We start from the raw sequence: 115,343 nt of genomic DNA on the forward strand, positions 1-115,343 counted from the left end.
CAAGCCAATATGGTCGGTGAATTCTCCTTTGTTAAATTGTCGGATAAAACATCACCTTCTTATTTAGCTTTTTCTAAACGGTTTGCTAAAAACAATGATATAAAACAAATTATGAATGGTATTAGTTGTAATAATCTACAAATCGACTAATTAATTCAGGTTTTATCTTCATTCATCCCTTTATTAAAGTAACTTACCTCTTTTTCATCATTTGGTAATAATGTTTTTCTATAATCCGGCCCCATTTAGTAAATCAATTTAGTAAATACCCTTATGCCCAATTACATAGTTACATGAAATAATTGACAAAATCCAAGGTTGTTAATAACTCCTCTCCTTTTTCCATTGTATTATTTATTAAGATCATTTATGAAGTTTTGTATCAAATCTGTATTTCTATTTACAGCACTGGTCGCTGTTAAACCTGTTTATTCTGAAACCATTACATCAAATACCTTAGTCACCACCATTTTAGATGTTCCAAAAACCCAGCAACGAATTAAAGTTGACGGACACATGGACGAAGACATTTGGAAAAATGCATTGAAAATTGACCTTAACAACGTCACTTGGCCATATGAAAATACAAGATCACCAGTAAAAACAGAAGCTTATGTTATAGAAAATGGTCACACTTTATATGTTGCTTTTAAAGCATTTGATCCACATCCAGAAAAAATAAGAGCACGCCTTACCGACCGAGATAATAACTGGGGTGATGACCGTGTTGCTATCAAAATAGACACCTATAATGACAATGCCCTCGCCTACCAATTCTTTATTAACCCATTAGGCACACAGTCTGACGTATTAGAAAACGAACTCACTAAAAGTGAATCTTCTTCTTGGGATGTAATTTGGAATTCCGCCGGTCGTATTACAGACTTTGGTTATGTTGTTGAAGTTGCTATTCCACTAAGAACACTTAACTTTAATGATCAATTAGATATACAAAACTGGGGGATGGAATTTGTTCGTTTTTACCCAAGAGATACCGAACTAAGAATCTCTCATATGCAAGTGGATCACAATAACACATGTTTTATTTGCCAAATGCCGACATTACGTGGCTTTAAAGGTGCAAAACAGGGTAAAAACTTATCACTTGTGCCAACCTTTGTAAGTGGTAACACAAAATCACGAGAGTTAGATGAAACACTAGAATGGAGTGAAGAAAGTAATACCGATGTTGGTTTAGATGTAAAATGGGGAATAACGCCAGATACCACCTTAAACGCGACATTTAATCCAGACTTTTCACAAGTAGAAGCCGATTCAGGCCAGCTTGATGTTAACAGCACATTTGGCTTATATACGGCAGAAAAACGAGCTTTTTTCTTGGCTAACGAAGACGCCTTCTCAACGCCAGTTAACTTAATTTATACCCGTAACATCAACAACCCAGATTTTGGTGCAAAATTAGCGGGTAAAGTAGACCAACACTCTTTTGCAGGTTTTGTCGCAAATGACCAAACAACAAGCTTTATTCTTCCAGGTAATTTAGGTTCCGATCTTTACGAATTAGAAGAAAAAAGCACAAATGCCGCCTTTAGATACAGATATGCGTTAAATAACGACGCCTCCATAGGTGCGCTCTCAACCATACGAAACTCCGAGAGCTACCAAAACGTAGTAACAAGCTTAGACGGCAAATATAAATTAACAGACAGCGACGTACTTAACATACAATTTGTGTCATCAAGTACGGAGATAGATGACGTCCTAATAAATTCAATTAATACTGACGATTACAACTCTGAACAAGTTTTACGAGCAGACAGCAATAATAGTACAGACTCATTTTATAGAATTGACTACCAGCACGACAATAAAGACTGGTCTTTTAAAGCGAGCAGAGAAGATATCGGCAAAGACTTTAGAGCCGACCTAGCTTTCTTTAATAAATCAGACACCATAACTAACTTGATTGGTGGTACTTACCGCTGGTTAGGAAACAGTAAAGATTGGTGGAATAGAATTGAAGTTTTTGGAGATTGGGACAGAACTACAAACCAAGATGGCGATCAAATAGAACAAGAATATGAGATTTATTTAACCCTTAGAGGTGTTAAACAATCTTACTTTAAGCAAGGTTTAGTTGTTCGTGAAAAAGCCTCTGGCAGAATAGATACATCAACTTTATCTATTAAAAATAACACCTATAACTTTACTGAAAAAATCCTTAAATCTTGGGCTAATTTCCAAGCGACCTCTGACATGTGGCTTGGTATCTATGGTTCTGTGGGTAAGCAAATAGATTACGCAAACAATCAGTTAGTTGATGCTTATTCGATAGACCCACAATTTAATTGGAATATAAACACCCATATTAAGTCAGACTTATCTTATAAATACCGTAAGCTTCATAAAGGCGGTAACGAGATTTTAACCGCAAAACTAACCGACTACCGACTGAATTATCAGTTCTCTATTCGTAGTTTTTTACGTTTGTCTATTGTGTATTCTGACGTAACCAGGAACTTAAGCCAATATAACGATCCGGATGATTATGATGCAACTTATAAGAGTTTATCAACCCAGTTACTTTACTCTTATAAAATCAACCCAAAAACCTTATTCTTTGTAGGATACTCAGACGGTGGTTATCAAGACGATTCTCTTAAAGACATCACCAAAGACACCAGAAGCGTATTTTTAAAAATGAGTTACGCCTGGCTGAGATAAGCCGAGGTAAGCACTTAGAGTAAACAGTTAAGATAAATATCTATATTAGATATCTTATATAGATAGTTAAGATCAAATAAATAATTGAGCCGCTACCTCCATTTAGGATTAGCGGCTTTTTTATCCCCCTTGAATTCAAGTAATTATTTGCTGCTAAGGTAATTTATCAATTAATAATTCAACTTAGTTGATGTTAGAATGTTTGCTTGTTCCAGCATTTTATCTAACAACATTTATTAGGCTTTCATGATCTCTAAAAACCAACTTAAACACATCCGAGCGTTAGGCCAGAAAAAACAACGTAAAGCCTTGGGTGAGTTCCTGGTTCAAGGTGAAAAGAATGTGTTGGAATTACTTAAGTCTCACTTAACCATAAAACAACTGTTCGCTACTCCACAATTCATCCAAGTTAATAAAGCCGAGCTTAACAATATTGAAGTGATAGAAGCGGATATTGATTCGTTAACTAAAGTAAGTACTTTAGTGTCCAATAATAGTGTTATTGCGGTTGTACAAATCCCTACTGTTAATACACCACCCAATACCGGTATTACATTAGCGTTAGACGGCGTGTCTGACCCTGGTAATCTAGGGACCATAATTCGTGTTGCTGATTGGTACGGTATTAACCACATTGTTTGTAGCCATGATTGTGCCGACCCGTTTAACCCTAAAACAATCAGCGCAACCATGGGCTCGTTCGCTCGCGTAAATGTCTTTTTAACCGACTTACCTGAGTATTTACAACAAGACACTCGTGCTGTTTATGGCGCATATTTAGGTGGCGAAAATGTACATAAGGTAACGTTTGATAAAGACGCTATTTTAATGATGGGCAGTGAATCTCACGGAATAAGAGACGCCGCAGGACAATTTGTCACCGCGCCAATTACTATTCCAAACTTTGGTGAAGCTGAGTCGTTAAATGTAGCGATGGCGACGGGAATTATTTTGGATAATATCAAACGCGGATGAAACTCGTTACTTCATGTGGTTTAAGGTTAGGCTTGTAAGCTTAGAGCTTGTCTTTAACTTCGGGGGGTTTTAGCTTTTATAGTGTCACTATCATAGATTGAAAACTAATAGTCATTAACGCTCTAGTAGCTTTAATTTATTCGCTACACCATTCCATTCATCGGCATCATCAGGTGCAGGCTTTAACTCTGTGATCACAGGCCATTTTTGCGCTAATTCAGCATTTAATTCTATAAATTCTATTTGATCTTCTGGTACCGCATCTTCTTGAAAAATAGCATTGGCTGGGCACTCTGGTTCACATAAACTGCAATCGATGCAAATAACCGGATCGATAACTAAAAAGTTAGGTCCTTCAAAAAATGCATCCACAGGACATACTGCAACACAGTCTGTGTATTTACATTTAATACAGTTATCACCAACGATGAACGCCATAAAAAAACACCATTAAAAATTCAAGATTGCGGATCATACTCAATCATTTTCAAACTACAATACAAATACGTAAATTTACACCGCGTTATTGAAATATTTATTCGCTTATTGTTACCAGTACCAGTAAAATGCGCGACTGTTTTCTACACTAGTTTATGAGTAACCAATGATACGTTTAACTGAAATTAAATTGCCGTTAAATCATGCACCAGAAGATCTAACGTCTGCAATAACGACAAAACTTAAAATTTCTGCTGAACAAATAGCAACATTTGTTATGTTTAAACGTGGTTACGATGCTCGTAATAAAAGAAATATCCAATTAATTTATACCTTAGACATTACCCTTTCAGATAACACGTTAACGGATAAACTGCTAAGCCAGTTTGAATCTGACCAACACGTAAAAGTAACGCCAGATACCAGTTACAAATACGTAGGTGAAGCGCCTGCTGACTTAACAGAACGCCCTATTGTTATTGGTTTTGGCCCTTGTGGTTTATTAGCTGGATTGACCCTTGCCCAAATGGGGTTTAAACCTATCATCATTGAGCGCGGCAACGAAGTAAGACAAAGAACCAAAGACACCTTTGGCTTTTGGCGTCAGCGTAAATTAAACACAGAATCAAACGTCCAATTTGGTGAAGGCGGCGCGGGTACTTTCTCTGACGGTAAATTATATAGCCAGGTAAAAGATCCAAACCATTATGGCCGTAAAGTGATGACAGAATTTGTTAGAGCTGGCGCACCAGATGAGATCTTATTTGTAAGTAAACCGCACATTGGTACTTATAAATTAGTGAGTATGGTAGAAAAAATGCGTGCTGAGATCATAGAGCTTGGCGGTGAAATACGCTTTGGCACTCGCGTTGACGACATTCATATCACAGACAATCAAATCACAGGTGTCACTTTAAACAACGGTGAAAAACTCGATAGTAATCACGTTGTTTTAGCCGTTGGTCACAGCGCTCGTGATACTTTCCAAATGATTTACGACAAAGGCATTTATGTTGAAGCTAAACCTTTCTCTATTGGTTTTAGAATTGAACATAAACAGTCCACCATAGACCAAGCACGTTTTGGTGATAACGCAGGTAACGAAATTTTAGGCGCAGCGGATTACAAGCTAGTTCATCATTGTAAAAATGGCCGCTCTGTTTACAGTTTTTGTATGTGTCCGGGCGGCACTGTGGTTGCGGCAACCTCTGAAGAAAATCGCGTAGTGACCAATGGCATGAGCCAATACTCAAGAAACGAACGTAATGCCAACAGCGCTATCGTTGTAGGCATAGACCCAGCACGAGATTACCCAAACCACCCTCTTGCCGGCATAGACTTACAAAGAGAATTAGAAAGCTTAGCCTTTGAGTTAGGTGGTAGAGACTACAATGCACCAGCGCAAACCATTGGGGACTTCTTAAAAGGTAAACCAGACTCACAGTTAGGCGATGTAAAACCATCATTTACACCGGGCATTACCTTAACCGACTTAAGCAAAGCCTTGCCAGATTTTGCAGTAGAGGCAATACGTGAAGCTATTCCAGCGTTTAATAAAAAGATACAAGGCTTTGGCTCAGATGACGGTTTATTAACGGGTGTAGAAACCAGAACCTCATCACCAATTAGCATAAAGCGAAATAAAGAATTCCAAAGCATTAATACCAAAGGTCTGTTTCCTGCAGGTGAAGGCGCGGGTTACGCAGGTGGCATTTTATCGGCAGGAATCGACGGCATTAAAGTAGCAGAAGCGGTCGCTAAGTCTATTTTGAAGTTGGACTAAAAGCAGCTTTAGGGCTTTAGGGCTTTAGGGCTTTAGGGCTTTAGGGCTTTAGGGCTTTAGGGCTTTAGGGCTTTAGGCAATGATTGGAGCAGATAAGATTTCAGTCAAACATTATATTAATTCTGATAAACAAATTTTGCTGTCCGTTTATCAGAATTATTATTGATCTGCTTTAGCTTATAAAACAAACTTAACGTTTATGAAATAAGCTAAAGCCTTGTTAAAAAAAGTTTTAAGCCAACTTTTTTAACGCTGCAATAATATCATCTGGCTCAGAACGTGTTCTGTAGTCCACATCAACATAACGCCACAACACCTCACCATCGCTACTCAATACAAAGGTAGCTGGGATTGGTAATACATTGCCGTTGCCATTATTAATAGCTTCTAGATCTAAATTACGGTCTACACGCATATGATCCACAAGAAACTCAGGTACTTCCCATGCAACACCATATTCAGAAGCAACTTTTGCGTCTTGATCAGACAACACAGTAAAGTCCATTTCACTAATTTCGTTTTTGGTCAGTGACTCATCAGGCACTTGAGGACTAATCGCCACCAATGTCGCACCTAAACCATGAATTTCGCTTAAACGAGCTTGTAACGCTCTAAGTTGTAAATTGCAGTAAGGACACCAACTACCACGATAAAACGTCAGTACCACAGGCCCTTTAGCTAAAGCATCATTCAGCGCAATCAAATTACCGTCTTGGTTTGGCAAAGTAAAACTAGGCGCTTTTTCACCAAGTTTTAACGCATCTTCACCTTGTAAAAAGGCCTTTGACTGCTTAATAATATCATCAACACCTTGCATAAAATCAGGATTAGCTTCTCGCCCAGCGGCAACCTTGGCTTCAGTTTGTTGTTTTAAACTTTTCATACGACTCTCTACTTTTTATGCTCAGAATGTAAATACGTTTACTCAAAACATTAACCTTATAAAACAGACCAAATGCTAGGGTTAATGTCTATTCGTTTACCTCTTTATGGGGGAGTAAGACGCCAAATTCAAGGAAGACCGGCTTTGAGGGTTACGAATACTTATGACAATGACAATCTCATTTTTCGGCCACCTACCGGGTTTAAGCCGCTTTTTTGATAAAAGTTTAACGTACGCTCAAATTCAGGTAGATAACATTGCCACCTACTTTAATTTAACTAGCTGAAGTTTGGGTAGATTCAAGGTCGAAGTGCACCACCTTTACTAAACTATAAGTTCACGCAGATGCAAAAATCAACTGTTATTTGTCCCGATTAATTTGCTTGTATGGATAATAATTAATATGAAATTTTTTTAACCGAGCTATTAGGAATCTCTATTGCTTCACCGTCTACTTTTAAAACAACGTATTCTGAAGTTCTTAAATAAAGCTCTCCACTACTTACGCAATTTGCTTTACCCTCACAAGAATAATGAACAGTAACATCCACACCACCATATTTAAGCTCTTTCATAAATTTAGAATACGTTTCGGCATTAAATAAATTGAATATAAATATGGATATAACAATTAAGTAGCTGCCTATAAGTGCATACTTTATATGCTTAGGTTTTCTCATAAAATAAAGCGTAATTGGTATTGGTATTAAAGGGATAGTATTTGATAAGTACCATGGCAATGAATTTATCCACCCCATAAACGGCATTATAATAGCCCCAAAAAAAACAGCCGAATAAATGGCAGCTATAGAAGCTACCTTAAGATACTGTTTAAATGGCATTTCAGGAAGTGAAGTTTTCTGGCCTATTTTAATTTGAGTATATGCTACATTTAGTGCGAATTTTATAATTATACTGACCCCTGCAAACACTAATATTGCCGTAAAAAAAAACAACAAACTAAGAAAAACAACGTTAAATCTTAAATACGGAACGCCTTCAAATGGAATTCTAAGGTCATTTAAATATGCATACTTATATAAGGCAAGTTCGGCTATAAGGCCAATAAATGTAGATCCGCCTAAAGCAGTAACGAAGCTTGATATGAGTATCTTTAATGGTAGAGAGAGACCAACAAACTTTTCAATAATTTGCTTTATCTTCATTTAAATTCCTATCTACGAATGATGCCTAACGAGGCTGTAGAATTTCTCATTCTCAGCCAGTATCTTTAAATAAAAACCACAATATTTCACATCCTTATAAGATTCAATAACTTATTTTATTTTCAATAATAATATTGCTTAAAGTGTGGTTAAATTGCGTTTAAAGTGGGCTTATAGAGCTAGTTAATGAAGTGAGGCTTGATATGTGTATAAAGGCTTAACTCTTGGTCTAATGCAAACTATTTCTTAACTTCTCTATGTTGTGAACAAGGCAATACATTTGCCATTGGGTATTTACTTTATCTTGGCCACGTAGCGTAAATTTGTTCATGCCTTTATTGACGGTGATGTTGCCAAACACAGGTTCGATAGCACCAAGTCGTTTACTGTATTGTCGTCGTCCTATTGGACTATCTATCTTAACTTTCATTTTGTCGCCATAACTTAGCTTTTTCCGTGACTCATCATTTTTGAATTGAACTTGTCTTCCTCTGTCTTTCGGCTCTTTACGCATACACTGTTGCTGTAATGGACACACTTTACAGTCTTTTAAGTAACCACAGAATCGAGTGTATTGTTGATTGTGATTATTTACGTTTATCCCACTGCACCACATTTCATTTCCAGCTGGACAGTGACACGTTTGTGTTGCTTCATCATAATGAAAGTCATCTGAGGTGAATAATCTTGGCTTGCCTTTGCTGCGTTTTAATCTACGTTTTTCTTGCTCTGTTTCATACGTCTCGCTTTCTTTAAATAGCGGATTACGTTTCTAAATTGATTGTCAGCAATATAACTATCGAATCCACTTTGGGCCATAAATTCCAAATTGGCTTCACTGTTAAAGCCACTGTCTGCTGTGAATTTAATCGTGTGTTTGTTTGGTTGTGTTTCTGTAGTGAGTTTATCAAGTTGTTGCTTTAGTTGAGTAACGGCTGGCGCTAAGGTTTGTTGCTCACCAACTGAGCCCCACACTTGTGCTTGTAGTATTATTTGATGTTTATCATCGTTAATCGCAATACCATTGTAACCTTGAATTGTGCCTTTACTTGTTGTCATTTTTGCACTGTCTGGGTCGGTAATATTACTTTTAACGGGCTTGCCTTTACTGCCTGTTTTTTCTTGATGTGTCGCTAGATATTCCCTGATTTTCGCTGCACTTTTATCGAGCTTGGCCTGTTGCTTCAAGTCATGAGCCACTTCATCTTCACCTAAACTATCTTGTGCTTGATGACGTTCAAGTATGCGTTGACTGGCTCGGCGAAGTTTGGCTTGTTTACGCTCAAGCTCATCGAATGTACCGCTCCATTCTTTACTCGCGTTTGAACGTATTTTACAGCCGTCGATAGCAAACATGTTACGTCCAACAAGCCCTTCACGGTCACATATCATCAGCACTTGTGTAAACAAGGGTTCAATTTTATCTCTCATGTTTGCAACAAAATGTGCAATAGATGTGTAATGAGGTTGAACATCACCAGATAGGCTCATAAAGATAATGTTGGTTTCACAAGCATTTGCAATACGACGGCTACTGACTAATCCACGCGAATAACCAAACAAGACAATATTCAACATCACAGATGGAGGGTACGCCGCAGCGCCACCATTATCGTTGTTGTACCATTCATCAAAAGGCGTTAAATCAAGGTGGTTATCAACAATATGAGAAAGTGCGTATTCAAATGTGCCAGGGATAATTTGCTGGGTAAAATCAACTGGGATGAATTTACTTTGGCAGGATAAGTCAGGTTTGTAGTTAGCCATGTGAAATTAGCTCTGAGTGAATAATAACTATTAGATCACAGACGCCCACCACGAACAAGTACATTTTTTATACAAACGAGCTTAATTGAAAAAAGAGCGACAAACGCTCTTTTAAGAGAAATTCTACAGCCTCAACGCCTCATTCAGAGGCTTAAAATAGTTGGCTATAATATTGAGGAACGAAAACAGACAACTGTTTTAAGTCCTGTGCAATGACTTGTTATGTGGTTAATACTCACAAGTTGATTGAGAGTAATTAAAGCTCCCTCCAGAATCTAGACATGAATCAACTCGCCAAAATTCTGAATAACTTAAATGAATTAAGACAGTTATAACAAATATTGATAATACAAAAAATATTTTAAAGTACTTTGAGTCTTTAGACGATAAATATTTAAAAAGATAAATCATTGCTATAGGTATTGATATTACCCCTAAAAGTAAAACTCCATACTCAATTACAACATCCATAATTCAAGAACCACATAACAATTTAATCAGAGGACAATTGCCTAAGTTTCTGACAAAACACTTCCCCTTTTTCTTCTTGCCATATTAATAGCAAAACTCATAACTGTTTGCCAGTGCTTTTATTTATCTAGTTATCCACAAAGTACATTGGCAGAAAAACAGGAAACTTTCCTCTTTTTACTAACTACCTAGGAAACTCCACTTCAATTGAGGATAAAAACAGTGTTGTTAAATATAATTTAAAATATTTATAACAACGATTTTAAGTATAAATAAATGTACAGCCGCTCTGTTTTGCTTTTATTCCCGATTCAAACATCTCTATCAATTGTTTTTATAAAAGAATACTTTTCTAAAACCTAGTTAATAATCCAGCTATTAAATAAAACAATTACCCCCATACAATTGATTTAAATCTAATCACTGGCAAAAAAATCAAATACACTATCTATATAAAAGTTAAAAACAAAACGGATGAAGTGTTAAGCATGAAACAAATAAATTTAGCGGTTTTCAGTGCCAAAAGTTATGACAAAACAAGTTTAACGGCGGTCGTGCCAGAACAGATAAGTCTGCACTTTTTTGAAAGTCGATTAACAATAGACACGGTAAAATTAGCCGCTGGTTTTGATGCCATTTGTGTGTTTGTTAATGACGAGCTTAATCGTGAGGTATTAACACAATTAAAGTCACTGGGTGTTAAATACATAGTTTTACGTTGTGCTGGGTTTAATAACTTAGACTTAACCGCGTGTAAAGAATTAGGCATTCGTTGTGCTCGCGTGCCCTCTTACAGTCCTGAGGCGGTTGCTGAGCATACCGTTGCGCTTATGATGACACTTAACAGGCGCATACATAAAGCATACAACAGAACCAAAGAAGGCAACTTTAGTTTATCCGGTCTAATGGGGTTTAATATTTATGGTAAAACAGTAGGTATTATTGGCACCGGAAATATCGGCCTTGCTACCGCAAGAATAATGAAAGGCTTTGGTGCTCACGTTATTGCATACGACCCATTTGAAAATAGTAAAATGGCAGAGTCTATCGGCTTTGAATACACTGAACTTAATACCCTATTAACTACATCCGATATCGTTAGTTTGCATTGTCCATTAACTAAAGAATCTCATCACCTTCTAAATGATGCCTCTATCGCCACTATGAAAACAGGCGTTATGATCATAAATACGAGCCGAGGCGGACTTGTTGATACTCAGAGCTTGATCACAAATTTGAAATCAGGACAAATTGGTAACTTAGCGCTAGATGTATATGAACAAGAGAGTGAGTTGTTTTTTGAAGATCATTCCAGTTCAATAATCCAAGATGATGTTTTACAACGATTGTTGAGTTTTCCAAACGTTATAATCACAGGACACCAAGGCTTTTTTACTGCTGAAGCGTTAGAGCAAATAGCCGTTACAACCATTAATAACCTTAACCTTTTTGCAGAGGAAAAGGCTAATCCCAATAGCTTGTTTTAGTTATAAGGGGTTAGCTATTAACTAACCGCAATTTTAAATAATTGAGTGCCCACTTGTACGGCGGCGGAAGGATAATGCAGAATAATGGTGCCAGATTCTGGTGCGGTAACATCAACCACAGCATGTTTTGTATCAAACTCTAACGAGTTTAATACTCTTGCTATCACTTGTCCTTTATTCACTTTGTCACCTGGCTTAGCTAAGTACTCAACCATACCTGCATGTTTAGAAAACAAGGTTTTATAGTTTTTTAATAAAGTGGTTGTCACTTCAACTGGCGTTACACCAACAAAACCATCAATTAAGTTGTTAGCTTGTAAGTAATTTAAAATGCCACCGCTGTCGCTTTGAGCTTGAGTTAAACAAATATTCTCTTGCGAGCCTAACTCTATGGTAAAGGCATTTACTTTATAATTAAGCGTAATGCCTTTTTGTTTTAATAACTCAGCTAAGTACACCCAAGGGGTAAAACTGGCTTCATCTAATGCGCCTGCAAATGTGGTAGGAATTGAGATTATATTTTCAAAATTAAACGCATGAGCACTTTGTGTTAAAAACTCCGGGCTGTATATGTGATGAGTAGAAGCAGGTCCGGTATGTAGATCTAATACAATGTCTGCATCTACGGCAATTTCTTGCAAGGTCGTATTTAAAAACTGAGCTGTGTTAACGCCCCAATCTTGATCTAGTTTTAAACCAAATTTATATTTTAAAAACGATTTAAAAGCCAACACCAATTCTGACTCAGAGCCGTTTTCTATCAGGCTTATTTGCTGTTCCGTAAGCGTTTCAACAAACTCAACCACATCGCTTGGCTCGTAATGATAAAAGCGATTCCAGTTGTTGCCTGTGGTGGCGTCATATCTGCCTTGCAAATATTCCCCAGCACGCTGAGTTCGGCCAAATGGATTACAGTTTGGCACTAAGGTAAATTCGGCATGAAGGGTTAAGTTTTTTAATTGCTCTATTAACTTAAATATTACTGCACTACCCTGCATTTCTGCAGCATGTACGGCGCTTTGAATATAGACTTTAGGAAGCTGTTTTTTAGACGTAGATTTAACCTGACTTAGATCATAAAGAGCATCTTTGTTAGCATTATCTTTATTAGCGGTTTTTTTATCAAAGCTTTGTTTATCACTTCTTTGTTTATAGAAGATGCGATAAACAGGAATGCCGATCTCTTGACCAGCAATATCCTGATTTAACGTGACTAAATCTTTTTCAACAACAACCATAGTAGTTCCTTATTTACAGTCACTATATAACTAGAAATTAAATAACAAAAATTAAATGAATTTAAAGTTTAAACTGAAAACAAGTCGTCGTGAATTTGACGAACTATGTCCTTGGCGTTTTCTTGTTTCACTAAGAAACAAACGTTGTGTTCACTTGCACCGTGGCAAATCAAACGTAGCTGATCGTCTTCAAGCGAAGAGAATATACGTCCTGCTCCACCTTGTTTGCCGTCATTGTGCTCAACATGATTACCAATAACGGCAACCAAAGCTAATTCAGACTCAACATTAACATCACAAAATGAACTTAAGTCTTTTACACAAGCTGCAACTAAACCGGCAATGGGTGTATTTGCGGGGTTATCAATGGTCAACGCAACTGATATTTCTGAAGTAGTGATCAAATCAACCGACAATTTATGCTTGGCTAAAATAGCAAATACACGAGCTAAGAAACCTGTTGCATGCAGCATTTCAGGACTTTTAACGGTTAATAAGGTTTGTTCATTTCTAAGTGCAACCGCTCTATAAGCTGGGCGATAGTCCACTTCTTTTGAAATCCAAGTACCGCCAGCATCTGGTTCTAAACTAGAACCGACAAACACTTTAACGCCACTTCTTATTGCAGGAATAAGTGTCGCAGGATGTAAAATTTTTGCACCAAACGTTGCCATTTCAGCGGCTTCATCAAAACTAATTTCTTTAATTGGACGAGCTTTGTCTGTAATACGAGGATCGGTTGTATAAATGCCCGTAACATCCGTCCAAATTTGCAATGCAAACGCATCCACAGCTTCTGCAAACAAGGCAGCGCTGTAATCTGAACCACCACGACCTAAGGTTGTGGTATTGCCAAAGTTATCCTGACCAATAAAGCCCTGGGTAATAACAACTTTATTTTTTAAAAGAGGCTTTAATAAAGAGTTAGCTTGTTTTCTTGTGGCTTCTAACTGAGGCTCTGCTTTAGCAAAAGAAGAATCTGTTTTTAATACCTGACGGCCGTCAAATGCAACTGCACTCGCCTGACCTGAAATTTTATTTATTACTTCTGCAAATAATACGCTCGACATGCGTTCGCCAAACGAAAGTAACTCATCTTTTAGCTTAGTAGAGGTGATTAACAGTGGATGTAATGCAATCTCAGCAAGTTGTTCTATTAACTGGCTAATAACATCTTGTGCTTTAACTGGACGGCCGAGATCATTTAAAATCGAATTTTGAATATTACGAATTTGTTGTAGTACGCTTTCTTTTTCGTTTGCGCTTAATACTTCATTACCTAATTTAACCAGTAAGTTAGTGACACCCGCTGAGGCTGAAACAACAACTAAACGTATTTCTGGGTTATTTAAGATAATTTGGGCACAACGACTCATTGCTTCAAAGTTAGCAACACTGGTACCGCCGAACTTAGCAACGATTGTAGAACTATTTATTGGAGACATTTAAGTCTTTCCTTAATATATTTTGAGTAACTATTAAGGGGAACACGGCATACATAGGACTGACTTATACTCTATCTAATTAGATAAATGAAAAAGAAAACTTTACATGCCAGAAGCTCTCCACCTTAGTAACATGCATTTTAACAATGCGGGTTATTAACACTTAGGTGACAACTGTAGGGATTCAGCCCAAACAGTCGGAAAGTTTAATTCTCAAAGTTAAACCTTCCTCGGCGTTAGCTCCCATCATTAATCGTCGTTGAAATTTGAGTTTCTCGGATTAACTACCTGACTAACGCTCCTCTTCCGGTGCAGTTCAATATATGAACTGCGGCTATATTATTAATATATAAAGCAATGTTTATAAAAATATAGCTTTGCAATAATTAAGTTAATTATTACGGACGCTATTAAACTAGAAATTAGAGTAATAAGTCAATAAATCATTTGATACAAGGTCAAAAAACTTACATATATCTTATTTACCAACAAAATAAGCTGACTTTCAACTCCCTTTTAGTTCTCAGGCTTCTAATTCATTGCCTATTTCACTAACACTTTACCACCAATTATTTTAATGGCTGGTACGCCGCGTATCATAGTTTCCCGACCAAACTGAGTTTCACAATTTGGGCATATACCTAGCGTTTCTGTATAGTTTTTACTAATACGTTCTATAAAACATTTAACCAATGAACCATTACCGCCCTTTTTGTACTGTAATAGCCTCTCTCTGCATTTGTTGCAGTAGACGGTGACAGATTTAGTTGGTGCTTTAGCTCTTGGCTTAGACATTATGTTTGTCCATTACCTCAATAAGAAAATTTTAGACATAAAAAAACCGATACTTGAGTATCGGCTTTTACAATTAAGATCGACAGACCTTAGATTAATCTTCAAATTCTGCGTTATGATAAACTTCTTGAACGTCTTCACAGTCGTTTAACATATCCATGAATTTTTCAAATACAACCACATCATCGCCTGTAAGCGTTGTCATTGTTGTTGGTACCCAAGAAATGTCTTCTACGTCAAACTCAATATCTTTATATTCTGCTTGAAGTGCTGTTTTTACGTTGTAGAACTCAGTGTGTGGTGCGTAAACTGAAATCTTGCCATCTTCTACTTCAACGTCTGTTACGTCTACGTCAGCCATCATTAGCGCTTCTAAAACTGCCTCGTCATCATCACCGTCAAATACAAACACAGCTAAATGATCAAACATGTGAGCAGCTGAACCTTGCGCACCAATTTTTGAATGCGTTTTAGTAAAACAGTTACGTACTTCCATGATAGTACGGTTGTTGTTGTCAGTTAGACAATCCACAATCACCATACAGCTGCCAGGTCCAAAACCTTCATAACGTGCTGGTGAATAATCTTCACCGCCGCCGCCAGCCGCTTTATCTAATGCGTTTTTGATAACATGAGCAGGAACCTGATCTTTTTTAGCACGGTCCATTAAGCTACGTAATGCTAAATTTCCGTCTGGATCACTACCACCGTTTTTAGCAACAACGTAAATTTCTTTACCATATTTAGAATACACTTTTGTTTTTGCATTAGCCGTTTTGGCCATTGAATCTTTACGGTTTTGGTATGCTCTGCCCATCTTAATCTCTTCTTTAATGTTCTAACTTAAAATTATACTAACCTAAAAACATCAGTAATAAACACGCTTGGTTACTGATATTCTCTATAAATAATAGGTCGTTAAATTAATCTATTTTGACAAAAATTTAAATCTAAATGTGTCATTATTTTTAAACACAGCCGATTTAACAAGGCGTTGTTCTATTTTTCTACAACTACAATCTGATATTGCTCGCCTGCAAGAGTCACTATGTCGCCGTCTCTTACTTTTCTGCGCGTTTGTACAACAACTTTGCCATTTAAACGTACTTGTCCGTCTGCAATAACAAGTTTGGCATGACCGCCACTTTCAACTAAATTTTCAAACTTAAGAAATTTGTTCAGTTCGATGTATTCAGTTGTGATCTCAACTAGGTTTATTTGGCTCATTAGGGTTCCGTAAAACGTAATTTATCTTATACCAATTGTATTAATGCATTGATTAGTTCAATTGGTATTATTGTTATAATCGGCTTTGATTATACCAGTGGCATTATTCAAAGCTTTGCTTTGCGCACATTATACAGATATAACAATTTTGTTTTTGATTTATTCTGGGAATTTATTAGGGTATTTGAAATAAAATGATGATTGAAGCTAAAAGAATTAGGATTTTTTAATATTAGTTGGAATAAATGATATTGGCTTTGATCTTAATACTAGAAGAGGTAAACGGAAGTTTGGAGCGAGTAACGAGGCTCGAACTCGTGACCTATACCTTGGCAAGGTATCGCTCTACCAGCTGAGCTATACTCGCATCACATATTAATAACTACTGGTATGTTGTTATTAAGTTTTCTTCTCCTGGAAAATGGTGCCCGGAGACGGACTTGAACCGTCACGCCCTGTTGAGCGAGGGATTTTAAATCCCTTGTGTCTACCGATTCCACCACCCGGGCTAGCAGGAAGTTTTTTATAGTTGGTATCGTTGAACCAACTTTCCAAATAAATTTGGAGCGAGTAACGAGGCTCGAACTCGTGACCTATACCTTGGCAAGGTATCGCTCTACCAGCTGAGCTATACTCGCAATAATGCAATTTGTTTCTATGTTCTCAAGTTTGACCAATTCCAAATAAAATTTGGAGCGAGTAACGAGGCTCGAACTCGTGACCTATACCTTGGCAAGGTATCGCTCTACCAGCTGAGCTATACTCGCAAATTGGTGCCCGGAGACGGACTTGAACCGTCACGCCCTGTTGAGCGAGGGATTTTAAATCCCTTGTGTCTACCGATTCCACCACCCGGGCAAACACTTTTTTACTACCAGAAATCTTGGAGGCGGGTCCCGGAGTCGAACCGAGGTCCACGGATTTGCAATCCGCTGCATAGCCACTCTGCCAACCCGCCTTACTTGATGATTTACAAAGTAGCCATACCTTATAAACCAATCAAAAATTTGGAGCGAGTAACGAGGCTCGAACTCGTGACCTATACCTTGGCAAGGTATCGCTCTACCAGCTGAGCTATACTCGCAAATCTTGATTTCTGTTTGTCCTCTCAGACAACGAGGGGCATTCTACCTTTCTACCTTTGGGAGTCAACATCAAATTTAAATAAAAATGACATTTTCATACTGTTTGATGATTTTTTAGCTTTTAAGGTTAAAAATCAGTCTTTTTTATCAGAAATATATGGCCAAGCCGCTTTAAAATAAATTAATAGTGACCAAATTGTTAATGCAGTCGCCGAATATAAGAACACATAAGTTGCAACATCCAACATTGGACCCAATAACCAACCTTCAAATACCCAATATTCATTTGGACGCCACAATAATCCCATTAAGGCTAACATTTGTACGGCCGTTTTATATTTACCCACGGTACTAACGGCAACACCTGCTCGATTTCCCATTTCTGCCATCCATTCACGTAATGCAGAAACCGCTAATTCTCGACCAACAATAATAATGGCCGGTATTGTTACCCAAGGATTTGAATAATCATCAACAACAACGATAAAGGCAACCGCCACCATTACTTTATCAGCTACTGGGTCGAAGAAAGCGCCAAACGGGGTTGATTGGTCTAACTTACGAGCTAAATACCCATCTAACGCGTCGGTTATTGATGCAACCCAAAATACAGCAAAGGTGACAAAGTACTTCCAAGGGTATATTTCTACAGGTAAATAATAGAAATAAACCATAACTGGAATTAAAAAGATTCGAAATGAGGTGAGTATGTTTGGGATATTCCACATAAATTAAAACTACTTATAATTATAAATACTGGACGAATGATGCCTATTTAATCTTTATCATGCAAGAAAGCATGTATTTCTAACGCTAATTGTTTACTAATTCCGGAAACCTTAGCAATTTGTTCAGATTTCGCCGCTTTCAAGCCTTGTAACCCGCCAAAGTTTTTTAACAACATTTGACGGCGTTTAGCGCCAATACCCGGAATATCTTGTAATATTGACGTGGTTTTAGCTTTACCACGCTTTGCTCTGTGTCCTGTTATCGCGAATCGGTGTGATTCATCACGAATAAATTGAATTAAATGTAATGCTGGAGACGACTTTGGCATATGGACTTCAATTTCACCGCCATTCATAAATAACGTTTCTAACCCTGGCTTTCTGCCCTCGCCTTTGGCAATACCAACGATTACGGGTGCTTTTTCCAATGTCCAATCGGCAAAAAAAGCTTCTGCTTTATTAAGCTGGCCTTTACCACCGTCAATAAACAAGATATCTGGTACTTTATTTACGTCTGTCACTTTTGCATAACGTTTCTCTAATGCAAACGCCATAGCACCATAATCGTCGCCGCCTTTTACCCCTTTTACGTTATAACGTCGATATTCTGATTTAACGGGTCCTTCTGGACCAAATACAACACAAGACGCGATTGGATACTCACCAAAGGTATGACTGATATCAAAACATTCCATACGTTCGATTTTAGGTAGTTTTAAAAACTCCGATAATTCTTTGTATTTTGAACTCATGGCTCTGCCATCTGCCAGCTTTGTGGCTAAATCTATATCTGCATTTTTTTGCGCTAATTGATAATACTGATACTTTTCGCCACGCTGTGCAGTAACAAGTTCAACTTTACTACCACGGACCAGTTCAATTGCTTGGGCTAACTCAGGAAGATTTTCAGTCAACTCAGGCACAACTATGGTTTTAGGAATATTCTGTCCACCAATAGCATTTAAGTAAAACTGCATAATGAAGGAGGAAATTATCTCACTCGGTTCAGAATTAGTTGGCACTTTAGGGGAATAGTTTTTACTGCCTAATACTTTTTGATCTCGTATGTATAACACATGAACCGAGGCTAGACCTTTGTTACTGGAAAATGCCAGTACATCTATTTCTTCTATATTACCGCTTACATTTTGCTGTTCAGTCACTTTTTGCAATGTAGAGATTTGATCTCGATATAAAGCGGCATTTTCAAAATTTAATTGTTCGCTAGCGCGCTCCATATTGCCAATTAAGTGTTTGATCACATCTTGGCTTTTCCCAGACAAAAATTGTTTAACTAGATTAATTTGCTCGTTGTAGTCTTCATCCGTCACATAACCTTCAATACAAGGCGCTAAACATCGTTTTAATTGATGTTGTAAACAAGGTCTTGAGCGAGCTTTATAAAAGGAGTCTTCACATTGTCTAACCGGAAATACTTTTTGCATAATGCGTAGGCTTTCCCACACAGCACCAGCACTTGGAAACGGGCCAAAGTATTCGCCCTTATGGCGTTTAGCCCCTCGGTGCATCGCAATTCTAGGATGCCTATGGTCGGTTACTAAGATATACGGGTAGGACTTATCATCCCTTAATAAAATATTATATTTAGGTTGGTATTCTTTTATTAAGTTATTTTCAAGAATTAGCGCTTCGGTTTCTGAGCCAGTCACGGTTATTTCAATTGTGACTATTTGCGCTACTAATGCCTTGGTTTTAGTACTGTTTACTTCTTTTCTAAAATAGCTGGCTAATCTGTTTTTTAGATTTTTAGCTTTACCAACATAGATGACAGTACTTGAGTCATCATACATTCGGTATACGCCAGGTTTAGACGTAACGGATTTTAAAAAAGATTGGTGATCAAAAGAGGGTGTATTCATTTTAATGTAATAGACAAGTTATAGCTTATCCATATCTAACATTCCGTATCGAATTGCCATATGGGTTAATTCAACATCATTACTAATATTTAGTTTTTCAAACATGCGGTATCGATAACTGTTAATCGTCTTTGAACTTAAATTAAGTTGATCCGCTATGCTCTGCACCTTCTCACCTTTAGTGATCATTAGCATAATTTGCAGTTCACGCTCAGATAAGGTCTCAAACGGTTTGTCGTCTTTTACACCGTTAAATTGATTTAACGCGATTTGCTGGGCAATGTCAGGAGCAATATAGCGCTGGCCAACATTAACCGCTTTAATAGCTGAGATCATTTCATCAGGGCCGGTCATTTTAGTTAAAAAACCATGGGCGCCTATTTGCATAACTTTAGATGGGAAAGGGTCTTCGGCATGAACAGTCAAAATAATGATTTTGATATCTGGGCAATAACGCAGTATTTTTTTAGTGGCTTCTAATCCACCAATACCCGGCATATTCATGTCCATCAATACGACGTCTGGTTCATTGGCTCGGCAAAATTGGAATGCAGCTTCACCCGTCGACTCTTCGCCAACGACTTTTAAACCACGAACATCATCTACTATGCGTTTAATGCCTGTTCTGACTAATTCGTGATCGTCTACTAATAAAACGTTGATCAATTAAGAAACTCCAAACCTATTTATCAAACGAAAGTAACATAATAATGTTACGTCGGAAATCTGTTTTTATGACTATAACTTTTTGCGTTAACGGACTGCATCATATTGATTTTCTGGTGCAGCATCAATAAATGCAGGTAATGAACGACAATATTTTACTATTTTGACAATTTGCGGATAAGGCGTCATGTCTAATTTAAAGCGTTCTGCATTATAAACTTGCGGCACTAAACATATATCAGCCCATGTTGGACTATCGCCAAAGCAGCACAGACCAGAGGTTGTAGTTAAACTTTTTTCTAAACTAGTAAAACCAACTTGCAACCAATGTAACATCCAATCAACTTTGCCCTGCTCATCTTGCTGTAATTCAGCGGCCAGATGCTGCAAAACTCTTAAATTATTTAACGGATGAATTTCACAGGCAATATCAAGCGCAATAGCACGACACAACATCTGTTGTTCTAAAGTCTTTGGTAACAATGCAGTTTCTGGATACTTTTGTTCTAAATACTCAAGTATTGCCATTGATTGATTTAGCTTAAAATCACCATCGACTAAGGTGGGTACTAATTCATTTGGATTTAATGTTTGATAGTCACTCTGGTGCTGCTCTCCGCCATTTTTAACTAAATGCACAGATTGATGTTCACAACTCAATTGTTTTAAATTGAGTGCAATTCTTACCCTGTAAGCGGCAGACGAGCGCCAGTAGCCAAATAACTTCATACGTTAGACTTTAATACTTTTTTTATTAATATCGTATTCACGTAATTTATTCGCAATCGCGGTATGACTTAAGCCTAACTTTTTAGCTAATAATCTTGAACTTGGATACGCTGGATATAACTTACGTAATAAGCCAGCTTCAAAACGTTTAACCGCTTGATCTAGCGTGCCTTCAAATTCTTTTTCTAAATAGCCAAACTCGTTAGTATAGGTTGGTAACTCTAACGTTTCTTTCTCTACTATGTCGGTATCGAGTAAGCTTATCGCGCGATAAATCGCGTTTTCAATTTGACGAGTATTTCCCGGCCACGGATAGTTTTGAATATAATCACTGCAGTTTTTAGAAATCGTCGGTGCTGGTTTGCCTAATTCATTAGAAAAACGCTGCACAAAATGTTGAGCCAATGGCAATATATCTTGTTTACGGTCACGCAGTGGTGGGATTTGAATACTTAATACATTGAGTCTGTAATATAAATCTTCTCTAAACAGCCCTTCTTGTACCATGTTAGCTAAGTCTTTTTGCGTGGCGCATATAACTCTTACATCTACATGAACTTCGTTTTCATCGGCAACTCTGCGGAATGTGCCGTTTTGTAAAAAACGAATAAGTTTAGTTTGTAGTTCCGTAGACATTTCACCGACTTCATCTAAAAATACGGTGCCGCCAGCTGCTTGTTCAAAAATACCACGTTTGCCAACTTCGTCGGCGCCTGGGTATGCATTAGGACCATAACCAAACAACTCACTTTCAGCTACGTTATCAGGCAATGAAGCACAGCTAAGCGCTAAGAATGAATGTTCTGAACGGTCGCTAGCATCGTGACAAGCTCTAGCAATAAGTTCTTTGCCTGTGCCTGTTTCACCTTGGATAAGTATTGGTGCATCAAGTTGAGACATTTTTTTAGCTTCGCGGATAACGCGTCGCATACTGGTGCTGTTGGCTAATATGTTGACAAAAGATTCGTTATTGTCATCTCTAAAAGCATTAATTTGTTGGCCTAAACGCGTGTGTGATTTTAAATTCACAACGGCACCAACTAATTGAACAATGCCCTCTTCATCCGTCACATTAATCGGCAATACATCGGTAACAAACTCTTCGTTATTCCCCGTTAGTTTCAATGTTTGCGCTAGAACTTCTTTACCTTCTAACCATTTTACAAAGTTAAAGCCTTTTAATAGGCTTTGTAATGGTTGTCCTATGACTTCATCTTCACTTCTACCTAGGTCAACTAACGAGGCTTGATTGGCCGTTAAAATATTACCTCTGTTATCAATTGAGATAACGCCATCTGGTAAAATTCTTAATAAGGTCACTAACTCATTATGCTCTCTTTCATAAGGCAATGAATTCGTTGTTTTTACATCTGTGACGCCTTCGATACGTCTAATAGCGACCATAACTCGTTGAAATGATTCAAATTCAATTTGAGGAAAAGCGACATATAAACAACGAGAGTTTTTATCAAATTCGATACCTTTTAAATCGATATCATATTCAACCAAATTATTTAATACTTCTTTGGCTAGACCCATTCGGTCTTCGCAAGCAATTTGTAAACGCATATATCGTCAATGACCTTAATTGAAATTCATAGTTAAACGCTAAGGATTGTAAACCTAAATGAACGGAATTGGCAGCTATTAAATTTAGAAATAATAAACAAATAATTTCAACAAAATAAATACCTTACTTTGTTGAAATTAAATCAGTTAATTCATTTTCATGCTGCATTCTTGGGGGGAAATCTTGGTGGAAACAGACCTAACTCCATGGCTTCTTTTACATGAGCCATTAAGTCTAGTTTTGATAATTCCATTAAATCGTTAATATCTTCAATCGTATAATACAAAGGTTGCATAATGTCGATACGATAAGGCGTTCTAAACACATCGATTAAATTTAGTCTATCTCGGCTTGGAACATCCGAACGAAAAGCGTACTCTGTCTCGCCAGGTGAAGATAAAATACCGCCACCGTAGATTCTAAGTTGGTCGCCCTTTTTCATTAAACCAAATTCTACCGTAAACCAATATAAACGGGCTAAATACACACGTTCTTCTTTGGTTGCAGCCAAGCCTAATTGCCCGTACTTATGAGTGAACTCAGAAAATGCAGGATTGGTTAACATAGCACAATGGCCAAAGATCTCATGAAATATATCCGGCTCTTGCAAGTAATCAAACTCTTCACGGGTACGAATAAAGGTAGCTACTGGAAATTTCTTTTCAGCCAACAATTTGAAAAATGATTCAAAGTTAATTAACGCCGGAACTTCAGCACATTGCCAGCCCGTTGTTTCTAGTAAAACTTTGCTCACTTCATGTAACTGCGGAATTCTATCCAGTGGTAAATTAAGCTTATCTAAGCCAACAAAAAACTCATCGCAAGCTTTGCCTTTAATACACTCAAGCTGACGTTCTACAAGCTCTTGCCAGATACTATTCTCGTCGTCGCTCCAATCAATGTTGCCATTTTCGTCGGACTGTCTTGAGGTGTAACTTGATGCTTTACTCATTACTTAAGCCTTACCTGTTACGTTTTCAATGTGTGCAAACGCTTGAGCTAGGTCAGCAATAATATCATCTGTGTGTTCTAGGCCAATAGAGACACGAATAAGTCCGTCACTGATGCCAGCAGCCAAACGCTCTTCTTGCGTGTATGGCGAGTGTGTCATTGAAGCCGGATGCTGAATTAATGACTCTGCATCGCCAAGACTTACCGCTAAAGAAAACAAGTTCATTGAATTAATAAACTTGCGCCCTGTATTTACATCACCATTTAACTCAAAACCAATCACACCGCCTGCGCCGCGCATTTGATTGTTTAAGTACTTGTGCCCTTGATGGCTTGGTAATCCAGGATAAAACACTTCTTTAACCATAGGATGTTGGTGCAAATATTCAGCAACGGTTTGTGCACTTTTACAATGTCTTTCCATACGAATAGACAAGGTTTTTAATCCTCTTAAAATCAACCACGCATCGTGCGGACTAATTGTCCCGCCAATGTCTTTTAAGATGGTAGATTTGATAACCGCTATATTTTCTTTTGACGACACAATAATACCAGCAACCACATCACCGTGACCGTTTAAGAACTTAGTTGCGCTGTGAATAATAATGTCGATACCAAAATCCACAGGCGTCTGCAGTATTGGAGATAAAAACGTATTATCGACAACTGACAAGATATTATGTTGTTGGCAAAAATCACCAATCATTTGTAAGTCCAAAACCACTAAGTTTGGATTAATTGGGGTTTCTGCAAATAGTAATTTGGTATTGGGTTTTAATGCAGCCGTTAACGCCTCTTTGTTTGCCATATCAACAAAAGTGACATCAATGCCAAACTTTTTAAATTGATGACTAAATAAAGCAAACGAACAACCGTAAATAGCATGAGAGACAATCACATGATCGCCCGCTTCAACAAAGCTTAATACCGCGCCAGATACTGCAGCCATACCCGTTGCGGTTGCTGCGGCGTCTTCCATTTTTTCTAACGCCGCCACTTTTAATTCAAGCTCACGGGTGGTTGGATTACCTAAACGAGTATAAATATAACCTTCTTCTTCGCCTGCAAAACGAGCTGCGCCCTGCTCTGCACTGTCAAATACAAAGGTAGAGGTTTGATACAAAGGCGTAGTTAATGCACCTTTGTGATCGCCTTTGGCTTTTCCAGCATGAATACAAAGTGTTTCTTGGTTTAGCAATTTATTATTATTATTTTTAATACTCATTGAATACTCATTTAGTGTCGTTGTTATTCATTAAATCTTTATAAAATGAACCGTTAACTTTTATCGCATGTATTACTTAGACCGCACTTTGCATAATTTTCTTTAGAGTTAATAATCTAAATGCACTATTGAGTTATTTGAATTTGTAAATATTTATATACACTGAGTGCTTGTTATTAAGTTCGTTGCTGCTTTTATGACTCATAGCTAAGAGACTAAGCTTTTGACGATCTGAGCTTTGAACAATCTGAGCTTTTAACGATGTGAGCTTTCTAGGAGGCAATTCTAAGGATATGAATTTAAGACTTTAAAAATATGCGTTTACGTATGAATTTTGAGGGCTAGGTTCCTTTAATTTAGGCAACAGTCAAAAATTGAAGCCAGTTAAATGAAAACGACTGAATAAAGTTTACAATTGTATTTGCTCACCTTGGTTAGAAATTATAATTTCCACACCTAAGTTATTTAATTCATTAAGCTGTGACTTAATGATCTCTCTTATATCGGCCCCTTTCTTCAAGCTATATTTAATGTGCTGAATGACCACTTTAAGTCCATTAAGACTGCCTTTTCCACCCGATTGTTGCTCTAGCTTTGATAATTCCTTAAATAGCCATTTAGGTGTCATGTGTCCAAACAAGGACTTATCTGGCGTTTCATTTGGAAAAGACACTTCAATAATAAGTCCTTTGAGTTTATTAGCCTGTACTTTAGGTGCTAAGTACTGCCATATCTTAGTTAAATTTCTACTATTCTCTTTACTGCTATCTGTACTGGCATCTACACTATTACTTAGGCTATCAGGACCAGTATCACCAAAGAAAACCATTATGTCGCCTTGATTTTCTATAACAAAAGCGCCGGTCTCAACGGTATGATTTACGGGGAATGCGGTAACCTTAAGTGAGGTATTAGTTATAGCCTGACTTTGGCCAATAGGTAAGTCGACATAATGATATTGCCCTATTTTGAATCCTTTCCCTTGATCAGCAAAGTTTGGCCACGCAACCCAATTAAAATAAGTTTCAGATAGCGCTTTATTCACGTTGGCTAAACCATATATATTTTTCTTACTATCTTCTGGGGAAGCGATCACTAGACCACTAACATGATCTAGATGAGCATGACTGAGCAAATAACCTTTAATCCGGTCTCTCAATATATAACCGACAACACCATACTCACTCTCTTTAGGGATGGTGACATGGGCAAAAGCACCTTTTCTCTCAGCTACCTCAATTCCATTTACCAAAGTACCAGCATCAAGTGCTAGGTAATTAACATCCTGTTGAGCTCTAACTAAAAAAGCGGTTAAGTTACCGTCTTTGATTCCACCTCTATCGCCTAAAACGGTGACTTCAAAACCAGCCCCAGCCCACAATGTCTTTGAGTAAAATAAAAGCATGGTGAAAAGTAATGTGGGTATATTGATATTTTTTATCATGTTCAGAGCCTGTCAATATGAGTAATGGTGCATTTGTTACTTCAAATAAATAAGTAGATCTGTGTTTATCTCTTTTCTCTTTCTTTATTTTGCACTGAAATGTTTTATTTCAGTATTTCACCGCGTATTTTTGTACGTATATATCATTCAGGTGACAGTTCCAACAGAGTGCATTATGTTAGTGTTAACTAATTAATATACAAGGTTCTTATTAATGTTCAATCTACCACAAAGAATAACATTTAAAATGCTGCGACATACATTAGCGGTTTCGTTAACGGCTTCCTTAGTCATGCTCTCGTCAGCTGAGGCTTTAGCTAACACTTTACCAAAGACTGCCAAACATTTTGAATCAGAAGATATTTTCAATTTAGAGTTAGCGGGCTCACCAAAGGTATCACCTGATGGGAAGCAAGTTGTTTATGTTCGCCAAAGTAACGACATTATGACTGACGGTACAAATTCAAATATCTGGATTGTTGACGTTAATGGCAAAAAACACAGACCTTTGTTTTCAGGCAAAAAACAATTTTACGCACCAGTATGGTCGCCTTCTGGCGATAGACTCGCTTATATTTCTAATACCGACGGACGAACTCAATTATACGTGCGTTGGATGGATACCGGGCAAACAGCACTGCTAACAAATGTGCAAAGCTCTATCCGCAATATTTCATGGTCACCAAACGGTGAACATATTGCATTTACCATGAGTGTCAAAGAGTTGGGACAACCTTTAACGGTAAAAATGCCAAAAAAACCTAAGGGGGCTAAATGGTCACCAAAAGTAACTTATGTCACCAAAGCTAAATACCAAGCTGATGGCGCTGGTATTTTAGAACCCGCTTATACCCATATATTTGTTGTGCCAGCTTTAGGTGGCACACCTCGCCAACTAACATCTGATAATTATAATCACAGCGGTTCATTGGCATGGGGTAAGGATGGTCAATCAATATATTTTTCAGCTAACCGAAGTGACAACTGGGAATACGAAAGTAGAGAATCTGATATATTTTCGGTGAATATGAATGGCGATATTAAACAAATAACATCAAAGCCGGGTACTGAATCAAGCCCTAAAGTATCACCTGATGGAAAATACATTGCCTATATCAGCACTGACAATAAAAAGTTAGCTTACCGTAATCGTCATTTAATGATCAAAAGTTTAAGCGGCAATATGCAGACTAACTTATCTAAAGATATTGATAACTCTCTTTCTAATATTCATTGGAATAATAAGAGCTCTGGCCTGTATTACCAAATGGCGGAACGAGGCATGATCACGATTGGCTTCACTAATCTAAAATCAGAGCATTCAAAATTGGTTGAAGGTCTAGGAGGCAGCACATTAGGGCGTCCTTACACCTTTGCTAGCTTCGATGTGAACAATAATGTACTGGCTTATACAAAAGGTAAAACAGACCGTCCAGCGGATATCTACACCAATAAACAAGGTGTGAATACTCAGGTGACTTATTTAAATGAAGATATCTTAGGTCACAAAGTACTAGGTAAAGTATCTGAGATAATCTATAAATCATCAATCGATGGAGAAGAAATTCAAGGTTGGTATATTACGCCACCTGACTTTGATCCAAAGAAAAAATACCCTTTGATATTAGAAATTCATGGTGGTCCGCACTTATCTTACGGCCCTCACTTTACTGCTGAATTACAACGATTTGCCGCAGAAGGTTATGTTGTATTTTACGATAACCACAGAGGCAGTACATCTTACGGTGAACGTTTTGCCCTGCTTTTACAAAATAAATACTCAAGTAAATACGACTTTGCCGACCATATGAGTGGTGTTGATGCCATGATTGATAAAGGTTTTATTGACCAAGATAAACTATACATTGCAGGTGGCTCAGCCGGTGGAATTGCCAGTGCTTACGCGATAGGCTTAACGGATCGATTTAAAGCGGCAGCCGTTGCAAAACCAGTCATAAATTGGATTTCAAAAGTGCTAACCGCTGATAGCTATTTAGGCCAAATCCCAAATCAGTTCCCAGGAATGCCTTGGGATAACTTTGAACATTATTGGAAACGTTCACCATTATCTCTAGTTGGAAATGTGACTACGCCAACCATGCTAATTACAGGTGAAGCGGATAGACGTACCCCAACATCAGAAACGGAACAGTTCTATCAAGCATTGAAGTTACGTAAGATTGAAACCATCATGGTTCGTGTTCCAGGCTCACCTCATGGCATTGCAGGTAAACCTTCACGTATGATCGCCAAAATAGAGAATATTCTAGCTTGGTTTAATACACATTAAATAACAGAGGAATTAAATATCTAGTTATAAAAAAGGTTAAGCAAATGCTTAACCTTTTTAGGATGGGACGGACATTATAATTATTGTGAAAGGATAATGTCGGTAATACCTTGTGCAGAAAGTACTTCAATCCAATAACCGTCTGGGTCTTTGATAAACGCAAGGCCTTTCATTGAACCGTCATCTGGTTGTTTAACAAACTCAACACCATACTTTTTAAATCGTTCACTCGCCGCATAAACATCTGGAACGCTAATACCAATATGCCCAAAGCCTCTTGGGTCTGTATTACCGTCATGATAACCAGTGAAACTTTCGTCAGTTTCTGTTCCCCAGTTATGCGTAAGCTCAATTAACCCAGAGCGACCAAAAACCCACTGTGTTTTTTCTTTTGCATCACCTTCTGGTATCTCTTGTTCATAACCTAAAAAGTAAAGGGTAAATTGCATGGTTGGAAAGTCATATTTACCCAACAACTTCATACCCAATACGTTTTGGTAAAATTCTAATGATACCTTTGGATCTTTAATGCGCAGCATAGTTTGCTGCATTACGTAGTTGTTAGTAGCTTGAGATATTTGTTCTGGGGATTCACTATAATTTGACATGAGATAGCCTTTAATGCGTTTAAAGATGTGATTGGCTTACTACCAACAATAAGGCGATATAATAAAGCCTGCTACTTAAATAACAAAACATTATTACATTTGAATGTTCTATCAGCTTTAATCTATTTGTTATGGGCTGGTGATTATTAAATTTTACCAACAAGGATAATTGTAATTAATTTTTGGACGATAACATCAAGTGTATAGGCTTAATCTAGGGTACCTTCTTACGTATTTACTAGGTTCTGTATAAAACTTTTACTATATGCCAACCATGTTTAGTTTTTACTAACATGGGCGTTAATACCTCACCAGTAAAACAAGCTTTGTCAAAAGCCGGTACCATAGTTCCTTTTTTAAATTCTCCTAAACTGCCACCTTTTTTTGCCGATGGACAGCTCGAATACTTTTTAGCAAGCGTTTGAAACTTAGCGCCCTTATTGAGCTGCTCTAAAATGTCTTGCGCTTGTTCTTTGTGTTTGACCAGAATATGAAGTGCTGATGCTGTGCTTGCCATAACATTCTCTACAATGATTTCTCAATGCCTTATTATAAATTAATAGGTTAGTTAGAATCTAGCGTCTTTAAGTAAGAAGTTTTAATGTAATTATTTAACTAATTTGAGACGACTGTATTAAACATTAAGACGACTGCCTTAAACATCGATATAACAATACTATACAATGTATTTTTAAATTTACAGAACAAGGGTTAAAGATAATTTCATGAAATTATTAAAAAAATCAGTGTTGTTATTGAGCATAATAAACTTAACAACATTTGCAAACGCAACTGTATTATCAGAGAACCAACTGCTTGCTCAGTCTTCTACTGTTGCTCTATCGCAAGCTGGATTTTATACCTCGGTAAAAGAGAATGAATCTGAAAAGAAAGCAAAGTCAGCAGATAATAAAGACGACGCTGACAAAAAGAAAGATAAAAAGAAGAAAGAAAAACTCAAACCTTATGAAGATATTGTCACAGACAAAGCAATAACATCCAAAGGCGTATTTACCACTCATCTTGTAGATAACAAAGCATATTTTGAAATCCCTGCAGATCAATTTGGCCGTGAATTTGTTTGGCAAGTTAAAACATCTGGTACACAAGCTGGTAAAGGTGTGATTAGCGCAGACATTGGCCGACAGTACGTTATATTTGAACGTCATGGTGATTATGTTTTACTTCGTAGCCGTAACTATTCGGTAGTCGCAGAAGATGGTTCAAGAGAATCATTGGTTGTTAAGAAAGCCTCAATTGACGGCGTAATTGCTAAATTCCCTATCGTTACCTTTTCAAAAGACAAAGCAAAGTCACCTGTTATTGATATCACTAAAGTGTATATGGGTGGAAATAAAGAATTATTCCCAGACCCAAGAAACCCTAAAGCCGATAAGTTAAAACTTAATGATAAAACGGCATTAATTACCAAAGTTAAGTCTTTTGAAAAAAACATTGAAGCAACCATATTAGCGCAATTTAATGGTAAAAAAGGGAATGAAACCAAAGAAGTACGCCATTCTATTTTTGCATTACCTGACACACCAATGAAACCTCGTTTTTATGACAAACGTGTTGGTTACTTCTCAGCTAAATATTCAGATTACAGCTCAAATAAAAACAAACTAGATACATTTAGTTTTATTAAACGCTGGCGCTTAGAAAAGAAAAACCCTGAGTTAGAAGTTAGTGAACCTAAACAACCAATCGTTTGGTATATCGACAGAGGAACACCTCAAAAATTCGTAGAAGCGGTACGTGAAGGAATTGAATTTTGGCAACCAGCCTTTGAACAAGCAGGATTCAAAAATGCAATCATCGCAAAAATGGCCCCTAGCTTAGAAGAAAACCCTGATTGGGATGCTGAAGATGCGCGTTATTCTGTAGTTCGTTGGGTTCCGTCAGGCATACCTAATGCAAATGGACCACATGTAGCCGATCCTCGTTCAGGTGAGATCATCGAAGCTGATGTACGCATGTATCATAATGTTATCAAGTTACTTGAAGGCTGGTACTTTGCACAAGCAGGTGCAACCGACCCTAGAGCTAAAAAACTTCCTTTACCTAATGATGTAATGAGTGACTTAGTTCGCTTTGTAGTTGCACATGAAGTAGGTCATTCAACAGGTTTACACCATAACTTTATTGGCAATAACTCTTATACTATTGAGCAATTACGAAACCCTGAATTTGTAAAAGAGTTTGGTGTATCAGCATCTATCATGGATTACGCTCGCTTTAACTATGTAATGCAACCAGAAGACGGTGTATCACCAATTGATTATCACCCAGGTCCATACGATAAATTTGTTATTGAATGGGGTTATAAAGAATTCAAAGGTGACCTTTCACCTAAAGAAGAAGTTCTCCTACTAAATAAAATTGCTGACCGCCAGTTAGATGATAAGCGATTACGTTGGGATGCTTACTCAAAAGGCAGCAGATTAGACCCTCGCATTCTAACGGAAGCGATTGGTGATGATCCTGTAGAAGCAACACGTTTAGGACAGAAAAACAAACAACGTATTTTAGCGAATTTAATTGAAGCAACCAGCTTTGAACCTTCAAAAGGTTATGACGAATTAGATGAAGCTTACAAAACATTAGTTCAACAACATGCCCGTGAACTTGGCCACGTAGCTAAAGCAGTTGGCGGTGTTATGTACAAGAATGAATTAACGCAGCACCACGATGATAAAGATATTTTTGTACCTTATCCTAAAGATAAGCAAGAACGTGCAGTCGAATTCTTAATTGAGAATGGTGTGGACTTACCAGAGTTTTGGAATGATAAGAATATCTTTAAACGTATTGGTTATAGTAAGTTTGAAGAGTACGGTAATAACATTATTAGACAAGCGGTTGGCGGCCCACTTGCGGCTCATAGATTAGATTCATTAATTCAGTTACAAGCTGGTGGTCATGACGTTATGAGTCCGGTAAAAACAATGAATAAGTTTGTTGATGCTATTTTTGGTGATATCAAAGATCGTAAGCCTAAATCTGATCAATACAGAGTCATGTTGCAAGATTACTTTGTAACTAAACTGCTTAAAGACATAGCACCTGTAAAGACCACACCAAACCGTGGACGTCCCCCTGCACCTAAACTTTCAGCTAGTTTTATCGCGATGACACGTGGTATTGCAAATGACCTAAAAGTTAAACTGCAAGCAGCTGCAAAAAAACACGATGGTAACTTAAATGGTTATCGTTATGCGGGTCTTGCTGCTAAGTTAGCGGAAGGTTTAGAGCCAAAATTAACCGTGAATAAATAAGCAAATTGCTTTCCTTAACTCATTGGTAAAATGAACTTAAGGTGAGCTAGTTTTGTAGAAATACAGGCACGTTTATTAAAAAATGAAAGCGAGTACCATGAAAATGGCACTCGCTTTTTTATTGGGAATTTATTCAAGACTATAGTGAAAGGATAATGCAGGGAAAAGGGATAACAAAAACCAACCAGGTTAAATGTTGTCAAATTGAGGTGGCGGCCTTTTTATTTTCTTGTTAGCAAACTTTAATTTTGAATCATGATTTTATTGATTTGCTCTCCATTACTGTCAGTCATCACGATAATATTACTTCCTTGAGATAAAAATACTGACTTGTGTTCTTTCTCAGATGAAATTACCACCCTGTCCAACGGCACTTCATCTTTATGTTTGAATTTAAACACGTCAACCATGCAAGGGTACGATTTTTTACAATCATTTGTGCTGACGCTGTAATTCATTCGGCCTAAAGAAGCCCACTTGGGACGTCCATTAAAATATTTTGTCCTTGGCCAAAAAACTGATATGTCCCACTTATTCGAATCAGAGCTCCAAACTTCGTTATCTTTTACAAAAACAAATGGTTCTAATAATTCCACGCTTTTAACAGCTTTAGTGTATGTTGGATGCTCATATTCAGTATTACTTCGTTCTATTCGTGTAGTTTGATCAATAGTCAGTGTTTCTAAACCGATAATACTTTTAAGTTTACTTGCTAACCAATCCTCTTCATTGATATGGGAATAACCAACATGGATAACGATTTTTGCATTTGGATCTTTATCAAAGACTTTCTCTTTGATCGTTAGTGCTGAGCTAGTTTCCCGCTCTTCGATAGTATTAAGTTTTTTTGGCTTATGCAGATCATATGAAACTATTTTAAACCCTATATCTTTTGCTTTAAGTACTAGGTTTGCATATGTACTTTCACGGGTGTAATACCCTATTGGGTTGGTAACATATCCTTTTTTAATTTGTAATGAAGCCAAGCTATTTAATGATTCCGCCGCAAAGTAGCGATATCCTTGCTCCCATAAACCCGAAAGCATACGGTACGTTAGTACCCTGTGTTGTGCAATATCATGAGCTTCATTGAACATGACTACTTGATAAACTTGTGAGCGCTTTAAGATTTCACTTATCGCGTCTTTTGCTTTGTAGGTAGTTAAATTTTCAGAGACTAATTTTTCACTTTTGACATTTGTATCTTTAGCAATCAGTGCTTTTCTATGTAAGCCAGCAAAAGAGTATTGAACACCAAGATCTTGCATTATAATATCTAAAGCTAAAGGGTTATTAGTAAAATCTTTTGAAAAGCTTTCTATTAATTGAAGTTTCTCAACTAAGCTTTTACCTTTCGTTTGTTCTTGTATCTGATTTCCGATTCTTACAGCTTCTAAAAGAAACTTTTCGTTATCATGCTCTGAAGAGAAAGCAGAATTAGAAGCAAGTAGACAAAATAATATTATTTTTTTCAAGTTAAGTCCTTTTATTTGAAATGTAATGCTGAATGGTATGGTAAGTTAGCTAACGCCCAAGTAACACGCAATGTGTTGGCGTGGCTTTTTGCGCCCTTTTCTTTTAAGCAACAAGTCGGACAATGTGTGACGTCAGATTTAATGCGCTTGTTAGCATTTTACTTTTTCCCATGCACCGAGCTCTGCAACATGAATTTTTTGAACAAACTCATACATACGATGCCTAGTTTCGTTATTTGTGAGGTAAGGCTTATATTGTAAAACCTCTTTATCAAAACCTAAAACTTTGACAAATCCAGTTACGTCCCGTTTTTCCATGTTATTTAAGTCAAATACGGTCGTCAATATACCACGCAAATTTCTCGTGATTGATAAAAATCCACCATTTTCAGATATTGCAATTGAGCGCCCCCAATATTGGTGTTCGCTCTCTTTAATACCGTTTATATACAATTCAAATAGTGGATCGCCAAAAGGAGGTTCAAATAAGTATTTAAGAACAATAGTTTGCTTTAATTTAGGGTGCAATAAAGTTATTTCATTCCCCCAAGCAGAGGCAGAGCTGCCATCTTCTGGCAATTGAAGAGTTTTCATATAATCTCCGAATGAATGCTAAAGCCAAGCTCACCTGCAACCTTTGCGGAGAGCATTTTGTGTGAAATGGAGCTACGCGACATACACAAAATGAGCGTAGCAAAGGTTGTCAGCGTGCAGCTATTTGTTAGGCTATTGATATTTAACAAGTGGAAATCTCGGATCATCGAGCTGATAGATTTCGATCAGCTCTTCAACTCTACTCTCTATTTCAGCATTACCAGAAATATCAGCGTCCCATTTTTTTACCGCGTTACATACGTTTATACAAAAAATATCTATTTGTAACTGGTACAGACCATTAAACGAAGACATGTGCGTAGTAATCGCTTTGTTTTTATCGGGTGCGGTGAAATGAATTTTTTCGCCTCCCATTTTTTGAGACAGACCTTGATGAAGACACCTACATCTAAACCTATAACAGTCACTTGCTGTAAAAGCACACTCAGTATTTGGAGGCATTGACTTTAGGCTTTCAATTAACTCCTGCGGCATTCTTTCGAGTGACTCTGGAGAAGTTTCAGAAACTAATTCATATAAATTTTCAGGGTCGTATTTTCGCTTCATATATCGGTTGAACCAACTTCGATATCGCTCACCTACGCCAGCTTCAGGATCCTCCAATGCTCCGCATATATCAGGTACTGCCAATGCTAAAAACAATGCAGAAAACCAGTTTTCCGTTTCCACAGACTTATTTATTGAATCAACAAACCTTTGCACGATAACTCCAGTATTGAGAGCCTAACAATTAAATATCGAACCAATAGGTCGTTTTTCTACCGACGATTGGGTTGTTTTTAATATGTTATTATTTTTAGCACATAGATTAAGATATTACTATCTGTAGACTTTATTAATTAAATACAAATTTCATATAAGACAAAAATAACCTTACGCCCATAAAAAAATGACCATCTAGGGTCATTTTTATGTAAGGGGATTAAGCTAAAGCTTATTAATTTCACGAGTTAAGGTGTATTCATTGGAAGTGACGTACCCTTCCATTTCCTGCACTCTATTTTCTATGCTATCAAACTGACGGCCTATGTCTTTTAACGCTTGACGAGGTGGCTCGCCGGCTTGCCAGACTTTGGTTTTCACTTCAACGGTTGTATCAATATCTTGTTCATTGTTGAAACGATTCCAATGGTCTCTCATGCCTCCAGTGCGTTTATCAAACGTGCTGTCTGGTTTTTTATCTAAAATAAACCAACCCGCAATATAAGCAACGAAAAAGAAACCACCTGATAAAACCAAACCGCTAATCCAAATAATACGAACTAGCCAAACTTCCATTCCCGTGTATTCAGCAACACCTGCACACACACCAGCAATTTTGCCTTGTTTTGGTATTCGGTTTAATTGTTTTTTCTCTGGTTTTGTCATCTTGATCTCCTTACGCTTTGGTTCGCCATTTCGGGGCTTCTGCGTCCAAAATTGACTCTAAGGTTTTTACTCTCTCGCCTAACACTTCAGCTTTGTGCGCCAAGTTGCTTAGGTTTTCCATTTCTGACTCGCTCCACCCTTGACCTACCTGTCTTTTGCTTCGGTAATGCATGATTAACCACACTGGTGCAACAAAGATCAAAAATATAATCATTGGTACAATTAAAATACCTGCAATGCCTTCCATCACATTCCCCTTAAAATTTACTTAGTTGTTTTTTGCTTTACCGGCATTTAGCTTGGCTTTTAATGCCTCTAATTCGCTATCTACCTTGCTTGATGTTTCTAACTCAGCAAATTCATCGGCAAGGGACTTATTACCTAAGTCGTATGACTCTACTTCGGCTTCTAAGTTATCAATCTTACGTTCGTACTGCTCAAAGCGAGTTAGTGCGTCGTTAATTTTACCGCTGGCTAATTTAGACTTAACATCTAAACGTGAGCTGGCAGTTTTGCCGCGCATTAGTATCGACTTTTGACGATTTTTGGCATCTTCAAGTTTGTTTTGAAGTTGACCAATCTCATCTTTCAACCGTGTTATTTGTTCATCTAGCGATAATAGGTCGTGTGCTAGTTGCTCAACGTTCTCTTCGCTTTTTTGTTTTTCTGACAATGCTTGACGAGCTAAGTCTTCTCTATCTTTCGATAATGCTAACTCAGCTTTGCTTTGCCAGTCGTCAGCTTCGGCTTGGAAGCGGTCGATTTTTCTAACAATGTCTTTTTTGTCGGCCAATGTTCTAGCTGATGAAGAACGAACTTCGACTAACGTATCTTCCATTTCTTGAATAATCAAACGAACCATTTTTTCAGGGTCTTCTGCTTTATCCAATAAAGAGTTTATATTTGCGTTAACGATGTCTGCAAAACGTGAAAATATACCCATAATTATTACCTCTTATTTTGAAATTTTATAAATTTACTTGCGTTCTAATCATGCTAGGTACATTCAGTTATCTTGCCACAATTTAAACTTTCACTAAACTGTTGTTTTAATTGAATAATAAATAAATAAAATCAATCCTTTGCTTTGTTACCAATATCAAATACACTACAAATTAGTCAATTTAACCAACAGTTGCACTATGAGACAATTTGGAAATAAAGATAATCTAATCGGTCAGGCTAATTCCTTTGTAGAAGTATTGGAAAAAGTGTCCTTATTAGCACCACTAAATAAGCCTGTGCTTATAATAGGCGAACGAGGTACCGGTAAAGAACTTATCGCCGCTCGTTTACACTACCTATCGCAACGTTGGGAACAAAACTACGTTACCTTAAATTGTGCAGCCTTAAACGAAAATTTATTGGAAAGTGAATTATTTGGTCACGAGTCTGGTTCATTTACTGGCGCAGGCAAACGTCATGAAGGCCGATTTGAACGTGCTAATAGCGGTACTTTATTTTTAGACGAGCTGGCTAATACATCGGGATTAGTGCAAGAAAAGCTTTTACGAGTCATTGAATATGGTGAATTTGAGCGTGTTGGTGGTACCAAAACCGTTAAAATAGATACCCGTTTAGTGTGTGCAACAAATGAAGACTTGCCAGCTCTTGCCGAGTCTGGTGAATTTAGAGCCGACTTATTAGACCGTTTAGCATTTGATGTCATTACCCTTCCCCCATTACGAGAACGCCAAGAAGATATTTTGGTTCTTGCTGAGCACTTTGCTATTTCTATGGCAAAAGAACTTGAGTGGGAATTGTTTAGCGGCTTTTCCAGAAAAGCAAAAGAGCTACTATTAGAATACAACTGGCCTGGTAATGTGCGTGAACTGAAAAATGTGGTTGAACGTAGTGTTTACCGCTCGGCCAATCCTCACGTTCCAGTACATGAAATTGTTTTAGATCCATTTTCAAGTCCGTTTAGGCCAAAAGGCAGAACCAAAACTCAAGACCGCCAAGCGGCGCCTATAAGCGCACCTGTTACTAGTGCGTCAAACGAGTCTCCTATTTTAGAAAGCCAAGCACTTAATACCAATATTGAGCAGCATAACTTTAGCTTTCCACTGGACTTTAAACAAAGCAGCCAGGAGTTTGAAGTTAACTTAATTCAAACTGCGTTAGCGCATAGCCAATTTAATCAGAAAAAAACCGCGGATCAGCTTGGGGTAACCTATCATCAATTAAGAGGGTATTTGAAGAAATACAATTTGTTGGATAAAAATGCTGAAGAATAACCCAATTAAAAACATTGAGCATATTGCCCGCTACAGCCTGGCTGCATTATTTTGTTTAACGCTTGCAGCATGTGGTAAAAATAATGAATCAGAGTTAGCACAAAAAACATTACTGTATTGTAGTGAGGGCTCACCTGAGACATTTAATCCGCAATTGGTGACGTCTGGCACAACCATAGATGCGGTTTCACAACAGATTTACAATCGACTGGTTAAGATAAATCCTAAAACAGGTTTGGTCACCTCTGACTTAGCGCAAAAAGTAATTGTGTCGGAAGATGCCATGCGTTACCGCTTTTACTTAAGAAAAGATGTTGAGTTTCATACTACTGCGTATTTTAAACCGACCCGTACTTTAACCAGTGAAGACGTTCTATTTTCTTTTTCCCGTATTTTACATTTAGATCATCCCTTTAATTTGGTTGGTGGTGGCTCTTACCCGTTTTTCAGTGGCATGGGGTTTGACACATTAATAGAACAAATCATTGTTGTTGATGACTTAACCATTGAGTTTAGATTGTCTGAACCACAAGCTTCATTTTTGGCGAATATGGCAACTGACTTTGCCGTTATATTATCCGCTGAATATGCACAACAGCTGATTGAAAGTGATGAAAAAGAATTAATTGATCAACTGCCTATTGGCACAGGGCCGTTTAAATTTAGCCAATACAAACGAGATCATTACATACGTTATTATGCTCACCCAAATTACTGGGATGGCGCACCGCTGCTTAGGCAAGTTATATTTGATATTACGCCGAACAACTCAAACCGTGTGGCTAAATTATTAACCAGAGAATGTGACGTGTTGGGATATCCAAGTTCAGCTGACGTTGAGTTTTTAAAACAAAAGCCTGATATAAAATTAAATGAAAGTGTTGCTATGAATGTCAGTTACTGGGCGTTTAATACCAATGTGCCGCCATTTGATAATCCTAATGTTAGAAAAGCCCTCTCCTATGTTGTTGACCGCCAAGCAATTATTGATGCTGTGTATTTTAGACATGCCGAGCCTGCATCGACATTGTTACCACCATCTAGCTGGGCTTATACAGAAGCCAATACCGACGTTGAACTTTCGTTAGAAAAAGCCAAAGCCTTGTTGCTGCAAGAAGGTTTTGAAGATGGCTTTGAAATGGACATTTGGGCTATGCCCGTTCAGCGAGTGTATAATCCAAATGCGTCAAAAATGGCTGAAATCTTACAACAGAACTTAGCTAAAATTGGTGTTACCGCGAATATCGTCACTTACGATTGGGGAACATTTAGGAAAAAATTAGCCCAGGGTGAACACGACTCGGTATTAATTGGTTGGTCGGCTGATAATTCTGACCCTGATAACTTTTATCGCCCGCTATTAAGTTGTGCCGCCACCTTCTCAGGTTCAAATAGAACGGCTTGGTGTAATGAGCAATATGACGAAAGTATTTTTAATGCGCTAAGTACCGCAGATCCTGTGGTAAGAAAGCAGTATTATGACCAAGCGGAACGACTTATTTTTGAAAACTCCCCTTTGGTTCCTATTGCACATGCACTTAGGTATCAAGTTCACCACAATTATATTAGTGATGTAGAGTTTAATCCTTATGGTGGAATTGGCTTTTTTCAGACAAAAAAAGGTAAAAACTAATGTTTAATTATTTTTATCGTAAATTGTCCTTACTATTTTTTATCACCTTTGGTGTGACCGTCTTTGTTTTTTCGTTAAATTATTTATTTCCTACTGACGTATTGTCCAACATGAGCGGCATTACCAGTATTAATGAAATTGATTATGAAAAAATAGCGCAGCAATACAATCTAAACGACTCGGTTATTACTCAATACTTTGGCTTTATTGGACGGCTGTTAGACGGTGACTGGGGTGTATCCTTTATCACTGGCACCAGTATTTTTGAACAAGTATTTCGAGTTTTGCCCGCAACGATTGAGTTGGCAATGTATGCCTTATTTTACAGCTTTATTGTCGCTATCCCTCTAGGTATTTTAGCGTCATCAGAGAATCACCCTTGGTTAGATAAAAGTATATTAGCGTTATCTATAGTCGGTTTTTCAATGCCAATATTTTGGTTGGCTTTGTTATTGATTTTAGTGTTTTCAATCGGGTTGGGTTGGTTCCCGACGTCTGGGCGTTTAAGCTTAATTTACGACATTCCTAGCTCGAGCGGCTTTTTATTCCTGGATATCATTCGCTCAAGTGTTGATTATAAAAGTGAAGCGTTTGCCGATGCATTTCGTCATTTGGTTTTACCTACCTTTGTATTAGCCGCTTACCCTACCACGGTATTAATAAGAACAACCCGCCAATCAATGAAAGATGTTATGAATACGAGTTATGTAAAAGCCGCGAAAATAAAGGGCTTAACCTCAGGACAGCTGTTACGTCGCCACGGTTTACGTAATGGCTTATTACCGGTAATTCAAATGTTGGGCATACACTTTGGAACTGTGATCACGTTAGCTATGGTAACCGAAGTTATATTTGCTTGGCCTGGCGTTGGTTCCTGGCTAGTTGATGCGATACATCAACGAGATTACCCTGCGATTCAAGGTGGATTATTGGTTATTTCAGGCATGGTATTTGTGGCCACTATCTTATTTGACCTCTTGTATATGATATTTGATCCACTTGCGAGGAGACACGGTCATGGTAAAATTTAGATTCTTTTCTTCGCCAAATAACTCAAGCCCATTTAAACAACTTTGGCGACTGTTTCAACGTAATCATTTTGCGTTAGTGGCTAGTTGGGTATTTATCTTTATGATTTTAATGGCCATTTTAGGGCCGTTACTAGCACCATACTCTCCTTATATGCAACAAGCGGATATGTTATTAACTCCGCCATCTTGGGATGTAAGCGGTCATATTCAATCCCCTTTTGGTACAGATGCGTTAGGTCGAGATATATTGTCACGTATTTTAGTGGGGATTAGCTATTCATTTGGTTTAGGCATTCTTGCGGTTATTGTGGCTCTGACTTTCGGTTTATTAATTGGTACGCTTGCTGGTTTTAGTAAAGGCATTAGAGCCAGCTTTTTAAATCATATATTAGACGTTGCTCTGACAATGCCATCGTTACTTATTGCTGTGGTTATCGTGGCTATTTTAGGTCCAGGTATCGCCAATGCTTTTTGGGCAGTTGTATTAGCTATGCTGCCTCAATTTATCCACCACATAAGAACTGACGTGGCAGATATGCTAAATAAAGACTTTGTTATCGCTTACCGCCTTGATGGCGCTAACAGCTGGCAAGTTTTTCGCTTTGCTCTGTTACCCAATATGATTGAGAATATTGTTATTTTTTCTACCATGGCTATTTCATCGTCTGTTTTGGATATTGCCGTATTAGGATTTATTGGTATTGGCTCTCAATCGCCTGAGCCAGAGCTCGGCACTATGATAGCCGACAGTTTAGGCGTATTTTATTTAAGCCCTTGGGCTGTAATGCTACCGGGTATTACCTTGTTTTTATGTATACTATCTACAAATATCGTAGGTGATGGTTTACGTCACGCATTAAAAGAACGACGACTTCAATAGGTTAACTGTGCGATTACTAGATATAAGAAATTTAAATATTGAGTTATTAACAAGTGACTCCTCCATTAAAGCCGTTGAATCTGCCAACTTCTCGATGAAAATGGCCGAAGTCAGTGGCTTAATTGGCGAGTCTGGCTCAGGCAAAAGCTTGGTTGCCAAAGCGCTTGTTGGCATGCTGAATAACCGCTGGGAAGTAACGGCTGACCGTTTGCATTTTATGGGACAAGATCTTAATAGAATGTCGGAGAGTAAACGTAGAAAAGTCATTAGTGACAATATTTCTATGATTTACCAGGAGCCACGTCGTTGCCTTGATCCAACCTCTAATATATTTTCTCAACTAGAAGAGTCTTTGCCTGACTACGAGTTTTCTGGTTGGTTTGGTGCCAAAAAAGAATTAAGAATTAAAAAGTGTATTCGCCTGCTTCATAAAGTAGGTATAAAAGAACACGAAAAAGTATTTAATAGTTATCCGCATATGTTGTCTGAAGGTATTTGTCAGAAGATCATGATAGCCATGGCGATTGCAAAAGAGCCAAAACTCCTCATAGCGGACGAACCTACAACCTCTTTAGAGGGCGATACGTCGTTAAAAGTAATTAAGTTGTTAAAAAGCCTCAACCAATTAAAAGAAATGGGGGTTATTTTCATCACCCATAACTTATTTTCTATTACCAGTTGGGCTGACTCAATTAATGTTATGTATTGTGGGCAGTTAATTGAAAGTGGTTTAACTAAAAATATCATTAATGCACCTAAGCATCCTTATACAAAGGCTCTGTTTGACAGCGAACCTGACTTTAAGTCTCGTGATATAAACAACAAACAAAAACTGTATGCATTAAAAGGTACGATCCCAACACTTCAACATTTACCGATAGGTTGTCGTTTAGGTCCTCGTTGCCCTAACGCACAAAGAGCTTGTGTTAAAATTCCAGAACAGCAAAAAATCAAAGGCCAATTTTTCCGTTGCCATTACCCATTACAGCAAAAGCCATTACAAAATAATTGGAAAAAAGCATGAGTGTAGAATTCATTCGAATTAATGAGTTAACCAAATGTTATAAAGATAAGGCTCATTGGTTTAAAAAAGGCAAAGACGTCACAATAGGCCCAGTTACCTTTGGTCTTAAAAAAGGTGAAACTTTAGCTATTGTTGGCGATGCGGGTTCAGGTAAAAGCACCATAGCTCGCCTATTAGCCGCCGCTGAAGCCCCAGACTCTGGTTATTTAACTCATAATGGGGTTGCCGTTGATTGGTCTGACACTTCATTTTTCTGCAAAAATATTCGATTAATATTTCAAGATGCACAAAAGTCGCTGAACCCAACCATTAAAATTGGAGAGCAGCTAGAGCAACCATTAATTTTTAATACCAAATTGGATGCAGAAGAACGCCAAGTTAAAATCAATTCCTCTTTACGTATGGTTGGTTTATTACCTGAGCATGCAGAATATTACCCACACATGTTTTCAGGTGGGCAAGCACAAAGAATTGGCATTGCACGTGCATTAATTTTAGACCCAGAAGTGGTTATTATTGATGAAGCGCTCTCACCTCTTGATCCCTCATTACGAGCTCAAGTGATAAACTTGCTACTTGAGCTACAGCAACAGCATCAATTAACATATATTCTTATATCCCATCACATTACGTTAATTAAATACCTTAGTGATCGGATATTGGTGATGGATGACGGGAAAATTGTCGAGCAAGGTGAAATCACCTCAGTTTTTGCCAACCCGGTCCACGATAAAACTAAAAAATTACTGCACTCATTAGATATGTAAGTTGATTTGTTTCAGCTTTAATTGGGTTTTGTAATATTTGTAGCGTTAGCATTAAGGAGTAGTTAACATTGAACGCTTATACAGCTCGTCAAGCAATCTATAATAGAAAAGAGAACGTAGTTGCTTACGAACTTTTATTTCGAGATAGTTTAACCAATGTATTTCCTAAAATAGAGTCGAATTCAGCCACGTCCAAGCTGTTATTAGATAGCCATTTCAACCAAGGGTTAGAAAAAATAACCTCAGGTAAACCCGCTTTAATAAATTACCCAGAACAAGCTTTGCTTGATTTAATGCCAACCCTATTGCCACCAACTAAAGCTATGGTGGAAATTTTAGAAAGCGTTAGACCAACGGCAGCGGTTTATGAAGCTTGCCGCCAGTTATTCCATAAAGGTTATAGATTAGTTTTAGATGACTTTATCTATAGTGAAGATTGGGTGCCCTTTTTTAAATTGGTAAGACTGATTAAGTTTGATTTACAGCAAAGTACCTTTGCAGAGATTGAAGTCGTTTTAGAAAAAATTAGACCATTTAAGAATTTAAAATTTTTAGCTGAACGTGTTGAGACTCAAGAGCAATACGATAAAGCGAAAGAAATGGGATTCGATTTTTTTCAAGGTTATTACTTTTGCACGCCGCAAATCGTTGAACAAAAAGATATAAACTCGAATCAGAGTGTGGTTTTTGCTATGTATCAAGAAACGCTAAAGCTCGATGCTGACTACACTAAGCTATCTTCATTCTTTGAACGAGATACGGCACTAGCCTATAAATTACTAAAATTTATTAATTCTGGCCTATTTCCAGTAAGAAAGCAGATATCGTCATTGAAGCAAGCCTTGATTTATTTAGGCGCAGCTCAAGTTAAAAAGTTTGTGACTTTGATACTTACCGCTCACATTGCTGAGAACAGACGACAAGAGTTGACTGAGATGTCGATAATACGAGCTCGTTTTTGTGAACAAATAGCGACTAACGCCGCACCTCAACTTTCTGATAAAGCCTTTATCTTAGGTTTGTTCTCATTATTGGATGTTATTTTAGATCAGACAATGGAAGATTTAGTCAAAGAGCTACCGGTAACTGAAGATATAGCGTCGGCTTTAATCGGTGATGACAATATACTAGGTAATATCTTTATCCTTGCTAAAGCGTATGAAGCGGCTAACTGGGAACTTATGGGGGAAATTTGCGTTAAGTTGAATATAGAGCAAGATTTATTACCCGAATATTATGTCAATGCTGTTGGATGGGCAAAAATTTATGAAGAATCGAACGACTCTAAAATTTAATTAATTTTTTATTAGCGGTTTAGCTCATTTTTCAACAAATACAGTTCCACTTTTTAACCGCTCTGCACAAAATAAAAGCAAACGCTCTATTTTTTGCAATTTTCTTTAAAAAGCAGTTGACGACACCTGCAGTCATCAGCATAATACGCGCCATCGCTTAAGGCGGTCTTTAAGAAAGGCTACGTAGCTCAGCTGGTTAGAGCACATCACTCATAATGATGGGGTCCCCTGTTCAAATCAGGGCGTAGCCACCAATTCTTAATTACCTTACCAAGTCTTTAGTGGAAAAGTTTTGCGGGAGTGGCGGAATTGGTAGACGCGCTGGATTTAGGTTCCAGTATCTTAGGATGTGAGAGTTCAAGTCTCTCCTTCCGCACCATGATTTAATATGTGAAACACATATTTAAAAAGTTTCAGTTGGGATATCGCCAAGCGGTAAGGCAGCGGGTTTTGATCTCGCCATTCCCAGGTTCAAATCCTGGTATCCCAGCCAAATAAAAGGCCTCGCATCTGCGAGGCCTTTTTTTTACTATTTTTTTCCCATCCTAAATATGATTAAACTTTTTCAAACACTTACTTTAGTTAAAACCCAGACAAAAAAATAAGTATTTAACTTTGTTAAATACTTATCGATACCAATCTAATTTTTCAATTTAAGCTATTCAGTACCCTACCGCTTTTTTTAGTACTTGTTTTTTAGCCCATTCAAATTTATTGGCCAGATTTAATAAGCCAGTTCTAACTAATTTCATTGCGGTTTTATTATTTGAAAACAAACTATAAAAGCTATCCATAGCCGCAGACATAATTAACGATTCTCTTTTTCTGGTTTTTTCATACTTTGACAATGCTTGGAATAATGCAGCTCGCTCAGACATGTCGACTTCAGCTAATAACTTAGATAACTCTTCAACGTCTTTATAGCCAATATTAACGCCTTGTCCGGCTAATGGATTGATTGTATGGGCAGAATCCCCCACTAATACCACTCGTCCCTTTACGTATTGATTTGCTTGTCGTCGTGTAAGCGGAAACGCCGCTTTTGCTACCACATCAAATTCACCAACCAAGGCAGGGAAACGTTTTAACACTTGTGCTTTTAATTGTTCATTGCTTAATTCAGACAATTCTTTTACCTGGCTAGCTTGGTCGTACCAAATTAACACTGAGTATCCGTCTTCTAATGGTAAGAAGGCTTTAGGGCCTGAAGGCTGAAATTCTTGCCAGGTAATATGCTGCGTAGGGAATTCTGTTTTGATGGTTAAGCTTAGGCAGTGCTGCTGGTAATCCCAACCGGTGGTACCTATATCACTCAAACTACGGACTTGACTAAAAGCGCCGTCTGCGCCGATTAATAACGAGCAGTTAATCGTATTGCTGTTGGTATTGCTGTTGGTATTAGTCTTGTCATTACGCATGTCCGACACAAACAGTGTTGCTTGTTCGTTGGTTTGCTCAATTTTATTTATTTTACAACCTGTCATTATCTCTAGATTGTTTTGGCCTAACGCGTTGATTTCATCAAAGGCAGCAAGCTGTAATGCTTCATTCTTAACTAAGTGGCCTAAATGCTCAGTGCCAATATCTTCAGCCGAGAACACTAAGGGTTTATGGCGTTGTTCCCACGTGGCTAATTGGTTGAACATACATTTGGAACTTTGATTTATATGCGGCCAAATGCCCAGTGCTGATAAATATTTTTCGCTCGCTAGGTTTATCGCCGACACTCTTAGTGGAGTCTGCTGTAACACGCTTGCATCTGGAATGGTTTTTTCTATAACTAAAACACGTTTTTGTTGTTTTACTAATGCAACGGCTTGAGCAGCACCAACCATGCCCCCACCTACTATCACAACGTCATAAAATTGTTGTTTTAAATCAGAGTCTTTAGTCAATGTAAACTACCTAAAAATAAATTTATTAAGATAAAATCAAATATAAAAAGCGATTCATTATGCCAGAAATATAGCCAATTTAACCACTTGAATTTAAATAATAAATCCCAAGTTTGTAAGAGATCGAAAAAGTATTAAACAATCCCCTTTCAGTTCAGTCCATTTACTTGTAAAATACGCGCCATTTTGGGGTTTCCCCAACACGTTTTACGCGTATGCGTTTGTACAATAGAAGTAAGCATAGAGAAAACCATGACTAAAAAATTACATATTAAAACCTGGGGCTGCCAAATGAACGAGTATGACTCGCAAAAGATGGCCGATCTTTTGGATGACAGTCATGGTTACGAGTTTACCGATGCGGCTGAAGATGCCGACGTTATTCTCCTAAACACTTGTTCTATTCGCGAAAAAGCACAAGAAAAAGTATTCCATCAGCTAGGCCGTTGGAAGAACTTAAAAAAGAACAAACCAGGTTTAGTTATTGGTGTTGGTGGTTGTGTTGCGTCGCAAGAAGGCCAACATATACGTGAACGTGCACCATATGTTGATATGGTGTTTGGTCCACAAACATTACACCGTTTACCAGAAATGATTGACCAGGTTCAAAGCGGTAAAGGCGGTTCTGTTATCGATATCTCTTTTCCAGAGATTGAAAAATTTGACCGCTTACCACAGCCAACATCTGACGGACCAAGTGCATTTGTGTCAATAATGGAAGGTTGCAGTAAATATTGTACTTTCTGTGTCGTGCCTTACACCCGTGGTGAAGAAGTTTCACGTCCAGTTGACGACGTATTATATGAAATTGCGCAACTTGCTGAGCAAGGCGTACGTGAAGTTAATTTATTAGGCCAGAATGTAAATGCATTCCGTGGCGATACTCATGACGGTGAGATTTGTCATTTCAGTGAGTTATTAAGAATGGTTGCTGCCATCGATGGGATTGACCGTATTCGTTATACCACGTCTCACCCAGTTGAATTTTCTGATGACATCATAGAAGTGTATCGAGATATACCTGAATTAGTAGACCATTTACATTTGCCAGTACAGTCAGGCTCTGACCGTATTCTTACGCAAATGAAACGTGGCCATACGGCAATTGAATATAAGTCTCAAATTCGTAAATTACGTAAAGTTCGTCCAAACATCTCTATGTCTAGTGACTTTATTATTGGTTTCCCTGGTGAAACGGCTGACGATCATGCTAAAACAATGAAGTTGATTTCTGACATCGGCTTTGATCACAGCTTTAGCTTTATCTACAGCGCTCGTCCTGGAACGCCAGCTGCAGATTTACCGGATGACGTGCAAGAACCAGAAAAGAAAGATCGTTTACATGAGTTACAAAACTTGATCACCCATCAAGCACTGCAAATATCTCGTTCGATGTTAAACACAGAACAACGTATATTGGTTGAGGGTCCGTCAATTAAGAATCCATTAGAATTACGTGGTCGTACTGAAAATAACCGTGTAGTTAACTTTGAAGGCCCTCATACTTTGATTGGCGGCTTTGCCGATGTTAAAGTGGTTGACGTTTACACCAACTCATTACGCGCTGAATTTATTCGTGGCGAAGATGAAATGGGCTTACGCCAAGAAGTATCACCTGCTGAGATTTTGGCTAAACGTCTGGCTAATCAAGATGAACTTGGTGTAGCGACATTTACGCCTTAATTCTCGATAAAACTATTTTAAGGATTGACCTTGTCTAACAAATTAACGACAACTGAAATATTTTTAGAGCCGGCTAACAAAGACAGATTAGCCTCGTTAATAGGCCCGTACGATGACAATTTAAAACATATTGAACGTCGTATGGGAGTTGAGATCACCTATCAAGGTAATCAATTTAAGATTGTTGGCAAGCCAATAAATTCGGTTGCAGCGGCAGATGTTATTAGATCTCTGTATGTTGACACTCAACCGGATCCTAAAATACCAAGTCAAGTTAAAGCCAATGAGTTAATCCCAGATCAAGTACATTTGGCCATTCAAGGTTCAAAGCTACTTGACCAAAGTGACGAACAATTTAGCAACGATATTGTAGTGCGCACGCGCAAAGGCAATATCAAACCGCGCAATCCAAACCAACAAGACTATGTAGCCAATATCTTAAATAACGATATTGCCTTTGGTATTGGTCCTGCAGGAACTGGTAAAACGTATTTAGCGGTAGCTTGTGCGGTGGACGCACTAGAACGTCAAGAAGTTAAACGTATTATGTTAACGCGTCCGGCTGTTGAAGCGGGTGAAAAACTTGGTTTTTTACCTGGGGATTTAAGTCAAAAAATAGACCCGTATTTACGTCCGTTATATGACGCCCTATTTGAAATGTTAGGCTTTGAGAAAGTAGAACGTTTAATTGAACGTAATGTTATTGAAGTGGCCCCACTTGCTTATATGCGTGGTAGAACATTAAACGACGCCTTTATTATCTTGGATGAAAGCCAAAATACCACGGTTGAACAAATGAAAATGTTTTTAACCCGTATTGGCTTTAATTCTAAAGCGGTTATCACCGGTGACATTACCCAAGTCGACTTACCTCGTGGTGCACGCTCTGGTTTACGCCACAGCATTGAAGTGTTAGCGGACATTGATGATATTAGTTTTAACTTTTTCCGTGCTGACGACATTGTACGTCACCCAGTTGTAGCCAAAGTAGTCATGGCCTATGAACGTCACGAAGAAGTATTAAGACGAGACAAAGCGATTAAAGAAGCCGCATACAAACAAGAAGCGGATAAGTTAAAAAGCGACATGTCTACTACAAACAACACAAGTCCAGCTAACAATACAAATCAGGGCAACACCAGTAATGATTAAACTTGATTATCAAAATGCCAGTACTGAACAACAAATACCGTCAGAAAAGCAGTGCTTTGACTGGTTGCAGCAATTATTACCTGAGTTCCAAGCTATATCTGAATTAACGATTCGTATCGTTGACGAAGAAGAAAGCCAAGCGCTGAATCATCAATACCGCGGTAAAGAAAAACCAACAAATGTATTATCATTTCCATCTGAAGTGCCGGCCTATATTACTGAGGAAATGGAGTTTCCATTACTCGGCGATTTAGTGATTTGTGCGCAAGTTGTTAATCGAGAATCCGTAGAGCAAAATAAAACATTTGACGCTCATTGGGCACACATGTTGCTACATGGATGCTTGCATTTATTGGGTTACGACCATATTGAAGATGAAGAAGCACAAGAGATGGAAGCTTTGGAAATAGAAATATTACAAAAAATGGGTTTCCCTAATCCCTATAACGATCAATAATCAAACATTGTGGTCTGAACGAATTTCAACCACTACTTATTTTTAGCAACACAGGAGCATTCTAAAAAGAATGAGCGACGACAGCCCCCATAGTAGCAACGGTTCATCGAGCAAAGGTTGGTTAGATAAAATTAGCCAAATATTTAATGATGAGCCACAAACTAAGGAAGATGTAGTAGATGTATTAGCCATCGCTGCACAAAACGACTTAATAGATCAGAACACTAAGAACATGATTGACGGTGTATTGGAGATTGCAGATCTTCGTATACGAGACATTATGATCCCACGTTCACAGATGATCACCTTAGACTTATCCGATGGCCCAGAAAAATTCATCCCCGCGATGATTGAATCTGGTCACTCTCGATTCCCTATCGTTGCCGAAGATAAAGATCACGTTGAAGGTATTTTATTAGCAAAAGATTTACTTAAATTGCTCATAGACCGAGACAAAGAAATTATCATCAAAGACTTATTACGTCCTATCGTTGTTGTTCCAGAAAGTAAACGTGTTGATAGTTTATTAAAAGAATTTAGACAAAACCGTTATCATATGGCGGTTGTTGTGGATGAATACGGTGGTGTTTCTGGTCTAGTAACCATTGAAGATATTCTTGAACTGATTGTTGGTGAAATTGAAGACGAATTTGATTTAGAAGAAAATCAAACCGATAACATACGTAAAGTCTCCAAACATGTATTTATGGTGCAAGCGTTAACTGAGCTTGACGAATTTAATGCCTTTTTCAACAGTGAATATAACAAAGAAGAAGCCGATACGATTGGCGGAATTGTGTTACATCAATTTGGGCACATGCCTGAAAAAGGTGAAGAAGTGGAAGTTGGTGGACTTATATTCAAGATCCATACTGCCGATACTCGTCGTATCCAGCAAATTACCGTAACCGTTCCAAAGTTTGATGAAGAAGGATCAGAGTCATAGGCTTTTCAAATCAGATGTTAGAGATACTAAAAAAGGATTGGCGGTCAATGATCCAATCCTTTTTTAATTCATCTAACCCAATATTCAGTCTCAGCTTACCTAATTTATTACTGTTTCTATTAGGCGGATTATTAACGCTTAGTTATAGCCCGTTTCATGTCTGGTTTATTCCATTTATCACTTTCCCTGTATTGCTTATAGCAAGTCTAAACTCGCCAAATGCAAAGCAAGCGGCTAAATATGGCTTTGTTTTTGGTCTAGGTTGGTTTAGCTTTGGCCTAAGCTGGGTGCATAATGCCATCTCTGATTTTGGCGGCCTTCCTCTGGTATTTTCATTGCTGCTTATGATTATGCTGGCTTCTTACATGGCAGTATACCCTGCGTTAGTTAGCTGGTTATTCCATAAGTCTCAGTCTAAGTTTAGCTTGTTTATTATTGCGCCTATTTGGCTTGCCGTTGAATACCTAAGATCTGTTATATTTACTGGCTTCCCCTGGTTATCTATAGGTTACAGTCAATTAACCAGTAGTTTGTCAGGTTATGCGCCTATTGTTGGTGAATTTGGTTTACAAGTAATTGTGATGTTAATTGTTTGCTTAATACTGATTTCGTTACAATTAGCGTCGTGCAAAATAAAATCTGCTGATCCGTCATCAAAACACTCTACCTCGATAAGAAAGCCACAAACACTTGCCCTTTCAGCCATAGTGATTATTTTTATCTCCGGCCATTTGTTAAGCAATTACCAATGGAATGAAAGTAATAACAAACATGTGGATTTAGCATTAGTGCAAGGCAATATAACTCAAAGTATGAAATGGCAGCCTGAAAATGAAAGGCCAACCATGCTTAAGTATTATGAATTGAGCTCCCCACATTTTGATTCTTCAGACCTTATTATTTGGCCTGAGGCGGCAGTTCCCCGCATAGAGCCGTCAGCCAATAGATTCTTAACTGACATAGATAAAAGAGCGCTAGATTCAAATACAGCGCTAATCACTGGCATTGTTGATTATCAAAAAGTAACAACGTATGCGTTTAATAATGTTATTGCCCTAGGTAAAAAAAATGCACAAGACACAATTGGCGATTACCAGTACTTAAACTCAAACCGATATAGTAAACATCATTTACTGCCATTTGGTGAGTTTGTCCCGTTTGAAAGCCTATTAAGAAAACTAGCGCCAATCTTTGACCTGCCCTTTTCTTCTTTCAACCGAGGCGATTATCAACAAGACAACTTAATAGCTAATGGGATCAATATAGCGCCAGCCATTTGTTTTGAAATCGCCTTTCCCAAACAAATAAATGCGAATTTAACTAACGACACTGATTTTATACTGACATTGAGTAACGACGCTTGGTTTGGCGACTCTCATGGTCCTTGGCAGCATTTAGAGATTGCCCAGATGCGAGCGCTTGAGTTTGCTATGCCTGTAGTCAGAGTCACTAACAACGGCGTTACTGCGGTAATAGACCCACAAGGGAATATCGCAGCATCACTTAAGCAAAATATTGCGGATGTATTAACTTATAAATTGCCGTTATCTGAGTCTCATTCGTTTTATAAACGTTTTGGTAATACCACCACGTTAGTATTTATTGTTTTACTCTGTGGATTTCTTATTGTCAGCAGAAAACGAAATATATCTGCGCAATAAAAGTAATCGGTGAAAGTGTTCGGTAAAGTGACACATGAGAATGTGAGATAAAAAAGCAAAAAAAAACCCAACTAAAAAGTTGGGCTAAAGGAATAACAATTACAACACTGAGCATCCTGCTCTGTTGGTCTGTATTATCCAGTAATTAGTGGTTTAAGCGATAGGGGTTCCCCCTAACTTAACTTGTATCAATTAAACCGATAACAAATAATAAACATGTATTTAATGGATGGCGCTTATGAAGTTTTCAAAACTAGGTAGCAGTAATATTGATGTTTCTCGAGTATGTTTAGGCTCGATGACCTGGGGCTTACAAAATAGCCAACAAGAAGCCAATCAGCAAATAGATTTTGCTTTGTCAAAAGGCATTAACTTTATTGATACTGCCGAGTTATATCCAGTGCCACCATCTGGTGAAAAACACGGTGATACAGAACGTCACATCGGTAATTGGATAAACACCAATAAGCAAAAACGTAACGATATTGTACTGGCTTCAAAAATAGCAGGCCCAGGATTACCTTATATCCGTGACGGCGGTAAGATCACTGGTGAAGCCGTGATCAAATCGGTTGATGCTTCTCTAAAGCGCTTACAAACAGATTATATCGACTTATACCAACTGCATTGGCCAAATAGAACTTCTCCGCATTTTTCTAGACATAGCCCAAATGATATTAACTTTACTAATGTTGACCGCAAGCAAGAATCGGCAGAAATGTTAGAGATTTTACAAGCGCTTAAACTGTGTATTGATGCTGGTAAAATTCGTCACTGTGGCCTTTCTGACGATACAACTTGGGGTATAAATGAATACTTAAAACTCAGCGATAAACATTCGTTACCTAAAATGGTTTCTATCCAAAACGAGTTTAATTTATTACATAACAAAGACTGGCCTTATTTAATTGAAAACTGTGTGCACGAAGACATTGCGTTTTTACCTTGGTCCCCTCTTGCTGGCGGCATGTTATCTGGTAAGTATTTAAACGGGGCAAGACCAGAAGGCAGCCGTTGGACTATTTCACAAAGAAATGGCTTATTTAGAGCAACTGAACAATCTGATCTGGCAATTAAAGAATATGAGAAAATTGCAAAACAAGCGGGTATAACAACGGCACAACTTGCTCTTAAATGGTGTGATAACGTTGATGGGGTTACATCTACAATAATAGGTGCAACGAGTCTTGCACAGTTAGAAGAGAATATTAACGCTTTTGATTTAGTGTTATCGCCAGAAACTATTGACGCAGTGTCGAAGGTATTAAAACTATACCCAGCTCCATTTTAGGCCTAGCGCTTAAATACATTAAGGTAATAATTTGAGTGCTTTTGGTTAATTACATTGTTCATCACTATGTAACTAACTGAAAGCCTTTAAACTTTGCAAGCCAACTTAAATAACCTCTAGTTCACATTTCCTAATGAGAGTTCATCAAACCATCTGAGTGCGTCAGCTTCGTTGTTAAAATACTTGATAAGTTGTATGTCTGAGCTTCGAACTCTAGATTCACTAATACTTCTGAACAATGGGGAGTGGCATATAATTGCTTTGGCTTTTAAGTTTTGGCTGTCGAGCCAAATATTGAACTGACGACCTTGTTCAAAACCATCTGGTGTACCGCCTTCTATCGTTGATAAGTCAACTAAGATGTAAAACGGTTGATTATTCAAACTTTCAATTATGACTCTGATCTTTTTCGTTATTGCTCTAGCAATATCGAGATTAAATGAACCAAACATGGAAAGTTTAATTACTGCGTCTTTTACATGAATATCGTATTTCATTTTGTTAATTTACTTCTTACTGTCTTTTATTCTTCACTTCAAAGGACAAATCAAATCTAGCAAATTACTTTTTGGATCTGAACTCACTATCCACTTGATATTTAACTTTGGATTGAGGCATAAAAAAGGCCACTAATACATACAAAAGAAAATTCATTATTAAACTGCCGGTAACAAGATAAAAGGTCACAAAAACCAATAACCTTATTATCCATACGTTAATAGTAAAGTAATTAGCAATTCCGTCACAAAGTCCTAACAAAACTGGATTCTGACCAATTGAAAACCGCTTTTTTCTTTCCACTTAACTCTCCTTGTTAAAAACTTCATTAGTATCGTAGCATTTGCACAATACATCGGTAGTTGCTTTAGGCTCAACAGTAATAATTCTGTTTGAATAACCTTTACATTACCAAGTTAGTATTGACGCTATTTTGTACAATAACAACATCTAATTATTATTAATTTAGATATATTGGCTATAAATGCCGACATCTACATACTCTTACAAGCCATATAATCGCGCTAACCTTTGATAACATAACCGAAGTTCAGAAAATAATCACCTATATTTTTTAGTTTCGTATTCACGTCACTATTTGGTGTTTAATTGTCCGTCATCAAGTTAAGTGACTAGGTTATCGCTATTAACGCTTGGGAATCAAATTGAATTCCCTGCCAACCTGTTTTTATAAAGTTTCGGATATTACCGTGATCACTTCCATCTGGGTTAAGTAATACATCACTACGATAATAATCACCAAAACACGCCAAGGTTTGTGACTCATTTAATGTATGTAACTGAGCAAAAGAAAATATCTTACAGGAACCTTCATTTGTTCCAGCTAGATTAGTTACATCACCATTTTTAAAGTTAGCTGGTGTGTAATTATAATTAGTATCAATTACTTGCATAACGTCACTAAAATCGACAGTGCTTGGTTCGGTATTTAATTTATCAAGTAATTGATCTAAATTCATAGGTTACTCTATTCTTGCTCAGCTTGTTCTAAAGACGTAATTTGTTTGAGAATCGATGTGTAGTTCTCTGTACCTTGTGCACCAGTCACTAAATGTTTTTGGTTAAAGATCATAGCTGGTACGCCTGAAATACCTTGAGACGTCCAAAATTGCGCGATTTTATTCACTTCATCAGATACTGGTTCTGATTGTAAAATCTGCATCGCTTCATCTTTATCTAAACCAACTGATTCAACAACATCCAATAATTTTTCAGTGTCACTTACATTAACGCCATCCGTGAAATAGGCAGAAAACAATGCAAGTTTTAACTGATGCTGCACACCTTTTTGTTCAGCCCAATGTAATAATTTATGAGCATTAAAAGTATTATAAATACGTGAATCGTCAGTAAAGTTAATGTCAAAACCTAACGGCTTAGCAATGTCGACGATACGCTCTCTTGTGCTGACACTTTCTTCTACGCTAACACCGTATTTTTCAATAACGTGTTCTCTAAGTTCTTGCCCTTGTGGTCCCATTTGCGGGTTTAATTGGAATGGCTGCCAATGAATGTCAGCTTCTAATCCCGAGTCCGCTAGAGCTTGTTCTAGCTGTTTAAAACCTATAATGCACCAAGGGCAAACAACATCAGATACAATATCAATGCGTAATTGTGGTTGAGAATTTGTCATATTACTTTTTCCCTACTAAATAATTTAATCCGCCAGTCACCGCTGCGACTTGAGCAATAATGCAGTTTTCAGCATCCGACTTAGGACTGTCCGGATATACTTCTGTCGTTGATACATATTCAGCGTCAGTAAAACCAGCGCACAAGCCTAACTCTTTGGTTGGATAGTTAATCACACCAAACTGAGCTAAGTCAGAACCAATCAGCTTGTTACTTTCATCAGCTGGTGCAATGTGTGTCACCTTGGAAACCGAATCGATAATGGCTTTTTGAAACTCAGGCTGAGGTTTTAATGAATCACCTACACCGTAAAAACCATCCGGAATATTCCAAGACTTTTGATCAATTGCATCTCTTGCTGCTAAAGCAGGTCTGAATTCAGAGTTATCTGTATCTGTGGTTTCATGTAAATCAATATGGGCTAATAGCTCTATATTCAAGCCTAATACATAGTCCATTATATTTTTTGATTCTTCAGCTGGGCCATCTTTATAAAACGAACGATTAGGGTCAACTGCATTGGGATTCCAACGATTAATCGTTTCATATCCCCAAGGGCTAATACATGGTGCCACTATAAAGTTAAAATGCTCTGAGTATTTCACCAACTCCGTTTCTACAAAACGTAATGCGCCAAACACACCACTGGTTTCGTAACCGTGTACGCCACCGGTTACTAAAATAGTTGGTTTATCTTGTTGCCACTGTTTAGACATGAATAACCACAACTCATAAACGTCGGTATTGTAAGACAATGCACCGTAACGTTTCAGGTCGAGTAACTCAGATAATGACTGATGAATGGATTTTATTTTAGAAACGACTTGAGATTGATATGAACGCTTTACGGTTTGGGCTTGATACCAAGCTGACTTTTCTGCACTGCCCCAAGGCTGGCCTGGAGTTCCAATTTTATAGCTTTGTTCAGTCGTCATTAATGCCTCAGATATTCAAATGATAGGTAAATTGATAATTACAGATAGCAATTAGATTGCGCATTGTAACAAAATGCAGGCACAAAAAAAGCCCGGTAAACCGAGCTTCTTATTATTTAATTAGTTAAGAACTAATTAATCAAGTACTACTACATTAGCAGCTTGAGGACCTTTTTGTCCGTCTTCAACTTCAAATTCAACACGTTGGCCGTCTTTTAAAGTTTTGAAACCTTCAGAAGCGATTGAACGGAAATGAACGAATACGTCTTTACCGCCTTCGTCTTGAGTTAAAAATCCGAAACCTTTCTCTTCGTTAAACCATTTAACAACGCCAGTAGTTTTTGACATGTTTGTAACCTTATAATATAAATTTTAATTACGGTGATTATTCACCGATGGAGCCTTTTAGATTTTACTTAATTGATTAGAGCTTATGATGAAATCTACAATCAAATAACAACGCACTGATTAAAATTTATATAACATAAAGCGGGTAACAAAATAATATAGCCTCTATAGGCAAACGCATCATAGCATAACTTTCGCCAACCACAAGTGTTTATTTTTTAACCACAAAGTCTTTCTGTTAAATTTTATTTACAGCTATTATCGCTTACGCGTTATTATACTCCGCATATAATAAGTTTAATAAAACCTTAAGAGATGAAAAAATGAGTGGAAATAGCAGATCAAACATACAAATTGGACTAAAAGTTAATATTGTGCAAAAACAAGATCAACGCTCAGGCGAGTTAACTCAAGGGATTGTAGAAAAAATATTAACCAACAGCCCTAACCACCCACATGGCATAAAAGTTAGACTCGATACCGGTGAAGTTGGTCGGGTAAAAGAAATCTTAAGCTAATTAATCTTAGTTATACAATGACAGTTTATAATCAATTAGCTTAAGTTCTAGAACAGCCTCCTAGAGGCTATTTACCTTTCATATTCTGTAAGACTGGCGGTTATTGGTTGCATTTAGCCAGGCAAAACACTCGAAAATATTGGCTAGTTTTAACTGCCTAACAACGAAGTTGGGGTTGAAAAAACCGCCCCTAAATTAATTTAAGCTTCGATGAAATAACTCCACCGCCATTGCATATACTCTTAGCGCTAATGCAGGATCGTATCGGTCGCCCTCGTCACGCATAAATGCATGCTGCGCATTAAATTCATGCCATGTAAATGAATTACCCGATGCGATTAAATTCAAGTGTATCTTCATTCTGCCTTCATCCGGCACATGTGGGTCTTGTTTACCCCAAATCATCTGTAGTTCGGCTTTTATGTCTTTAGTACGAGTAAAACTGTCATTGCCTTTTTCACAAGGTAAAGTATCCGAATGGATATCCGTCGCATATAAACAGCTAGCGGCTAAAATATTTTCATTTAACGCCGCACGATAAGCTAAATGACCGCCAATACAAACACCCATAGCCCCCATTTTACCGCTGCAATAAGACTGGCTAGCAACAAAATCAACTAACGCTTGAGTGTCACTGTCATGATGTTCTAACGGTTTTGCCCATTTATCAGCATTGCCTTTATCTTTACCTGCATCGTCATAACCGAGTACAGTACCTATTGGATTAAGTTCATGGAATACTTCTGGTACTAATACAACAAAACCATGACCGGCCATTATTGCTGCGGTTCTTTGTATTGGTGCGGTTAATTGAAATATCTCTGAGTAAAATATAATCGCAGGATATATGCCCTGTTCTTCTGGTTTATATACCTTAGTACGCATTAAACCAGTTGGCGTAGGAATATCATGAAGCTGACTTGTGATGATCATATTGTTTTCTTTATTTTGAGTTGAACCTTATGCTTAAGATAATAAAACACTAAGCGTTATTAAACCATGACTTAAACTTAACACTTGATGCTGTTAAACTAAATTTATCATGTACTTGGTAAATTTATTTGTATAATCCTTTTTAACAGATTTGGTATTTAAGAGAGCTTAGTTTTAAAAGAACTTTATTTTAAAAGAGCTTTGTTTTATAGCCTTTACTTTAAGAGATTAATATTTAAGAGAATAACTATGAAAAAACTTTTAATTGCTTCCGCTTTATTAGCAGCGTGTTCAGTACAACAAGTTCACGCTTGGGGACAAACGGGTCACAGGATCACAGGCGCAATTGCCCAAATGTATTTAAGCGCTGATGCAATGGCTGCGATTAAACGGTTATTGCCAAATGAAAGCTTAGCTGAAGCATCAACATACCCAGATGAAATGCGTTCAAACCCTGACACTTTCTGGCAAAAAGAAGCTGGGGCTTACCATTACGTAACCGTACCAAAAGGCAAGCATTATCATGATGTTGACGCGCCAGACAAAGGTGATGCTTATACAGCGCTTGAGAAATTTTCAAAAATAGTTAAAGACAAAAGTGCCCCATTAAAAGAACGCCAAAAGGCATTACGCTTTATTGTGCATATCATAGGTGATTTACACCAACCTCTGCATGCTGGTAACGGTACAGATAAAGGCGGTAATGATGTGAAGTTAGAGTTTTTCTGGAAAAAATCTAACTTACATAGAGTGTGGGATTCAGGTTTAATCGACCAACGTCAGCTTTCTTATAGTGAGTGGACATTATGGTTAAGTGAGAAAATCTCACCAGAACAGGCTAAAGCGTGGACGACGACTGACCCATTAATTTATATCGAAGAAAGTGCCAAAATTCGTGATGGCATTTACCCAGAGGAAGAGCGTGTAAGTTGGGATTATTTATACCAAAACATGCCTACAGTTAAACAACAGTTACAAAAAGGCGGCGTACGAATCGCAGCTTATTTGAATCAGCTATTTAAGTAAGCCACTTAAATCGCTAATGGAAATAGCCCATTTAAGACAAGCCAGATAAGCAAAAAAGGAAGCCGATATTATCGAGCTTCCTTTTTTATTTGCGTACTTTTGAAATCTTAATTCAAGCGTATAAATAAGAGTCTAATTAGACTAATACCGCAACCCAAATTAATATCGCCATAATTAAACTCAATCCCACAGCAGCTGAGCCTAAGTCTTTTGCTAATCCTGACAAGGGATGAATTTCCAAGCCGACTCGGTCAACCACAGCTTCAATCGCGGTATTAACTATCTCGGTAAAGATCACAAATAACACAGCTAAAATCAAAATAATTTGTTCGCTTATGCTGATGTTAAACACAAAGGTTAATGGCGTTACTAACAATAACAGTAGTAGCTCCTGCCTAAATGCAGACTCATTATTAAATAGCCATTTAAACGCACGCGCTGTATTTAGCATGGCACGATAAATTCTAACCAATCCTTTAGGTTTATTATTAGCATCAAACATGTTTCTAGTACCTTTATGTTACTTATATAAGTGATTATTATTGTTTTTTGCTGCCATGATTATGCAATACAAGGTCAGCAAAAAAGTTAAACTAAATTTTTATCTGTTAGCTTTAGATCGGTTAGCCTGTGAGCTCTTAGCTTGAGAGCGATTGCCCGTTCGTTGGCCATTGGCTCTTTGCCCTGCTCTTTTTTTCTGAGCGCCTTTAGTATTCTTTCTGTTGCTAACCGGCTTTTTGGTTAGGTCAGGTTCATAACCTGGTAACCATTGCTGTAATAAACGCGTATCTAAAATAGCTTCAACTTCATCTAATAAGTATTCCTCACCAACACTTAATAGAGAAATGGCTAATCCTTGTTTACCCGCACGGCCAGTTCTGCCGATTCTATGGATATAATCCTCAGCGATATATGGCAATTGATAATTGATCACATAATTTAAGTCTTGGATATCAAGACCACGAGCCGCAACATCTGTAGCTACTAACGCTCTTATCTCACCGTTTTTAAACTGCTCTAATGCTCTTTCTCTTGCACCTTGAGACTTGTCGCCATGAATCGACTCGGTTTTTACGCCGTCTTTCTTCATTTCTTTTGCCAGTTCATCGGCATCTTGTTTAGTGCGCGTGAATATTAATACTTGATGCCAGTTTTTTGAACCAATTAAATGAGATATTAATTCACGCTTTCTGTCGGCATCAATATTATAAACCACTTGTTCAACGGTTGCTGCTGCAGTATTACGCTGATCCGCTTCAATTAATATCGCATCATTTAACAAACGTTTACTTAACGTAAATATCGACTCGTCAAATGTGGCAGAAAATAATAAGGTTTGTCTTGGGCTTGGCAACTTTTTCATTATGCGGCTAATTTCGTCTTTAAACCCCATATCCAACATACGATCGGCTTCATCAAAAACTACATATTCAATATTGTCTAAGCTTATATTTTCGTTATATAAGTGGTCTAACAAACGCCCGGGCGTGGCAATAACAATATCAACACCTTGTTTTAACTCATCAACTTGGTTCTTAATACTCACACCGCCATAAACTAATGCGCTTTTGATATTGGTATTTTGAGAATAGGTATTAAAACTTTTATGTACTTGCTGGGCGAGTTCACGTGTCGGCGTTAAAATTAACGCTTTAACTCGTTTATCCACTTGCGCCTGTGACGCATTATTTTCTTGTAACTTAATTAACTTATGTAAAATTGGCAAAGCAAAGGCAGCGGTTTTTCCTGTGCCAGTTTGCGCTCCGGCCATCACGTCTTGACCTTTTAATATATGAGGTATGGCTGCAGATTGAATTTCTGTTGGCGTGTCATAGCCTGCGTTATTTAACGCTTCTAATAAAAGGGGATGTAAACCTAAGGAGTCAAATGACATAGTGTGTAACGCTCATAATCTTAACAAAAAACGATTTTAACAAATAAACGATGTGTTTTTCTGGTTAATTTATTTAATCCATAATAGCCATTGCAACTTGTTCATTTCTGGCTAATATAAGATTGTAAGCTTTAAAGCGTGTTTATCTTTTATTTATATTGAACGAAAGTAAAAGCTTTAAGTCAGAGATTAAGCACGCCCTATTTTTCACTGTTACATTTGTTATTAAGGTTGTTTATGAAAATTAATATTTCCGGTCACCATTTAACTATTAAAGATTCAATCAAAGAACATACATCAGAAAAACTAACAAAAATAAGCGAACACTTTCCCGATATCATTGCCGTAAACGTCATTCTCTCTATAGATAACAAAAAAGTGGCTATGGTTGAAATGGACACGGTATTTCACTCTCAAAAGATAACGATTAAAGAAACTAAAGACGATATGTTTCAGGCTGTAACTAGTGCCGTACAAAAACTCCATAGAGTATTAACAGATAAAAAAGGCATAGAACAAGCGAATCGAAATGATCACGTTGATGAAGTTGAGCCGGATCATACTCACGAACATATTCAAAATTTGAATTTATCTCAATAAACTCCCCTATTTATTACCATCTAATAAAACCAGTACTAGTTACTGGTTTTATTTTAATTTCACTTACTGTGTAATTATTTTTTGTTTGCACGGTCTTATAGGTTAAGGTCTACTAGAATAGAGTTTAACTGATGGAAACGGCAAAATTGGAAATCAACAGCGCATCATTACAACGTAATGCAAACCGTATATATGGCGTCGTTGTCGTACTCGGAATTTTATTATCGGCCTATGTTTATTTATCAGCAGATAAAATTGAAAGCGGTACCTTACAATTAATTGAACACGAAATTCCTATTTTTGGTCAACTTCAGCAACTCGACTCCGCGCTAACTGAGCAAGAATTATATTTAAATGAATATTATGCAAACCAAGATAGAAACTTATATTCTGTTGACTTCAAAAACACCTCATTAAAAACAGAACAATTGCTGAAGCAACTTCTCGAATTCAATGTTGCACCGCAACAGATCACAGAATTAACCCAAGAACAAAGAAAAATCACCGAGCTAGCCGTAATATTCGATCAAAACATGCAGTTTGGTACAGGCGCCAAATGGGACATCGCCAGAGAGCATTTAGGTATGTTTTCTATGTACCGCCAACAAACTAAACCTATTGTCAAAAGTATTGCAGCAGACACCGACGAGCGTGTTATGCAGCAATATAAAGATACTAAAAAAAACTTAAACCAAACCTCTTATATCGTATTGGCTTACAGTATTTTAATGTTCATTGTTGCTACTTTCATTGGCCGTTATATTAAAAGCTTTATTTTGGTTTCAGTAAAAAACAAACGTCTAGCGTTATTTCCACAAAGAAACCCTAATCCTATTATTAGTTTGGATAAAAAAAATAACGTCAGCTTTGCCAACCCAGCGACAGACAAACTAGTTACAACATTAGCCATAAGCAAAGAATTGCTTTATCAGTCAATAATAGAACAAGCTAAACCAGTACAAGAGCAAATATTACTTAGCCAACAAGTTCATGATAGATTTGAATTTTCAATTGGCAATAAAACGTTAGACTGCGAAATACATTGGTTAGATGACCTAGAGACCTGGGATTTACATTTAGCTGATGTCACGCAAAAGAAATTAGCAGAAGAGAAACTGAATTATCAGGCTTATCATGACCAAACGACGGGCTTGTTTAATAAAAACAAATTCTATGAAACGCTAAACTCACAATGTGAACAAGAAGAACACTTTATTGCTGGTTCTTTTGAAATAAGAAATTACAGTAAATTAATCTCTCAATTAGGCATAGAACAAACGGCAAAATTCGTTGTAGAAGTAACTGAGCTCTTATGCCCGTTATTAGAAGACATTATTGATGACTATCCATTTACTCTTTACCAAACCTCAGAAAAACAGTTTTCTATTATTATAGAAGCTGACTTTTGCACTGAACGTTTACATAAAATAGTGCATCAAATAGAAACAAAAATAGAAAGAGAGACCTTTTATAACGCCAAGCACATTGAATTAGATTTTGGCTTCTGTTGTTTCCCTGAACATGCAAACGACAAAAGTAGCATTATGAAATGTTTAAACATTGCCCTTGATCATGCTATTTCTACTGAGCACTCCTCTCTAATAATTTATTCTCACTCTCTAGGTGATGCCATATCTAAAGAACTCGCTATCACTGAGCAGCTGCGTATTGCCATTAATAACAAAGAATTAGAGCTGTATTTCCAGCCTCAACTGAATATTCAAAATAACACTATTGTCGGGCTCGAGACGTTAATTCGCTGGCCTACCGAGAATGGTTTTATTCCTCCGGTTGAATTTATTCCATTAGCTGAGAAGTCAGGCTTAATTATTCCGTTAGGTGAATGGATTGCAATTAATGCGTGTAAACAAGCTAAGTACCTAATAGATCAAGGTTATAAAGATATTGTGGTAGCAATCAACATATCACCACAACAATTCCAACATCCAGACTTTTACAATATGATCGTTGGCGCTTTAGCCTTCACTAAGGTGCCAGCTCATAACATTGAGTTAGAGATCACTGAAGGCGTGATCATGTACAACGAAGCCGACACTATTGATTTATTACATAAATTAAAAGCAGTTGGTCTTATGTTGTCGATTGATGATTTTGGAACGGGCTATTCTTCATTAAGTTATTTGAAGCAATTCCCAATTGATAAATTAAAAATAGACCAGTCGTTCATTTTTAATATTAATACTGATGCAGCGGACAAAGCCATTGTGAATACGGTTGTAGACTTAGGTAAGAACTTAGGACTAACGTTAATTGCAGAAGGCGTAGAAGAGTCTGAGCATTTAGATATTTTGAAGAAGATGGGCTGTCAGGAAATTCAAGGTTACTATTTCAGTCGCCCTCTTCCTGTACTTCAATTGCATGAGTTTTTGCAGAATAACCAAGACCTGAAAGAATTGGCATAAAGCCTTGGTAAACTCGCTACTAGATTTAACTATGGTGTTTACCATTGGCTAAATCTAGTACAACAAACGTTAAGCTATATTACTTGCTCGCTTTATTCTTTTTAACGACACCGCCTAAACGGCCTTTTTTAAAGCGACCTACTCGTTCAATTTGAGTTTCTGTCACTTTATTCGCACGGTTTGGTCTTACTTGAGATTCAATATTTTTAAGTAATACACTTCTATTACTTACTTCATAACCCGGACGAGAAATACGTTTGATTTTAGTGCCGATTAAACGTTGAATCTTATCAACAATTTGCTCTTCTTCACGGCTTACAAAAGAGATAGCGCGACCTTTATTACCCGCACGACCTGTACGTCCAATTCTATGCACGTAATCTTCTGGTAAATACGGTAAGTTAAAGTTAACAACACAATCTAACCCTTGAATATCAATACCACGAGCCGCAACTTCAGTCGCGATAAGCACTTGAACCTTAGCTGATTTAAAATCGGCTAATGCTCTACGTCTGGCACCTTGTTTTATATCGCCATGACAAATTGCCACTTCAATACGTTTTACCTGTAACGACGCTAATAATCTATCGGCCTGTTCTTTAGTGCTGGTAAATACCAATACTTGGAACCAGTTAAACTCTTCTAATAAATCGATAAACAGTTCAACTTTTTTACGCTCTTCCACCGGATACATTATATGGTCAATGGTGTCTGCAGTTACGTTTTGCCTAGCAACACTAACAATAGTGTGATTGTTTAAAATCTTTTTAGCCAGCTCACTTACTGCATGGGATGTTGTGGCTGAAAATAATAACGTTTGACGAGTTTTAGAGGTGAAATTCATTAGCTTTTGCACGTCAGTAATAAAGCCCATATCAAGCATACGGTCAGCTTCATCTAATACCACAAACTCAACTTCTGAAAGGTCTACATTACAAACTTCAATATGTTCTAACAAGCGACCGGGTGTCGATATTAATACATCCACACCTTTTTTAAGTTTTGCTGCTTGGCCTGCCATTTTACCGCCGCCATAAAGCGCCGTAACATTAAATGGTAGAAATTGAGCGTAATTACCAATTGTCTCAGCTAACTGCTCAGCAAGCTCACGCGTTGGCGTTAATATTAACGCTCTTGGTCTTTTAGAATCTGTTGTTCTTGGCTTATCAATTAGCTTTTGTAAAACAGGAATTGAAAACGCGGCTGTTTTACCTGTGCCTGTTTGCGCATTCGCTAAAATGTCTTTGCCTCTGCGAGCAGGCGTAATAGCCTGTTGCTGAATTGGTGTCATTTTACTGTAACCGCACGCATCTACTGCTTTTTGCAGTTCTGGGGCTAAATCTAAAGATGAAAAGTTCATGTTAATTGTCCTAATGACTAAAATTGCAAAATGAGTCTAATACTAATTGAATTAATAAATACTTATGCAGGGCTACAGATAAAAATTGATGGCGGAGTATACAGGAAAATCCTAAATAAGACTTAAATGATTCACTATTCGAATAAAAAACATTCAAATAGCTTATATCCGCCTGTATGCAAAGCTAACTCCAATCTTGTTTTATCCAATCACTCGCTCTTTCTGCAACCATAATAGTGGGAGCATTAGTGTTGCCGCCCATTAAATTAGGGAATATAGACGCATCCACCACTCGTAATCCCGTTATGCCATGAACCAGAAGTTTAGGAGTAACAACCGCCATGTCATCAACACCCATTTTACAGGTACCAATCGGATGATAAATAGTGTCCGCTTTTTGTCTTATTTTTTCAATTAACGCGTCATCGGATAATTCATATTCATTATCTATAGACGACTTTCTATATTTGGTTAACGGAGCTTGCTGCATTATCTCATTGGCGATACGAACGCCTTTTAGCATAGTTTTTATATCGTCTTCATGGGATAAAAAATTAGGGTCGATTAATGGCGCATCAAGTGGGTTATTGGAGGCTAAGGTTACGCTACCTTTACTCTTTGGTCGTAATATACAAGTGTGATTACTATAGCCATGAATGAAAGATGATCTGACTTTTCTTGCATGATCTTCCACCACGGCTATCAAAAAATGCAGCTGAATATCAGGTCTATCTAGGCTTGCATCTGTTTTTAAAAATGCGCCAGTTTCAGCAAAGTTAGAGGCAAATATGCCCTTTCGCTTAAATAAGTACTTTATTGCCTCTATAGCAAAAAAGGCGATACCTTTAACAGATAAACCAAACAGTTTATGAGTATTGGCTTTGTAGCTAGTAATAAAATCTAAATGATCTTCAAGGTTTTTGCCAACACCAGCTAATTGGTGTTGTTGTTCAATACCAAATGGCTCTATGTCTTGCTTATCGCCAATTCCAGACAACAATAATAACTGCGGCGAAACAAAAGCGCCAGCAGACAAAATCACTTCTTTTTTTGCGTTAACCGTTAACATTTTATTTTTATATAAAAGCTCAACGCCTGTGCAATGCTTATTATCTAACTGTAACTTAGTCACGCGGGCATTGGTTAAAATGGTGAGATTTTTGCGTTCTCTAACCTCAGGAGTTAAATACGCTTTTGCGGCACTACAGCGGCGTCCATTGATTTGAGTGACTTGATAATGGCCAATTCCCTCTTGTTCAATACCATTAAAGTCATTATTAAATTTATGCCCTAAAGCCTGTCCAGCTTGAATAAAAGCATTGGCTACAGGATGTTCAGAACGAGAGTCACTGACAAATAAAGGACCATCATTACCGTGTAAGTCGTCTTTAAAAGAAAAGTTATATTCGGATTTTTTAAAATACGGTAAGACATCGTTCCAGCCCCAACCTAACGCTTGCCAATCGTCGTAATCCTGTTGATGACCACGTATATAAATCATCGCATTAATCGAACTAGAACCGCCCAACACTTTACCTCTAGGCTGATAACCTCTGCGGTTATTTAACTGTTTTTGTTCACTGGTATCGTATGCCCAGTTTTTGTATTTGGTTGGCACCATAACTGCTGCGCCAATAGGTACATGTACCGCAGCTACATTTTTATCATCGGAGCCCGCTTCAATGAGCAACACATTATAATCTTCTACTTCTGATAGCCTAGCTGCCAGTACACAACCAGCAGATCCACCACCGACAACAATAAAGTCATATTCTGTATTTACCATTTTCTTCTCATAATGTGTTTAAAGTAACGCCATGGCAAACTACCCAAACATGTCTGCAGTTGCAACTTTGTTAGACATATTCACCGTTATAGCGTTTGCATAAACTGATATAAAAGTCATAAAAAAAGCAGACTTAATAAGTCTGCTTCGTTTTATTTATACATACTAAATTATTATTTAGAGTCAGCTCGACCTAAGAATTTTTGTTCTGTCGTGCTTACTTTAATGTTATCACCGGTAGAAATATGCTCAGGAACTTGAACAACTAAGCCAGTTGATAAAGTCGCAGGCTTAGTTCTTGCTGTGGCAGAACCACCTTTTAATGCAGGTGCCGTTTCTTCAATAACCAATTCAACACTGGCTGGTAAATCAAGAGCAACAGGCATGCCTTCAATTAAGATAACGCTTAAACCTTGAGTATCTTCATTAATGTATAACATTTCGTCTGCAATCACAGATGTGTTGATGTGATATGGCGTGTAATCTTCATTATCCATGAATACTTGTTGTTCACCGTCGACATAAGAAAACATAGACGCACGACGCGTTAAGTCAGCAAAATTTAACATATCGCTGTCTTTAAATGTTTCATCAACTTTACCACCAGTAACGACATCATACATACGCATACGGTATAAACTACCGCCAGCTCTACCTTGTGGTACTGAGCGTTCAATATCTCTTACGATCATTACTCGACCGTTAAATTCGATAGCGGCATTCTTTTTTATATCACTAGCCTTTGGCATAACATTCATTTCCTAAAAAAATTTGCGAAAAGTTACCACGAACTAAAGTTGACGCCAAACTTTTTAACCAACTCTAACTAAAAAATTATTTCACCCACTAAGCACACCGTCATTTTCCTGTTAGTTTTTACTTTTGAATCTATCTTTGAATTTACTTTTAAAGGCTGCATAAAGCTCTGATAACTCGCATTTTATTTACGTATGTCGACAAATCACTGTTGAATCTAGATTTAAATTAATATTTTGAGACGATTCACTAAGTTTAAGAGATGAGTCACTAATGAACTAAATCTTATGTTTAGTAGTATAGTGTTATGAACTTTACTAATTACAATCAGGCAATAGTAAATACAACGAAGTACTATCATTTAATAGCAACTTAACCTTCGCTTACTTATTAGCAATGGAGATAAATCATGATTACGTTTACCGTTAACGATGAAACGCGTGAATTTTCGGGCGACCCTACCACCCCGGTTCTTTGGTATTTGCGAGATGAAATGCAACTTACTGGACCTAAATTTGGATGTGGAATGGGTCTGTGTGGCGCTTGTACTATTCATCTTAACGGCGTTGCTCAGCGCTCATGCATATTGCCAATCTCCGCAATCTCAGGTAGTAAAATAACCACTATTGAAGGTTTAAGTAAAGACGGCGAACACCCTGTACAACAAGCCTGGGTAGAACACAAAGTGCCTCAGTGCGGTTTCTGTCAATGCGGTCAAATGATGCAAGCAGCCAGTTTACTAGCAAGTAACCAAACGCCTAGCGATGAAGAGATTGTACAAGGTATGTCAGGCAACATTTGTCGATGTGGTACTTATCCTAGAATTCATAAAGCGATTAAATCTGCATCAAAAACAATAGCAGGTGTTGAATATTACGTTCCTGAAAAAGCAGGTGAAAAAGTATGAGCCAATATTTTGATTTAACTCGTCGTAAATTTTTAAAATCTAGCGCAACGGTTGGCGCTTTAGTCCTTGGTACTTGTTTCGTAGGTGCCGCCCCAAGGGTAATGGCTGGAATACTCCAAAAGCCATCAGCGTCTGCAAAAGAAGCTAATTTATTTGTTGCTTTACGTCCTGATGGAATAGTTGAAATCACCTGTCACCGCTCAGAAATGGGTCAACAAATTCGTACGGCCATTGCACAGATTGTAGCTGATGAAATGGAAGCTTCGTGGGACAAAGTAGTCGTAATTCAAGGTAAAGGTGACCTCAAATACGGCGACCAAAACACCGATGGTTCACGCAGTATTCGTTATAATATGCAACGCTTGCGTGAGATGGGAGCTAGTGTTCGTTACCTTATGCGACAAGCTGCAGCAACACGTTGGGGAGTATCGTTAGATTCATGTTCAGCACAACAGCACATAGTTAGTCATAGCTCAGGTAAAACCTTAACTTACGCAGAGTTAGTCAATGATGTTTTAACTATCACCCCACCTGAAACAGATAAAGTCCCACTTAAAAAACGCAGTGAGTGGCGTTACATTAATACCGCTATGGAACATATTGATTTAAAAGATATTGTAACTGGGAAAGCGATATTTGCTGCCGATGTATTAGAGCCAAAAGCGCTTATAGCAATGGTTATTCGCCCTCCTGTTGTTGGTGGTAAAGTTAAAAGTTTTGATGCCAAGGCCGCCAAAGCCATAGATGGTGTGGTGGATGTAGTCGAGATCCCGGCTCCACAAGGTGCACCTTTCTTTCAACCTAAAGGTGGTATTGCCATCGTTGCTAAGAATACCTGGGCTGCGATGAAAGGCCGCAAAGCATTAACAGTGGCATGGGACGACGGTAAAAACGGCGACTATAACTCAGAGACCTTTAAAAAGAGTTTGTTAGCGACAGTTGCATCCTCGCAGTCGTCAGTGCGTTCAATCGGTGATGCTGAAAGTATTCTAGCGAAAGACAGCGATAAACTAGTGGCTGATTATTACGCCCCGCATTTAGCTCAAGCTCCAATGGAGCCTCCTTGTGCCACAGCAATGTATTACAAAGACCACGTAGACGTGTGGGCTGCAACGCAAAACCCTCAAGCCGATATGCAAACGGTTGGAGCTATGTTGGGCATGCCAAAAGAGAAAATTAACGTTCACGTTACTATGCTAGGCGGTGGTTTTGGCCGTAAATCAAAACCTGACTTCTCAGCAGAAGCCGCGTATCTTTCGATGAAAACGGGACAGCCTATTCGCGTTCAATGGACTCGTGAAGACGACATACAACATGGTTTCTATCATGCTGTTTCAGCTCAACACATTGAAGCGTCGCTAGATAAAAATGGTGCTATACAAGCGTATTTACACCGTACCGCGTTCTCTCCTATTACCTCTACCTTTCAAGAAGGCGCAACCAAAGCTGGTAGTTTTGAATTACGTTTAGGCTTTACCGACAACCCTATTAACACACCTAACATGAAGTTAGAAAACGGTGAAGCGCCAGCCAAAGCAAGAATTGGTTGGATGCGTTCCGTATCCAATATTTTCCATGCCTTTGCTATTCAGTCATTTATTGCTGAAGCTGCACATAAAGCAGGACGTGATCAAAAAGACTACTTGCTAGAAACAATAGGCCCTGACCGTATCTTAGATGTGACTGAGCAACATGCCGATTACGATAATTACGGTGGCGATAAATCGGTTTACCCGTTAGATATTGCTAGGTTACGTCATGTCATTGAAAAGGTTGCAGACATGAGTAAATGGGGAAGAAAACTCCCTAAAGGCCGAGGGTTGGGAATAGCAGCTCATAGAAGTTTCTTAAGTTACATTGCCACTGTGATTGAAGTTGAGGTTTCAGAAAAAGGAGATTTAAAAATAATTAAATCATGGTCGAGCATTGATGCTGGCACCGTAGTGAATACCGATACGGTTATCAACCAAGTACAAGGTGGCTCTATTTATGGGCTTACTGCTGCAATTAGTGATGGCATTACTTTTGATAAAGGACGTGTTCAGCAAAGTAATTTTCATGACTACCGCGTACCACGTATGAGTGACTCTCCTCTAGAAATCGATGTGGAAATCGTTCAAAGTGATGCACCTCCAGCAGGTGTTGGTGAGCCACCTACTCCTGTTTACGCTCCTGCTTTGTGTAATGCTATTTTTGCCGCATGTGGTAAACGCATTAGACAGTTACCTATTGGCGACCAACTAAAAGCCTAAAGTGTTTAGCTACACCCTAAAGTGTTCAGCTACAGCCTATTTGCATAACCACCTATGAGTTAACATAAAGCTCCTAGGTGGTTTACCGCTATGGGCATGGATCTAATTTAATTGATTAAATTAGATCATGAACATTAAAAATGCAGCGCTTTATCACAAATAAAGTCGAGTTTTATTAATCCATATATTTACGAGCAATAACAAACCATGCAATTAGCGAACACTCTCGACACCCATGATGTACTCTCTGCTTGGCAAAGTCACCGCCACAACAGCACATGGGCTATGGCCATTATTGTCGATTGCCAAGGTCACAGTTACCGTAAGCGCGGAGCCTTTTCCCTTATTAACCAAGACGGTGAGCAATTAGGCATATTAAGCGGCGGATGTCTTGAAGCTGATATAAGACTAATGGCAAGAAAGTGCATTTCCTTAAACAAAGTACTTACCAAAGAATATGATGGTAGAGATGAAACGGATGCCTCATATCAAATGGGTTGTGGTGGCATAGTATGGGTTAAGTTTATTCCACTTAACGATGCAAATAATCATTTAAACTTAATTGAAGTACTCGAATATTTAGAGCAACGTGAAAGTGTGCGTTACGGCTTAGATCACGGCCTAGATAACCAGAGCCATCATAATAACCAAAACCAACCAACAGATATTCGCAGTTATGTTAATAGTCATCACGACGCGCAACTCAATATTGAAATAACGACCAAAATTCATTTGTTAATTTGTGGTGGTGGTAAAGATGCCACGCCCGTGTGTCAATTTGCCAAGCAACTTGGTTGGCAGGTGTCAGTTTGGGATCCAAGAGCCGCTTATGCTAATAAAAACGACTTAGCTAGCGCAGATACCATTTTAAAGGAACCTCACTCGGTATTACCTGATTTTGCAGCTAAGCAAAAAGTTAATTTTGCGGTACTCATGTCACATAATGTCGGGTTAGATGCACAAGCATTAAATACATTAGCTAACTCAGATATTAAGCATATCGCTCTGTTAGGCCCTAAAAAGAGATTTGAAGATGTAGTGGCAGCCTGTGGATTAGATAGGTCTAATATTAAACCCACGTTGTCTGGACCAGCAGGATTAGATATAGGAGGCGATTTGCCTACGAGTATCGCATTATCTATTGTTGCTAAATTTCATGGCATTGCCTTTAACAAGTTTTAGTTAAAGACTTTTATTTTTTATTTTTTTTGAGGGATGGAGAGCTAAAGATCATTTAACTCGTTCAATTGATCCACGGTATCAATATCAAGCTCGGCATTAGGCAACAACACAGCACTGACGTTAGGTGATGATTTAATTAAGTTCCTGGCTCCTTTATCATCATCTAAATCAAGAAGCTGTGAAAAATACGGCCTAGGAAATATAGCAGGAACACCTCTATGGCCTGCATACTCTGCACAAACAATAGAAGATATGTCTTGCTGCCAAAGATTGATTAGTGACTGAATGTCAGCTTGTGTTAGTTGAATTTGGTCAACGGTTACAAACATTATGCCAGCACAATCCTCAGGACACTGACTCACCGCAGCTTTAATCGAACTCGACATACCTTGCTGCCAATCTTGATTGAAAAACACATAGCCGTCTTTAGATATCTCTTTTAAATGTTGGTGAATAACCGGATGATGTGCGCCCGTAATGACCAAAACCTCACAGTTGATTTTCTCCAATAAGGTAATACTTCTTTCTATTAAGGTTTGCCCTTGGTAGTGAGCCAATTGTTTAGGTGAACCAAAACGAGAAGCCTGTCCTGCAGCAAGTAAAGCAATAGCAAGCTTAGGTTGTGTTTTATCCATGTTATTCATTTTTACCTTTAAAAGCGGTTTAACTCTAAACTATTTATCTTTGGGGCTATTTAGCTATCAGAGCTGTATAACGCTAAAAAGCGTTACTGGGTTGTTTATGTTATGTGTCCACTTAAAGGCTTTTGCTTTTGCCTTTAACTATTGCCTTATTTCCTTATTGTATAGAACTGGGTAGCGTTTTTCTTTTAAATTAACTTGCTGAAATGTACTTCATCGTCCTTCAAAACATTAGCTAGACTATAGATAAAATTTATTCCTCAGCCTAAGACGCCGTTGCTTTCCTGTTACTTTTTGCTTTGCTACTAACCTTACTATTGCCCTTACTATTTCCCCAGCTTCGGTTTGACTTACCTTTGGTTTTTCTTTTAAAAGCGACATTCGGTAATCCTGAAAAGTCCTGTTGTTTTGCCTGACCAACCATAGTGTTCAATACCGACAGCAAAGGCTGCATAAAGCTTTGATAATTTACTTTTTGTTCGCAAATATCATTAAGTGTCGCTTCCCACTGCGCGGTCATATCTGGCGTAGTGGCTTTGTCTGGTAACGCTTTTATTAAGGTCTTACCTACTGTCGTGGACTTTATCGCCTTACCTTCTCTGACTAAAAATCCGCGATTAAACAATAAATCTATAATGCCTGCACGTGTGGCTTCGGTGCCTAGTCCATCGGTTTCTTTCAATACTTTTTTAATTTCTACATCCGTAACGTATCTGGATATTCCAGTCATCGCGGCTAACAAGGTAGCGTCGGTAAATGATTTTGGTGGCTGAGTTTCTTTTTGTAAAACCTCACCTTTTTCGCAGTGCAACACATCGTTCACCGCAAGCGCAGGGATATGCTGTTCTTGCTCATCTGTTTTACTAGAGCTGTCGGCAAATTTGCCTTTACTTTGAAATAACGTTTTCCAGCCAAGTTGCTGAACTTCGTTGGCGTTAACTACAAAGATACCACCAGAAATCGTCAACTCTAAATGGCAATGTAAATATTGATACGCAGAATAAAACTGCGCTATGTATTGGCGACAGATCAAGAAATAAATATTTTTCTCCATCTGGTTTAAGTTGATATTAGCGGCCGACTTTTCTGTAGGAATAATGGCGTGATGAGCAGTTACTTTTGAGTTATTCCACGCTTTACTTTTTAAGCTCATGTCGGCGTTACGCGCCATCTGTGCAATCTTTTCATCGCCAGAGGTTAAATGTTTCATAATACTAGGTACTTGCGATAACTGATCTGTGGGTAAATAGCGACTATCTGAACGCGGATAGGTAATAAGCTTATGTCTTTCGTATAAACTTTGACAGAGATCTAATACCATTTTGGCACTTAACGAGAATTGTTTAGCAGCATCTATCTGTAAGCTCGACAAGTTATAAGGTAAAGGGGCATTTTGTTTTTTATTTTGTTTGGTTAACTCTGTCACTAACGCATCTTGATTAGTAATACGTTCAGCCACGTTATTGGCTAACGCTTGATTCATAACACGTTGGTTATCATCACAATGAGGTAAACACGCTGCGCTTGGTTTCCACTTGGCTTTGAAGATTTGATTGGACTGGTTTTCATCTTGGTATTGAATATGAGCAACCACTTCAAAGTAATTATGTGGCGTAAAGTTATCTATTTCATTATCACGGTTCACCACTAAACCTAAAATAGGTGTTTGTACCCGCCCTACCGACAATACGCTGTTATAACCGCTTTTCTGACCTTGTAAGGTGTAAGCACGAGTTAAATTTATGCCATACAACCAATCCGCTCTAGAGCGCGCTAAGGCCGATATAGACAATGGCATAAAGCTCATATTAGATTGTAAGTTATTTAACGAGCGTTTAACCGCTGGGGTATTTAAGTCACTAATTAACAAACGCTGAACTTGCTGTTTTTTAGTTTTACTTACTTTTAGATAATCGATGACTTCATCAACCAGCAATTGACCTTCGCGGTCCGGATCGCCTGCATGAATAATTTGACTGGCATTTTTAACTAAGGCTTTAATGGCCGTTAATTGTGAGCGGGTTTGTGATTTAGGTTTTAGCACCCATTTTTCTGGGACGATTGGCAAATGTTCCGCGTTCCATTTTTTATAATGGGCTTGATACACTTCCGGGTCGGCCTGTTCCAATATATGTCCAATACACCAAGTTACAATATCACCGTTGCCCACTTCAATATGGGTTTTAAGGTTTTTGTGAGGTTTTGGCAATGCAGCTGCTATTGCTCGACCTAGGCTTGGTTTCTCTGCTATATAAAGTTTCACAAAATTTACTTTTAAATAATAAACTTGTTCAGATATTAGTACGAACAACTGTTTATGTATACAGTTATTTTAAATTTTATTTATTAAGTGACTATAAAACCCACAGCCCCAATTATACAGCGTGCTTGGTTAAAACCCGTAAAAGATCGGCCTGCTTGAAAGGCTTATTGATAAAATCAAAAATACCTAAGGCTGACGCTTTATCTCGGTCTTCTTTACCAACACTAGCACTTAAAATAACAATAGGGATATGCTCTAGTCTAGAGTCATGTTTAATTTTATGCGACGCGGTAAAGCCATCCATATTGGGCATTTGGATATCCATTAAAATAATATCCGGCATATTGTCAGCTAAATAATCCAACGCTTCTTGTCCATCACCAGCTAAGTCAGATTTAGCACCTAAAGAGGAAAGCTGCTTTTGAACTATCATTTGATTTACCTTGTTGTCTTCTACAACAAGAACATTCATATTTGAAAAATCAATTTTTTGATTATCTAGCTCATTTTTTGCTGGTACGTTTTGCTTGTCTACTGGAGTAGATTTACCTAATTTTAATCTTATAATGAATTCACTGCCCTGGCCGACTTCACTTATCAATTGAATATCGCCATCCATCAAGGCACATAGCTGCTTTACAATTGATAAACCTAAACCGGTGCCACCATATTTTCTGGTCGTCGAGCTTTCTGCTTGGGCAAATGAGGTAAATAAACGTTCCTGATCTTCAAGCTTAATACCAATTCCAGTATCGATAACTTTCACAATTAAGCATCGAGTATCATCAGAGTCATCTATGCATTCGCCCCAAACTTTAACACCACCAGATGAAGTGAATTTAATCGCATTATTAATTAAGTTAATAATGATCTGCTTAAATCTTAATTCATCCCCGTTAACCCATAGGTCAAACGACGAACAAAACTCACAAGTCAAAGTAATCGACTTCTCATTGGCATTTTTATTTAACATTTCAATAACTGACTTAGTTACCTCTGAGGGCTTAAACGCAATACTCTCCAAAGTAAATTCACCCGCCTGCATTTTTGACAGATCTAATACGTCATTAACTATGTTCAATAAGATATTGGACGCATTATCAATTTTAGATAAATAGTCTTTAGCAACGTTGTCGCTTGTTTCACGTTTGGCTATTTCGGTAAAGCCCATAATGGCATTTAACGGAGTTCTATATTCATGGCTGATGTTTGCTAAAAACAAATTCTTCGCTTCATTCGCGGCTTGTAACTCGTTATTTTTATTCAATAACTCGGCTGTACCTTCGTTTACCTTACGGGTTAAACTTGATTTAAAGGTCACAATAAAAAAGACAAACATCACACATATAACACCAATAATACAACCTGCAACCATAATACTTAAATAACCCCAGTTAATTAAGCTACGCTCAAAGTCTGGGGTACTAGAAAACGATAACTGGGCTTTTTTATCAAACATATCAATATCTACTGAATGGGTAAATAAGCTGTGTCTGTTCTGATCATTTTGGCTGTTCTGGCTGTAAATACTGTCTTTCTCATAGTTAAATTTATAAGTAAATTCATCTACCCCATATTGGTTATAGATGTCTGACAATAAAACATTTATTTCAAAGACAACTTCAACCAGGCCCATAAAATCCTCAGCCGCTTGAAGGTCGGTTGTATAAATAGGGTAGTAGACAATCATTGATGTTCTTTTAGTTGGCTGTTGTGCCAAGGACGTTAGCGGCGACAAGGCATAACTTTTAGTATTAATCGCTTTAATAACTGTTTCGCTTACAATTGGGTGAGTGGATATATCTAAACCAATTGCAGCTCTATTTATATCCAATGGTTCAACAAAATAAATTGGTATGTATAAACTTTGTTCAGGAGCAACAACCAGACCTTTATCAGTTAACTTTTTGATGTGGATATCCGTTAACATTTCCTTTTGTAATAAAGACTCAAATTTCGCTCTATCGTCGCCATGGATATAGGGTAACCAAGCTAGCCCTCTTATTTTAGTATCGGTATTACTAATTTTATTTGTAAATTTATAAAAGTCGTTTCTAGTCACATCGGTACTGGCTTGAAACAAACCATCTAAAGACTTTAAATGATGTTTGATTTTTGCTTGAGTAATATTAAATTGTTCAATAAAAGGTTGTGTTGTTCGAACAAAGCTTACTTTTTTATCTTCATAATCATCATTGGTGACCAACAAAAATATAAAGCTCACCAATAAAAAGCAGCACACGCTGGTTAATATTGACGGCAGTGTATGCCTGGCCTTTTTAACAAACTTGTTTTTATATAAAAATAAGAAGATTGGAGTGAAAAACACCACACTAATGGTATCGCCAATCCATTTAACAACACCAATATAGGTTAATGTTGTCACATCAATATCAACGATAAACCATAAACAAGCGACAAAAACTAAGTTAGACGCCAAACTTGCGACCGGTCCAGTAAGCAGTAAAAAATTCAACGTTTTTTTCGGCTTATTTATATTAATGGGCAAGGCACAAAAGTGAGTAATCAAAAACTTGCTAAAGACGGGCTGTAAAATGCTGATTGTAGAAAAAATAAAGATTGAGTAGCTAGGTAATGAATCAAAATCGGTATCTTGAGTCATTGTAAATATTGAAGAAAGTATTACCCCAACAAGAACCGAACGTCCAAATAAAAGGTACATACCGAGTATGACACCCGATGCAGGCCAAATAATACTGACATAACCGAATGGTAAGGTGAAACTTGTTCCTAGCTTCACCAGTAAAAAGTGAATACAAAAAGAAGTGAGAACTAACAATACTTGTTTCAAATTAAACTGCTCATTATTAACCTGCTGACTATTAATTGGGGTTTATTCATTGGCCGCTATTTAACTTGAATTGGTAACAATTTTACTTTAACAGCCAAAATAAAGTGACGCTATATTGTTATGTTTACCAAATGTAATCAAGCTGCTTTGTTTATTTGTTTAAAAAACTCGTCAGTATTCCTATAAAACACTTAATAAATCAATAACTAATCAAGCTAGTAACGTAAATGACACTTTACTGTTATTGAACCAACACAATTATGAAACAAAATTGTCAAATTTCATTGTTAACTTAGTTCAAAACCTGCAATGAGATTATTTATGAACGAATTATGGATCTTATATTTACTGTGTTGTGTTACCGCTATTTTCATATTACGAAAAATAGCTATTAGATTACGGTTATCAAAAGCCAAACATAAATCCATGCGAGGACACAGTAAGTGGTCTCGTCGTATCGCTGGCTGGATTAAGTTTTTTGACTATTCTCCAGCAGAATATTTTTGTGTTGATGGTGCTCCTGCTGATATTAGCAAACAAAGGTCAAATGCATTTAACACCTTAGTAGATAAAGTAAAACAACAGTCAAAAAAAACCATCAATCAATATAAACAAGTTTCAAACGACATCTCAGATGTGCAATTTACGAGCATGTACCGAGTCCCCTTTCCTTTTAGAACACATTTACCAGAAGTCTTTAAACTTGGTTCCATGATTAACCAGAGCCAGGGCGTTAGAGTAAAAGATCTGGATGACCAATGGCGATACGATCTTTCTGGTTCTTACGGCGTCAACGTTTTTGGTTACGAGTTTTATAAAAGCTGCATAAAACAAGGCTCTGAAAAAGTAGAAGCGCTTGGTCCCGCTCTTGGTTCATACCATCCATTGATTGCAGATAATGTTAGTAAAATAAAAGCAATATCGCAATTAGATGAAGTGTCATTTCACATGTCAGGTACAGAAGCTGTGATGCAAGCGGTGAGACTGGCGCGTTATCATACTAAACGTACTCATTTAGTTAGATTGTGTGGTGCTTATCACGGTTGGTGGGATGGCGTACAACCTGGAATTGGCAACCGTCGAAAAACCAACGATGTTTACACCTTAGCCGATTTAAGTGAGCAAACATTAAACGTACTATCCACTCGTGACGACATCGCCTGCGTCTTGATAAACCCTCTACAAGCTTTTCACCCAAATGCAGACTCAGCGTCAGACGCATCACTTATCGCCAGTGACCGTGCGACTCACTTTGATAAAGCCGCTTATACAACTTGGTTAAAACGCATTCGAAAAATATGCACAGACCGCAACATAGTGCTTATTTTTGATGAAGTATTCACCGGTTTCAGACTGTCATACCGAGGAGCGCAAGGTTATTTTGGCATCCAAGCTGACATGGTCACTTATGGCAAGACCTTAGGTGGTGGATTACCAGTTGGTGTACTGGCTGGCAAACATGAACTAATGAAACGCTTTAAAGATACTCACCCTGTTGATGTGTCTTTAGCTCGCGGCACCTTTAACTCTCATCCTTATGTATTAGGCGCAATGAACGTATTTCTTGAACGTATTGCTCAACCAGAAATACAAGCTTTATACAAAACCGTTGAACAAACTTGGCAACAAAGAACCACGCGTTTTAATCAACGCTTAAAAGAGGCTGATCTGCCAATCAAAATCACTAATATGCATAGCATATTATCAGTGAGTTACACCTTACCTTGTGCTTATAACTGGATGCTGCAGTTTTACTTACGCGCCAACGGACTAGAGCTAAGTTGGTTAGGTACAGGCCGTTTTATCATGAGCTTTGATTATACCGATGAAGAGGTTGATCAAGTGATTGAGTTATTTATTGAATCCGCTACTCAAATGAAAAATGACGCTTGGTGGTGGCAAAGCCCAGCACTGACCAACCAATCAATTAAACAACAATTTTTAAAAGATATGTTAAGTGCCAGCTTTCCAAGTTTACGCAAATGGATAGGTGGTCGAGCACCAACGACATTAACTCACGCTAAAACGACAAACAGCGATAAGGTGTATGAATAATGAATTTATTAAATCCAAATAAATCGTCATATCTTGATTTAACAAACTCTTTGAGCGACTCACATATGTCGGAAAAAGGTTTTAGACAATCGTTACAAGATGAGTTTAGCGACTTCATTACAAAACAAGAAGAACGCTTCCCACTTAAAGACTGTTTGAAAATTGACTTACACTGTCATGATCACAACAGTGATATTCCAGATGAACTTTGGGGACGTATTTTACGTTTGCCTGAAACCTGGCTTAAAACCAAAAAATTAGTGAAACATTTAAAAGGTAATGACTGCGACGTTATTACCGTCACCAATCATAACAACGCCCGTTCTTGTTGGGCATTACAAGAAAAAGATCAAGACGTATTAGTCGCGGCAGAGTTTACTTGTTACTTTCCAGAGTACGAACTGTACATTCACATTTTGACGTACGGCTTTGATAAGGAACAAGAGCAAGTTCTTAACAAAAAACGTCAAAATGTGTATGAATTTGTTAAATATGCGGCACAACAAGATATCCCATTAATAGTGCCACATCCTCTTTATTTTTATACTAAAAACGACAAAATTGATGTCAGCCTGTTCGAAAAAATGGCGGTTATGTTTACTCGTTTTGAAGTATTAAATGGCCAACGCGACCTGTGGCAAAGCGTCCTTACCTTAAATTGGGCTGAGGGTTTAACCGCAGAAAAAATCAATTCATACGCGGTAAAACACAAGCTTAATCCAGCTGACTACGGCGTAGATCCAAATCAAGTAAAAATACTCACAGGCGGCTCAGACGATCACACAGGTATTTTTGCTGGTTTATGTGGCTCTTATCTTTATATTCCAGATTTGGAACAAAGATCACAAACTGAAAAACCATCAGATTTGGCATTGGAAGCAATTAAAAAAGGCAACATCCGCCCTTTTGGCTCCGTTGGCGAAAATGAAAAGTTAAGCATTTCCTTATTAGATTACTTTTCACAAGTAGCAACCAAAATCAAAGATCCAGGTTTACTGCGTATTTTACTGCACCGTGGTGGAACATGGGACAAAATAGGCTGTTTTGTATTAAGTAATGTCTTACTTGAAATGCAAAAAAATAAAAAAACCATGAAGTTTTTTGAATGTGTTCACGACGCCCTACAAGGCAAAAAACCTAATTTATTAGTTAAGTGGAAAATTTCAAAAGATTATCGTTTTTGTATCGACTATTTAGAACGTATCGCCGAAAGTCGTAACAACTCAAACGAAGAATTTGTGCAAACCGTCACTGAGTCAATCAATGAGCTTTTCACCTTTTTAAATCAACTGATCAAAAAACGGGTTAGCCAAGCGATTGAAAAAAATGATGGCTTTATTCCTACCGGGTTAACCACTGAAGAACTAACACGTAAATTTGAAATGCCAAGCCAACTGACCGCCCTGTTTTTTGGTGATGGAAAAAAACAAGACAACATCAGTAACATACAAGTTGGCCAAATCCTGGATAACTTATCCTTTCCCGTTTTAATCTCCTTTATTTTAGCTGGCGCATCATTAGCCTCTACTCGAGTGTTATATCAAAATCGCGATTTATTAAATGAGTTTGCCCACTATGTTGGCAAAAATGCACACCAAAAACGCGCACTGTATTTGACTGACACCCTTAAAGATAAAAATGGGGTATCAAACTCATTAAGCGGAAAATTAGCCGAAGTGCAAAGAGCGAATCTGCCTGTCGACTTCTTAATCTGTCATCCAGATGCCAAGCCTGACTCGCATCTGCATGTGGTTAAACCTGTGGCTAATTTTGAAATACCAAAATATGGCGAACAAGAAATTAGAGTTCCTGATTTAATGGAGGTTGCCCGTATTTTTTATAAAGGCGGTTACGACAGAATTATATGCTCGACAGAAGGACCAATGGCCGCGGTTTCCTTGTTTATTCAACAAATGTTTAACGTGCCAAGTTACTTCTTTATGCATACCGACTGGATAGATTTCATCAAGTGCACCACCAACTTAAATCAATATGAACGTGACCGAGTTCGTCGAGTATTGAGAGCCTTATACAGCCAATACAATGGCGTGTTTGTATTAAACAATGAACATAGAGATTGGCTCACTAGTTTTGAAATGCAGTTAGATCCGCAACAAGTGCATTTAACCGCACATCATTCGCAAAAACGTGACCATTCAATCTTACCTGTTGCCAAGTCGAGCATAGTCGCAGGCGCAAACGAAGACACGCCAATTTTGCTAGTGGCCTGTCGAATCAGTAAAGAAAAAGGTTTGTTTGATTTACCTGAGATATTAAACACAGCAAAGAAACAAATTCCAAACTTAAAAATTGTGGTTGCTGGCACAGGTCCCGCAACTGACGAGCTTAAACTGGCTTTACCAGATGCCACCTTTGTTGGTTGGCAAAACAAAACGCAGTTAGCGCAACTTTACTTAAGTTTAGACTTGTTTATCTTCCCATCTAAATTCGACACCTTTGGTAATGTCATTTTAGAAGCCTTTACCCATGGCATGCCAGTGCTTGCTTATAACTGCAAAGGACCAAAAGACATTATCAAACATAATGTTAACGGCTATTTAGTTGATGACATTGCACAAATGAGCGACAAAGTGATTGAGTACTTTAGCCAGGACAAGTTACATGCAAATACATTGCAAGAGAATATGAAAGCAGAAGCACTCAAACGTTCAAAACAATACCTCGCCGAACCTATCATGGCTGAGTTCCTGACGAATATGGGCTTGGACTTACCACAAGATTACAACCAAGCAGCACGTGATAAAAATCATGAGGCACATGAGCAAGAACACCACGGCAAAAAAATAACGCCAAGTAACAATCAAGCTCAATCCACTTGTTTATCGGTTTAAGGTATAAAAACAATAATGAATAAAGCAACTGAGACATTAACCTTTAGTGAACAAGTTAATTTCCTTGTCACTAACCGTTTACCAAGACGTTGGTTAACCTTATTTATTGGACGGTTCAGTAAAATTGAGAATCCAATAATAACCAAAATTTCATTAACCATATGGCAATGGTTTGCAGAAGACTTACGTCTGGATGAAGCGAAAAAAACTAAGTTTACCAGTTTGCACGACTGCTTTACCCGTGAGCTTAAAGACGGGGCTAGAGTGATTGATGAGACAGCTGACATAGTGACAAGTCCATGTGACGCTATTGTTGGTGAGTTTGGCGAGATTAACGATGGCCAGTTATTTCAAGCTAAAGGCTTTCCTTATCAACTCAACGAGCTTATTCCAGATGTTAACGTTAGTGATAAATACAAAAACGGTAAATTTATCACTCTGCGTTTAAAGTCCAGCATGTATCACAGGTTTCACTCACCAATAAACTGTCATGTGAACAAGGTGACTTACATCTCAGGTGATACTTGGAACGTAAACCCCATCGCATTAAAAAAGGTAGAACGTTTGTTTTGTAAAAATGAACGTGCGGTTATCGACCTCCATACAGGCTCCGAACAACACCATATAACGCTTGTGCCTGTTGCCGCCATATTGGTGGCATCGATGAAGTTTAACTTTATCAAACCAACGCTAGATTTGTTGTACCAAGGGCCGAATGAGATTGACTGCAAGCAAAGTTTCACAAAAGGCGATGAGATGGGGTACTTCCAACATGGGTCGACCATCATCTTATTTGCAAGTAGCAATTACACGTTTTGTGAGGAAGTTAAAAAAGGAGCGCGTGTAAATGTAGGAAATGCATTACTCGAAGGACATCTAATTTAACCATTTGAAGAATTAACAAAAATTCACTTTAACTTTAGCTTTAACAACCAGCTTAAAGCAGGACTTACTTTTAATTAGGAATAACTATGACATTTTTAGAAGAGTTAAAAAAACAGCGTTGGGATGACCACCGCTTCTATCACCACAATCGTATCAACCAATTTCTACACTTGCTTAGCGCTATGTGCTTTATGGTGAGCTACGCATTAGTATTTTACTATCCTGCAGCGGCAGCATTAGTGGGTTGGTTATTATCTATGATCTTAAGACAGTCTGGGCACTTCTTTTTTGAACCTCTAACCTACGATAAAGTAAACCAAGTTTCCCATGAACATAAAGAAGAGATTAAAGTGGGTTACAACTTACGTCGTAAAGTTGTACTGCTGTCAATCTGGGCGCTAGTCCCTGTTGTGTTGTTTTTTGAACCTACTTTATTTGGTGCATTTGAAGCTCACACAAACCTTTATGACTTTATTAATAACATGGCAATCACTTGGTTGTTTATTGGCATAGGTGCGGTTTTGTTTAGAACCTTACACTTATTTAAACTTATGGGTGTTCAGTCTGGTTTAGTTTGGTTTACTAAAATATTAACCGACCCATTCCATGACTTTAAAATCTATCGCAAGTCGCCATTACATCTTTTAAAAGGTGAAATGTACGACGACATGACTGATTGGTATGAAGAAGTCCCTGTTAGCAACTAGACAACTTATTAATAAAACGTCTGGTCAATAAACAAAAAAACGGCAACTTAATTTAAGTTGCCGTTTTTTTTACGTTCGCTACCTGCACTCAATAGTTTATTGAGGAATTGCCGTTATCCAGTTTTCAGCCTTTAACGCTTCAATAATAAACTCAACCGATAACGCCGCTAAAATCATTCCCATGATACGAGTAAGAATAGATGCACCACCCGTCCCAATCACTTGAAGGATTTTGCCTGATAACAACATCAATAAAAGAGTGACCAATAAAACCGACAACATAACTAAACCAGTTGTAACTTGCTCCGTTACTGTATGAGCTTGATTATCGGTAAGTAAAATAACCGCTAATATAGCCCCAGGCGTGGCTGTAGCAGGAATAGCTAAAGGAAAGACTGCAATATCATGTTCCGCATCAACTTCGGCGTCTGGTGAGCCTGAGGAGAAGATCATCTGCAAGCCAAACAAAAATAAAATTATTCCGCCGGAAAGCTGAAACGACAATAAACTGATCCCCATAGAGGTTAAGAGGATTTGGCCAATACCAATAGAGCCAACTAAAACAATTGAGGCATAAGCAATCGCTTTAAATGCGGTTTTGCGACGAGCTTCTGCGGTCAGTTTGGCCGTTAACCCAGCAAATAAAGCCATAGTACCAATAGGGTCAATGGTTGCCCAAAGGATCATGAAATCTTGTAGTAATTTGTCTAACATTAATGAGTTTCTCTTCGTTATAGAGCCATGTAGCTGGCTGAAAAAGGATTTTGAATAAAAGAACTAAAGAAAAGGATCAGTTAACTTTTCAGTTTTTGCACTGGAAATTTAACCGTTCAGATTAAATTTTTATAATTACGAGTAAATATGAATGTATCCCCCCACTAACTAATAGTACGTTAGTTACTTTATGCGTCAAACTAGAATTTATAGGTTAATGAACAATTAACCACAAATTAAAAATAATGAGTTGTATTTCAGGAACATACATTGTTTAATCAAAACAAGCATTATTTAAATGATTGTTAATTATGAGTTTTTTAAGTCGCTATTTTGTACTTTCAGATCATCATACTCCCCAAGCACAAGTACCCAATTGGCGAGTAAGCACATTACGTATCATTATAACCTCCGGCATTCTTCTTTGCCTGATGGTTTTCGCCCATGCCTCTAGCACAATAGTAGAATTTAACCTTGCCTACCCAAGCCTGATTATTATTGGTTTTTTAGCCACCATGTTCTTGCTGTTGCTAACCAGCTATAAGTTTTACACCTTTAGTGCTCATGGTTTACTACTTTCCATTATTGCCGGCTCCGCATTAATGAACCTATTTGTCAGTAACCTAGAGTTGGCACAAGTCGGCTCTATGTACATGTATGCCTGCCCTATTCTTGCACTAATGTTACTTGGCTTTAGAACTGCACTATTTTATTCATTGCTTAATATTGTGCCGTTTTACATAATTATCAATGATATTAACCTGTTAAATTTAATAAATACCACAGAAAGGCTACCAAATGATGACTTATATGTCACCGGATTGATATTTTTACTGTTCAATATTTGCATACCTTTAGCTCTCGCTCGTACTATTATAGCTGCCAAACATTTAAACAAAGCGGTACTCAGTTCAAACAATTACCTCAAAGATAAAAATGCCCTTTACCGAACTTTTTTCGCCGAATCCAACAAAGCAAAAATAATAATCAACAACAAATCTATTATTACCGACTTTAACCAACTCGCGGCTAGCACATTTAAATTCACCGATAAGATTAAAGAGTCGAATGCAAAAATCCATCGCTTCTTTCCTGAATTAGATCAAGTGAAATGTAAAAAGTCTAAGCATTTAATCAAATATAAAAACGCAAGCTTTTATGTCACTTGCGAGTCCTTACCCGACTTAAACTATGAAGTTTATGAATTTACCGATTGCACCGAAGAACTCGCCATTAGAAAAACACTGCTCAGTATGGAGCAAGAGAATAAACGCTTACGTTACAGTGACAATTACACTAACTTACCTAACCGAGATTGGTTTGAGCTGCAATGTGAACGAGTCATGGCCAAATACAACAAAGACTTTTATGTTGTACTGACCCATAGCGCTAACAATGAATATTTCAATTTAAAGTTTAATAAAAAAGACGCAAACTTTTTATTAACCTCTGCATATAAACGCTTAAAGAGTAATACTGAGGGGCCATTATTATGTGCCCACATCGGCCCAGGACGACTTGCCTTTATTATTAGAGCTCAGTCGGTAAAAGAACTTAAAACCAAACTGTTAACTGAAATAAAACAAACACTCGATGAAGACTACCCTTTGCTAGATTCAAAGTGCCATCAGTCATTTTTATTTGGTTTTGCTAAGTACGATGACAACGTTAAAAACAGTTCGAAAGTTATTTCCAATGCCAGTACCGCCCTCAAACAGGCAAATATAAACACGCCATTTAGCGGTTACAGTGAAACATTTTCAAAAGAATTTCTAGAAAAATATGAAATTTCAATGCTGCTTGATGAGGCACTGCAAAATGCTGAAATTGACGTTGCTTATCAACCTAAAGTGACAGCAAGCGGCGAATGTATTGGCTTAGAGGCGCTCGCTAGATGGGACAGCCCAATACTAGGAACCGTACACCCAACGAGTTTTGTCGCAATTGCTGAAGAATACAAACTGATCAGCCGTCTCACCGACTTAGTGATCCAAAAGGTATGTTCTCAAATTTCATACTGGACACAAGCTGGCATTACAAGTGTGCCTGTGGCAATTAATATTTCCTTAATTGACTTCAACCAAGCCGACTTCCTGCCTAAATTAGTTAAGTATCTGGCCGACTATAATGTAAAACCACATCAAATTGAGTTAGAACTTACCGAAACGTCGCTTGATGCCAACCCCGCTCATTCTTTAAAACTCATGCGAATTTTACAATCTTGGGGATTTATAATATCGGTTGATGACTTTGGTGTTGGTTATTCGAATATTGCGCGATTAGCAGACTACCCGATTAATAAACTAAAATTAGACCGCTCGTTAATTAAACAAATCACCAAATCATCGAGACAAAAAAGTTTAGTCAAAGCGATTCATGTTATGTGTGAAGAGCTGGATATTAAATGTGTCGCTGAAGGTGTAGAGACGCTAGAACAAGTCACGATCATGGACAAAATGGGATGTAAAGAATACCAAGGTTTTTACTTTGCCAAAGCAATGTCCCCAACAGACTTTTCCAAACATGTTAAAAAGTTTGGCTTAACATTTAACAACAAAAAACAAACCGTTAAAGAGTCTCTAAATTAGAGACTCTCCTATTAAAAAATGTAAATACGTTCACAGCTGAGGTGAGCTAGCCTCACAGGTTTTATCGCTTAACTGTTTATCAAAAAACAAGGTTATCTCAGCCACTTCAACACCAAATTTACTCATCGCTGTTTTGTTAAACACTCGGTATTCATCTAGCTTATACATCCAGTCATCCATATCAAAATAATAGGTAGAGCCTTCAATAGGAACCGCCAGTTGATATTCCCATTGGAATGCAAAACCAGACTCCTGACCGTTAGCGATGCCAATCACATCTTCTGCAGAGCCTGTGTAAGCACCGTTTTCTAATCGAGTTAAATTCCATGTGCGGTAGCTAATTTCACCGTTATCAAAGTAAAACTTCTCTTTTAGCGTGCCTTGCTCTTGCTGCCAACTGGCGTCTATTTCCACACAAAATCGGCGGGTCACTTCATTGGTGTAATCTTGGATCATGCCCCAAGCAATCATGTCACCATTAAAATATTGTTTAATATCAAATTTGGAATTTTGATTTTTATAATGTGAAATATCGGTGCTGCAACTCATTAGAGTCACTGATAAAAATACAGATACGCATACCATTACTAGGGTATTTAATGCAGTTTTCATTGCTCTTTCTTCCTTTCTTATTCATGACTTATAATTTATAGCTGGTTACAGATTCATCTATTAACAACTATTTACTGGCAGCTCCAATTAAGCTCTGCCTTAATTCTGGTTCACTGGTGTCTGGTGATAACCATATTGCTAAAAACAGTTGGTAAAATTGCTCATTATCGATGACACCAATATTAGTATTGTTAAAATAAAACTCGGTCGTTTGGCTATTTCTGTATAAGGTTAACGAATCGCCTGCGCTTATATTTGGCCAAATACTCTTAAGCCGTGGGATAAATGCCTCATAATCAGACTTTTTATAATTAAGGTGCTGCCACTGCTCTACTGTGCGCTTGATTAATTCATCCGCGCTAATGTCTTTTAAATATTCAATTTTAAAAATCACATCTTGATTGGTGTTCTCTTCATAACGACCCGATTTAGTAAACAAATGGCTGTTGTAAATATCCCAAAATAAAACTGAAAACTTTGCTGAGCCGACTTTATTAAACGCCAAGGTATCTAACACTTCAGGCAACTGCTGTTGTAATAGTTTTGTTACTTGCTTAGCTGCTCCTATATCTGTTTTTTCTAGTGGCTTTTGTTCGGCTGCATTAATCGCAAATGGATTTAACGTGCCAGATATAAAGCATATAAACATCAATCGTCTAATTAACATGGTTATCTCCTGAGCGATTTATAAAAGACAAACTCTGATAAAACAGCAGCATTAATATTGACCAAATAGGTGCTAAAACAAAATAGGTTATATAAGGGCCATAAGGTAATTCGACACTCAAAAATGAAGCGCCAGCTAAATAACTAAACGGTGGAAAAACAAAGCCAATAAGCAGTTGTAATCGTTTTGATTTGGCTAAAAACTGTAAACTGTGGGCGATAGTTGCAGCAAAGGAAGCCCACAACATAGCTAACCAAAGTGGAATGATATGATGTTCTGGGAACTGGAATATACCGGAAAGCGTTAATGCTGAATCAACTAAGATACCCGTTGCGGTAACTAAGCTAATTAACACAACTTCAGTACGCCAGCTAAGGCTGAGAGTACTTTTGTTATTTTCATTGTTATGAGTATTTTTATTTCTAGCAATTTGATAAACATGATAAATAAGCCAACATAATGTAACCGGAATAAAATCATTCCCCAGTAACACTAAGCCAAACCAAGACAGGTTAAATCCAATTATATTTATTAACATACATCTACATTTTCGGTGTTTTCATCAATTTGTAGATAATACGAAGCAAAAGCCAATTTGGATTAGATTTATATAAAAATAATAACAACTACGCAAAAAAAAGCGGAGCCTAGCGGCTTAAGCTAGGCTAAAAACATTACATAATTCGAGTTAAAATTTGCTCCATGGCGTCTATAAGTTGAGCTGACTTTTGCTTATCCATAACATCTAAATGAGCCGCGGCAAACTGTCCGCTGTCATTATCAAAATATTGGCCTGAGTGCTGTTCAATCCCTGGCTCTAACGCCATACGATTTAATATTTTGGCACCTATGCTCAAGTCATTACCCACCAAACCAAATCCTTCTTTAACCATTTTAGAAGCAAGTAACGACCCAGGATTAACCGCGATAACCGTAATAGCTTGTGGCTGTTGTGCTAACTTTTCAGCTAACGTATGACTCCACATAGTAATAGCCAATTTACTTTGCGCATAGGCTTCCATATCGCTTAAGTTTTTAACTTTCTGAGTGTCACCGACAAAGGCTGCAATATCTAAAGGCGCTTGTGCTGCAGACGAAAGGTTTATGATCCTTCCAGAGCAAGCGGTTTCATCTAACGATGATTCTTTTGCGTTAGCCAATAAAGGTAACAAGTGTTGGCTTATAAAATATGGCGCAATTGTATTCACGACAAATCGACTGTCTAAACCGTCGCTGGTTATTGTATCTGGGGTTTTAAACACACCGGCATTATTGATAAGTACATCAAGGACGCTATGCTCACCTTTGATTTTATTGACTAAGTTTTTAACATCGGAAAAGTCAGATAAATCGGCAACGTAACTTGTAATACGGCCTACGTTTTCAATCGCTGACAGTAACGTTTTAACCGCTGCTAATTTTTCTGGGCTGCGGCCGTGAATTAATAAATCATGGCCATCTGCGGCCAATAACTTAGCCGTTTCTAGACCTATTCCGTCCGTTGCCCCTGTGATTAATATTGTTTTTTTCATCTTCTTTTCCTTAAATTTTCACTGAGGCAAGTTCAACTTGCCGCAATGTTAACTGCCATACATTCCGTTACCATTTATTTGCTAACGCAGCCTGCCAGTCATCCAAAAATATTTCAGGCACAGTGTCATTTTCTAATAAGCACCCTGGAGTTATTACTGGATATAATTTCTGATAGGTAGTGGCATTGGTTCTATCGAGTCGTCGGTAAACATGGCTCATATTGAGCTCACTTTGAGAATGAAGACCACACGCTCCCATTAACTCAGTTAAATTAACCAAGGTTGCTTTGTGGAAGTTAAATACGCGTTCGCCTTTGCTTTCTATATCTAAAAATTTGTATCGTCTTGGATCTTGTGTGGCTATGCCGGTAGGACACTTGTCCGTATTACAACTGCGAGATTGAATACAGCCTAATGCCAGCATCATGCCTCGCGCTGAGTTTACTGTATCGGCACCTAGCGCAATAATACGGGCAACGTGGAAAGCCGAAAATATTTTGGCCGATGCAATAACACGAACTTTTTCACGTAAACCAACACCAATAAGTGCACCATTTACAAATACCACAGACTCATTTAATGGCATGCCCACAGAGTTAGTAAACTCGATTGGCGCAGCCCCCGTTCCCCCTTCAGAACCATCAACCGTAATAAAGTCAGGTGTGATCCCCGTTTCTAACATCGCTTTACAAATCGATAAAAACTCACGTTTATTACCTATACATAATTTAAAACCAACTGGTTTCCCGCCCGATAATTCGCGTAACCTTTTTACAAAATACAATAATTCAGTAGGGGTATTAAAAGCCGAATGAGCCGGTGGAGAAACAACATCTTGGCCTAAAGGCACATGACGAATTTCAGCAATTTCAGGTGTTAACTTAGCCGCAGGTAGAATCCCGCCATGACCTGGTTTTGCCCCTTGCGATAATTTAATCTCAATCATTTTCACAACATCAAATTGTGACTTAGTGGTAAATTTTTCGGCATCAAAATTACCATCTTCATTACGACAACCAAAATACCCTGTGCCTATTTGCCAGATAATATCGCCACCGTATTTAAGATGATGAGGACTTAAACCGCCCTCTCCCGTGTTGTGAGCAAAGCCACCTAATTGCGCACCTTTGTTTAATGCCATAATCGCGTGTTTGCTTAACGCGCCATAACTCATGGCTGAAATATTAAGTACCGACGCTGAATAAGGTTTCTCACAATCAGCACCAAACAACACTCTAGGGTCTTTATTTTCAATATGTACTGGCGACAGCGAATGAGTGATCCATTCATAACCGGACTCGTAGACGTCAAACTGAGTACCAAATGGGCGGGTATCTTGTACTTTTTTGGCTCTTTGATACACCAACTCTCTAAATTCACGATTTATTGGGCTGCCACTAAGATTAGACTCAACAAAGTACTGTTGAATTTCAGGACGAATTGACTCAAATATATATCGAAAATGCCCAACTAACGGATAGATGTTTAATAAAGTATGTTTTGACTGGGCTAAGTCATATAAAAGAACAAGTAATATGGGAGATAACAACAATGCGACCCAGTATAACTGGGTCAGTAATAGTGCTGAGAAAGTAAAAGCACAGATAAAGATAATTGAATTGCGTACGCCCATGTTTGTTCCTGTAGGTTATGGATAAATCGACTTTGAAGAACTTTACCCCATCAATATTTATTTATCTCTGTTTATTTACGCTCGACCTCTTAGTTATTGCTCTTTAACTATAGTGCTTGAATAAACTGCTTTTTAGTAAATAGAGCATAAAAACGACTCCGCAACTGAATACACATGCATTTTACTTAGCAATCAAATTTGATTGCATATTAAAAATCAACCATATATAGTTGATTTAACTAATAAGTACTCGCTGGTAAATTGAGTGGTTCAATTCAGCGGTTAAGCAAACTATTAAAAATAGGGAACTACCTATGATTGCTGTCTTAACTGGAGATATCGTCAACTCGACTAAGATGTCTAAGCAAACCTATGCCGATGTAATAAAAAGCCTTAAAGGTTTTTTACAGGACGCACATGAAAACTACGGTGCCGTTGGTGAAATTTACCGTGGTGATGAATTTCAAATTCAATACCCAAACCCTATTGATGCACTAAAAAGCACATTATTAATAAAGCTGGCGCTGCACTTATCCGCGTATTCAACAAAACCAATACAATGCACCTTGTCACTGGCTTATGGCGATTATGAAACCTACGACGAAAAACCGAATACCTCATCGGGGCCTGTTTTTATTGAATCTGGCCGAGGTTTAAGTAAAACTCAAAGAGGCGAATTGTCCATCCACCTTAAGCAACAAAACGCGCAGCAAAAAAACAATCAGGATGACGTTATCCTGTTAACTCAATTTTTAAATCATCTGCTTAATAGATTAACAAAAACCCAAGCCCAATTATTGTATCAATACATACAACATGGTTTTGCCGAGCAGCAAAAAATGGCAGAACTAACAGGTACTTCACGTCAAAATATAAGCAATAGACTCGGCAATATTGGGGCTTATCTGGTAAGAGATTACATAGAGAGCATCAACAATAAAATAGCTCTACTTGGAGGGAATAACTAATGGAACTACTTTTACTCTTGTTAACCGCACATTTTGTTGCCGACTTTTATTTACCAACACATAACGGGAATAAAGCCCTTAAAGCCAATTCGTTAACGTCTAGCTTTAACTGGAAACATGCCGCAGTTCATGGCTTGCTTAACATTATTGTATTTGTCTTTGCCTCTTTAACATTGCCTGACTCTGTCATGGTAAATATCACCTTTTTACCAATGCTTACCCTTGTCGTTATTATTTGCGCATCACATTTATTAACCGACAATTGGAAGTTGCATACAAGTAATGAGCTGGTTCATTTATTGGCCGTTCAAACCATCCACATTCTACTTATCTGTCTGCTTTGGTCCTGTATTTCGGATTTCACATTACAGCAAGTTAACGTATTTTTTAGTCATATTTTAACGGCTAAAAATATGGTTATTGCGGTTTCCTACCTACTTATTTGCAAACCAGCGTCTGTGATCATTGCACTGGCTTTAAAAAAGCACACCGACAACTTAAACGACAGTGACAATGCAATTGAGCATCAAAACGCTCAAGGAAACGAATTAGAAAGCATGAATGCAGACTCAAGCGCTCCAAATAAGAAAGCGACAGGATTACTCTCCGCTGGTGCCTGGATTGGTTATATTGAGCGTTGTTTAGCTATCTCGTTTATTTTTATGGGACAATTTGCTGGTATCGGTTTCTTGGTGGCCACCAAAACCATATTTAGGTTTGGCGACTTAACCAAAAACAAAGACATGAAGCTTACCGAATATATGATGTTAGGGACTTTGTTAAGTTACGCTATTGCTATTTTTGTTGGTTGGAATGCTCTGCAGATTTACAAACTTTTATAATAGCTCAAGCCTTTGATATAAAAAGCTAAGCGAACTCTATACGCTTAGCTTTTAAATCGTTAAAACGAAAACAACCTTTACCAGTGAATAGGATCAACCTTGTAATACTCTTTTAACTGCTGATAAAGCATTGGGTATTTATGGTGAAACTTCTCTGACTTTTCAAAAAACACTTCACTGGCAACCGCAAAAAATTCAGCCGGATTGGTGGCGCCATAATAATCAAACAAAGATGGGATCCCAGCGTTAGCTTGTTTTCTTAACAACTCGTATTGACTAGAAAAAGCGACCGACCAGTCTTTATAGTTTTGCCCCTTTCCTAATATTGGTGCACCGTTGGCACTGCCATTTTCTTGATCCAGTTGATGGGCAAACTCATGAATAACCACATTATGTCCATCGTCTGGTATATGAGCGCCATCTACCGTATCTTGCCAAGATAAGACAACCTTGCCAAAACCCCAGGATTCGCCAGCAAGTGCCGTTCTATGGCTATGCATTACGCCATCAGCTTCAATGTTTTGTTGCTCTTTTATAAACGCACTAGGGTAAACCAAAATAGTATCTAGTTTTGGGTAGTAATCCGTCTTACGGTTGAGTAACAACAAGCAGGCTTGTGCTGCTACTGTTATTCTTATTTCGTCAGTAATGACCACGCCATTACAGCCAATAAACGATTTTTCTGCCAAAAACACCTGAATATGTCGCTTAAGTTGCAACTGTAAATCGGCAGGCATCTGTCTAAAATACGGCATACGCTGTTGAATAATACTTCGCCACTCTTTTTTAAAAGGCAGCGCCCTAGCCTTATCACGCTTATACTCGCGCCAATACGGCTTAGCAACAAGAGACCCTATAATTAGAACAGCAATAACAAACAAGAGTAAATACGACAAAATAATAAACTTAAGTAATTGGCTTTGTATGGAAATGAGTGCGACAAAGATGAATATCAAGCTCTGGCTTGTTTTTAATTTATGTTTGTATTTCTATTTGAGCTTATATAACTACCAAGCTGCTTTCATAACCACGCTGCTTTCATAACCACGTTGCTTTTCAAAATAATAAAATAACTTATCCATCGTTAACATCAACTTTAATCTCACCTGAGTAGATTACTAATGATAGAATAATCGTTATCGTATTTATGTCTTTTTCATTTTTGGGTTTATGTTGTAAATGAAATATATCTCTTCAAGTTTTTTTGGTCGTTGTTTTGGCCGCTTCATTGGTAATCCAACACTTATAGAAATTAATAGCAATTGCTTAACCTTTGAAATTAAAGGTGATTTAACCACTATCCGGTGGGAAGATCTTATTATTCCGCCTATATTTCAGCTAAGTTTTTTTGGCCAAATAATTACCTTTAAAACCGCAGAAAAGAACCATGTATTTACCATGCAAGCGTATAGCTGTGAGTATATGGAAAAAGCCAACTGTGATAATTTTTGGGCATTAGCCAATATCAAACGTGTTGAAAATATAATAGCCAGCATAAAAAAACTCACCGAAGAACGATACCTACGACAATCTTATATTGACCAAATTAACGCTTTAGTTAATGCAGAATATACTCGCTGGTTCCCTTGGATTAAATCAAGTAAAGCATTAGCCAAGGTGTATCAAAAAGTAAAACAATTATCCTATTACCAAAACTGGGATCAACAAGCGATAAGCGAACAACGCGAAAGCTATATCAGTCAACAACTACAAGAACATAAAACCTTTTTTGATAATGTCGAAACCAATCCTTTAACACAAAGTCAGCGTAGAGCTTGTGTGATTGATAACGATAATAATTTATTACTCGCTGGTGCTGGCACAGGAAAAACCAGTGTTATGGTTGGCCGATCTGGATATTTAGTCAATAGCTTACAGGCTACGCACGATGAAATATTACTGTTGGCTTATGGTAATAAAGCCGCAGCAGAAATGGATGAAAGAATTAAAGACAAGTTATCAACCGATAAAATCAAAGCCGCTACATTTCATAGCTTAGGTCTTAAAATTATTGCTGAAGTGGAAGGCGGAAAACCAAGTTTGTCGGTCTTTGCCGAAGATGAAAAAACCAAATTCAAATGGATTCAAAGTTATTTTGAAAAACTGATCAGTGAAAGCGCCCACTACCGAAAATTAATTGTCGAATACTTTAGCAGTTACTTTGAACTTGAAAAAAGCTACTTTGATTTTAAAAATCTTGGTGAATATCACCAGTACTTTAATGACAACGACATTCGTACTTTTAAAGGCGAAAAAGTAAAAAGTTTTGGTGAGCTTTATATTGCCAATGAGTTATTTTCTGAAGGTATAGAATACGAGTATGAAGCTAAATATATTCATGATGTTAAAACCATAGAACGTAGACAATACCAACCCGACTTTTTTCTTCCTGAACTAAACATTTACATAGAATACTATGGCACCGATGAAAACGGTGACACCGCGCCTTATATAAATAAAGACGAGTACCACCAGGGTATTGAATGGAAACGAGATATTCATCAGCAATTTGATACCGTATGTATTGAGCTTACTTACGCTCAACATAAGCAAGGTGAATTACTTAATTCATTGCATGACTCGTTAAAGACATTACTCGCGGAGCAAGAGATTGAGTCCACACCAGTCTCAACTGAATTTAAACTGGCACAATTAAGTGAAAGTGGCCGAGTTACCGAACTTGCTACTACCTTTGGTAAAATGGTTGGGCTTTATAAATCAGCTTGTCTAGATGAAACATTAGAGAGCAAGGTTATTGCTAACTCCGCATCCCCAAAGCAAACAGAAAAAGCTTTGGTTCTACTCAAACCTATTTTAGAAGCTTACCAACTGCATTTAACATCCCATGCTGAAATTGATTTTGACGACATGATCAACAAAGCATTAAGTTATGTTCAAGCAGGAAAGTTTCAATCTCCGTGGCACTATATCATGGTAGATGAATTTCAAGATATATCTGAGCCTAGAGCTCGTTTAGTCAAAGCATTGCGTGATAACAACCAAGGATGTTCTGTTTTTGCGGTCGGTGATGACTGGCAAGCTATCTACCGATTTAGTGGTGCAGACTTCACCTTAACCACTGAGTTCGCCAAGTACTTTGGACCAACATCTCAATCGACATTAGACTTAACCTTTCGATTTAATAACCAAATAGGTAAAGTGGCCACCGACTTTATTAGTAAAAATCCAGCGCAAATTAACAAAACAATCGAGTCGTTAAAACAACTTGATGCGCCTGCGGTTTCATTGTTAATGAGAGACACCATAAAACAAAGTGGCGCAAATAAAGACCTGGTAGATGAAATAGAAAACGGCGCACTAAATGATGTATTAGTCGCTATATCATCACAAATAGACAAACCAACAAGCGTCTACCTACTGGCAAGAACCTGGGCTCTTTTACCTAATAAACTAGAGCTTAATAAAGTAAATCTACAATACCCATTGTTAACCATTGAGTCTCAAACCTTTCATGCATCCAAAGGTAAAGAAGCCGACTATGTGGTCATTTTAGGAATGAAAAAAGGCAAACATGGCTTCCCTTCTGAAAAAGTGACTCCTGCACTTTTGGATGCCCTGCTAGCAAAACAAGAGAATTTTGAACACGCTGAAGAAAGACGATTATTTTATGTCGCTTTAACTCGAGCCAAACATCGCGCTTACATGATTGCTGATATGACAAGTGCGAGCCCATTTGTAACGGAATTAATTAATGAACATCAAATTGAGCTTAACGAATTTACAACAACGGTAAGCCAAACTATCAGCGACGATATCAATTGCCTAGTGTGTGAAACGGGCGTATTAACCAAACGAACCGGTAACTTTAATACCTTCTACTCTTGCTCTTATTACCCACGTTGTGGTCACCAAGAAAAGCCATGTTCCAAATGCGAAAGTCCAATGACACGAAAGCGGCACTTAGGGTTTAAGTCCTGCATAAACGACATCTGTGAAAATGTAATTCCGACCTGTGAAAAATGTAATGCCGAAATGGTGTTGCGTTCAGGTTCAAATGGCGAATTTTGGGGATGTAAAAATTATAAAGGCAATGAGCCAACAAGCTGTAAAAATAGTATCAATGAAGCCAATATTAACTGGCCTGAGTCCGTGGCATAGCTCGTCGCAAAGTTCGTCGCATAGCTCGTGGCGAGTATAGTCCGTAACATAGCCTCGCGCTTTACTATGCGCACTCACTTACATCAAAATAATGCCCCCTAAAGTTGAGCACAAAGGCTCATTCGACTTTAGGGGCGCTAAATAGCTAATCCGTTTTTTCTAGTTTTTGATACCAGAACGACGCGCCCAAAATAAATACACCTATTCCCATAAACAAAATAACTTTTTGCCATAACAAGGCATATTCTGCATCAATTAACGCAAGTTTCACGATACCTAAAGTGATTAACCCAAAGCTAAATTTCACTGTGGTTAATCGACGATCTTTAAGGAACAAAATAAGCGCTCCGTGCACTGCAAGTACAGGGGCAATTAATAAGTCCAATCGATAATGGTTTAAACTTTCTAGCAAAATAAGGTAAGTAACCGCCCCAATAACATGAAGAATTAACTCACTGTTTTTACCTAAACGCACATTCATTATCGACAGCTTAAATCTTTGTTCTTTTTTATATAAAGCCGCGGCTATATAAATAACCGCGATTGAAGCATAAAAAGGATTTTTGGTTATTAACAACCAAGACGCTAAAAGAGTCACACCGCTAATTAAGTACACCGCGGTTTTAATTTCTTTACCTAACGTCCAAATATTAGAAAGATTAAATAAAGCGCCCCAATAAAAGGCCGCAAAAATAAGCGCGAATAAAGCGTCATTATGAATACTTGCGAGCCAAACAGGCACAGCCAACCCAATTGCGAGTAATCCGCAATTACACACATATTGGTATAAGGCGCTGGCTTTGCGTTTATTTAATTGCAGTGCTAATACATAACAGCTAATAAATAAAACTAAGGAAATTGCACTGGCTAAAATAGGCAAGGTACTAAGTCCTAACACCAGAGCGACACTGGCTAAACCAATCAAGACTTTAGCTTCTAATACGATAAAATTATGTTTGATTTTTTGTGCAAAAAACACAGCAATCATAGGTGGCAACCACAATATCATTAACACATATTGGTCAAGATTTCGTAGCGCTGAGCCTAACCAACAAATTGGAATAATTAAATAAAAGGCAATTCTGGCACCTTCTGCAATTGGTACCATTTTACTGTCTGGCTGATAACGACGATAATATTCGGCAAGTAACCATAACTGCGTAAGAACTAACACCACGGCCGACTGTATTGCTAACGGGAACCCAGAAAAATGATAGTTATTCGTTGCGATGCCAACCTGTAAAATATAAAAAAGAGGCACTAAGACCAATAAAGCTGAAAAAATTTCGATGCTGGTTTGCTTGCATGATTTGGCTCGTAACAAGAGTGTAAATTGCAGTAAAATCACCAAAGGCGCAGTCCAAATACCTAGCCATAAATGCGCACACGTAAGAATTAAAACACTTAACCAAATTGACTCAACTAGCATTAACAGAGGTTTGATTTTTTGTATTGTCGGCTGATTAAACAAGTCACTGTCATTTATAAAACGTGACCAAATACCTATGATTAATACCAAGCTTAAACATAAGGTCCAGCCATCAATAGAAGTAAGCGCAGGTACAGGAAAATAAGGTACTAATATCGCACCAGCATATAACAATGAGAGTCCAGTAAGAGACTGACCTTGGTTAATAACACTTGGTAGAGCCAAATGACGACCAATATAAAGTAAAAACAAACCTTCTACCGCCCAGGCTATTCCCCAATAAGCCTGACCAATAACACTAATAATTGCAAACACGCCCCATATTGCCGCGACCAATACCATAATGTGAGTCAGTGTGTGCCTGATTTTATAAAACACATAACTGGCGCCAATAGACACTAAACAATTGAATGTGAAAATAAGGCTGAGTGAGTCAGAAAATAATGACGTAGTTTGGATAAACAGATACAGGTTGGTTCCCACCAATCCGGCCAAAAATAACAGTGATTGTTTATGTGTATCATCACGGTTTATTAAACTGAGTCCAACATAAGCAAAAAAGATCAGATAGAACGCATCAATAAAAAATGCCGACAAGTTCGAGCTATCTATATTTACTACCCATTCGAGTGAGAGAAAGACAAAAATCAAACTTATGTTAGCCAACCATCTTCCAACATAACGGTAACTAATCATTAAGCTGCTAATGGTGACAAATGCCAAAGACAGTAAATAGTAATTGGGTTGCTCTACGATAATATTAGATAACATTGGCATCAAAGAAATACCAATAATGCCTAAAGCCGCTACCACTTTGGTATCGAGCCACAAGGCAATCGCGTGGGATGATAGCGCGATAAACAGATATAACACGGCAACAAGCATGTAAGGGATGACGTGATAAACACTACCAGCAAAATAAACGGTACTATAAAGTAGCAGTAAACCTAATGAGACAATGGCGGTTGAAAACTCATGAAACGATGTTTTCCTTTTAACCACTATGCCTAAAGTCATAACCAACAGCGCAGCGACAAACATCAATAACGACTTCGCCCCGGCTCCCATCTGATCAATTAATAACTGCATTAAATAACCAAAGCCAGCCAATGTAAGTCCAATACCTAATATGGTTAGAGTAAAAATACCCAACATGCCGCGGTCTTTGTAAGATTGGTAAATGTTAGCGACTGGTTTAAACCATTCAAACAGAGTCGACACAATTGCACTAAGGAGCGCAGTAAAGATCATAGTGAAAAAATCTATTTTCACTGGTTTCTCTGCGGCTGAATTTTTACTATTTGAACGAGTTGTCGCATCTAGAGTTGGACGGGATAACCAGGCGGCTGGAACTTCGCTTGTGCTCGCTGACGACTGTACTTTCGCTGACGGCTCATTTTTTTCAGAGTCTTTTGACGATTCTTGTATAGCAAAGCTTTCTGTAACAGAGCTTGCCATAACAGTATTAGTTATAAGCGTGCCATCAGGCCCCGTTATAAGCGTCTCATTTGTATGAGCCGCATTCAACGATGCAGAAGCGATGAGTGAATTATCGTCCACTAAAGGATCTGAGCTAGGAGCTGAGCTAGTAGATGAATTAGACAACGCACTGATCTTATTTTCAAGGCTGTCAATGCGCTGTGTAAACTCGGCTTTTAATTGGCCAAGTTCAGATTTAAGCATATCTATGTCAATTTTTGCCAAAAGTTACGTCCTAGTATTCAACAAGTTAAGTGGAGTATGCCACAAAATTGTTAACCCTTTCATAAGTATTAAAGCAATTCTATTGAATATATATTTGTTAATTAACTCACTTAATATCAAATTAACAAAGCCATAACAGAAACACAGAAGATAAATTCAAAGGCAAATAACATCGAATACTGAAACTTAAAATTCTGTGATAAGAAAAATATAACAAAAGCTCAAAAAACAAAACCAACGGTCAGTTTAAATAAAAACCAACGGTCACATTTTTTGATAAATGAGTGTTTTAAACGTAAATCAGCTAAAACATTGCCATACAGGACAGAGAAAAACCGCATTATGATCATTATTAGCTTGGGGATTGGTGCACTTCAATTACTTATTGGATCATAAAATCAGAGTAAGTTATTCAAACAAATCTGTTTTATAAGATCTAACCTTTGTTTTTATAAGATCTAATTTTTGCTTTTATATGATCCTAACGAGGTTTTAATAAGATCCAGAACGCGGTTAAATAAGATCTAAGCCTTACTTGTATAGAACCCCAACAGCACTTTTATAATACCTAAAACAGATAAATAAGATCCTCGCTTCTTTTTACAAAAACCAAGCTTGGGATCTTTATGCTCTACTCATCAACTATTGAAGGGTTGGTTTGGTTTGGTTTGGGTTGGTTTGGTTTGGGTTGGTTTGGGTTGGTTTGGTTTGGTTAGTTAATCTATTCATTCGTCTCGATTTTAATCGCTACATTAGTCGCTATATTAATCGCTACATTAGTCGACGATCAAAACGCCTTTGTACATTTGCATCTGACAATGAAATGGATATTCACCAGCTACCATGGCAGGAAGTTCAATCAACTTACTTTGCTTAAGTGATAGCTCTTCACTGATTTCAAAGTCAGGAAATAACACCATGGCTGCACAAGGGCTTGTATCTTCTCTTACAAACTCAATTAACGCAGGAGTCCCTGCTTTAACTTTTATTCTAGCGGGTTGATAAATTCCGTTATTCGCCACGACTTTAATTCGGTTTTCTTTGGTCGCTTCTGTCTCTGCAGGTTTGTATAACCAGAACCACCAAACGATTAATCCAATAAATAAAAATCCTACAATATTAATGATCATCATAACGGTTCTCCTAGTGATCTTTGGCTTTAAATAAGCGTAATCGGTTAGCATTACTCACAACGGTTAATGAGGAAAAGGCCATCGCCGCACCCGCAATAACTGGGTTGAGTAGAATACCAAAAAATGGATATAACACGCCGGCAGCAAGTGGAACGCCAGCAGCGTTGTAAATGAATGCGCCAAATAGATTCTGTTTAATATTACTCAAGGTCGCTTTACTTATGGCTATGGCATCTGCAAGTCCATGTAAAGAGCCGCGCATTAAGGTTATATCGGCACTTTCAATTGCTACATCCGTACCTGTGCCTATGGCAAAACCAACATTCGCTAATGCCAGTGCTGGTGCATCGTTAATACCATCGCCTGTCATACCAACAATTTCACCCTGCGCTTGTAGTTCGGCCACTTTTCTAGATTTTTCTTCCGGTAACACCTCAGAATACACTTGGCTAATTCCAACTTTTTTGGCAACTGCATTTGCCGTTACATTATTATCGCCAGTGATCATCACCACTTTAATCCCACTCATTTGCAGACGTTTTATCGCCGCTATCGAGTCTGCTTTTATCGGGTCGGCTACCGCCACTATCGCTACTAATTTTTTATCAATGGCGAAGTACATAGGTGTTTTTGCCTCAGCAGCAAGAGCTTGGGCTTGTGCCACATAATCATTAACAGCAACTTCATTTGCTAGCATCAACTTCTGATCACCAAAAAGTAAGTTCTGATCATCAAGGTTTGCTTCTACACCCATGCCAGTAATGGCCTGAAAATCACTTACCTCGCCTAATTCTAATTTCCGTTCAACGGCTGAATCAACAATAGCTTGAGCTAAGGGATGTTCAGAGCCTTTTTCTAAACTGGCAAGTGTGGTTAAGATTTGATTTTCAGTGTAACTATCATCCGCAATAATAATATCCGTTAACTTAGGTGCCCCCTCTGTAATGGTGCCGGTTTTATCCAGTATCATAGCGGTGATTTTAGACGCCGTTTGTAATGCTTCACCATTACGAATAAGCACGCCCGCTTCAGCCGCTTTACCAATACCAACCATAACGGACATAGGTGTTGCCAATCCCAATGCACATGGGCAAGCAATAATTAACACTGTTGTTGCCGATATCACAGCAAATGCCACGGTAGGATCTGGCCCCCAATTAAGCCAAATTAACGCACTGGCAATTGAGATGATCATAATAGTAGGCACAAAATACGCGGCTATCACATCCGCTAAACGACCAATAGGCGGTTTGGAATTTTGCGCACGTTTCACCATATTAATAATTTGCGCTAAAGCGGTGTCTTTACCTATGTGAGTCGCTTTAAATAAAATAGAGCCTGACTTATTTAATGTTCCAGCAACCACCTTATCTCCCGTTACTTTTTCAACGGGCATAGGCTCTCCAGTTAACATTGACTCATCAATGGTGGAATGCCCTTGCATGACAACGCCATCTACAGGAATTTTTCCACCTGGGCGAACTCGAACAATATCGTCAAGTAAAACCTGCTCAATGGCGATATCAATTTCTTTGTTGTCACGTACCACTCGCGCGGTTTTTTCTTGTAAACCAATCAAACGCTTAATCGCTTCGCTAGTTCGGCCTTTGGCTTTAACTTCCAGTGCTAGGCCCAAGTTAATTAGACCTATGATCATTGCCGTTGCTTCAAAATACACATGACGAGCCATTTCTGGCAAAGCCATAGGAAATAGCACAACGATCATGGAATAAAGCCAAGCGGTTCCTGTACCTAAGGCAATTAACGTATCCATATTCGCGTTATGATTAAGTAATGACTTCCAAGCACCTACATAAAAATGCTTGCCAGAAAAATACATAATGCCGGCACATAACACACCAATACATAACCAAACCGTACGCTCTAGGTTGGTTTCAACTGTCATTGGCCCACCTAACATACCGTAAAGCATCATTGGAATACCAAGGCCTAATGCAATCCACCCCTTATTCATTAAACCTGAATAGTACTTTTGATCCGCTATTTCTTTTTCATCTAATAATTCGTCATCACTGGCGTCATTAGTACTTTTTGCTTTATAGCCTGCTGCTTCAATCGCCTTAATAAGCACATCAGTAGCGACTGAACCATCAACCGAAACCGTTTGTAGTGCCAAATTCATTTCAGCGCTGTCGACACCATTAAGGTTTTTTAATGCGGTTTCAATCTTGCCGACACAACTTGCACAGCTAGCCCCTTCTATCACTAACTCTGTGGTGTCTTGCTTATTTGTTTTCATGCATTTCTCCATTGTGTTCAGTTTCAGCCAGATTTGCTTTTGTGCTACTCAATGTTTCTGTTAAAGACTTAGTTGGGGGAATTTGTGACTGCATTGCCGAGAACGTGTCCATTAAATGGCAAATACTTTGGCTGGTTGGGGTCTTATCTGGTAAATGATCCCATTCACCAATGGCTTGTTTCATCAAATTCATCAGAGCTTGCGCATCCAGAAATTGTTGCTCAACTTCAACCAGACGTTGTTTAATAATATCTCTGACTAATTTACAGCCTGTATGATTGTTGTCAGTTTCGTGGAAAATATTGGTAATGTCTTTGACTGAAAAGCCTAAATGGCGAGCCGTAAGAATAAATGACAAACGCTGCTGTTGCTGTGCGTTATAAAACATATAACCGTTAAGCTGGCTTTTTTGTGGATGAAGTAGTCCAATTTTAGTGTAATACCTTACAGTATCAGCCGTTGTGTTTAACGCTTTGGCTAAATTACTCACTTTCATTTTCGACTCCCATTTTAGGCTGCTTTTTCACGCTAGACCTTAAGCATAAACCTAAGTGTAACACCTAGGTCAACACTTGATTTTATCTTTTATTATTTGATATCAATATTTGTTTAAAAATAAGATCCGCGTCGGTATGCATATTATTCATGGGGTTGTGTTGTTGCGATAAAAAGCAGAGTTGTTTAATTTTATTTCTTGTCTTAGCAAGGATAAAATCAAAAACGAAAAAAGCCGATTAACGTTAATTAATCGGCTTTTGTGGACTCAAATGTAGTCAACTGAAGCTAAACATACACTTAAATGTAGCTCACTTAATATTTGAGTCTAAATGTAATCTAGCTTATTTAGCATCAACTACTTTTTTATAATATTCTTCTTTTGCGATTTTCACACATTCTTCAGCCGTTTCTTTGCTTGATGTGCTTTCTTTACATTTTTTGTAATCAGCATCAGCTCTTAATTCATAAATACGGTAAGCTGTGTGTATTTTCTTTCCAGCTTCTAGTGCACATTCCGTTGCACTTTGTTTACTGTCTTTATCACTTGCAGGCAAGCTTGCAATACACTTTTGTGTAAGGGCTTCGCTATATTTAGCCGTAGATTCAGAGCCAGTCGAACTACAGCCAGCAAGAACTGTTAAAAACAATAAAACACTTACTTTTTTCATACCAATTAATTCCTATATATTATAATTTTGCGTAATCGCTTTTGAGCTGGCTCAAGCCTAGTCGTGAGATAGCAGAGTCGCAAGTTTAATCACTGTTTTTTATCGATTTATTTACTCGGGTGCTAAAAAAGCCCCCCTACTCAAACTTATAACCTGACTTACCAAGCAAATTTATAAGAGCCGCTCAACAATCTGCTTCAATAAATAGGTTTCACGTACAATAGACAGGCCTTTTTTAGGACTGCTTTGCATGGTTTTTTCGTTATGTTTTATCGCCTGATGAATGTTTACCCAAACTGGCGTCATGCCATTTTGAATTTCATACGACTCAAATTGAGTTTCCAATAATTCATCGTCGATATCACAGACAAAACAATAGGACAGCATATGTACAATCTCGAAGTCAGCTTTATACCAAGGTCGATACTCTTCATATAAGCCAAACTCTGTAACATTCGTCACAGAATGAGCGCCGGTTTCTTCGCGCAATTCTCTAACTAAACCATCTTCAATCGTTTCACCTTCATCCACGCCGCCGCCGGGTAAAGTGTAGTCATGGTAACGCTTGGTGTATAACAACAAGATATCTTCACCGTTTAGCACGATAGCCCGGGCAGCACGGCGTGTGAATGTTGAAGCTGACGTGTCGTTAATATCAGGATGTAGAGTAGATTTTAGTAATTGCATTGAATACGCTTAAAATAAAAAATGGATAAGAGGAATAACCTTACAAAGGCTATTTTCAGGTAATTGTTAGTCATTGAACAGCGTTTTATTTGGCTGCAAAGGGTAAAAGTAACAAAAAAAACGACTGTAACAGCAACAGCAACAGCCTAAATCAAATTAGTGAGTATTTACAATATAGGCTCAGGCACCAATATTACTTTTCCCGCAGGTTTATACCTTTGTTTAAGTATTCCTTGGACGCCATTTCCACCAATCGGCTTTTAGTACGCTCAAATTCAAACAGTAAAGTACCGCTGTTATAAAGCTCAGACTGAGGCACATAAGCTGAAATAACCAAATTTAAGTTACCGTCGTAACATTCATCAACCAATGCTATAAATCGTCTAGCGGCGTCATCCATGGGCGCTAATACGACTTCGCGTTCGCCAGTTATTCCAGCTGAAACATTATGCCTTAGCCCTTTCCTACCCGCTTCTTTCCTATCATCTTCTTTACAGTCAGTCCCGTTATCTTCTGTTCCTCTGGCTTTTATTCGCTCATAAGACTGCCCACTCATAGGCGGGACATTAAACAACAATATGGTCTTAAACTGTTTAGCTAATTCCACATAATCAAAATGGCTGCGGGCACCTTGGCACAATTCAGAAAAATCAAAACAAATAACTTTATCATGTTCACTATTAACATCACTTTCAATGCTTTTAGCTACATAATTAATTGAGCGCCCTAACACTTGAATCGCAGTATTTGAGTCATGGTAAGCACTTTTACTGAAGGCACTTAAGTTAAATCGTTTTAATAATTGCTGATGCAAAGCAACTTGCTGCTCTGCGGTATTTGGCAATTGAAAATAATTTTCTACATGAGTTAATGTACGAAGCCGATGATCTTCCAGCCCGTTTAAATGTAATACTTGAGTGTGTTTTTCAATAGCGGCAATGGCCGGTAAAAAACGTTCACGCTGTAAGCCATTTCTATATAACTCATGTGGTGCACAATTACTGGTGCTAACCACGACTATATTCAGCTCAAACATAAATTGCAGTAAATTTCCCAGTAACATGGCATCACCAATGTCTGAGACAAAAAACTCGTCAAAACATAACACCTTAAATTGCTTGGCAAAGCTTTGCGCTATCAACTTTAACGGGTCGGTTTTACCGGCCAACTCATTAAGCTGACTATGCACATCTTGCATAAAATGATGGAAATGCTGACGCTTACACAAGCCGTCTAAACTATGAACAAACAGGTCCATTAAAAACGTTTTTCCACGCCCTACTTTGCCCCATAAATAAATGCCTTGGATAGCCGCTTTATTTTTATTTATAAGCTTTTTATTTGTGAGCTTTTGATTTGTGTTGCTTATAGGATCAGGCTGCAAAGTCAGATACAACTGCTGCAACAACTCAACCGCTTGCTGCTGTCCAGCATCAAAGCTTATTTGATTTGCACTAACTAATGCTTGGTATTGTGAAAGTGGCGATTTATTTGGCATTGTCTATTTTAGTCTTTTTTGGCAGAAATCGTATTGAGATAAATTTTAGGGTTATCAATTTTCTTTAGCAAAGCCGCATTAGGTAAACAGTCGTCATCCACGTAATCAGAAAAGTCAGACTTGTTGTCAAACACCAAAATATCAAACGCTAATCTATCCAGTCCATAAATACCACGATGGATCATATCGGCCGAGAACACTAAAACGTCGCCTGCGGCTAACTCAATTTTTTTACCTTCAGGTAAGTCTTCGTTGCTTAACCTGCCATTTTCTTCATTACGTACATCAAATTCTTCTTGGGTATCCCAGCGACGATGCGTTTCTGGGATTAACTCCATACCAAGCTCATCAAACAAAGGCACTCGTAAATGCATGACTTGGGTTTCATTAATTACTTTTTTTTGCGTTTCAATATCGTGGTCATATTGACAATCTCGATGCCAAAAGTCGGTTAACTCGCTATTTGGCGGGTCAAAAAATAACTGAGTATTCATAAAAGATGCATTCGCAGGGATCACTGTATCTATCAGCGCCATCATTTTAACTGAGCTAATAAAGTTAAACAGTTTCAATCTATTGTCGTCAGTTAAGTATTGGCTGCCCGTTATTAACGAGGAGTTAAACGCCACTTCCTGATAAAAGGCTAAGTTGTCTTGTTTCCAAGCGTCGTGAAATTTTAATATTACGTCTCTTAACGCCGACATTTCAGCAGCACTAAAATAATTCCTAACAACAAAATAACCTTGTTGATCATAATCCGCTTTTAACTTGCTGTGCTTGATTTTCTGGCTATTTGATTTAGCTGGGCTATTTACATCTACCATCTACTCACTTGCTCTTTTTCATTCAATGAATAACACCCATGGTTATTTCAACCGCCGTATTCTAACAATAAAGCCGCTAGGTTGTTTTTATTTTTTGGCCGCGTGTTTTTATTTTTGGTTACAGTCTGATACATTTTGAATTCATGAGGTATACTTTTCACTGGCCTCATTCATTTTTTAACTTGGCATTTCTACATCAGGCAAAGTTATTACCATCAACCTAGAGATATAACGCAATCGACCAATTACTTCCCACTGTTGCCGTATCAAATCTGCAACTTAAAATTGCTACATTTAACTTGTTTAATTACCTAGAACCGCCTTATGCTTATTATGATTTTGAGCGCATTTATAGTGCGGAACAATGGGCTAAAAAACAAAATTGGGTTAGTGACTACTTATCGGAACATCAGCCAGATATTATTGGTTTCCAAGAAGTATTTAGCCCAGACTCCCTACAAGCATTGGTTAAAAGCCAAGGTTATCCGTATTTTGCTGTAATCGACTCTCCAGAGGTTATTGACGACTTTATTTACCGAAGCCCCGTAGTTGCCATTGCATCACGTTATCCTATTGTAGAAGCCGTTGCAGTAACACCAAATACTGAGCTGATGGAAACCTTAGCTATAGACAAAGACTTCTCCTTTAGCCGTAACGTTCTCAGAGCAACAATAGACGCACCGCACATAGGTAATTGTGACTGTTACGTGGTGCACTTTAAATCTAAACGTTCAATGATTGAGTTTGATGATAAAAACTCAGGTCTCGCGCCAGAGAAAAATATAATAGAAAGCTTAAAAGCCCAAGTAGCCGGTAGTTGGGGCTCAACGGTACAACGCGGTAATGAAGCAAGCTTGTTAATGATTGCTATGATTGAGCGACGAGAAGCCACAGGACACCCCATGGTATTAATGGGTGACTTTAATAACACCTTACAAGATGGCGTATTAAGCCATTTACTCACCAATTCACTACGCTTCGTCTCCGCCTTCGACCAAGAAGCTTATCTAGCTAAATATACATTAAATGATGCATGGGATTTATTTGAAAGCGTTATCAAAAATGAAGTAGCAGATGAACTTGTAGATGATAAAAAACCAGAAATTCAACGCGCCCCAACTCATTACTTTGGCGGTAGTGGCTCAGTATTAGATTACATACTATTGTCGTGTGAGTTCGACGCCAGTTATCACAGCAGTCTTTACCAAGTAAGCCATTATGAGACTTATGATAATCACCTGATCAATCCTATTTTTGAACACGACGGAGAAAGTACCGATCACGGCATAGTTATGGTGACTTTAGCACTCAGGACATGAGTGCGGGATGTTTTTTTACTCAAAGCTCGTGACTCGACACTCGTGGCTACAGCCGTTTCACCTGCGGCGCAGGTTGTCAGTTTTAGCATTTATGAATAGATAGACAACCTAAGCGAATACATCCATGGCGGCCATCAATAATACATCCTTGTATTGATGGCATCCCTTCATCCATGAAGTGAACAATACCTTTTCAACAGCCAAAAAGGTAGGCGCTCTTATAATGAAACAGAGCGCCGCCCGTAACCAAATATCTATTTGTATTAAATACTAACTTTTATCATCAAATACGGAAAAAAATTCGTCCTTTGGTCATCAATTAAACATCCCTGTATTGATGACATCCCATCATCCATGATGTGAAACATTTTCCTCAATCGGGCATCCATGCCCGACCGATTTGAGAAAAGTATTCTCTTGTGGAGAGATGTAACACAGATATTTAAATCGGGAGTCAGATCAAGAGCTAAAAAACAGATCAAAAGCAAAAAGCCCAATAGCGAGAGCTACTGGGCTTTTATCATGTTTAATTTGACACTGACCCGTTTTATTCACGACCTTAAGATTTTTCTTAAGATTATTAAGTAGTTAGTTATTTCGTAAAAAGTTCAACTTTAACATTGCAAATGATAACCATTATCATTAAGATGTGCGCACTTTAAAAATACAACTAAATGGGTACAACATGCGGTATATCGCCTTGTCACTGATCTCTGCTCTCGTCAGTGCTAATCTTCACGCTCAAATCAATAAAGATTATGATATTGAAAAAGTTATAGTAACCGGCAGTCGTATTGTCGAAAGCATCGATGAAGTTCCTGCATCCATTGTTATTATTAGTCAAAAACAAATCCAAGACCAACTGAAAGTTACCAGTGAATTACAATCGCTTTTAGCTACTTTAGTACCTGGCTTAGCGCCATCTACTGGAACATCGAGTAATTCAAGCCAAACCTTAAGGGGCCGTTCTCCATTAATAATGATTGACGGTGTACCTCAATCCACCCCGTTACGTAATGGTTCATTAGGCGTTCGTAGTTTAGATGCCAGTACTATAGAAAGAATTGAAGTAATAAAAGGCGCAACGTCTGTATACGGTAACGGTGCAGCTGGCGGAATTATTAACTACATTACAAAAAAAGCAGCCTCTGACAAAACAATGGCAGGTCATGCAACTTTGTCATCGCATTTTAGTGGTGCCAAATTTGACGACACATTAGGAACACGTTTTGATGCTGGCATTAACGGCAAACTTGATAAATTCACTTATGTATTAAACGCGAGCTATGAAGAAAATGGCGTTCAGCGTGATGCCGAAGGCGATATCTTAGGTCTTACTTATGGCTTAACAGACACAAATGTAGAAAACTACTTTACCAAATTTGGTTATCAATTTGATGACACCAAAGCATTACAGTTAACCTATAACTACTACAAATCAAAACAAGATACTGAGCTAAAAAATGTTGCTAGTAACCTAAACTTAGGTATTAAAACTTATGCCATTGAAGTAGAAGGTGGCGCCGCTATTATAGGCAAGCCTCAAGGCCCAGAAAATAATAACTTAATGATAAAGTACACGGATGATGACGTATTCCTAAATACTCAAATGACGGTTGATGCTTATTCCCAAACAATTGAAAATGCATTTTTCTTTTCCACCGCATTAGCCAATCCAGATGAAGGTTATGAAGGTGGTCAATCACTTATCGAGTCGAACAAGAATGGACTTCGTGCCACATTCAACAGCCAGTTCACTTTACAAGACGTAGACTCCACCCTAATTTATGGTATTGATGTGCTAAACGACATTACATCACAACCTTTATATGATGGTCGTATTTGGGTTCCAGAAATGGACATGACAAATATAGCGGGCTTTTTACAGAGTAAATGGGTTCTGCTTGATGACATCATCATTAAAGTGGGTGTACGCCATGAAGATATAGACTTAGAAGTTGATGATTTTAGTACGCTTAAAGTGTGCAGTAGCGCGACTCAATGTTCTGTTTCATTTGATGTAACTGGCGACACGCTAAATTATAAAGCAACGACTTATAATGTAGCCGCACGTTATAATTTAACGGAAGGATTTAGACCTTTCATCAGTTACTCTCAAGGTGCTGACATTTCTGACATTGGTCGTTTATTACGTACCGCTACGGTAACTGATATTGCTCAAATTCGCACTGAGGCGTCTATTATCGACAATTACGAAATTGGTTTTACATCAGAATTTGATGCACTGCGCTTTGAGTTTTCAGCTTATCGCAGTACTTCAGAGCTAGGCACAACCAATGAATACGACGAAGTGACTGGAGTTTATCTACCCGTTCGTGCACCTCAAGAAATTTATGGTTACGAAGGTTTAGTGACTTACAAAGTACAAAGCAACTTAGACGTATCGGCAACCTACTCTTGGGTTGAAGGTAAAAATACCGAATTAGACGTGTATTTGGGCGGCAAAAACATAAGCGCTCCAAAAGGAACTGTAAATGTAAACTGGCAACCTGCTGAAGGCGCTCGTGTAAACATTAACTACTTATACGTTGGTGACCGTCATCGTTTTGATAAAGTTGACGGTGTTTATGTTGGCGACCAAGGTCCGGTGGATAGTTATAGTTTAGTTAATGTTAGCGGCAGTTATGAATTAGATAAACAATGGCAAGTATTTGCTGGGATTGAAAATCTGTTTAACAACGATTATTACCCAAGTCGTTCACAGGTCTATACCTATAACGCTTACAACCACAAAGGTTTAGGCATGACGATTAACGCAGGTGTTACTTACCAGTTCTAGTTAATCTGTAGTGCTGTTATATCAACAAACTCAGAAGATCGTCTTCTGAGTTTGTTTCCGTTTATAGCCTAACAATTTTTTATCACATACAACTTAGCGCTTAACGAATACTCGTTAGCTTTATATACAGAATTAGAGGAATACATTGAAAACTTGGCTTAGACGACTGCATCTAATTTTAGCTTTGGTAAGTGCTATTTTTTTAGTTAACCTCAGCGTGACGGGAACGTTATTGGTTTTTGCCAAAGACATTCAAGCATGGTGGAACCCGCATACCTGGACAGTTGAAAATACGTCGACAAAGACAGCAATTAATAAATCTAATCCCCCTATCAGTACCAGCGAAATTGTGGAAAAACTCAATCTACGCTTTGCAAGTCCAATACAATTTATAGAACGCAATGAATCGCCAAATAAAGCCTGGCAAGTAAGACTCGCCGACAAAAGCTATGTGAGTATTAATCAATATACTGGTGAAGTGTTATTACAATATCAATACCAAGAGACTTTCTACGGCTTTGTCATGGGCTGGCATCGTTGGTTGTTATACACAGATAAAGATGAACATCCGCTAGGCTTACTCCCGCCTCTTGCCAGTCTGATATTATGCATAGAATTAATTTTAGGATTTTATCTCTGGGTAAGACCCAAAAATCGGTTAAAACGACTCAAAGTAAAATGGAATGCTAAAAACAAAGTCAGATTTATGCAGCTACACAACGTACTAGGTGTTTACAGCTTAATTCCATTGTTTCTAATTGCATTCACAGGATTAGCATTTTATTTTAAAGACGCAACACAACAAGTGGTTGAGACTTTAACCTTATCTGATATTCAAACACCCGAGAACATAACAATACCAACAACAAGCAAAGCTGAGATGCTGAAGCATATCCCAGAAAACTACCAGTTAGATAAAGCGGTTGCCTCAGCCAAAGCCGCCCTTAACGACGCTTTTATTTATCGAGTTTATCTACCGCAATCATCCACAGATCCAATTAAGCTTAGAATGCGCAGACCAACTGAAAGTCATGCTTACAGTTACTCATGGTCAAACCCATTTACTGGAGACAATATTGACAGCTTTGACGCAAGCCAAGCTTCGTTAGCAACACAAGTATGGAATTTTAAATACAGCTTTCACATAGGTAATTTCATCGCCCTACCGGTGAAGTTTTTATGGTTATTTTTGGGATTACTACCTACTTTTTTTGTGGTGTCTGGTGTGTATATTTTTATAAAACGGAGGCGGTGAGGATAGTTTGTTTTAAGAGCTAGAAATCTGAGTTGCAGATACTGACATTTACTTAATTTTAATTCTGTTTTTACTCAATAGAT

The 115,343-nt window shown here is 37.9% G+C and carries 93 protein-coding genes, 10 tRNA genes, 1 pseudogene and 1 riboswitch (1 of these 105 only partly in view); of the genes and pseudogenes, 41 read left to right on the forward strand and 63 right to left on the reverse strand.

Features of this window, described 5'->3' with window-relative positions; genetic code table 11:
• The 3 genes from BTO11_RS12535 to BTO11_RS12545 form a co-directional block, all read left to right on the forward strand.
• Window positions 1-150: the 3' end of a substrate-binding periplasmic protein gene (locus BTO11_RS12535; RefSeq protein WP_105052925.1), read on the forward strand. Its footprint begins 558 nt before the window's first position; only the last 150 of its 708 coding nucleotides appear in the window; its start codon lies off the left edge, out of view; its stop codon occupies window positions 148-150.
• 219 nt (window positions 151-369) lie between these two features.
• Window positions 370-2,685 carry a carbohydrate binding family 9 domain-containing protein gene (locus tag BTO11_RS12540; RefSeq protein WP_105052926.1) on the forward strand — a complete coding sequence of 772 codons (2,316 nt, stop codon included), beginning with the start codon at window positions 370-372 and terminating at the stop codon, window positions 2,683-2,685.
• Window positions 2,686-2,931: 246 nt separating this feature from the next.
• Entirely contained in the window at window positions 2,932-3,660 is a 729-nt protein-coding gene (locus BTO11_RS12545) for a TrmH family RNA methyltransferase (RefSeq protein ID WP_105052927.1), read from the forward strand.
• Between the two features lie 114 nt (window positions 3,661-3,774).
• Here BTO11_RS12545 and fdxA read toward each other — a convergent pair whose 3' ends face one another.
• Window positions 3,775-4,098, reverse strand: coding sequence for a ferredoxin FdxA (gene fdxA, locus BTO11_RS12550; protein WP_105052928.1), 324 nt, complete (start codon window positions 4,096-4,098; stop codon window positions 3,775-3,777).
• A 166-nt stretch (window positions 4,099-4,264) separates the two neighbouring features.
• Here fdxA and BTO11_RS12555 point away from each other — a divergent pair, with 166 nt between their 5' ends.
• Window positions 4,265-5,881 carry an NAD(P)/FAD-dependent oxidoreductase gene (locus tag BTO11_RS12555; protein ID WP_105052929.1) on the forward strand — a complete coding sequence of 539 codons (1,617 nt, stop codon included), beginning with the start codon at window positions 4,265-4,267 and terminating at the stop codon, window positions 5,879-5,881.
• A 232-nt stretch (window positions 5,882-6,113) separates the two neighbouring features.
• Here the strand turns inward: BTO11_RS12555 and BTO11_RS12560 are convergent, their stop codons facing one another.
• The 3 genes and pseudogenes from BTO11_RS12560 to BTO11_RS12575 form a co-directional block, all read right to left on the reverse strand.
• Entirely contained in the window at window positions 6,114-6,764 is a 651-nt protein-coding gene (locus BTO11_RS12560; protein WP_105052930.1) for a peroxiredoxin-like family protein, read from the reverse strand.
• A 398-nt stretch (window positions 6,765-7,162) separates the two neighbouring features.
• Window positions 7,163-7,930, reverse strand: coding sequence for a hypothetical protein (locus tag BTO11_RS12570; protein ID WP_105052931.1), 768 nt, complete (start codon window positions 7,928-7,930; stop codon window positions 7,163-7,165).
• Window positions 7,931-8,159: 229 nt separating this feature from the next.
• A pseudogene (locus BTO11_RS12575) lies at window positions 8,160-9,697 on the reverse strand (IS1182 family transposase).
• A gap of 968 nt (window positions 9,698-10,665) precedes the next feature.
• Between BTO11_RS12575 and BTO11_RS12580 the strand changes: the two are divergent.
• Window positions 10,666-11,655, forward strand: a complete 990-nt coding sequence (locus BTO11_RS12580; protein ID WP_181135959.1) for a 2-hydroxyacid dehydrogenase — start codon at window positions 10,666-10,668, stop codon at window positions 11,653-11,655.
• A gap of 17 nt (window positions 11,656-11,672) precedes the next feature.
• On the opposite strand, the gene BTO11_RS12585 is transcribed toward BTO11_RS12580, so the two are convergent.
• The 20 genes from BTO11_RS12585 to BTO11_RS12680 all read right to left on the reverse strand — a co-directional run bounded on the left by BTO11_RS12585 (window position 11,673) and on the right by BTO11_RS12680 (window position 26,638).
• Window positions 11,673-12,893, reverse strand: coding sequence for a biotin/lipoyl-containing protein (locus BTO11_RS12585; protein ID WP_105052933.1), 1,221 nt, complete (start codon window positions 12,891-12,893; stop codon window positions 11,673-11,675).
• A gap of 68 nt (window positions 12,894-12,961) precedes the next feature.
• Window positions 12,962-14,338, reverse strand: a complete 1,377-nt coding sequence (gene lysC, locus BTO11_RS12590; RefSeq protein ID WP_105052934.1) for a lysine-sensitive aspartokinase 3 — start codon at window positions 14,336-14,338, stop codon at window positions 12,962-12,964.
• Window positions 14,339-14,443: 105 nt separating this feature from the next.
• Window positions 14,444-14,652, reverse strand: a riboswitch (Lysine riboswitch).
• Window positions 14,653-14,881: 229 nt separating this feature from the next.
• Window positions 14,882-15,133: a hypothetical protein gene (locus BTO11_RS12595; protein ID WP_105052935.1), complete on the reverse strand. Its 252-nt coding sequence runs from the start codon at window positions 15,131-15,133 to the stop codon at window positions 14,882-14,884.
• Between the two features lie 94 nt (window positions 15,134-15,227).
• Entirely contained in the window at window positions 15,228-15,950 is a 723-nt protein-coding gene (locus BTO11_RS12600) for a YebC/PmpR family DNA-binding transcriptional regulator (RefSeq protein WP_105052936.1), read from the reverse strand.
• A 182-nt stretch (window positions 15,951-16,132) separates the two neighbouring features.
• Window positions 16,133-16,360 (reverse strand): RNA-binding S4 domain-containing protein, encoded by a 228-nt coding sequence (locus BTO11_RS12605; RefSeq protein WP_219846470.1) that lies wholly within the window; start codon window positions 16,358-16,360, stop codon window positions 16,133-16,135.
• 291 nt (window positions 16,361-16,651) lie between these two features.
• Window positions 16,652-16,727 (reverse strand) — tRNA-Gly (locus BTO11_RS12610).
• A gap of 55 nt (window positions 16,728-16,782) precedes the next feature.
• Window positions 16,783-16,869, reverse strand: a tRNA-Leu gene (locus BTO11_RS12615).
• 53 nt (window positions 16,870-16,922) lie between these two features.
• A tRNA-Gly gene (locus tag BTO11_RS12620) sits at window positions 16,923-16,998 on the reverse strand.
• A 53-nt stretch (window positions 16,999-17,051) separates the two neighbouring features.
• Window positions 17,052-17,127 (reverse strand) — tRNA-Gly (locus BTO11_RS12625).
• Between the two features lie 4 nt (window positions 17,128-17,131).
• A tRNA-Leu gene (locus tag BTO11_RS12630) sits at window positions 17,132-17,218 on the reverse strand.
• 26 nt (window positions 17,219-17,244) lie between these two features.
• Window positions 17,245-17,318 (reverse strand) — tRNA-Cys (locus BTO11_RS12635).
• Window positions 17,319-17,368: 50 nt separating this feature from the next.
• Window positions 17,369-17,444, reverse strand: a tRNA-Gly gene (locus tag BTO11_RS12640).
• A 135-nt stretch (window positions 17,445-17,579) separates the two neighbouring features.
• Window positions 17,580-18,173: a CDP-diacylglycerol--glycerol-3-phosphate 3-phosphatidyltransferase gene (gene pgsA, locus BTO11_RS12645; RefSeq protein ID WP_105052937.1), complete on the reverse strand. Its 594-nt coding sequence runs from the start codon at window positions 18,171-18,173 to the stop codon at window positions 17,580-17,582.
• A gap of 47 nt (window positions 18,174-18,220) precedes the next feature.
• The gene (gene uvrC, locus BTO11_RS12650; RefSeq protein ID WP_105052938.1) at window positions 18,221-20,053 is read right to left on the reverse strand and encodes an excinuclease ABC subunit UvrC; all 1,833 of its coding nucleotides are present in this window, start codon (window positions 20,051-20,053) and stop codon (window positions 18,221-18,223) included.
• A gap of 18 nt (window positions 20,054-20,071) precedes the next feature.
• On the reverse strand, window positions 20,072-20,719 hold the full coding sequence (gene uvrY / locus BTO11_RS12655) for a UvrY/SirA/GacA family response regulator transcription factor (RefSeq protein ID WP_105052939.1): 648 nt from the start codon (window positions 20,717-20,719) through the stop codon (window positions 20,072-20,074).
• 87 nt (window positions 20,720-20,806) lie between these two features.
• A complete protein-coding gene (gene maiA, locus BTO11_RS12660; RefSeq protein WP_105052940.1) occupies window positions 20,807-21,448 on the reverse strand; it encodes a maleylacetoacetate isomerase in 642 nt (213 codons plus the stop codon).
• A 3-nt stretch (window positions 21,449-21,451) separates the two neighbouring features.
• Window positions 21,452-23,017 (reverse strand): transcriptional regulator TyrR, encoded by a 1,566-nt coding sequence (gene tyrR, locus BTO11_RS12665; protein WP_105052941.1) that lies wholly within the window; start codon window positions 23,015-23,017, stop codon window positions 21,452-21,454.
• A 158-nt stretch (window positions 23,018-23,175) separates the two neighbouring features.
• The gene (gene phhA / locus BTO11_RS12670; protein ID WP_105052942.1) at window positions 23,176-23,970 is read right to left on the reverse strand and encodes a phenylalanine 4-monooxygenase; all 795 of its coding nucleotides are present in this window, start codon (window positions 23,968-23,970) and stop codon (window positions 23,176-23,178) included.
• 3 nt (window positions 23,971-23,973) lie between these two features.
• Window positions 23,974-25,194 (reverse strand): methionine gamma-lyase, encoded by a 1,221-nt coding sequence (gene megL / locus BTO11_RS12675; protein WP_181135901.1) that lies wholly within the window; start codon window positions 25,192-25,194, stop codon window positions 23,974-23,976.
• 409 nt (window positions 25,195-25,603) lie between these two features.
• Window positions 25,604-26,638 (reverse strand): MBL fold metallo-hydrolase, encoded by a 1,035-nt coding sequence (locus BTO11_RS12680; RefSeq protein ID WP_105052943.1) that lies wholly within the window; start codon window positions 26,636-26,638, stop codon window positions 25,604-25,606.
• Between the two features lie 214 nt (window positions 26,639-26,852).
• Here BTO11_RS12680 and BTO11_RS12685 point away from each other — a divergent pair, with 214 nt between their 5' ends.
• Window positions 26,853-28,928 (forward strand): alpha/beta hydrolase family protein, encoded by a 2,076-nt coding sequence (locus tag BTO11_RS12685; protein WP_105052944.1) that lies wholly within the window; start codon window positions 26,853-26,855, stop codon window positions 28,926-28,928.
• 80 nt (window positions 28,929-29,008) lie between these two features.
• Here the strand turns inward: BTO11_RS12685 and gloA are convergent, their stop codons facing one another.
• Both gloA and BTO11_RS12695 read right to left on the reverse strand, forming a co-directional pair.
• On the reverse strand, window positions 29,009-29,536 hold the full coding sequence (gene gloA / locus BTO11_RS12690; RefSeq protein WP_105052945.1) for a lactoylglutathione lyase: 528 nt from the start codon (window positions 29,534-29,536) through the stop codon (window positions 29,009-29,011).
• 238 nt (window positions 29,537-29,774) lie between these two features.
• On the reverse strand, window positions 29,775-30,053 hold the full coding sequence (locus BTO11_RS12695) for a peptidylprolyl isomerase (RefSeq protein ID WP_105052946.1): 279 nt from the start codon (window positions 30,051-30,053) through the stop codon (window positions 29,775-29,777).
• A 208-nt stretch (window positions 30,054-30,261) separates the two neighbouring features.
• Here BTO11_RS12695 and BTO11_RS12700 point away from each other — a divergent pair, with 208 nt between their 5' ends.
• On the forward strand, window positions 30,262-32,814 hold the full coding sequence (locus tag BTO11_RS12700; RefSeq protein WP_105052947.1) for a zinc-dependent metalloprotease: 2,553 nt from the start codon (window positions 30,262-30,264) through the stop codon (window positions 32,812-32,814).
• 242 nt (window positions 32,815-33,056) lie between these two features.
• Here the strand turns inward: BTO11_RS12700 and BTO11_RS12705 are convergent, their stop codons facing one another.
• The 6 genes from BTO11_RS12705 to pspA all read right to left on the reverse strand — a co-directional run bounded on the left by BTO11_RS12705 (window position 33,057) and on the right by pspA (window position 37,215).
• A complete protein-coding gene (locus BTO11_RS12705; RefSeq protein ID WP_105052948.1) occupies window positions 33,057-34,289 on the reverse strand; it encodes a hypothetical protein in 1,233 nt (410 codons plus the stop codon).
• A 150-nt stretch (window positions 34,290-34,439) separates the two neighbouring features.
• Entirely contained in the window at window positions 34,440-34,883 is a 444-nt protein-coding gene (locus BTO11_RS12710) for a hypothetical protein (RefSeq protein ID WP_105052949.1), read from the reverse strand.
• A 132-nt stretch (window positions 34,884-35,015) separates the two neighbouring features.
• On the reverse strand, window positions 35,016-35,606 hold the full coding sequence (locus BTO11_RS12715; RefSeq protein ID WP_105052950.1) for a hypothetical protein: 591 nt from the start codon (window positions 35,604-35,606) through the stop codon (window positions 35,016-35,018).
• 225 nt (window positions 35,607-35,831) lie between these two features.
• A complete protein-coding gene (gene pspC, locus BTO11_RS12720; RefSeq protein ID WP_105052951.1) occupies window positions 35,832-36,272 on the reverse strand; it encodes an envelope stress response membrane protein PspC in 441 nt (146 codons plus the stop codon).
• 10 nt (window positions 36,273-36,282) lie between these two features.
• The gene (gene pspB / locus BTO11_RS12725) at window positions 36,283-36,519 is read right to left on the reverse strand and encodes an envelope stress response membrane protein PspB (RefSeq protein ID WP_105052952.1); all 237 of its coding nucleotides are present in this window, start codon (window positions 36,517-36,519) and stop codon (window positions 36,283-36,285) included.
• Between the two features lie 21 nt (window positions 36,520-36,540).
• Window positions 36,541-37,215, reverse strand: a complete 675-nt coding sequence (pspA, locus tag BTO11_RS12730; protein WP_105052953.1) for a phage shock protein PspA — start codon at window positions 37,213-37,215, stop codon at window positions 36,541-36,543.
• A gap of 199 nt (window positions 37,216-37,414) precedes the next feature.
• Between pspA and pspF the strand changes: the two genes are divergently transcribed.
• From pspF to BTO11_RS12780, 10 genes are all read left to right on the forward strand, one after another.
• Entirely contained in the window at window positions 37,415-38,509 is a 1,095-nt protein-coding gene (pspF, locus tag BTO11_RS12735) for a phage shock protein operon transcriptional activator (RefSeq protein ID WP_105052954.1), read from the forward strand.
• Complete coding sequence (locus tag BTO11_RS12740) at window positions 38,496-40,142, forward strand: ABC transporter substrate-binding protein (protein WP_105052955.1); 1,647 nt, start codon at window positions 38,496-38,498, stop codon at window positions 40,140-40,142. The genes pspF and BTO11_RS12740 overlap by 14 nt, the downstream gene beginning before the upstream one ends.
• A complete protein-coding gene (locus BTO11_RS12745; protein WP_105052956.1) occupies window positions 40,142-41,173 on the forward strand; it encodes an ABC transporter permease in 1,032 nt (343 codons plus the stop codon). Before BTO11_RS12740 ends, BTO11_RS12745 begins: the two co-directional genes overlap by 1 nt.
• A complete protein-coding gene (locus BTO11_RS12750) occupies window positions 41,160-42,053 on the forward strand; it encodes an ABC transporter permease subunit (RefSeq protein WP_105052957.1) in 894 nt (297 codons plus the stop codon). Before BTO11_RS12745 ends, BTO11_RS12750 begins: the two co-directional genes overlap by 14 nt.
• 7 nt (window positions 42,054-42,060) lie before the next feature.
• Window positions 42,061-43,077, forward strand: coding sequence for an oligopeptide/dipeptide ABC transporter ATP-binding protein (locus BTO11_RS12755; RefSeq protein ID WP_105052958.1), 1,017 nt, complete (start codon window positions 42,061-42,063; stop codon window positions 43,075-43,077).
• Window positions 43,074-43,844 carry an ATP-binding cassette domain-containing protein gene (locus BTO11_RS12760; protein ID WP_105052959.1) on the forward strand — a complete coding sequence of 257 codons (771 nt, stop codon included), beginning with the start codon at window positions 43,074-43,076 and terminating at the stop codon, window positions 43,842-43,844. The genes BTO11_RS12755 and BTO11_RS12760 overlap by 4 nt, the downstream gene beginning before the upstream one ends.
• 68 nt (window positions 43,845-43,912) lie before the next feature.
• Window positions 43,913-45,139: an EAL and HDOD domain-containing protein gene (locus BTO11_RS12765; RefSeq protein WP_105052960.1), complete on the forward strand. Its 1,227-nt coding sequence runs from the start codon at window positions 43,913-43,915 to the stop codon at window positions 45,137-45,139.
• Window positions 45,140-45,316: 177 nt separating this feature from the next.
• Window positions 45,317-45,393: transfer RNA gene (locus BTO11_RS12770), tRNA-Met, on the forward strand.
• Between the two features lie 40 nt (window positions 45,394-45,433).
• Window positions 45,434-45,518: transfer RNA gene (locus BTO11_RS12775), tRNA-Leu, on the forward strand.
• A gap of 39 nt (window positions 45,519-45,557) precedes the next feature.
• A tRNA-Gln gene (locus BTO11_RS12780) sits at window positions 45,558-45,632 on the forward strand.
• A 169-nt stretch (window positions 45,633-45,801) separates the two neighbouring features.
• On the opposite strand, the gene BTO11_RS12785 is transcribed toward BTO11_RS12780, so the two are convergent.
• Window positions 45,802-47,034, reverse strand: a complete 1,233-nt coding sequence (locus BTO11_RS12785; RefSeq protein ID WP_105052961.1) for an FAD-dependent monooxygenase — start codon at window positions 47,032-47,034, stop codon at window positions 45,802-45,804.
• A 252-nt stretch (window positions 47,035-47,286) separates the two neighbouring features.
• Between BTO11_RS12785 and miaB the strand changes: the two genes are divergently transcribed.
• From miaB to BTO11_RS12815, 6 genes are all read left to right on the forward strand, one after another.
• Window positions 47,287-48,717 (forward strand): tRNA (N6-isopentenyl adenosine(37)-C2)-methylthiotransferase MiaB, encoded by a 1,431-nt coding sequence (miaB, locus tag BTO11_RS12790; protein ID WP_105052962.1) that lies wholly within the window; start codon window positions 47,287-47,289, stop codon window positions 48,715-48,717.
• 30 nt (window positions 48,718-48,747) lie between these two features.
• Window positions 48,748-49,869, forward strand: a complete 1,122-nt coding sequence (locus BTO11_RS12795) for a PhoH family protein (protein WP_105052963.1) — start codon at window positions 48,748-48,750, stop codon at window positions 49,867-49,869.
• Window positions 49,862-50,326: an rRNA maturation RNase YbeY gene (gene ybeY, locus BTO11_RS12800; protein WP_105052964.1), complete on the forward strand. Its 465-nt coding sequence runs from the start codon at window positions 49,862-49,864 to the stop codon at window positions 50,324-50,326. Before BTO11_RS12795 ends, ybeY begins: the two co-directional genes overlap by 8 nt.
• A gap of 70 nt (window positions 50,327-50,396) precedes the next feature.
• Entirely contained in the window at window positions 50,397-51,272 is an 876-nt protein-coding gene (locus BTO11_RS12805) for a CorC family transporter (protein ID WP_105052965.1), read from the forward strand.
• A 47-nt stretch (window positions 51,273-51,319) separates the two neighbouring features.
• Window positions 51,320-52,933 carry an apolipoprotein N-acyltransferase gene (lnt, locus tag BTO11_RS12810; RefSeq protein WP_181135903.1) on the forward strand — a complete coding sequence of 538 codons (1,614 nt, stop codon included), beginning with the start codon at window positions 51,320-51,322 and terminating at the stop codon, window positions 52,931-52,933.
• 238 nt (window positions 52,934-53,171) lie between these two features.
• A complete protein-coding gene (locus tag BTO11_RS12815) occupies window positions 53,172-54,224 on the forward strand; it encodes an aldo/keto reductase (protein WP_105052967.1) in 1,053 nt (350 codons plus the stop codon).
• A 116-nt stretch (window positions 54,225-54,340) separates the two neighbouring features.
• Here the strand turns inward: BTO11_RS12815 and BTO11_RS12820 are convergent, their stop codons facing one another.
• From BTO11_RS12820 to cspE, 6 genes are all read right to left on the reverse strand, one after another.
• Entirely contained in the window at window positions 54,341-54,721 is a 381-nt protein-coding gene (locus BTO11_RS12820; protein ID WP_105052968.1) for an STAS/SEC14 domain-containing protein, read from the reverse strand.
• 64 nt (window positions 54,722-54,785) lie between these two features.
• On the reverse strand, window positions 54,786-55,025 hold the full coding sequence (locus BTO11_RS16725; RefSeq protein ID WP_105052969.1) for a PspC domain-containing protein: 240 nt from the start codon (window positions 55,023-55,025) through the stop codon (window positions 54,786-54,788).
• Window positions 55,026-55,354: 329 nt separating this feature from the next.
• Complete coding sequence (locus BTO11_RS12830; protein ID WP_105052970.1) at window positions 55,355-55,702, reverse strand: HopJ type III effector protein; 348 nt, start codon at window positions 55,700-55,702, stop codon at window positions 55,355-55,357.
• Between the two features lie 8 nt (window positions 55,703-55,710).
• Complete coding sequence (locus BTO11_RS12835; RefSeq protein ID WP_105052971.1) at window positions 55,711-56,376, reverse strand: DsbA family oxidoreductase; 666 nt, start codon at window positions 56,374-56,376, stop codon at window positions 55,711-55,713.
• Between the two features lies 1 nt (window position 56,377).
• On the reverse strand, window positions 56,378-57,310 hold the full coding sequence (locus BTO11_RS12840; protein WP_105052972.1) for a M14 family metallopeptidase: 933 nt from the start codon (window positions 57,308-57,310) through the stop codon (window positions 56,378-56,380).
• Window positions 57,311-57,445: 135 nt separating this feature from the next.
• Window positions 57,446-57,658 (reverse strand): transcription antiterminator/RNA stability regulator CspE, encoded by a 213-nt coding sequence (gene cspE, locus BTO11_RS12845; RefSeq protein WP_105052973.1) that lies wholly within the window; start codon window positions 57,656-57,658, stop codon window positions 57,446-57,448.
• Window positions 57,659-57,981: 323 nt separating this feature from the next.
• Between cspE and BTO11_RS12850 the strand changes: the two genes are divergently transcribed.
• Window positions 57,982-58,176, forward strand: coding sequence for a YwbE family protein (locus BTO11_RS12850; protein WP_105052974.1), 195 nt, complete (start codon window positions 57,982-57,984; stop codon window positions 58,174-58,176).
• 195 nt (window positions 58,177-58,371) lie between these two features.
• Here the strand turns inward: BTO11_RS12850 and BTO11_RS12855 are convergent, their stop codons facing one another.
• Window positions 58,372-59,109 carry a dienelactone hydrolase family protein gene (locus tag BTO11_RS12855; protein WP_105052975.1) on the reverse strand — a complete coding sequence of 246 codons (738 nt, stop codon included), beginning with the start codon at window positions 59,107-59,109 and terminating at the stop codon, window positions 58,372-58,374.
• A 249-nt stretch (window positions 59,110-59,358) separates the two neighbouring features.
• Between BTO11_RS12855 and BTO11_RS12860 the strand changes: the two genes are divergently transcribed.
• Window positions 59,359-60,135 (forward strand): S1/P1 nuclease, encoded by a 777-nt coding sequence (locus tag BTO11_RS12860; RefSeq protein WP_105052976.1) that lies wholly within the window; start codon window positions 59,359-59,361, stop codon window positions 60,133-60,135.
• A gap of 136 nt (window positions 60,136-60,271) precedes the next feature.
• Here BTO11_RS12860 and BTO11_RS12865 read toward each other — a convergent pair whose 3' ends face one another.
• Both BTO11_RS12865 and BTO11_RS12870 read right to left on the reverse strand, forming a co-directional pair.
• Window positions 60,272-60,637 carry a diacylglycerol kinase gene (locus tag BTO11_RS12865; protein WP_105052977.1) on the reverse strand — a complete coding sequence of 122 codons (366 nt, stop codon included), beginning with the start codon at window positions 60,635-60,637 and terminating at the stop codon, window positions 60,272-60,274.
• A gap of 99 nt (window positions 60,638-60,736) precedes the next feature.
• A complete protein-coding gene (locus tag BTO11_RS12870; RefSeq protein WP_105052978.1) occupies window positions 60,737-62,029 on the reverse strand; it encodes a DEAD/DEAH box helicase in 1,293 nt (430 codons plus the stop codon).
• A gap of 237 nt (window positions 62,030-62,266) precedes the next feature.
• Here BTO11_RS12870 and hpf point away from each other — a divergent pair, with 237 nt between their 5' ends.
• Window positions 62,267-62,629, forward strand: coding sequence for a ribosome hibernation-promoting factor, HPF/YfiA family (gene hpf, locus BTO11_RS12875; protein ID WP_105052979.1), 363 nt, complete (start codon window positions 62,267-62,269; stop codon window positions 62,627-62,629).
• 131 nt (window positions 62,630-62,760) lie between these two features.
• Window positions 62,761-65,052 carry a sensor domain-containing protein gene (locus BTO11_RS12880; RefSeq protein ID WP_105052980.1) on the forward strand — a complete coding sequence of 764 codons (2,292 nt, stop codon included), beginning with the start codon at window positions 62,761-62,763 and terminating at the stop codon, window positions 65,050-65,052.
• Between the two features lie 79 nt (window positions 65,053-65,131).
• Here the strand turns inward: BTO11_RS12880 and BTO11_RS12885 are convergent, their stop codons facing one another.
• The 3 genes from BTO11_RS12885 to efpL all read right to left on the reverse strand — a co-directional run bounded on the left by BTO11_RS12885 (window position 65,132) and on the right by efpL (window position 68,947).
• Entirely contained in the window at window positions 65,132-66,412 is a 1,281-nt protein-coding gene (locus tag BTO11_RS12885; protein ID WP_105052981.1) for a DEAD/DEAH box helicase, read from the reverse strand.
• A gap of 184 nt (window positions 66,413-66,596) precedes the next feature.
• Entirely contained in the window at window positions 66,597-68,198 is a 1,602-nt protein-coding gene (locus BTO11_RS12890) for a GMC family oxidoreductase (protein ID WP_105052982.1), read from the reverse strand.
• A 173-nt stretch (window positions 68,199-68,371) separates the two neighbouring features.
• On the reverse strand, window positions 68,372-68,947 hold the full coding sequence (gene efpL / locus BTO11_RS12895; RefSeq protein ID WP_105052983.1) for an elongation factor P-like protein EfpL: 576 nt from the start codon (window positions 68,945-68,947) through the stop codon (window positions 68,372-68,374).
• A gap of 416 nt (window positions 68,948-69,363) precedes the next feature.
• Between efpL and BTO11_RS12900 the strand changes: the two genes are divergently transcribed.
• The 3 genes from BTO11_RS12900 to BTO11_RS12910 all read left to right on the forward strand — a co-directional run bounded on the left by BTO11_RS12900 (window position 69,364) and on the right by BTO11_RS12910 (window position 73,295).
• A complete protein-coding gene (locus BTO11_RS12900; RefSeq protein WP_105052984.1) occupies window positions 69,364-69,861 on the forward strand; it encodes a (2Fe-2S)-binding protein in 498 nt (165 codons plus the stop codon).
• On the forward strand, window positions 69,858-72,113 hold the full coding sequence (locus BTO11_RS12905; RefSeq protein WP_105052985.1) for a xanthine dehydrogenase family protein molybdopterin-binding subunit: 2,256 nt from the start codon (window positions 69,858-69,860) through the stop codon (window positions 72,111-72,113). Before BTO11_RS12900 ends, BTO11_RS12905 begins: the two co-directional genes overlap by 4 nt.
• A gap of 207 nt (window positions 72,114-72,320) precedes the next feature.
• Window positions 72,321-73,295, forward strand: coding sequence for an XdhC family protein (locus BTO11_RS12910; RefSeq protein WP_105052986.1), 975 nt, complete (start codon window positions 72,321-72,323; stop codon window positions 73,293-73,295).
• 41 nt (window positions 73,296-73,336) lie between these two features.
• Here the strand turns inward: BTO11_RS12910 and BTO11_RS12915 are convergent, their stop codons facing one another.
• From BTO11_RS12915 to BTO11_RS12925, 3 genes are all read right to left on the reverse strand, one after another.
• Entirely contained in the window at window positions 73,337-73,930 is a 594-nt protein-coding gene (locus BTO11_RS12915; RefSeq protein WP_181135904.1) for a nucleotidyltransferase family protein, read from the reverse strand.
• Window positions 73,931-74,201: 271 nt separating this feature from the next.
• Window positions 74,202-76,199, reverse strand: a complete 1,998-nt coding sequence (locus BTO11_RS12920; protein WP_105052988.1) for a DNA topoisomerase III — start codon at window positions 76,197-76,199, stop codon at window positions 74,202-74,204.
• A 112-nt stretch (window positions 76,200-76,311) separates the two neighbouring features.
• Window positions 76,312-79,011 carry a CHASE domain-containing protein gene (locus tag BTO11_RS12925; protein ID WP_105052989.1) on the reverse strand — a complete coding sequence of 900 codons (2,700 nt, stop codon included), beginning with the start codon at window positions 79,009-79,011 and terminating at the stop codon, window positions 76,312-76,314.
• Between the two features lie 321 nt (window positions 79,012-79,332).
• Here BTO11_RS12925 and BTO11_RS12930 point away from each other — a divergent pair, with 321 nt between their 5' ends.
• From BTO11_RS12930 to BTO11_RS12945, 4 genes are all read left to right on the forward strand, one after another.
• Entirely contained in the window at window positions 79,333-81,066 is a 1,734-nt protein-coding gene (locus BTO11_RS12930) for an aminotransferase class III-fold pyridoxal phosphate-dependent enzyme (RefSeq protein WP_105052990.1), read from the forward strand.
• A complete protein-coding gene (locus BTO11_RS12935; RefSeq protein ID WP_229793293.1) occupies window positions 81,066-83,918 on the forward strand; it encodes a glycosyltransferase in 2,853 nt (950 codons plus the stop codon). Before BTO11_RS12930 ends, BTO11_RS12935 begins: the two co-directional genes overlap by 1 nt.
• A gap of 15 nt (window positions 83,919-83,933) precedes the next feature.
• Window positions 83,934-84,803, forward strand: a complete 870-nt coding sequence (asd, locus tag BTO11_RS12940; protein WP_105052991.1) for an archaetidylserine decarboxylase — start codon at window positions 83,934-83,936, stop codon at window positions 84,801-84,803.
• An 86-nt stretch (window positions 84,804-84,889) separates the two neighbouring features.
• Window positions 84,890-85,510, forward strand: coding sequence for a hypothetical protein (locus BTO11_RS12945; protein ID WP_105052992.1), 621 nt, complete (start codon window positions 84,890-84,892; stop codon window positions 85,508-85,510).
• A gap of 96 nt (window positions 85,511-85,606) precedes the next feature.
• Here BTO11_RS12945 and BTO11_RS12950 read toward each other — a convergent pair whose 3' ends face one another.
• Complete coding sequence (locus BTO11_RS12950) at window positions 85,607-86,224, reverse strand: MarC family protein (protein ID WP_105052993.1); 618 nt, start codon at window positions 86,222-86,224, stop codon at window positions 85,607-85,609.
• Between the two features lie 311 nt (window positions 86,225-86,535).
• Between BTO11_RS12950 and BTO11_RS16500 the strand changes: the two genes are divergently transcribed.
• Complete coding sequence (locus tag BTO11_RS16500; RefSeq protein ID WP_181135905.1) at window positions 86,536-88,812, forward strand: EAL domain-containing protein; 2,277 nt, start codon at window positions 86,536-86,538, stop codon at window positions 88,810-88,812.
• A gap of 30 nt (window positions 88,813-88,842) precedes the next feature.
• Here the strand turns inward: BTO11_RS16500 and BTO11_RS12960 are convergent, their stop codons facing one another.
• The 5 genes from BTO11_RS12960 to BTO11_RS12980 form a co-directional block, all read right to left on the reverse strand.
• Window positions 88,843-89,424, reverse strand: coding sequence for a DUF3833 domain-containing protein (locus BTO11_RS12960; protein WP_105052994.1), 582 nt, complete (start codon window positions 89,422-89,424; stop codon window positions 88,843-88,845).
• Window positions 89,425-89,491: 67 nt separating this feature from the next.
• Complete coding sequence (locus BTO11_RS12965) at window positions 89,492-90,091, reverse strand: chalcone isomerase family protein (protein WP_105052995.1); 600 nt, start codon at window positions 90,089-90,091, stop codon at window positions 89,492-89,494.
• Window positions 90,081-90,629: a DUF2878 domain-containing protein gene (locus BTO11_RS12970; protein ID WP_105052996.1), complete on the reverse strand. Its 549-nt coding sequence runs from the start codon at window positions 90,627-90,629 to the stop codon at window positions 90,081-90,083. Before BTO11_RS12970 ends, BTO11_RS12965 begins: the two co-directional genes overlap by 11 nt.
• A 136-nt stretch (window positions 90,630-90,765) precedes the next feature.
• Complete coding sequence (locus BTO11_RS12975; protein ID WP_105052997.1) at window positions 90,766-91,623, reverse strand: SDR family NAD(P)-dependent oxidoreductase; 858 nt, start codon at window positions 91,621-91,623, stop codon at window positions 90,766-90,768.
• Window positions 91,624-91,690: 67 nt separating this feature from the next.
• Window positions 91,691-93,256, reverse strand: a complete 1,566-nt coding sequence (locus BTO11_RS12980; RefSeq protein WP_105052998.1) for an FMN-binding glutamate synthase family protein — start codon at window positions 93,254-93,256, stop codon at window positions 91,691-91,693.
• A 314-nt stretch (window positions 93,257-93,570) separates the two neighbouring features.
• Here BTO11_RS12980 and BTO11_RS12985 point away from each other — a divergent pair, with 314 nt between their 5' ends.
• Window positions 93,571-94,224 carry a hypothetical protein gene (locus tag BTO11_RS12985; RefSeq protein ID WP_105052999.1) on the forward strand — a complete coding sequence of 218 codons (654 nt, stop codon included), beginning with the start codon at window positions 93,571-93,573 and terminating at the stop codon, window positions 94,222-94,224.
• Window positions 94,224-95,066, forward strand: a complete 843-nt coding sequence (locus BTO11_RS12990) for a DUF3307 domain-containing protein (protein WP_105053000.1) — start codon at window positions 94,224-94,226, stop codon at window positions 95,064-95,066. Before BTO11_RS12985 ends, BTO11_RS12990 begins: the two co-directional genes overlap by 1 nt.
• A 77-nt stretch (window positions 95,067-95,143) precedes the next feature.
• On the opposite strand, the gene BTO11_RS12995 is transcribed toward BTO11_RS12990, so the two are convergent.
• On the reverse strand, window positions 95,144-95,965 hold the full coding sequence (locus BTO11_RS12995; RefSeq protein WP_105053763.1) for a M90 family metallopeptidase: 822 nt from the start codon (window positions 95,963-95,965) through the stop codon (window positions 95,144-95,146).
• A 280-nt stretch (window positions 95,966-96,245) separates the two neighbouring features.
• On the opposite strand from BTO11_RS12995, the gene BTO11_RS13000 reads away from it, so the two are divergent.
• A complete protein-coding gene (locus BTO11_RS13000) occupies window positions 96,246-99,185 on the forward strand; it encodes a UvrD-helicase domain-containing protein (RefSeq protein ID WP_105053001.1) in 2,940 nt (979 codons plus the stop codon).
• A 145-nt stretch (window positions 99,186-99,330) separates the two neighbouring features.
• Here BTO11_RS13000 and BTO11_RS13005 read toward each other — a convergent pair whose 3' ends face one another.
• The 8 genes from BTO11_RS13005 to BTO11_RS13045 form a co-directional block, all read right to left on the reverse strand.
• The gene (locus tag BTO11_RS13005; RefSeq protein ID WP_105053002.1) at window positions 99,331-102,318 is read right to left on the reverse strand and encodes a DUF2339 domain-containing protein; all 2,988 of its coding nucleotides are present in this window, start codon (window positions 102,316-102,318) and stop codon (window positions 99,331-99,333) included.
• Between the two features lie 776 nt (window positions 102,319-103,094).
• The gene (locus tag BTO11_RS13015) at window positions 103,095-103,451 is read right to left on the reverse strand and encodes a cupredoxin domain-containing protein (RefSeq protein WP_105053004.1); all 357 of its coding nucleotides are present in this window, start codon (window positions 103,449-103,451) and stop codon (window positions 103,095-103,097) included.
• A 10-nt stretch (window positions 103,452-103,461) separates the two neighbouring features.
• Complete coding sequence (locus BTO11_RS13020) at window positions 103,462-105,711, reverse strand: heavy metal translocating P-type ATPase (RefSeq protein ID WP_373295160.1); 2,250 nt, start codon at window positions 105,709-105,711, stop codon at window positions 103,462-103,464.
• A complete protein-coding gene (locus tag BTO11_RS13025; RefSeq protein WP_105053006.1) occupies window positions 105,698-106,207 on the reverse strand; it encodes a MerR family transcriptional regulator in 510 nt (169 codons plus the stop codon). The genes BTO11_RS13020 and BTO11_RS13025 overlap by 14 nt, the downstream gene beginning before the upstream one ends.
• A gap of 343 nt (window positions 106,208-106,550) precedes the next feature.
• Window positions 106,551-106,877 (reverse strand): hypothetical protein, encoded by a 327-nt coding sequence (locus BTO11_RS13030; RefSeq protein ID WP_105053007.1) that lies wholly within the window; start codon window positions 106,875-106,877, stop codon window positions 106,551-106,553.
• 171 nt (window positions 106,878-107,048) lie between these two features.
• Window positions 107,049-107,564, reverse strand: coding sequence for an NUDIX hydrolase (locus BTO11_RS13035; protein ID WP_105053008.1), 516 nt, complete (start codon window positions 107,562-107,564; stop codon window positions 107,049-107,051).
• A gap of 193 nt (window positions 107,565-107,757) precedes the next feature.
• Window positions 107,758-109,062: a cell division protein ZapE gene (zapE, locus tag BTO11_RS13040; protein ID WP_105053009.1), complete on the reverse strand. Its 1,305-nt coding sequence runs from the start codon at window positions 109,060-109,062 to the stop codon at window positions 107,758-107,760.
• 8 nt (window positions 109,063-109,070) lie between these two features.
• Complete coding sequence (locus BTO11_RS13045) at window positions 109,071-109,886, reverse strand: phytanoyl-CoA dioxygenase family protein (protein ID WP_105053010.1); 816 nt, start codon at window positions 109,884-109,886, stop codon at window positions 109,071-109,073.
• Between the two features lie 299 nt (window positions 109,887-110,185).
• Between BTO11_RS13045 and BTO11_RS13050 the strand changes: the two genes are divergently transcribed.
• From BTO11_RS13050 to BTO11_RS13065, 3 genes are all read left to right on the forward strand, one after another.
• Complete coding sequence (locus BTO11_RS13050) at window positions 110,186-111,205, forward strand: endonuclease/exonuclease/phosphatase family protein (RefSeq protein WP_105053011.1); 1,020 nt, start codon at window positions 110,186-110,188, stop codon at window positions 111,203-111,205.
• Window positions 111,206-111,890: 685 nt separating this feature from the next.
• Window positions 111,891-114,005 (forward strand): TonB-dependent receptor, encoded by a 2,115-nt coding sequence (locus BTO11_RS13060; protein ID WP_105053013.1) that lies wholly within the window; start codon window positions 111,891-111,893, stop codon window positions 114,003-114,005.
• Window positions 114,006-114,150: 145 nt separating this feature from the next.
• A complete protein-coding gene (locus BTO11_RS13065) occupies window positions 114,151-115,260 on the forward strand; it encodes a PepSY-associated TM helix domain-containing protein (protein ID WP_105053014.1) in 1,110 nt (369 codons plus the stop codon).
• The last annotated feature ends 83 nt before the right edge of the window (window positions 115,261-115,343 follow it).

This window comes from Psychrosphaera saromensis (genome assembly GCF_002954545.1).
GTDB lineage: Bacteria > Pseudomonadota > Gammaproteobacteria > Enterobacterales > Alteromonadaceae > Psychrosphaera > Psychrosphaera saromensis.

Bases quoted from the DNA above. Each gene is read 5' to 3' on its own strand.
- BTO11_RS12750 (WP_105052957.1), top strand. From the start codon at position 41,160: ATGGTAAAATTTAGATTCTTTTCTTCGCCAAATAACTCAAGCCCATTT.
- lysC (WP_105052934.1), bottom strand. From the start codon at position 14,338: ATGTCTCCAATAAATAGTTCTACAATCGTTGCTAAGTTCGGCGGTACC.
- phhA (WP_105052942.1), bottom strand. From the start codon at position 23,970: ATGAGTAAAGCATCAAGTTACACCTCAAGACAGTCCGACGAAAATGGC.
- BTO11_RS12595 (WP_105052935.1), bottom strand. From the start codon at position 15,133: ATGTCTAAGCCAAGAGCTAAAGCACCAACTAAATCTGTCACCGTCTAC.
- BTO11_RS12880 (WP_105052980.1), top strand. From the start codon at position 62,761: ATGGAAACGGCAAAATTGGAAATCAACAGCGCATCATTACAACGTAAT.
- BTO11_RS13045 (WP_105053010.1), bottom strand. From the start codon at position 109,886: ATGGTAGATGTAAATAGCCCAGCTAAATCAAATAGCCAGAAAATCAAG.
- BTO11_RS12900 (WP_105052984.1), top strand. From the start codon at position 69,364: ATGATTACGTTTACCGTTAACGATGAAACGCGTGAATTTTCGGGCGAC.
- BTO11_RS12935 (WP_229793293.1), top strand. From the start codon at position 81,066: ATGAATTTATTAAATCCAAATAAATCGTCATATCTTGATTTAACAAAC.
- BTO11_RS12745 (WP_105052956.1), top strand. From the start codon at position 40,142: ATGTTTAATTATTTTTATCGTAAATTGTCCTTACTATTTTTTATCACC.
- lnt (WP_181135903.1), top strand. From the start codon at position 51,320: ATGATCCAATCCTTTTTTAATTCATCTAACCCAATATTCAGTCTCAGC.
- pgsA (WP_105052937.1), bottom strand. From the start codon at position 18,173: ATGTGGAATATCCCAAACATACTCACCTCATTTCGAATCTTTTTAATT.
- BTO11_RS13020 (WP_373295160.1), bottom strand. From the start codon at position 105,711: ATGAAAACAAATAAGCAAGACACCACAGAGTTAGTGATAGAAGGGGCT.
- BTO11_RS12915 (WP_181135904.1), bottom strand. From the start codon at position 73,930: ATGGATAAAACACAACCTAAGCTTGCTATTGCTTTACTTGCTGCAGGA.
- hpf (WP_105052979.1), top strand. From the start codon at position 62,267: ATGAAAATTAATATTTCCGGTCACCATTTAACTATTAAAGATTCAATC.
- BTO11_RS12585 (WP_105052933.1), bottom strand. From the start codon at position 12,893: ATGGTTGTTGTTGAAAAAGATTTAGTCACGTTAAATCAGGATATTGCT.
- BTO11_RS12975 (WP_105052997.1), bottom strand. From the start codon at position 91,623: ATGAAAAAAACAATATTAATCACAGGGGCAACGGACGGAATAGGTCTA.
- uvrC (WP_105052938.1), bottom strand. From the start codon at position 20,053: ATGAATACACCCTCTTTTGATCACCAATCTTTTTTAAAATCCGTTACG.
- BTO11_RS12990 (WP_105053000.1), top strand. From the start codon at position 94,224: ATGGAACTACTTTTACTCTTGTTAACCGCACATTTTGTTGCCGACTTT.
- BTO11_RS12545 (WP_105052927.1), top strand. From the start codon at position 2,932: ATGATCTCTAAAAACCAACTTAAACACATCCGAGCGTTAGGCCAGAAA.
- efpL (WP_105052983.1), bottom strand. From the start codon at position 68,947: ATGCCAAAGGCTAGTGATATAAAAAAGAATGCCGCTATCGAATTTAAC.
- BTO11_RS12540 (WP_105052926.1), top strand. From the start codon at position 370: ATGAAGTTTTGTATCAAATCTGTATTTCTATTTACAGCACTGGTCGCT.
- BTO11_RS13035 (WP_105053008.1), bottom strand. From the start codon at position 107,564: ATGCAATTACTAAAATCTACTCTACATCCTGATATTAACGACACGTCA.
- BTO11_RS12700 (WP_105052947.1), top strand. From the start codon at position 30,262: ATGAAATTATTAAAAAAATCAGTGTTGTTATTGAGCATAATAAACTTA.
- fdxA (WP_105052928.1), bottom strand. From the start codon at position 4,098: ATGGCGTTCATCGTTGGTGATAACTGTATTAAATGTAAATACACAGAC.
- asd (WP_105052991.1), top strand. From the start codon at position 83,934: ATGAATAAAGCAACTGAGACATTAACCTTTAGTGAACAAGTTAATTTC.
- miaB (WP_105052962.1), top strand. From the start codon at position 47,287: ATGACTAAAAAATTACATATTAAAACCTGGGGCTGCCAAATGAACGAG.
- BTO11_RS12855 (WP_105052975.1), bottom strand. From the start codon at position 59,109: ATGATCATCACAAGTCAGCTTCATGATATTCCTACGCCAACTGGTTTA.
- pspC (WP_105052951.1), bottom strand. From the start codon at position 36,272: ATGACAAAACCAGAGAAAAAACAATTAAACCGAATACCAAAACAAGGC.
- BTO11_RS12930 (WP_105052990.1), top strand. From the start codon at position 79,333: ATGAACGAATTATGGATCTTATATTTACTGTGTTGTGTTACCGCTATT.
- BTO11_RS12835 (WP_105052971.1), bottom strand. From the start codon at position 56,376: ATGACAAATTCTCAACCACAATTACGCATTGATATTGTATCTGATGTT.
- BTO11_RS12805 (WP_105052965.1), top strand. From the start codon at position 50,397: ATGAGCGACGACAGCCCCCATAGTAGCAACGGTTCATCGAGCAAAGGT.
- BTO11_RS12945 (WP_105052992.1), top strand. From the start codon at position 84,890: ATGACATTTTTAGAAGAGTTAAAAAAACAGCGTTGGGATGACCACCGC.
- BTO11_RS12710 (WP_105052949.1), bottom strand. From the start codon at position 34,883: ATGAAAACTCTTCAATTGCCAGAAGATGGCAGCTCTGCCTCTGCTTGG.
- gloA (WP_105052945.1), bottom strand. From the start codon at position 29,536: ATGTCAAATTATAGTGAATCCCCAGAACAAATATCTCAAGCTACTAAC.
- BTO11_RS12905 (WP_105052985.1), top strand. From the start codon at position 69,858: ATGAGCCAATATTTTGATTTAACTCGTCGTAAATTTTTAAAATCTAGC.
- BTO11_RS12850 (WP_105052974.1), top strand. From the start codon at position 57,982: ATGAGTGGAAATAGCAGATCAAACATACAAATTGGACTAAAAGTTAAT.
- cspE (WP_105052973.1), bottom strand. From the start codon at position 57,658: ATGTCAAAAACTACTGGCGTTGTTAAATGGTTTAACGAAGAGAAAGGT.
- maiA (WP_105052940.1), bottom strand. From the start codon at position 21,448: ATGAAGTTATTTGGCTACTGGCGCTCGTCTGCCGCTTACAGGGTAAGA.
- BTO11_RS12840 (WP_105052972.1), bottom strand. From the start codon at position 57,310: ATGACGACTGAACAAAGCTATAAAATTGGAACTCCAGGCCAGCCTTGG.
- BTO11_RS12605 (WP_219846470.1), bottom strand. From the start codon at position 16,360: ATGAGCCAAATAAACCTAGTTGAGATCACAACTGAATACATCGAACTG.
- BTO11_RS12965 (WP_105052995.1), bottom strand. From the start codon at position 90,091: ATGTTAATTAGACGATTGATGTTTATATGCTTTATATCTGGCACGTTA.
- BTO11_RS13000 (WP_105053001.1), top strand. From the start codon at position 96,246: ATGAAATATATCTCTTCAAGTTTTTTTGGTCGTTGTTTTGGCCGCTTC.
- BTO11_RS12980 (WP_105052998.1), bottom strand. From the start codon at position 93,256: ATGGGCGTACGCAATTCAATTATCTTTATCTGTGCTTTTACTTTCTCA.
- pspF (WP_105052954.1), top strand. From the start codon at position 37,415: ATGAGACAATTTGGAAATAAAGATAATCTAATCGGTCAGGCTAATTCC.
- BTO11_RS12950 (WP_105052993.1), bottom strand. From the start codon at position 86,224: ATGTTAGACAAATTACTACAAGATTTCATGATCCTTTGGGCAACCATT.
- BTO11_RS12820 (WP_105052968.1), bottom strand. From the start codon at position 54,721: ATGAAATACGATATTCATGTAAAAGACGCAGTAATTAAACTTTCCATG.
- BTO11_RS12600 (WP_105052936.1), bottom strand. From the start codon at position 15,950: ATGGGCAGAGCATACCAAAACCGTAAAGATTCAATGGCCAAAACGGCT.
- BTO11_RS12870 (WP_105052978.1), bottom strand. From the start codon at position 62,029: ATGTCATTTGACTCCTTAGGTTTACATCCCCTTTTATTAGAAGCGTTA.
- BTO11_RS12695 (WP_105052946.1), bottom strand. From the start codon at position 30,053: ATGGCAAGCACAGCATCAGCACTTCATATTCTGGTCAAACACAAAGAA.
- BTO11_RS13025 (WP_105053006.1), bottom strand. From the start codon at position 106,207: ATGAAAGTGAGTAATTTAGCCAAAGCGTTAAACACAACGGCTGATACT.
- BTO11_RS12865 (WP_105052977.1), bottom strand. From the start codon at position 60,637: ATGTTTGATGCTAATAATAAACCTAAAGGATTGGTTAGAATTTATCGT.
- BTO11_RS12555 (WP_105052929.1), top strand. From the start codon at position 4,265: ATGATACGTTTAACTGAAATTAAATTGCCGTTAAATCATGCACCAGAA.
- tyrR (WP_105052941.1), bottom strand. From the start codon at position 23,017: ATGCGTTTACAAATTGCTTGCGAAGACCGAATGGGTCTAGCCAAAGAA.
- BTO11_RS12960 (WP_105052994.1), bottom strand. From the start codon at position 89,424: ATGAAAACTGCATTAAATACCCTAGTAATGGTATGCGTATCTGTATTT.
- BTO11_RS12970 (WP_105052996.1), bottom strand. From the start codon at position 90,629: ATGTTAATAAATATAATTGGATTTAACCTGTCTTGGTTTGGCTTAGTG.
- BTO11_RS12760 (WP_105052959.1), top strand. From the start codon at position 43,074: ATGAGTGTAGAATTCATTCGAATTAATGAGTTAACCAAATGTTATAAA.
- BTO11_RS12885 (WP_105052981.1), bottom strand. From the start codon at position 66,412: ATGAACTTTTCATCTTTAGATTTAGCCCCAGAACTGCAAAAAGCAGTA.
- BTO11_RS13030 (WP_105053007.1), bottom strand. From the start codon at position 106,877: ATGAAAAAAGTAAGTGTTTTATTGTTTTTAACAGTTCTTGCTGGCTGT.
- BTO11_RS12860 (WP_105052976.1), top strand. From the start codon at position 59,359: ATGAAAAAACTTTTAATTGCTTCCGCTTTATTAGCAGCGTGTTCAGTA.
- megL (WP_181135901.1), bottom strand. From the start codon at position 25,194: ATGAGTATTAAAAATAATAATAATAAATTGCTAAACCAAGAAACACTT.
- BTO11_RS12685 (WP_105052944.1), top strand. From the start codon at position 26,853: ATGTTCAATCTACCACAAAGAATAACATTTAAAATGCTGCGACATACA.
- pspA (WP_105052953.1), bottom strand. From the start codon at position 37,215: ATGGGTATATTTTCACGTTTTGCAGACATCGTTAACGCAAATATAAAC.
- BTO11_RS12890 (WP_105052982.1), bottom strand. From the start codon at position 68,198: ATGGTAAATACAGAATATGACTTTATTGTTGTCGGTGGTGGATCTGCT.
- BTO11_RS12740 (WP_105052955.1), top strand. From the start codon at position 38,496: ATGCTGAAGAATAACCCAATTAAAAACATTGAGCATATTGCCCGCTAC.
- pspB (WP_105052952.1), bottom strand. From the start codon at position 36,519: ATGGAAGGCATTGCAGGTATTTTAATTGTACCAATGATTATATTTTTG.
- BTO11_RS13060 (WP_105053013.1), top strand. From the start codon at position 111,891: ATGCGGTATATCGCCTTGTCACTGATCTCTGCTCTCGTCAGTGCTAAT.
- BTO11_RS12910 (WP_105052986.1), top strand. From the start codon at position 72,321: ATGCAATTAGCGAACACTCTCGACACCCATGATGTACTCTCTGCTTGG.
- BTO11_RS12560 (WP_105052930.1), bottom strand. From the start codon at position 6,764: ATGAAAAGTTTAAAACAACAAACTGAAGCCAAGGTTGCCGCTGGGCGA.
- BTO11_RS12570 (WP_105052931.1), bottom strand. From the start codon at position 7,930: ATGAAGATAAAGCAAATTATTGAAAAGTTTGTTGGTCTCTCTCTACCA.
- BTO11_RS16500 (WP_181135905.1), top strand. From the start codon at position 86,536: ATGAGTTTTTTAAGTCGCTATTTTGTACTTTCAGATCATCATACTCCC.
- BTO11_RS13015 (WP_105053004.1), bottom strand. From the start codon at position 103,451: ATGATGATCATTAATATTGTAGGATTTTTATTTATTGGATTAATCGTT.
- BTO11_RS12815 (WP_105052967.1), top strand. From the start codon at position 53,172: ATGAAGTTTTCAAAACTAGGTAGCAGTAATATTGATGTTTCTCGAGTA.
- zapE (WP_105053009.1), bottom strand. From the start codon at position 109,062: ATGCCAAATAAATCGCCACTTTCACAATACCAAGCATTAGTTAGTGCA.
- BTO11_RS12985 (WP_105052999.1), top strand. From the start codon at position 93,571: ATGATTGCTGTCTTAACTGGAGATATCGTCAACTCGACTAAGATGTCT.
- ybeY (WP_105052964.1), top strand. From the start codon at position 49,862: ATGATTAAACTTGATTATCAAAATGCCAGTACTGAACAACAAATACCG.
- BTO11_RS12830 (WP_105052970.1), bottom strand. From the start codon at position 55,702: ATGAATTTAGATCAATTACTTGATAAATTAAATACCGAACCAAGCACT.
- BTO11_RS12680 (WP_105052943.1), bottom strand. From the start codon at position 26,638: ATGATAAAAAATATCAATATACCCACATTACTTTTCACCATGCTTTTA.